This is a genomic window from Galactobacillus timonensis, from assembly GCF_900240265.1.
Lineage (GTDB): Bacteria > Bacillota_I > Bacilli_A > Erysipelotrichales > Erysipelotrichaceae > Bulleidia > Bulleidia timonensis.
Genome location: NZ_LT964739.1, coordinates 1,611,953 through 1,725,339 on the forward strand (window position 1 = coordinate 1,611,953; position 113,387 = coordinate 1,725,339).

Below are 113,387 nucleotides of genomic sequence, written 5' to 3' on the forward strand. Positions count from 1 at the left end.
CTTAAGTAAGCAGTCATGAGGAGGCCTACCACAGCTAACTCAGAACCACTTACCAAAGCGTTTTAGCTTTCTAGCCCCGTCGGGCTATCCAAATTATAGATTCTTCACCAACACTGTGCAAAAGCGGATTATTCAGCAAAGATCAGGCGGTCCCGGTTCGGGACCGTTTTCATAAGGTGTTGGTGTAAGATGGAACCATGAACTATCCAAAGGTTGTGATTTCAAAGCAGGGTGCTGCATTTCTTCAGCGGGGACAGCGGTGGATGTACAGGAATAATCTGGTTTCGACGGAAGAAGCCTGCGCAGAAAGTCCCTACGCTTCGATCGTTGATCCGGATGGAAATTTCTACGGAGCCGGCTTCTATAAAGGGGACAGCTATATTCCGGTGCGGATTCTGTCACTGAATCCTGAGCAGGTCTTTGATGAAGCGTTCTTCCGAAGAAGAATTCAGGCGGCCTGGGACTACCGGAAGGTGACGGAGCGAAACAATCTGAGCAACTGCCGTATTATATTCGGCGATGCAGACTTTCTTCCGGGACTGACCGTGGACCGCTATAACGATGTTCTCGTCAGCCAGATTACAACGGCCGGCATGGAGCGGATCAAGGCGGACATCTATGCGATTCTTCTGGATGTGATGGGCGCAGACGGTGCGAAGATCAGCGGCATTTATGAGCGCAATGATGTCAAGGCGCGAGCAAAGGAAGGACTTGAGCTGTATAAAGGCCCCTGGAACAATGCGGACATAACGACGGTGCAGGTCATTGATGAAAACGGTCTGAAGCTCAACGTCGATATCGAAAACGGCCAGAAGACGGGCTACTTTCTGGATCAGAAGCGCAACCGTCTGATCATTCGCGAGGCTTCTGAAGGTCTGCGGGTGCTTGACTGCTTTACGCATACGGGCGGCTTTGCGCTGAATGCGGCCAAAGGAAAGGCAAGGCAGGTGACGGCCGTGGATGTGTCGGGGACGGCGCTGGATGAGGCAAGGGCCAATGCGGATCTGAACGGGCTCAAAAACGTTTCCTTTGTGCAGGCTGATGTGTTTGACTATCTGGATCAGATTCATCCGGGTGACTATGATCTGATCATTCTGGATCCGCCTGCTTTTACCAAGGATCGTCGTACCGTTGATCATGCCTATCAGGGATACAGGCGCATCAACGCGCGGGCGATGAATCTGCTGCGCAGCGACGGCTATCTTGCGACATGTTCGTGCAGCCGGTATATGGAGACAGAGCTCTTTGAGAAGATGCTGAAAGAGGCGGCTCAGGAGGCCGGCGTTTACCTGCGTCAGATTTCGGTGACGCAGCAGAACAGTGATCATCCGGTGCTTTGGACGATGGATGAGACTTCGTATCTGAAGTTCTTCTTTTTCCAGGTGTGTCCGAAAGACTGAATCTACAGAGAATCCGGAGGGATGTATGAAGGTATTGATCATTAACGGCAGTCCGCATGAAAACGGAAACACTTCGCTTGCGCTGAAGGAGATGAAGAAGGTTTTCGATGCGGAAGGGGTTATAAGCGAAACGGTGCGCATTGGATCGATGGATGTGCGCGGCTGCATCGCCTGCCGTACCTGTGACAGGACGGGAATATGCGTGTTCGACGATGTTGTCAATCAGCTTGCACCGAAGTTTGAGGAGGCTGATGGTCTCGTGATCGCTTCGCCTGTTTATTACGGGTCTGCCAACGGGACACTGATCTCGTGCCTTGACCGGCTGTTCTACAGCACCAGGTTCGACAAGTCGATGAAGGTCGGGACGAGTGTCGTCATTGCGCGGCGGGCAGGAACGACCGCAACCTTTGATGAACTGAACAAGTACTTTACGATTTCCAATATGCCGGTCGTTTCCAGTCAGTACTGGAACGAAGTGTACGGCCGCAGCGAAGGTGAGGCGGCGCAGGATGAAGAAGGCATGCAGACGATGCGTACGCTTGCAAGAAACATGGTGTTTCTGATGCGCAGCATTGCCCTGGGCAAAGAGAAATACGGTCTTCCGGAAAAGGAACCCCATGCCTTCACTAATTTCATTCGCTGATAGATTACGTATTTAAAAGCACTGTGCTGCAGAATATGCGGTACAGAGCTTCTTTTCTTTGCGTACAGGTATAAAAAAGCCGGTTGCCCGGCTTTGAATGAAAACTCAATGAGATTCCACGCTGTTCATTTTCAGAACGGCGATCAGATAATTTGCTGCCATGTAGACGCATGCAGCAAGCACAGCCCAGGATCCGATGATCAGGGCGGTACCAGCCTCCATCTGGTATTCATTGACGACCAGCAGGATGCCGAAGGCAAGATACAGGAACATCAGAAGAATGCAGCGCGGCTGGTTTTTGCCTTTGATCAGCGCTTCCTGCAGGCTGTAGGGATGCTCGGGACGATAGTGCTCCTTGTGAGCAAGCGAAGGCAGCCAGTTTCTGCGATAGCGCAGCTCCAGCAGCGCATAGAAGATGACGGCAATGACCAGCGGCATCTGCCATGTATTCATGAACGCCGCCAGCAGCATGCCTACGGCAATCGCCAGCGCGATCCGGTTATGGTAGAGGACAAAGGAGCCCGACTGCGATTCCGGAATGATGTAGCCGCGGGATGTTGCCTTGTCGTACAGAATATGCTGCCCTTTTTCGTTGATGTATACGTTGCGACCGGCAATGACATCCGCCTTCTTGTCGAAAGAAGAATTGCTCATCAGAACTGGGCAACTCCTTTGCAGAAGGTTTCCTTGACGTTGTAGTCATCCTCCAGGACAACGATATCCGCATCGTAGCCGGCAGCCAGATGTCCGATGTGATCATCGAGACCAAGCAGTGCAGCCGGGTTGGCCGTAGCGGAATTCAGAGCAACATCGAACGGAACAAGAGCACGCTCGACAAGGTTCTTGAGACCATCGCACATACGCATCGTCGAACCGGCAAGACTGCCGCTTTCCGTCAGATGTGCAGAACCGTCCGGATAGATCTCGATTTCGTGACCGCCGAACATGAACTTGTCACCCGGCTTGAAGCCCTTCGCCATCAGAGCGTCGGAGATCATGATGCCGTGATTGCGGCCCTTCGAAGTGAAGAAGATGTTGAGAGCGTCCGGCGTCGAGTGGTTGCAGTCACAGATGACTTCCGAATACAGATCGTGCAGACGCAGAGCCATGCCCGTGACACCGTTCTTGCGGTGGTTGAACGGCGACTGGCCGTTGTATGTATGCGTAACAGACTTGGCGCCGTTTGCGACAGCGAGCTTGACTTCTTCGGCCGTTGCACCGGAGTGACCGATGGAAACGACAACGCCATGGCTGCTAGCATAACGGGTCAGAGCCAGATCCGGATCGTGTTCCGGAGCAAGGGTAATGATCTTGATGTTGTTTCCGGAAGCTTCCTGGTATTCCTTGAATTCATCAACGGAAGGCGGAACGATTGCCTCGGGCGGCTGTGCACCCTTGTACTGCATATCGAGGTACGGTCCTTCGAAGTGGATGCCCAGGATATCGGCACCATCGCGGCCCGGCTGGAAATCCTTCTTGACGTCACGAACGTTTTCAACCGCCTTCATAAGAACCGGATGAAGTTCGGTAATGGTCGTGGACATGAAGCCTGTGACACCTTCGTGGGTGATGTTCTTCGCCCAGTTGCGCAGTCCATCCGGCTTTGCATAGTTTGTGTCATAGCCGTAGGCACCGTGGCAATGGATGTCGATGAAGCCCGGTACGATTCTCAGATCGCCATAGTCGAAATCCGGGGTACGTGTGTTAAGCGGAAGGATCTGTTTGATCTTCCCATTTTCAATGTCGAGCTGGGCAGGGATAAATTCACCGCAGACCCAGACACGTGAACTCTGAATGAGCATGTATTTTCTCCTTTTCGGCTGTGTGTCAGCCGTCTTTAACTACTATTACATTAGCATGTTTATTATTCCGTTTCACAGATGATGCTTGCAGATTTCGGTAGACCTTTGTGAAGTTTCAACCAGAATATTTAATGGTAGAAATCGAGTTGCTATAATCGGCTTGTCTATAGGAGGCAAGAAAATCATGAGTACCATTTTTGGCTTTACCCCGGAAGAACTTGCAGAAAAGAAAGCTACATTTACAGCTACGGAAATTCATCAGCAGCCGGCAACCTGGCTGAAGACTGTTGCCCAGATCCGCTCCATGAAGGATGAGATCGCGGCATTCATCTCCAAGGTCACATCGCAGCCGGATTATGACATCATCCTTACCGGTGCAGGAACGTCGGAATTCGTCGGCAACGCACTGTTCTCCTATCTGAACAGAGTTACCAATTATAAGGCCAAGAGCTTTGGCAGCACGGATCTGACGCCGACGCCGGAAAACTTCGTTACGCCGCATCGTCCTACGCTTCTGATCAGCTTCGGCCGTTCCGGTGATTCTCCGGAATCCATTGGCGCCATTCAGTCGGTTGAAGCTGTCAATGACAATGTCTACAACCTCTTCATTACCTGCAACAAGGACGGTGCTCTGAGCAGACGTGCCGCAAGTGAAGGCGACCGCTGCCTGGCAATCAACCTGACGCCGGAGACGCTGGATCAGAGCTTTGCAATGACATCGAGCTTCTCCAATATGTATCTGGCGTGCCTGCTGTGCTTCTCTCTGGATCATCTGGATGAGGCGGAAGCTGCGGTCAAGGAAGTCGCAGCTGCCGGTGCGAAGCTGTTGGATGAGAACTTTGGCGAGATGCTGAAGATTGATGAGGATTATGCATACAACCGTATCGTCTACCTCGGTACGAATACGCTGAAGGGCATTGCGCAGGAGTCGGCTCTCAAGATGCTTGAGCTCAACGCCGGCAAGGTTGTGACGATGTACGATACACCGATGGGATTCCGTCATGGTCCGAAGTCGATCGTCAATGATGAGACGCTGACGGTTGTCTATCTCTCCGACGGTGCATACCAGCGTCAGTATGAAATGGATCTGGTCCATGAGATGTCGGTTCAGCGCAAGGGCAACAAGATTCTTGTTGTATGCAATACGCCGGAAGAGAAGGCGAAGGAGCTGGCTGACTACTATTACTGCTTCAATACAGGCGCAAAGGACAATGTGTTCCTTGGCCTTGACTACGTTCTGTGTGCGCAGCTGATCGCTCTGTTCCGTTCACTGCAGAATGGTGATACGCCGGACAATCCCTGCCCTACAGGGGAAGTGAACCGCGTCGTTAAGGGTGTTACACTGTATCCGTATCCTTCTAAGCACTAATTGAAAGATTGATCTACAGGAGAAAACAGATGATTGGAATTGTTGTTACGGGACATGGCAATTTTGCCAGCGGCCTCACCAGCTCAGTAAAGCTGATTGCCGGTGAGCCGGAGAATTATGAGGCAGTTGATTTCCTGCCGACGGATTCGAGCGAAGACCTCGAGGCGAAGCTGAAGGCTGCTTTTGAAAAGCTGAGCGGCTGCACGGAAGGCATTCTGGTGTTCACAGATCTGACCGGCGGTTCGCCCTTTAAGATTTCGGCAGAGCTTTCGATGACGCTCAAGGGACCGAAGATTGCCGTTGTTTCGGGTACCAACCTGGGCATGCTGATTGAGGCAAATATGAGCCGCACATTTACGGATGCGTCCGTTGATGATTTTGCGGATCAGATTGTTGAGACCGGCAAGTCGCTGCCGATTCACTACGTCTATCAGGATCCGGTTCGTGAGGAGCCGGAGGATGGCGAAGGAATCTGAGCTGATCATTCGTTGATTCATATTGATCAAAAAAAGAAACTGTGCTCCTGCGGGGGCACAGCTTCTTTTAATGGCGATCTAAATTTATCTGGGGAGGCCCCGAAAACGAAGTAAAAAAACTTGGGGTGTCGGGGTACCCCAAGAAGGTTTATCCCACCACGAAACCGTCTGGTAAAACAGGCGGTTTTTGAATGGAAAGGAAAAGGAGACCGCCTGTTACGGCTGCGTCTCCTGAAGTTCTTCGTATTCGTCCAGAAACATCTCGCAATAGATAGCGATGCGGGCAAGCATCTCGTCTGTGTTCATGGTATACAGAGTCATATTGCTCGTTTGGTTACGCTGCTTCAGCTCACATTCAATGCCGCGCATTAATCGCTGTGCTGAGCGGCATATTCGGTTCATGGAACGAATGCGGGCCTGCAGATATTGTTCTGCTTCTTTGCCATACAAACGGGCTCCTTCTGCAGTGATCCATGCCTGTTCGGGGCTCAGGGGCTGAAAGCTGGTTGAAGTCATTGCTTAACCTTCTTTGGCGGAATGACAGGATTCAACATTGGCTTGGAGCTCTTTCTGAGCACATAGAGGCAGCGGTTGCGGAATCTGTCCCAGTTGGTATATCCGTTGGCTGCTTTTTTGATCGTCTTGATGATTGAGTTCCGGTTCTCCATCAATCCGTTATTCAGTTTTATGTCGGACACTACCACCTGGCCTGTGTCCTTATCGACTGTATGACGCTGCTTTACGACAATGAATGAGTTGATGATCTCCTCTCTCCAGCTGATCAGGGTGCGGGAGAACTCTTTCATTTCCGGAACGCCACTGGCAGCGAAGGACTGAATCAGTTTATTCAGAGCCTGGGGCGCAGTATCGTAAGTGCAGTTGTCATAGAAGTCCACAACGTCATCCTTGAGGTCCCATGCCTTTTTCAAATCGGGATGAACGGCTTCGATCATGGCTTTAATTTCGTAATAATTGAGGAACCGGTTCAGCTTGCGGTTCATTTTCCTTGGATGGCCGGGATCGAACAGCTTTTTACCATCTTTGTCTCTGGCGTCCAGCCGCTTGAATATCATCCAGTTGAATGTCTTCAGCAGATAATACTCGTTGGTTTGTGTTTTTGTGCCTTCAATATATTTTGGAGTCTGCTTCATTACTCTGATCCGGACGCTGTCAGCCTTTCTGGAGAGCTCCTGGCTGACATGATAATGGTCAACGGAATGATAGGCCTTAGGGAACAGCTGACGTATGATGGCGCGGTATTCACTATACATGTCCGTGGCAATCATTTTGACGCGCTTTCGCTCTTCCACTGGGATTTTGAGAAAGTAGCTGAGCAGATAATCTTTTCTTCTGCTTGGCAGGATATCCACCGGCTCCTGTGACTCAAAGTCGAGAATAACGAACACATATTTTGAGTTCTCTCCCGGATGATAAAATGCGTAGTTCTCATCCCAGCACATCAATGTGGGCAGAGGTCTTCGCGCCTCCTTTACGTGGGCATCGAAGACGGAGGCAGCGGTTGTGGGAGAGATGTGATACCGCTTAGCGACGGAAGCGAAGGTCTCGGTCTGAATCTTCAAATCGTTCAGAATGTTTTCAACCGTGAGGGCGGAGATGTGCTGCTTCCTGAAACAGAATGGATTGTTCTCATAGTACGTTCGATGACAGACAGGACAGATGTACCTGCGGGCATGATAGAAGATGGTGCACTCACGATCAGTAAAGACGCCGTGGCTTATCTTCTTGTCAATGTAGTCCTTAACCCTTGGCAGGGTACAGCCGCAATCGGGACAAGGCGGATGATCCGGCCGCAGTAAAACATGGACAGACGCACTGCCATTGTCATTATGGAAGATGACATTCTCCACACTGCCTGTATCGAGGTTAAAGAATTCAAGAATGGCCTGTTTATCAGATTGTTCGGACATAGATCTTCTCCTTTGAGCCCAGCATAGGGGAAGATCAGGAAAGGCCCAAGTCAAAGTCATTTGGCCTATTCAGGCAGAGATTGATTCCGGCCACCCAGCCACTGGAAGAATCATATTCTGGAGCCCGGCGGACATCACGCCGGAATAGAACACGAAGCTGTTGAAGCAGCGAATCAGGCGGATCAACCAGCTTCAGGAAAATCCGGAGCTGCACAATGAGCTTATCGAGCCATTTGTTCCAACGGTAAACGGAAGAATCGGAAGGAAGCGAATAACGATCAAGATCCAGATCATTGTCCAGAGCCGATTCGATGGTCTGCACCGAGTAGTGCTTGTAAGGGACAAGGAAATCAGGGAGAACACGGTGATGTCTTCCGTTGGAAGAGACGGCGACAGGAATCCAGATCCAGTAAGAACCTTTTGGCGTTTTAACGCACCTTCTGGCAGTTCCGCAGAATCTCATTGGCAGGCCTGTTTCAGGATCCAAAACAGGTTCGCTGCATTTCATCAAAAATCATTCGGATGATTAGGATGTTTAACAATTTTGTATTGTGAATGTGGTACACTAACCATGGTTTTGGTTACGGGTTCAGAGAGTGCTGGGAAGCTTTGTCTCTGAACCTTTTCCTTTCTATTGATGTCTCTAACCGCATGATAATCGGTAAATTCGAAAAGGAGAAGGCCGTTGTGCCTCCCCATGAGGGTTTACAGCTCTTTAACTCCTCCCGGATCATCAATCCCAGGATTTCTTAGAGGCACCCCCAAACCCCATCTATTTTTAGATAGTCCTTTTAATCATCGGAAGAAGTATAGATCTTGCGGGCGAATTCACTCGGCGTAATCCCGTAGCTGGCAGTGAACTTGCGGGAGAAGTAGTGAATGGAAGTGAAGCCGAGCTTTTCGGCAATCTGGGATATCGTCATGTCGCCTTTGCGGATCATGGCGCGGCTGCGGTTCAGCTTCGCGTTGTTAATGTACTGCTTCGGAGCAATCTGCAGATTGTTCTTGAATAGGTTCTGCAGTGTGCTGCGGGAAATGGAGAATCGCTGACAGATCTGATCGACGGGCAGAGGGTCATTGAGATGTTCATTGATATACTCGATGATTTCCTCGAGGAGCCGGTCTTCAAAGTGCTGATTGATCGGGGAGATGGGTTTCGGAGCCTTCTTTTCCTCGTGTTCCGGAATGATCGAAGCGGCAAGGAAGACCAGGAAGAACTGCAGCGATGCAATCATAACGTCACTGCTGAGATAGTCATGGTAATCAGACCCGGAAACGAAATGGTTGATGACGCCGACGGCGCGGCGGCTGCACGAGAAGACCGTGTTCAGCATATTTGCCGGCAATGGCCTGTCCACCTTGAAGATGACTGTGAGATAGGAGCAGGAGTCTGTGGAGGTGACGCTTTGGTCATGAAACTGGCCGGGGCCGTAAAGCATGGCCTGCTGGGCTTTGATTTCATACTGTTTCTGTTCGACCGTTGTTACGAGGGAACCGTGATCGACATAGGTCAGTTCATAATAGCGGCTGACTTCCCCTGAGAAATGATAGTGGGGCCGTTTCACAACATAATAGAAGGCGATGATTTCCCGGACGGTCGTTGTCGGTACAATGTGATGATAGAGAATCGGTTCGGGGAGCCGGTAGCGTTCCTTATGAGCTCCGGGTGCGATATAAAGGTGGAAGACAATGTAGTCTGACATTGGGACAATGCGGAACCAGCAGCCGCGCTTGATGCGGATGTTGCGGTGAATGGCAAAGTTGTCCGGGGTATCGAGCTGGGGATTCTTGACAATGCGCAGCAGGCCCATGCCTTCCATCGGTTCGATATAAACGTCGCTGTCAAAAGAATCAAGAATGGAAACCTTATCGTCGTAAATGGTTAATTCTTTCTTTTCGAGGCCGTCAGGGATCTTTTCTACAACATTTCCATAGGCCAGAAAAACGGAACTGGATGTTTTGTTATACATAAGAACCGCTCACTTGTAAAAAATACGCTATTAAGAGAATACCACAATTTCCCACAAAGCTCACGATTGGTTATCTCCGAAAAAAACAGAAACAAAAAATGCAACACATATCACCGAAAATGCAAAGACCTGAAAAACAGAGAGAACTAGTATGAATGCATGAGAAAGCGGTTACTTCCGCTGAGATCCATAGAACCATTGGAAAGGAGTATTGCTTTATGGGAACACCCGATATCGTTTTATGCCGTATCGACAATCGTCTTATCCACGGTCAGGTCGCAACACAGTGGACCGGATCTATTAATGCAAATCTGATTCTGGTAGCCAATGATGAGGTTGCCGGAAACAAGCTCCGTCAGGGCCTGATGGACATGGCAGCACCGTCCTATGCCCAGACACGTTACTGGACGATCCAGAAGACGATCGATACGATCGGCAAGGCATCGCCCAAGCAGCATATTTTCCTGGTGTGCGAGACCCCGGAGGATGTCCTCAAGCTTGTTGAGGGCGGTGTTCCGATCAAGAAGGTCAACATCGGAAATATGCATATGGCAGAGGGGAAACGCCAGGTAGTGGGCTCGGTTGCAGTCAATGATGAGGATGTCGCTGCATTCCGTAAGCTTCAGGAACTTGGTGTTGAACTGGAGATCCGTCGTGTTCCGCAGGAACCTGCGGAGGATCTCAATAAGCTGTTCAAGTAATTTTGGACAGTCATCGCTTTACAGCTTCAAACTCAGGAGAAAGGGAGGATTAATCAATGCAGGTCGTTTTATTGGCGATTGTAACATTCATCTTCGCAATTGATCAGTTCTCACTGACCGAGCTGCTTTATCGTCCGATTATTGCTTGCCCGATTATTGGCGCAATTCTCGGCGATGTAAAGACCGGATTGGTCGTAGGCGGAACCTACGAGCTCATGATGGTCGGCAACATGCCGGTCGGTGGTGCTCAGCCGCCTAACGCAGTTCTTGGCGGTGTCGTAGCAATGATCTTTGCCGTTAAGTCTCAGCTTCCGGTAGACCAGGCTCTTGGTCTCGCCGTCGTCTTCTCGCTGTTCGGCCAGTACGCTGTTACCCTGACATTCACATTCATGTCGGGAATGATGGCTCGTGCGGATAAGGCTGCTGCGGAAGCAAATCCGAAGGGAATCACACAGGTCAACCTCATCTCTATGTGCTTCCTCGGAACTCTGTTCGCAATTCTGGCTGTTGCTGCTTATGTAGGCGGCGAAGCTGCTGGAAATGCACTGAATGCATTCTCTGAGAGTGCTTCCTGGTTCATGGGCGGTCTCGGTGTTGCCGGCGGAATGATGCGTTATGTAGGTTTCGCGGTTCTCCTGAAGATCATGCTCGCAGACGATATGTGGGGCATTTACCTGGCTGGTTTCGCAGCAGCAGCACTGCTTGGCAATGTTGACGCTACTTCCGGTGCAACCCTGCTTCTCTGCGCATTCATCGGCGTAGCGATTGCAATCTATGATTACACGATGAACGTCAAGATTAAGAGCATCACAACGAGCGGAGGTGACGACGATGGCATCTGATGCACTTCACTATACAGATTTGACACCGGCTCCTCAGCTGGATAAGGCTACTCTCAACAAGATGGTCTGGCGGTCTCTGAACCTGCAGGCTTCGTTCAACTACGAGCGTATGCAGGCAGCAGGCTGGCTGTGGGCTATTCTTCCGGGTCTTGAGAAGATTCACACCAACAAGGAAGATCTTTCCAAGTCCATGACGCACAACCTTGAGTTCTTCAATACGCATCCGTTCCTCGTAACATTCGTTATGGGTATCGTCCTGTCGATGGAACAGCAGAAGGCTGACATCAACTCGATCCGTGCGGTACGTGTTGCGGCAATGGGTCCTCTGGGCGGCATCGGTGATGCTCTGTTCTGGTTCACACTGGTTCCGGTTACTGCTGGTATCACGGCTAACATGGCTATCGGCGGCAGCATGGCTGGCCCGATCCTGTACTTCATCATTACCTTCGGCGTACAGATGGCTCTGCATTACTGGCTGATGTACTGGTCCTATGACATGGGCACCAAGGCAATCGAAGTTCTGACGGCTAATGCACGTGAATTCACACACGCTGCATCGCTGCTCGGTGTCTTCGTTGTCGGCGCTCTGACCTGCAACTACGGTGCAACGTCTCTTGGAATGGTTATTCCGAACGGCGAATCCTCAGTTGACCTGCAGGCTCTGCTCAACGGCATTCTGCCGGCAATGATTCCGCTGGCTCTGACGCTGATGTGCTACAACCTGATCAAGAAGAAGGGATGGTCTGCTTCCAAGTGCATCCTTCTGCTTCTGGTCATCGGCATCGTTGGCTGCATGTTCGGTATCTGGTCCGGAACGTATACGTCTCTGGTACCGGTTCCTTGGCACAGCTGAGATTCTGAAACAAGAAAAGCAGGTGCAGCGGTTATTCACCGTCGCCCTGCTTTTTTTTCTTCGCCTGATTCAGATGTCTGTGCTGCTTTATTCTCTGCCTGTTCCTTCTCGTATTCGTCGAAGTATGTCTTCTGAATGTCATCACTGAGAGGAATGTGGTAATCGCCGGTCTTTGCCTTATTTTTCAGCTGGGACTTGCGGTAGACATAAAACAGAACTGCGATGGCTATCACGATGATGGCCGTAACGATGGGTGTTTTCATTTGATCTCCTTGATTCGTTTCTGCAGTTCAATGGTACCATTGAATCAGATGTTTTCTGTTTCCGGGTTTGGTAATTTTAGGGGGTATTTATGAACTGGACATTATTCTGGATCCTGGTGATCTGCGGTGCGGCTGCTTTCGTCGCTTACTTTTTCTATTCGCAGCGCGAGATCGCCTATCTGTCAATTCTTCTGTATCGGCAGGGAAATGCGGATGCCTATCTCAAGGAACTGGAAACGAGGCAGGCAAAGTTCTTCTTTTCCAGGAAGATGCGTACGCTGATGAAGATTGACGCATATCTGGTCAAGGATGACAAAGATGATCTGGATCAGATTTTCAAAGAAGCGGCGAAGGAAAAACTGCGTGATGCAGACCGCTTCCTTGTTCTGCAGAAAGAGATGCTGTACCGGATTGACTGCCAGGATTATAAGCGGGTTCAGGAAATCTATACGCAGATGGAAAGTCTTTATAACGAACTGGGCAAGAAGGCCAAAGAGCGCTACAAGGAGTCCCTGCAGGAGGCGCAGTATCTTGAAACCATCTATGTAGATAAGGATGGAAAGTATGCGGGTGAGCTGATGGAAAAGGCACGTACGCTTCAGGATGACATTCCGGCAGGCGTCTGCTATTTTCGCGCGGCGCAGTCCTACTACCTGCGCGGTGATAAGAAGCAGGCGAAACTGGCCCTTGAAAAGGCGGAAGGCAAGCTGCGGAACACCAAGTCACACGAAGTTGTCCAGAACATTCAGAAGACAGGTGATCTGGATCTTCTGCTGAAAACCCGCATATGAATCATCAGAAAAAATAACAAACAAAGAATAAAAAAAACAGGCATCGTCCAGCGGGCGGTGCCTGTTTTTCATAAGTATTGATGAAGCAGATCAGAACTTGATTTCGTTCTGGTGCGAAGCGTAGAGGTATTCATCTACGGTGTAGATGACGCGGTCCTTGACCAGTGAAAGCGGATCGTTGTGCAGTCTGCCTTCACGTACCTTCGTATACTCCAGCGGCATGAACTGACTCAGAACGCCCAGCGGAACTCCATCCTTGAAGTTGTTGAAGAGAACTTCCTGAGCCTTTCTGACTTCTTCCGTCGGCATGTAGTAGCGGCTGCGGTCGGAGAAAGAGAACTTACGGCGGTAGGCAATTTCTGCCGGGGTGCCGTGATAGTGCTTCTGGTAGTAGACAGGGTTGGCAACCATGGCGGCGTCAAGTACTTCCATGAAGTGGCTCTGCTTCTCAGGCTGATCTGCAAAGACTTCTTTCTCAGCATAAGCCAGAGCGAACAGACCTTCACGTGCCGCAAAGGAGAGTCCCGGACCGACCTTCAGAATTCCGACACCGTCTTCGACGAGCTCACGCAGCGCATACTTTGTCTGATAGTCGGTGGAGTGACCTTCGAAGACGAAGTTGGGATATTCCTTGATAGAAGCCATGAGGTCCACGGCCTTGGAACGATCATACGGTGTGCAGCCGGCATCTTTTTCTTCAACGCCCGGCTGAACGACGAAGCCGACAACCTGATTCCATGCCTCATCCAGACCATGTTCATGGAATGACTTTTCGAAAATGGAAACAGTATTCTTGAAGTCTTCGACTTTGGTGACCTGAAGACCTGTATCAACAGACTGCTGACTTCCGCCCGGAATCGGAACTTCGGAACCGACGATGTAAACCGGATGAACTGCGTTCGGATTTGTCTTGAGCAGCTCCTTGTAGGAATCTTCCGCTACCTGGGCAAGCTCGGCGCCGCGGCGGGAAATGACTTCATCCGAAAGACGGGTATCGGGATCATCAGAAGCAACCTTCATCGAAGTGTCGAGATGAATCTTGGTGAAGCCGGCAAGAACGAACTGACGGATCAGTTCACGTGCCTCGGCCATTGCCTTGTCTTCGTTATAACGGGTGAAGGTCAGCGGTCCGAGATGGTCGCCGCCGAGAATGATCTGGCTCATCGGAATTCCTTCTTCGCCGGCAAGGCGCTGAATGAATTTCATGAAGTCGGCCGGCTTCATGCCGGTATAGCCGCCATACTGGTCAACCTGGTTGGCTGTAGCCTCAATCAGCAGGACGGAGCTGGTTTCCTTTGCCCGCTCCATGCATGCGCGCAAGACAATCTCGCTGCTGGTGCAGGCGGAATAGATGCCAACCTGCTTTCCTTCCTTCTGCAGACGAACAACGTGTTTAAGAGGATGTTCATTCATATGGAAAAAGCTCCTTTTCTCAGGCTATTATAGCAAGGGCGGTTTGCGCTATTAAACGCGGCAGTTGCACTTTTGGAGAGAGAAATGGAAGTCAGTGTTCAAGGTTTGAATCATCCCAATCAGGATGCGGCAGGAAGCAGGGATCAGACTTTCTGGGTGCTGGATGGGGCGACGCCTTTATTTCCGCCTGTTCTTGGCGGTGGTGATGTGGAGGGCACGGTTCAACGCATCTCTCAACACCTGTTTCTTCATGCGGATAGGATTTGTGATCTGCGCATTCTGCTGGAAGCCGCGGTCAAGGAAGTGGAGCAGGAATATCGTCAGTCGCTCAGGGACTTCGATGCGATTGAGAAGTATCGTCTGCCAACGTTTGCCTGTGCGCTGGGAAGAATTGAGAAAAATGAGCTTTCGTATCTGATCCTTGCGGATTGTGAGATCCGGACTTCTCTGGGAAAACGCTTTACGGATCCTTCCTTTGCGATGACTTCCGCAGCCAATCGCGAAAACGAAAAACGGATTTTGAAGAAGTATGGAGCGGACAGCTTTGAAACGATGGCAGAGCTTCAAAGAAAAGAGGCGCTGGAAGAGTTCTGGGAAATGAACCGGAAACAGCGGATGGCACTCAATACGCCCGGTGGCTATTGGGTCGGATCGCTCGATGGCACTGGCATTGCGCATGCGTTCTGTGGAACGGTGCAGCTGCAGGAAGGCGAGCATGTGTATGCAATGTCGGATGGATTTGCACATCTTGCGGATGCGGATCCCGTAATTCTGACCATTATTTCCGAAGAAGAAATGAAAAAGAGAATCAATGAGCTTCGTTATATTACGGATGATGATGTGACGATGATCCGTATGCGATGACAGGGAGAAAAAGGATGATCAAGGGAATTCTGTTTGATTTTGACGGGACATTGTCCTATCGGGTGGAGTCGGCCTACTTTATGTACCGCTATCTGCTGCATTCGATGTTTCCGGAAATGGATGTGCACTCGATTGAGTTCGAGGCGCGGGTGCAGCGATGCATGTTATGGGATGAATTCGGCACCATCAACAAGCGCCATGCCTTGACGATGATCAAGGAGAAGTGGAAGCCGGATCTTGACGTGGAGAAGTATGTTGAGATCTGGTACCGGCTGTTTCCGCAGTACCAGGTGGCGATGCCGGATGCATATGCGGTGTTGGACCGGCTGAAGGAGAAGTATGTTCTGGGCCTTGTGAGCAATGGCCATCTGGATACGCAGGAGCCGAAGATTGATATTCTGGATCTTCACCCATATTTCAAGACGGAAATCATCTCGAAGGATTTTGGAGTTGATAAGCCGGATGTTCGCATTTATAACGAGGCGGCGAAGCGGCTTGGTCTGAAGTGTGAGGAAATTGCCTTTATCGGCGATACGTTTGATACAGATATCCTCGGGGCCAGTAAGGCGGGCATGATGCCGGTGTGGTACTGCTACGAGCATCGGTGCGTGACGCTGTATGACGTGTGCATGGTTTCGAACTTCAAGGAGATCGGTGATCTGTTCCTGGACCATGCCGAATGGAATCATTAGGATGGAAACAGAGACCGTCAACAGCTAAAATAATAAAGGCCGGATTTGCACACGGGTGCTAATTGGCATACGATTATGGCAGTTCCGACAGGAACTTAGAAAGTATGCTCAGGCAGGCAGCTGTGTACTTGGTGCGTGGTGGCCCTGCACTGCTGTCTGCCTAAGTCTAGGGCCACCACCCCAATGAACTCAAAGCCGAATCGATTCAAATCCCGGCGTAAAACGCCCTGGGATTTGTTGCCTGTCCGCACTTCTTCCGAAGACTTTATTCGGAATGACGTCATAACCCATTACAGCCAGCGTCATCAACGCACCAAATGATATCTACGAAAAGATCGACCTTCTGTTAAATCTAGGTTTTGAAACGCCTGAAACGCTTAGATACAGAACATTGTTTGCCGGAAAGAAGGCAAAATCAGGGGGGCGATAGCACCCGTGTGCAAATCCGGCCTGAAATAATAAGCGGGGGATTTATGAAAACAGGAAAATTAATCATCTCATTATTACTGGCAGCTTCTATGCTTGCCGGCTGCGGTTCTTCGCAGGCTGCGGCAGCTTCTTCGGCACCTGCTGAAACGACAGCGGCTGTTGAAACAACGGCAGCAGTAGAGGATACGGGCTCGGTTACGATCACGGATCATGCGGGCAGAACGGTCACGGTTCCAACCAATCCGAAGAAGGTTGTGGTCGCGGACATTTATCCGCTGGCTTCGGTATTGACGGTGTATCTGAATTCGTGCGACAGCATCATTGCGATGGAGCCGACAAGCATGTCTGCGGCAAAGAACGGTGTACTTTCGCAGCTCTATCCGGATATCGTCAATGTGGATACGGAAATTCTGAACGGCGATGATCTCAACGTTGAGGCAGTTGCAGCACTGGAGCCGGATATCGTTTATTACAATGCCGGCAATTCTTCGGAAGCAGAGATGCTTGAGAACGCGGGTCTGACGGCGGTTGGTTTCTCACCGACCAAGTTCAACTATGACTGCATTGAGACCTTCAATCAGTGGATTGCGCTTCTGGATCAGATTTATCCGGGTATGGCAGGGTCGCGGACGACACTGGCTTCGGATACTGCGACCAAGGTTTACAATGAGGTCAGCAGCCGTGTGCAGGATCTGGCCGATGATCAGAAGCAGACGGTTTTGTTCCTGTTCCAGTACGATGATACGAAAATGGTCACCTCGGGATCGAATTTCTTCGGTCAGTGGTGGTGCGATGCGGTTGGCGCTCTGAATGCGGCCAACGAGATTCCGGCGGAAAACAAGAATGCGGCCATTACGATGGAGCAGGTATATGCATGGAATCCAGATGTCATCATTCTTACCAACTTTACGCCGACGAAGCCGGAGGATCTGTACAACAATGCGGTTGGCAGTGATGACTGGAGCTCTGTGAAGGCAGTGCAGGACAAGCGCGTTTACAAGATGCCGATGGGAACGTACCGCTCTTATACGCCGAGCGTTGATACGCCGATGGTGCTGGAGTGGATGGCACAGGTTGTGTATCCGGATCTGTTCTCGGACTATGACATTGATGCGGATGTGAAGGCATACTATCAGGATGTCTTCGGCGTTTCGCTTACGGATGATCAGATTTCCATGATGTATCCGTCGACGGCAACCGGAAACTGATCATTCCGACTGGAGTTCAAAGAGATCGATAAAAGTACCAGGGCTGGCGCAGCTGCCAGCCCTTTATAGGGCGATCTAAATTTATCTGGGGAGGCCCCGAAAACGAAGTAAAAAAACTTGGGGTGTCGGGGTACCCCAAGAAGGTTTATCCCACCACGAAACCGTCTGGTAAAACAGGCGGTTTTTGAATGGAAAGGAAAAGGAGNTACTAATTGATCGAAGATTTATTCACACGAGACTATTATCCAAAGAAGAAATCGAAACGCCATTTAGAAAGACCAACATTCTATTACGTCTGTACTGTTATTCAGTTTTCAGGGAGCAATCCCCTGATTTGATCCGGTGACGATACCGCAGTGGTCACACCTGTTCCCATCCCGAACACAGAAGTTAAGCACTGCAGGGGCGGACATAGCCTTTGGCAAAGTATGCACGCCGCCGGGTTCTCTTGAGAAGATCTATCCGATCTTCTCTTTTTTATATGTTTTGGAGGCAGGATTATTCGGAAGAATGCCTTCTTTTCGCGCTTTTACCGGTGTTTTTGCTGTAATTGCTTTTTTTCTGTGCGTATAATAATCAACGCGAGGCTTGATTATGAAAACTCTGATTATGAAAACAGAATCAAGGGAAGAAACGTGGCAGCTCGGCGAAAAGCTTGGGCGCCTGGTTCAACCCGACATGGTCTTTTTACTGCAGGGCGATCTCGGTGCCGGAAAGACCACGTTGACCCAGGGCATTGCCAAAGGTCTTGATATTACACGGAACGTTACCAGTCCTACCTTCAATATCCTGAAGATTTACCATGGACGCATGCCGCTGTATCACATCGATGCCTACCGGATGGAAGGTGTTTCGCAGGATCTTGGGCTGGATGAATTTCTCGATGATGACGGTCTAACGGTTATTGAATGGTCGCAGTTCATGCCCAATCTTGTACCGGATCAGTATCTGCGCATTTCCATTCATCTTCTCGATGGAGATGCCCGTGAGTTCACCTTTGAAGCCATCGGTGAGCGCTATGAGAAACTTCTGGAGGAACTGAAATGATTACACTATGCATGGATACGAGCTCGACCTTTCTGGTGCTGGCCCTGATCAAGGATCATCAGCTGATCGGCCATGTGCAGAAGTCCTGCTGGAAACATCAGTCGGAAGAAATCTTTCCTGAACTTACGGCTATGATGGACCGCAATGGTCTGAAGCCTTCTGAAATCGATCAGGTCGTTGTGTCCAAGGGCCCGGGAAGCTATACCGGCGTACGCATTGCCATGACGATTGCCAAGGTGTTCTGCGCCATGGGAAATAAGCCGATTTACACCGTTCCGACGCTGGAACTGTTTGCAGGAAAAGCAGCGCATGTACGTGTACTTTTGGACGCGCGCGGTCAGCGTGTCTATACAGCTGTCTATGAAAACGGTCAGCTGCAGGGAGATATCAGTGTGCAGTCCTGCGCAGATATTGCCGGCGAATGCGGATCGGAAAATATTGTCGGCGACGGACATCTTGTGAATCGTGAAGATGTGTGGCCGGATCTTGCTCAGCATTTCCTTGATCTTGAAGGTCAATGGCATCTGGAGCCGAATGTTCATCTTGTGAAGCCGGTCTATCTGAAGTCGACGACAGCCTATCTGACCGGCATCCATTGATCCGTCGTCTGACGATGGACGACCTTGACGCAATCCTTCATCTGGAATCGGATGCCTTTCCAAAAGATCCCTGGCCGAAAAAGGAGATCGTCTATGAGCTGCAGGAAAATCCCTATGCCCTGCTTGCGGGGGAAGAGAGGAATGGCAGGCTTGTCGGTTATTGCGATCTCTGGATCATGTATGAGCAGGCCCAGGTGGCGAACATCGCAGTTTCTCCTTCCGTTCAGCGGCAGGGGATCGGTGCTTCACTGATGGACTGGATGGTGTCCGCCGCGATTGAGGCGGGATGTGAGAATCTTTCGCTGGAGGTGCGTCTCAGCAACCTGCCGGCGTTGCGTCTGTATGAGAAATACGGGTTTCTTCAGGCAAATATCCGCCGCCATTATTATGAGGATGGGGAGGATGCCTATCTGATGGTAAAACCCTTGGGAGGATTAGAAAATGACAGCGATACTGGCAATTGAAACGAGCTGCGACGAAACGGCATGCGCCGTGGTACGGGATGGGAAGGAAATTCTTTCCAGCGTCGTCTCCAGTCAGATCAATGTGCATACGCTCTATGGCGGCGTTGTGCCGGAAGTGGCGAGCCGCATCCATGTCGAAAACATTTCGGCAGTCATTCAGGAGGCTGTGAAGCGTTCCGGTCTTTCGATGGATGAGATCGATGCGATTGCCTATACGCGGGGACCGGGCCTGATCGGTTCGCTCCATGTCGGTGTGCAGGCGGCCAAGACACTTGCCTGGCAGTTTGACAAGAAGCTTCTTCCGATCAACCACATGACGGGACATATCTACGCCAACCGCTTTGCGATCGATCATGATCTGCAGTTTCCGCTGCTGGCTCTGGTGATCTCGGGCGGCCATACGCAGCTGGTATGGATGCCGGATGATTATACATTCCACATCATCGGTACGACGATGGATGATGCGATCGGTGAGGCCTATGACAAGGTTTCCCGTGTTCTTGGGACAGGCTATCCGGGCGGCCCGGTCATCGATAAGATGGCCAAGCTTGGCAAGCCGCATTACACGCTGAAGGAGCCGCATGTGGAAGGTGCCTACAACTTCAGCTTCTCTGGTCTTAAGACGTCGGTGACACAGATGATCGCCCGTGAAGAAAAGGCAGGCAATCCGATCATCAAGGAAGATGTTGCCTATGCCTTCCAGGAGACGGCCCTGGGCGCAATGGTACGCAAGACGCTTGCGGCAGTCGGTGATCTTTCGCCGAAGATGGTAGTAACGGCCGGCGGCGTTGCGGCAAACAGCCGTCTGCGTGTGATGCTGGCGGATGGAATGAAACAGTATCCGGACATTGAACTGGTGCAGCCGCCGATCAAGTACTGCACCGATAATGCGGCGATGATCGGGGCAAGTGCCTATCCTGCCTATTGTCATGGACTGTTCGGTACGCTGGCAGATGCGGCGGATCCGTCGCTACCGATGCCGGGTGAAACAGAATAATTGTTAATTTGTACAATCCATCTTTATTCTCACTTTCACAAATGAATTCTGTTTGTGATAGGATTGTCTTTGTTAAACAAGCCAGGGGGCGACAAGATGGAAAAAACTAGAAGAGTACCTAAGGCGACGCTGCACCGTTATCCGATTTATCTGAAGGCACTGCGTAAGCTGAAAGCGGAAGGTGTGACAAGGATCATGTCCCGTGAGCTGGCGGATTATGTTGGCATTGAAAGTACAACGATCCGGCGGGATTTCAGTTTTCTTGGAAATCTTGGCAAGCAGGGATACGGTTACGAGGTCGATGATCTGATCCGGATTTTCTCCGGAGAGCTGGGAATGAACTTCGATGAGAAGATCATTCTGGTCGGCTGCGGAAACCTCGGCAAGGCCCTGCTCAATTACAATCGCTGGGATCATGTGGTCGGTGAAATTGTGTGTGCGTTCGACCTGTATCCGGAGAAGGTCAAGGGCGCCAGTGTTCCGGTATATGCGCTGAAGGATCTTCCGACGAATAAACCGGAAAGCTGCCGGATCGCGATCATGACGATTTCCCAGGATGTGCAGGAGACGGTGGATTTCCTTGTTGCCAATGGCATTACGGGAATCGTAAGCTTTGCCAATGAACACTTCAGTGTGCCTTCCAATGTAATTGTGAAACAGATTGATGTAGTATCGTCCATTCAGGAGCTGGTGTTTGAAGCCAATGAATCAACCCGCTCCGATAACAAGTGAATTAGCGAGGAGATAGAAAAAGATATGCTCACAGATATGACAGTCCGCGAACTGTATGAACTTACACAGAGCGGCACACAGATTGAGAAGGATCAGGTGGAATATGTGTTCCTGCAGGGCTGGATCCGTACCAATCGGGCGGGCAAGAATGTCAGCTTCATTGCCCTCAACGATGGCACCTATTTCAAGAATGCGCAGCTCGTGTATTCCAGCAGCCTGAAGAATTACGATGATGTGAGCAAATATCTGACCGGTACGGCGATCAGTGTGACGGGCAAATATGTTGTGACGCCGGATGCGCCGCAGCCGTTTGAGATTCAGGTGACGGAGATTGTTCTGGAAGGCAGCTGCGATGCAAGCTATCCGCTGCAGAAGAAGCGTCACTCCTTTGAATATCTTCGTGAGATCGGACATCTGCGTCCGCGTACCAATACATTCAGCGCCGTGTTCCGTGTTCGCAGCGTACTGGCCATGGCGATCCATGAATTCTTCCAGGATCAGGGTTTCGTATATGTCAATACACCGATCATTACGGGATCGGATGCGGAAGGTGCCGGTGAAATGTTTACGGTGACAACCCGCAAGGATGGCGACTACAGCAAGGATTTCTTCGGCAAGCATGCAAGTCTGTCGGTATCCGGTCAGCTGCAGGCAGAAGCCTTTGCGCTGGCGTTCCGCGATGTGTATACATTCGGTCCGACGTTCCGTGCTGAAAATTCCAATACGACGACACATGCGGCTGAGTTCTGGATGATTGAGCCGGAGATGGCGTTTGCGGATCTGCAGGATGATATGGATTTGATCGAAGACATGATTCAGTACTGCATTCAGTATGTGGAAGACAACTGCCCGGAGGAGATGAAGTTCTTCAATGAGCGCATTGATACGGGTCTGCTGGCACGTCTGGATCATGTGAAGAATACGCCATTCCGCAAGATGAGCTATACGGAAGGCATCGATCTGCTTCTGAAGGCGAAGGCGGACGGCTATCACTTCGACAATGACAACATTTACTGGGGCATGGATCTCAACAGTGAACATGAGCGGTATCTGTGCGAACAGGTCGCAAAAGGTCCGCTGTTCCTGACGGATTATCCGAAGGAAATCAAGGCTTTCTACATGCGTCTCAATGATGACGGTAAGACGGTAGCAGCGGTTGACTGCCTGGTGCCGGGCATCGGTGAAATCGTTGGCGGGTCGCAGCGTGAGGAGCGTCTCGATGTTCTGGAAGGCCGGATGAAGGAGCTTGGCATGAACCTTGACAGCTACCAGTGGTATCTGGATCTTCGCCGGTATGGCGGCTGCAAGCATGCGGGCTTCGGTCTTGGCTTTGAGCGCTTCGTCATGTATATGACGGGTATGGAGAATATCCGTGACGTCATTCCGTTTGCACGTACGCCGCGCAACCTGATGTTCTGATCGTTTCTATGGTATGATTCTGCGGGGACAGCGATGTCTTCGCAGTTTTTGTTTGTGGGTGAAAGATGTTATATCAGGCGAGTCATGTGAGCAAGTCCTTCGGTACGGAAGACGTCTTCGAGGACTGTACATTTGAAATCAAGGGAAAAGAGAAGATTGCCATCGTCGGCCGCAACGGCTGCGGGAAGACAACCTTTTTGAAGTGCATGTGCGGGGAGGAAAGCTTCGACGGGGGCAATGTGTCCCGGGCATCGGATACGGTCATCGGCTATCTTGCGCAGAAGGCGCTGGACAATGATGAGGAGACGGTCCGTGACGCTCTGAAGCGTGTATTCGAGCATGTGTTTGTGATTCAGCGGGAGATGAATGCGCTGGAGAAACAGATGGAGACGGATCATTCGGAGAAGCTGCTGAACCGCTATGCCAATCTGCAGGAGACGTTTGAGGCTCTCAACGGTTATAACTGGGAGTCGGAGATGTTTACGGTCTTTACAAAGTTCGGCTTTGAAAAGGAAGATCTGGACCGTAAAGTTGGCGAGTTCTCCGGGGGACAGAAGACGCGGATTGCGTTTGTCCGCCTTCTGCTGTCGAAGCCGGACATTCTTCTGCTGGATGAGCCGACGAACCATCTGGATCTGGAAACGATCGAGTGGCTGGAAGGCTATGTGAAGAAGTATCCGCGGGCGGTCGTCGTGGTGTCGCATGACCGTATGTTCCTGGATCATGTGGCGGATGTTGTCTACGACATGGAGTACGGAAAGATGAAGCGCTATGCGGGCAATTATTCGTCCTATGTCGTGCAGAAGAAAAACGATATTGAGCGTCAGCAGGCGGCCTACGACCGTCAGCAGAAGGACATTCAGCGGCTGCAGACATTGATTGAGAAGTTCCGCTACAAGGCATCGAAGGCTGCCTTTGCCCAGTCCAAGATCAAGTATCTGGACAGGATGGAGAAACTGGATCCGGTGAAGGATGCGGATGAGAAGACGTTTCATGCGCATTTTACGCCACGGGTGAAAGGCGGTGAAAAGGTTCTGGAAGTGGAGAATCTTTCCATCGGCTATGATCATCCTCTCTGTACGATTGATCATCTGGAAATCCGCCGGGGTGACCGTCTGGCGATCCTGGGGCCCAACGGCACCGGGAAGTCGACCTTCGTGAAGACGCTCATGAACCTGATTCCATCACTGGGGGGGTCCTATCTGTTCGGGCATCAGATTGAGACGAGCTACTTTGACCAGCAGCTGGCGCAGTTTTCTTCCGGAAAGACGGTACTCGAGGAGCTTTGGGATGCGGCGCCGGATCTGGACCGGACGCAGGTGCGGTCGATTCTCGGCCAGTTTCTGTTTACGGCGGACGAGGTGTTCAAGAGCGTTGATGTGCTGTCCGGCGGTGAGAAGGTGCGGCTTTCGCTTGCGAAGCTTCTTCTGCAGCACAGCAATCTGCTGATCCTCGATGAGCCGACCAATCATCTGGATATTCCGGGGAAGGAAGCTCTGGAAGAGGCGCTCCATGATTTTTCGGGGACGATCATCTTTGTGTCGCACGATCGTTACTTTATTCAGCAGCTGAGTACGAAGATGCTGCTGATGCAGGATGGAAAGGCGACGCTGATTGATGAGAGCTATGCGTCCTATATGAACGGGGAAGATCCCAGCGCGAAGGCGGAAGCGGCACGTCAGCAGGAGGCGAAGCAGCCGGCTGACAATGAAAAGGTGAAGGGCCGGAAGGAAGTTGTGATGAGCCCGCAACTGCGTGAGCAGGAAATTGCGCGGCTGGAAAAGCAGATTACGGCGAAGGAGCAGGAGCTGGAGGATAACCGGGCGCTGCGGTTTGAGCCGGAATATTATCAGGATGCGCAGAAGATGGAGCAGCTGGATGAGCATATCGATGATATTCACAATGAGCTTGCGCATTTGTATGAGCGGTGGGAAAAGCTGAATTCCTGAAACTGAAATCGTGAAATCCTGTATAATAGTTTCGCATTTATAAAAAGGAGAGAAGAGAATCGTATGTCAAACTGCATTGTTGCACAGTCCGGCGGTCCTACGTCCGTCATCAACGCTACGGTTGCGGGCGTTGTGAAAGCCAACCAGCTCAATCCGCTGTATGAGCATGTATACGGCGGTTTGAATGGAATCGAAGGCATTCTTGCGGAGCGTTTCGTTGATCTGACCAACATGAGCGATGAGGAGAACCTGGTTCTTCGTCAGACGCCGTCTTCCGCTCTGGGGTCCTGCCGTTATAAGCTGAAGCGTGATAATGTTGCGGATTTCGAGAAGATCATCGCAATCATGGACAAGTATGACATTGAGACGATGTTCTATACGGGTGGAAATGATTCGATGGATACGGTCGCGGCTCTGAGTGAGTATGCCCGTAAGCATAACATTACGAATCATCGTTTTGTCGGCTGCCCGAAGACGGTTGATAACGATCTGATGATCACGGATCACTGCCCGGGATTTGCGTCTGCGGCGAAGTTCATTGCGACGACGGCACTTCAGTCTTGGCTGGATGTCAATGTTTATCCGGCTTCCCGTCAGGAAGTGTTCATTCTTGAGACAATGGGCCGTGATGCGGGCTGGCTGGCCGCAAGCGCTTGCCTGTCGGGGCATGTGGATGTCCTGATTGTTCCGGAAGTTCCGTTTGACAAGGAAAAGGTTCTTGCCCGTATCAAGAGAATCGTTGATGAGAAGGCAAAGTGCTATGTCGTTGTTTCGGAAGGTGCGCGCTATGCGGATGGCACGTATCTGGCAGCCGGTGAGGCAAAGAACGATAAGTTCGGTCATGCGGTACTCGGCGGTGCAGCCAAGGCTCTGGAAGCGATGATTCTGGAGGCAGGTGTTGCGCCCCGCTGCAAGGTACAGGATCTTTCGACCGCTCAGCGCTGCCATGCGACGGAGCAGTCGCTGGTTGATGTGACGGAGTCCTTCAACCTCGGCATGAGCGCTCATATGCATACGGCGGATAAGAACTTCACGGGTAAGATGGTTGGCATCAAGCGCCGTCCGGGGGAGAAGTATGATGTTGAGTACTTCGCAATCGATGCGGACAAGGTCGCAAACTATGTCAAGAACTTCCCGAAGGAGTGGCTGCTGGATGATTATGCGGGTCTGAAGCAGGAGGGCTATGATTATCTGCGTCCGCTGATTCAGGGTACGCCGGTCATCATCTACAAGGATGGTCTGCCTGCCTACGTTACGCCGTATTACATGCGGTAATATCGTTCAATAGAGACACAATTACGGAAACAGAAGAAGCCGGGTCAGTGCTGATCCGGTTTTTTTCATCTTCACGGTAAGGAAGACGCAAAAGAAAAGCAGGAGAAACTCCTGCCGGTAGAACATAATCAGGAACCGAGGCCGCCGATGACCTTGATGACTACAAAGATGATGGCAATCCAGATCAGGGTGCGAAGAACGGATCCGATGATGCCGGACATGCCGGTATGCATGCGTGCACGGTCTTCGGCCATGATTTCTTCTTCTTTGACTTTTTCTTCTTCGTCCAGTTCACGGTCTTCGTTGCGGCGGACAAATTCTTTCAGATCTTGCATAAGTACCTCGACAGGGTTATTCTAATCGCTAACTTCAGACGGTTGTATCAGAATCGAAATAATCTACTATGTGTCGATATCTTCCAGTATGCAGTGAAGGGAGCGAGAATATGAAATTAACCCCGTTTTTTTGACCCCAAATCACGGAAAAGTGATGTAAATGGTAAAAGAAAACCGCCTGGAAACGGACTTTCTAAGCGGTTTTTATAGTATGGCGGAGAAGGAGCCATTTAATACATCTTATAGTTCACCTGTAAAAATGCCATAATTTTTGATTATTATGCGCTTTTCCATCAGCTTTTTTGGAGAACTTACATGCGGTCACTATTTGTTCATTTGCGGTTCGATGCACGAAATTTGCACGAAATCTATACCTTCCGGTTGTTCAGTGCTTCTTCGCGTTCTGCTTCCGAGGATCGAGCATAGTCCAGAGACTGGCCAAAGGAAGCATGGCCAAGGATGTCCTGTACGGTACGAGGTGCAACATTCGCCTGGATCAGAGAGGTTGACATGCTGTGCCGGCACATATACATATTGAACTTTACGCCAGCACGCTTCGCGGTATGAAAGACGAAGGTTGATAAGGTTGATATTTCAAAGGGCAGACCATCGGCATCATAGAACAGGTGCTCATCTGGGAGATCCTGCAGCATCTTTTCTACGATCGGCATCAGCTCATCACAGATCGGAATGATCCGAATGCTGTTGACGGTCTTCGTGGCCACGATCTGGCGCATTTCCGAGCCAGTAGAGCCAACGGCCTTGCTGACTGATATAAATCTACCTGCGAGGTTAAAATCGCTCCTATTCAGCGCGAATGCCTCCGACGGGCGCATTCCTGTGTACCACATGACGTACAGTGCGTATATGATCCGCTTCTTCCGGTGCATTCCCGTTTTATCGCGTGTGTACTTCAGACTTTTCTCAAGGAAGCTCATGTATTTCATGAAATCTTCCTCACTGATCGTGACAGGCTTCTTTTCAGCGGTTTCCTTCGGTTTCCGGTCCTTCGGGATAACAATCGAGAGAGTTTTATCAGCAACCGGGATCTCCAGCATGGCGGCCACACGATAGATCTGCCTCCAAACGGCCAGCGACTTCTGGGTCGAATCCAGCGAATAGTTATTGATGGAATAGTTGATTGATTCCTGAATGTCGGATGCCTTGATATCTGTGATCGGGACGGATCCGTACTTCTTGATGCAATGCTCATAGGATTCATCATGCCGACGCTTGGTCTTCAGAGATGAATTGAATAGCTTTGCTGTCTGCATGTACAGCTCATCTACCGTCGGGCTGTGCCTGATCGTCGGCCCCTTCTGGATATCTTTTAACGCCTGATTCCGGATCATAACCGCTGCGGCCATCGCATCCGCTGCAGAAGGATATTCCGCAACGTTAACATTCTTGGAGAAGTGATTGCGCTTCTTTCCTTCGCCAGCGTAAAAGATTGACACGTTCAAATAATGGCCGGTCTTGGTCTTCTTCTCGGTGATATACTTTTCGTGTTTCATGTTTCTTCTTTCTTGCCCTTTGCGGTGGCACCCGCGGGGGCATTTTCTTATCGGATGAAAAGCCATTTTTGGCCTGGGTGAGAAATAAAAGGATGCCTCCGGCAGAGGCATCCAGTCAGCGGCGTATAGCCGATATAATTTGAACAGTGGCGCAATGGCCAAGATCCAACATTATTCTTGCCTGAATTCTCTGCTTTGTCAATTTGGTAGAATAGCAAAACGTATTTTCATTTCCCCATCCTCAGGACCTGCCGGCCTAAGATCCGGAAGCACTCGTTTTCGGGAGAGATAATGATGGGCTGGTATTTGTCATTGGCGGGCATCAGCATGACAGATCCGCCGATCCGGGAGAATTTCTTACAGGTGGCAATGTTTTCATCAATGCAGAAGCATCCGATCTGGCCATTATCCAGTGCGGCTGTCTTCTCAAACACTAATAGATCTCCATCGAAAATCCCGACACCCTCCATCGAATCACCGGAGGCGTACTGGGCGAAGTATTCAGCGGACTTGGAGGGGAGCATGGCAAGGGGAACGGAAACATGGCCAATCACTTCATCCTCAACAAAGAGTCCAGTGCCACAAGACAGGGCACCGTAGATCAGAATGTCTCGGACAGGCTCTTCATGAGGAAGAGATACGGAGACGTTACTATCTTCGATGCCTAAAATTATTGTGGGAGAAATGCGCAATATTTCCGCATATTTAGCAATCTGGGATCTTTTCATGTCTTTAATTGCACCAGTTTCCCATTTTCTAACAGTGCTTTTACCAACCCCAACATAATTACCGACATCCTCCAGAGTCAATCCAAGCGCAAGACGGCGGGCTTTTAATTTTTCGTTTAGCGTCATAATAATTCTCCTATTTGAGTATCCTCATTTTATTTGTGGAGTGTCACATATGCAACACGGCAAAGCAAAAAAGTAGATTAAAGTGTCATTTATGAGTTGACAGCAAAAACCACATGCGATACATTTGAAGTATCCAAAAAGACACAGAAAGGAGGGAAAGCCATGAACATGAATCTGTTGAAGGCTAGAATGATCCAAAACAACACCTCTGCAGAAGAGCTGTCAAAAGCCATCGGCATCAGTAAAGCGTCTTTTTATCGCAAGATAAGTTCAAAGACGGAGTTCACGAGAGATGAAATTAGCGACATTTCGCGCATCCTATCTCTCGACGCTTCTGATGTCATGGCTATTTTTTTTGGAAATGAAGTGTCCTAAAAGACACGCAGAACCAGAAAAAAGGCCGCCAAGAGGCTGGCGACCAATGATCTGACCGGATCATCAACATTATAGCCTCTAGAAATGAGGAAACATGGAATTAATTGAAGTTTCAAAGCTCAAAAGGCTGACGGCGGTGCGCGCAAGCGGAATTAAGACAGGCTACTGGTCAGCGCACAAGAAGGAAGAACTGGTGCAGAGGCTTGGCGAGTATGAAGACCTCGGATACAGCCCGGAAGAGTTAAAGGCAATGCTCCGTGATCGGGAGGCTGAATCATGACTACCAGCATCAAGGAACTGCCGGAGGCTCCAGTCACTTCCCTGAATGTAACGGTCAACACCGAAGCATTGGATGAGCGGATTGCCAAACTCACTCAGCTCGATTACCAGCTGGACAAGAAGATTTCTCAGCTGCAGCAGATGCCGTTCATGGACAGCGATGGCCAGTCATCAGGTGAGATGAAGATCTACACCACGGAGGAGCTGGCGAAGAAGCTCGGAAGATCTAAGAACTACGTCAGCAAGCTGTTCCGTCTTGGCCTGCTTCACGGCATGGTCATGGGGCCGTCTCACTTATTCAGTGACGATGATCTTCGGGAGTTCTGGGATACCTATCGGGGGTTCGATCTGGGCACTGTGCAAAAGATGAAACTGGCCAAACAGATTGTGTCCAAGCAGGAAAAGGGTCGGAAAGACTAGAAAAGAGGAAAGCGAAAATGATGAATCAAGTAAATGACTTTATGAATGAATACATCGGCGAGGACTGGAAGAATCTCGCGATTCAGTCGATGCTGATCGGCTTCGGGCTCTCATGCTTGGTGTTTCTCTTCACCGTGATGGTGTGCAGCGGGATCTGAGCATGACGGAAAAGGAAAGAAGAGAAGTATTCAACGATCCGGATAACTGGTCACCATCATTGGAGTTTCCATCCAATGGCATGATCAGAGTCTTGGCGTTCGAGCTCTATGGGTTGATGGTTTACAAGCTGCAGATTTACACCAGTGTGTTCTACTTGCTTGACAATCACACTCATGAATATGTGCCAGGCTGGGAGACGAAGTTCATGTTTCGTAGAAATGGTGAACAGCTTGAGCTCATCAGCATGACAGATGTCTGGAAGCTGATGAAGGAAGCAGAGAGGAAGGGAAACGAATGATCTACTGCAATTTCACAGATAAAAGTCGACCTGCAAAATGTCAGATCACCGGAAAAGGTGCAGAAATCAGAGATGAGCTGTCAGCGATCCTTATTGAGCTGCTTAATACCGGCATTGGTGAGCATCTTATCCATGACGCATACCGCCAAGCCTTTGATCCGGAATGGCAGGAAACCTTCGACAAAGAGATCCGAGAATTCCCTGATCTGAACCGGAGAAGATCATGAACCACGGAATAATCATCGCCCTCGCTGCACTTGATGTCATCCTCGGCATCCTGCTCTACGTGACGATCCGTCAGATCCAGACGATCACGGCGGCAATGGATGCGATTGACAAGATGGCTTGTGAGGCGGCTGCCAAAGCAGACCGCAATAGTCACAGGATCGAGGACTGCTGCAAAGCGATCCAGCTAATCAGCAGAGACACATCAGAGGCTTACAAGATCGCGTCAGAATGTCGAAATGAACTGACAAGGCAACACATGATCATGCGCAAGGAGACGGAAAAATGACGGAAATGGAAATGAAAATCATGGACGCAAGGATTGAGATCAGCCTTGCAATGGGGTGTCTCGAGTGGGCAAAGATGATTGTCCCCAGTTCCATTGATAAATCCGTTTGTGACCACATTAATCAGCGCATCGCCGGCCTTGAGAAAGCCTTGGCGATACTCAAAGGGCTGGAGAAAGCCGATGTACATGGATCTGAGCAAAATTAACGGCTGGGCGGTGCAGAACCTGCGGCAGTATGGCAACAGCCTGCTTCCTCCGGAGCTGATCAGAGAGTTTGGAATCGATAAGATCGAGGGCGTGCTTGCCACGATCATCGATGAGCCGGTCTTGATCGAAAAGAAGCATTACCCGCGAGAACAGTTGTCATTCGGTCATTCTGTTGGAAAACGCGGATACTACTACATCGCCCGCACGCCCAGAGATCCGATCGTTGAGAAAGAGAAATGGATGGCAAGAAATGATCAACATCGATGAACTGGCGGAAGAATGGTACGCCAAATATGATCCGGCTTTCTACCCGGATGAAGACGATGATCCCGTACCTGATTATCGGGATTGTGACGAATATGAAGAATTCAAAGAATTAAGAGAGTGGGAGGAAACAAAATGAATCAGGAAAACACAGTTAAGATTACAAGCCTCGAGCTTGAAAATGTGAAGCGCGTCAAGGCTGTAAAGATCGAGCCGACGGAGACCGGATTGACCGTGATCGGCGGCAAAAACAATCAGGGGAAAACATCGATTCTTGATGCTATTACGTGGGCACTTGGCGGAGATAAGTACAAGCCATCTCAGCCTAAGCGTGAAGGATCAATGGTGGATCCTCATATTCAGATCCAGCTTTCAAACGGGATCCTGGTAGAACGTTCTGGCAAAAACAGCGCATTGAAAGTGACTGATACTACTGGAAGAAAAGCAGGTCAGAAATTGTTAGACACATTCATTTCCTCATTTGCGCTGGATCTCCCGAAGTTTATCAATTCGAGTGCGAAGGAAAAGGCAAACACTCTGCTGCAGATCATCGGAGTCGGTGATGAANTTACAAGAAATTGGTGGAAGGCGGCATCAATCCGCGCACTCAAGACTATGGCGCAGTGCGCCGTGGCCATGCTGCCGGCAGCAGCAACAATCAGCGCAGTAGACTGGCAGACGGTTGTCGGGACGGCAGCGCTGTCGGGCGTTGTCTCCTTGCTGACTTCGATTGCCGGCCTGCCTGAAGTGCCGGAAGAAGACGACAATGCCTCCGAGGACTAGGTGGACCGGATATCTGTTCCGGACGAGCTGCATCCCTAAAACTGACGCACGGCGCTGAAGCAGCATAGCCATCCCAGCGTGTAGACCTCTCCTTTCTAACTTTGACCCTGCGTGGATGGCGCAGGGCCTTTTTTTTGTGGTTTTTGGGGATGGAAAGCCGTTAATGCACGAAAAAGTGAACGAAAAATATATGACGAAAATAAAAAATCAGGCTTATTTATGCCTGATTTTCAAATTTACTATGGCGGAGAAGGAGGGGTTCGAACCCTCGCACGCTTGCACGTCTGCTGGTTTTCGAAACCAGTCCCTTCAGCCTCTTGGGTACTTCTCCAAACGTTGCCTGTCGATTATAGCATAAAAATTACTGCGGGTGGATTTTCACTTTGAAAATATTTTCATTTGTGAAACTATGATGACCGGATTGTGAATGAATTGTGAAAAAAGCAATATCAATCCTATTGGATTACGGGCTATAATGTTCACCATACAGGAGGAAAGAAACATGAAGAAGTATTTTGCTGCAGTTCTTGCAGGCACCATGGCTCTGACGCTTGGCGCATGCGGGAGCTCGAGCGCTGCCGCTTCGACTGCTGCAGCAGCTGCATCTACTGAAGCTGCTGATACAGAGTATATGTCGGATACAGCTGTTTCAGATATCAAGCTGGCTGACACTAACAATCTTGTCGAAGCAACAACATACCAGATCCAGCAGCTGGATTACCTGGTAACCGCCCTTGCAGAGGATCACGAGTACAATGCAAACTTCGTTGATGGTCTGCTCGAGAACGATACCTATGGCAACCTGGCACCGTGCTTGGCTACTGGCTACTCCATCAGCGATGATGGCCTGACTTACACGTTCTACCTGCGTCCGGATGTGAAGTGGGTTACGAACACCGGTGAAGAGTATGCGACCGTTACGGCCGATGACTTCGTTGCCGGTCTGCGTCATGGTGCTGAGTTCAACTCCGGCACTTCCTGGCTGCTTGATGGCGTTATCAAGGGCTATTCCGAGTATCGTACAAACGGTGACTGGTCCGATGAGGCATGGGCTAATGTCGGTGTCAAGGCCGTTGATGATCTGACCCTTGAATATACGCTTGAAAAGCCGACACCGTATTTCCCTGGCATGACGACTTATGCGGTTCTCTATCCGGTAAACCGTGAGTTCCTCGAGTCCCAGGGCGATGGATGCACACTGGGAGCTCCGGATCAGACGGCTTGCTCGTTTGGTACGACTTCTGCAGATTCCATTCTCTACAATGGCGGCTACATCCTGCAGTCCTATGATGAGAAGTCCAGCACCGTTCTGAAGAAGAATGAAGCTTACTGGGATGCAGATAACGTTCATATGGAGACGGTTACCCGTATCTATGATGATGGTTCCGATCCGTATTCGCAGATCCGCAACTTCGAAGCAAATGTTTATGCGGCTGCTCCGATCAGCGCTCAGTGGGAAAACTTCGATGCCTACATGCAGAAGTATGCCGGCTATACGACAGAATCCCTGCCGAACTCTTCGGTATTCGGAATTGTCTTTAACTTCAACCGTCAGACATTTGACAACACGAACTATGCTACGGATACGACACTTGCTGAGAATACGCACAACGCTATTCTGAATGAGAACTTCCGTAAGGCTCTGCGTGCTGCTTGGGATCGTGAATCCTATCTGATGGTTTCCGCTCCGAAGGAACTTGCTGATGCAATGATGCGTAACATCAACAACGATCCGAGCGTTGTTCGTACGTCGGATGGTACGTCCTATGGCGATCTTGTAACGGCTGCATATGCAGAGCGTACAGGCGAGAGCGTTGACCTCTCGGATGGCCAGAACCCTTGGTACAGCAAGGATGATGCTCTGGCATACATCGAGGCTGCAAAGTCTGAGGGCGTACAGTTCCCGATCCACCTGGATATGCTGGTTCCGGAGACCCACAAGCGCCTTGTTGATCAGGGTCAGTCGCTGAAGAAGTCCGTTGAAGAGAATACGGATGGCCAGATTATCATTGAGCTGGTTATGCGTGATATGGATACGGTTCAGCAGATTGCTTACTACAACACTGACCCGGCTGGTTCTGACTATGATATTTCGACCTTCACTGGCTGGTCTCCTGACTATCCGGATCCGAAGAGCTTCGTTGATATCTACAGCCCGACGTCCGGCTACTACATGACTTCCTGCGGTCTGACCGATTCCAACTCTGAGAACTACGGTTCCGATGATGATATCAAGGATCAGGTAGGTCTGACAGAGTATGATGAGCTCTATCATGCTGCTGATGCCATTACGGATGATCTCGATGCTCGTTATGAGGCATTTGCAAAGGCCGATGCAGAACTGGTTGATACCTGCTTCTTCATCCCGAGCCAGATGCAGAGCCGTACGGTTCGCGTCAGCCATGTTACGCCGTTCAGCCGTGTTTATTCGACAACCGGCCTGACCGAGTACAAGTACAAGGGCCTGACTCTGGAAGAGGGCGTTGTTACTACTGACGAGTACAACAAGGCTTACGATGACTTTAAGGCAGGCGGTACACCTGCTGATCTGGTTGTCGAGAAGTAAAATTCTCATGAAAGATCCGGAGAAAATTCTCCGGATCTTTTTTCATGCTTATGAGAAAATGTTTCATTTGTGAACATCGTGAAAAAAATTCGGCAGAAAACCTTTTCTTGGAAATGAGCCGAAAGCATATGAATGTTATAATAGGCAGGCGTTCAAAGGCACGGTTTTTTAGTGTGTTTTTGATTGGAGAAAGGAAACACTTATGGGGAAGTATATTCTAAAGCGTCTGTTGAAATCGATCGTTTCCCTGTTCGTGGTCATGTCCATTATTATCATCATGATTTTTGAACTGATTCCGCGAACGAAGATCTTTGAGCAGGACGCAAGCTATCGAAAACTGAAAGGAGAAAACAAGACACTGTACATGTACCAGAAATGGGACATGCTCGGCTACCTGGATTTTCAGCGGAAGCCTGAGCTGTGCAGCACCGTTTATGGCGATGACAGTGAAAAAGTGGAAGCCTGCAAGATCAACGGTTCACCGGAACAGGAAGCCGCTATTACCACGATGCAGGACGATGGCTACGAAGTCGACAACTGGAAAAACGGCGACCCGTATGTCGTCCATGAATATAACTGGCTTGAAATTCTCGGCCACTATTTCTCGAGCATGATCGTCATCGACAGCAAAAATGCTGTTCAGGACGATAACAATCCGGATCTGGAGCGCGGCTACCACTGGGAGAAGAATCCCTACAACGGAACGCCGGCCCTTGTATGCAGCGGCTGCACATATAAATACCAGCTGTGGTTCAACGGCTCTTTCCCGTTCATCCACTCCAATAAGATCAAGTTCAACTTTGGTACATCCTATCCGACCAATCAGGGCATTTCGACGCTGGAAGTCATCAATTCCGGCCAGGGATCCCTGAAGACTTCGGATCAGGTTTTCCCGACCGGACTTGAACAGGAATCGGCGATCATCCAGACCAGCTGCCAGTACAAGACAAAGCCTGACAACCTTGACAAGAAGAAGTTCACGGATAATTATTCCAACTGTCTCAGCTCCTATGAGAATCCTTCGATGGTCGAGACTTCCTATATCATCGGCCTGATTTCACTGATCTTCGCGTATGCCTTCGGTCTGCCAACGGCCATCAGCATGGCACAGCACAAGGGCAAGATCGGCGACAAGATCGGCATCGCCTATATCAACATTCTGATTGCCGTACCTTCGCTGGCATTCATCTTCTTCATGCGCAGCATCGGTTCGGCTCTCGGTCTGCCGGACAAGTTCCCGATGCTCGGCTTCGGCGACATCCGATCGTACATTATGCCGGTTGTGATTCTGGGTCTGTTGAATACGCCGAGCCTGATGATGTGGGTACGCCGTTATATGATCGATCAGTCCAACCAGGATTATGTCAAGTTCGCCAAGGCGAAGGGTCTTTCCAAGAGTGAGATCTTCCATCGCCATATTCTTCGCAACGCCATTATCCCGATTGTGAACGGTATTCCTTCATCCGTCATCCTCTGCATTTCAGGTGCTTTCATTACGGAGACGGCGTTCGCTGTTCCGGGCATGGGCAAGATGCTGCCGGATGCGATCAACCAGACCAACAACAACATGATTATTACGCTGGCGTTCATCTTTACCGGCCTCTCGATTCTGGCCGTGTTCCTTGGTGACATTCTGATGACGCTGGTCGATCCGCGTATTCAGCTCAGCGCAAAGGGAGGGGAGTAAGATGTCGGAAGCACAGATCTCAGAAACACAGATCAAAGACGATCGCTTTACCTTCCAGAAGTCGGAAGATACGGCTTCGGAGCATATTGCGGCTCCGACGTATTCCTACTGGCGCTCCGTTTTCCGTCAGTTCTTTTCCAACAAGGTTGCGATTGCAATGCTCGTGATCGTAATCTTCGTTGTTCTGATGTCCATCATTGACCCGCTGATTTCCCATTACGATCCGATGGTGGCACCGAACATCAACAATTCATCCATGAAGTACATCCGTCCGAATTCGCAGTATCTCTTTGGAACGGATGACAAGGGCAACTCGCTGTTTGATGCCGTTTGGGCCGGTACCCGTACGTCGCTGTTCGTTTCTTTTGTTTCGACAGCCATCGTCGTTGTCATCGGTACACTCGTCGGCATGTGGTGGGGTTTCTCGAAGCGCGTCGACGCCGTCATGATCGAGGTTTACAACGTTGTAGCCAACATTCCGACAACCCTGATCGCAATGGTTCTCATGTACGCTCTCGGGTCCGGTCTTTGGCAGCTGATCTTTGCCATGTGCATCACCAACTGGGTTGGCGTCGCGTATTTCATCCGTGTCCAGGTCATGATTATCCGTGACCGTGAATACAACCTGGCTTCCAAGTGCCTTGGCACCAGCAACCATACGATTATCATGAAGAACATTCTTCCGTATCTGGTATCGGTCATCATGACGGAAGTGTCGCGTGACATCCCGAGCTTCATTTCTCTGGAAGTGTTCTTCTCATACCTCGGCATCGGCCTTTCGCGTGAGATTCCTTCGCTTGGCCGAATGATTCAGGATTATTCGCCATATCTGGTATCGACGCCGTATCTGTTCTGGATTCCGGTTGCGGTATCGGCAGTTATCTCGGTTTCGCTGTACATCGTCGGTCAGACGCTGGCTGACGCAAGCGATCCGCGTACCCATATGATGTAAGGAGGTCACAATGGCAGAAGAAAAAAATCTCATCCTGTCGGTCAAAGACCTCCAGGTAGAATTCAAGGTTCGCGGCAAGGTGCTGAAGGCGATCCGCAATATTTCGATGGATTTTGAGGAGGGTAAAGTCGTCGCTATCGTCGGCGAATCCGGCTCCGGAAAATCTGTATTTACCAAGACATTTACCGGCATGCTCGATCCGAACGGTTCCATTACCAACGGTTCGATCATGTTTGAGGGACAGGATCTTGCAAAGCTTGATCCGGAAGATCCGGCCTGGGAAAAGATCCGCGGCCGCAGAATTGCGACCGTCTTCCAGGATCCGATGACGTCATTGAACCCTGTTCGTACGATCGGTGATCAGATTACAGAAGTCATCATCAAGCATCAGGGAAAGAGTAAGGATGAAGCCAAGAAGGAAGCGATCGAACTGATGGGCCGCGTCGGCATCCATGATCCGGAGCTTCGCTTCGATGAATATCCGTTCATGTATTCGGGCGGTATGCGTCAGCGTATTGTCATTGCAATTGCGCTTGCCTGCCATCCGAGAATCCTGATCTGCGATGAGCCGACGACGGCACTGGATGTTACGATTCAGGCACAGATCATCCGCCTGATCAAGGAACTGGCGCAGGAATTCCATTTCACGACCATCTACATTACGCATGACCTTGGTGTCGTGGCAAATGTTGCGGATATCGTTGCGGTCATGTATGCGGGTCAGATCATTGAGTATGGTCTGGTTGACGAGATCTTCTATGATTCGCGTCATCCGTATACGTGGGGGCTTCTGTCTTCGCTTCCGCAGCTCGGCATCCGTGGCGAGGATCTCTTCGCCATCCGCGGTACGCCGCCCAGCCTGTTTGAAGAGGTGAAGGGTGATGCCTTTGCGCCGCGCTCCAACTATGCAATGCAGATCGATTATGAAGAAGAGCCGCCGTTCTTCAAGGTCAGTGATACGCACTATGCCAAGACGTGGCTGCTGGATCCGCGTGCGCCCAAGGTGGAGCCGCCGCAGGCAATCAAAGATCTGCACAAGCGTATGCTGGCAATGACGGCGAAAGGAGGTGTCTTCGGTGAGCGCTGATAACATGGAAAAGAAACCGGCAGAGGAACAGGAACTGACGATTGATGAGATGCCGGATGAGCTGGATGGCAAGCCGTGCCTGCTGGATGTAAGACATCTCGAGGTTACCTTCAACAATAACCGTAAGCATCGCTTCCGGGCTGTCAAGGACGCAAACTTCAAGATCTACAAGGGCGAGACATTTGCTCTTGTCGGTGAATCCGGTTCGGGTAAGACAACGACGGCGCGGGCGATTATCCGTCTGACACCGACATCGGATGGCGAAGTTCTTTTCAAGGGCAAGAAAATCAATGGCAAGATCTCCAAGGAGGAGCAGCGGGAGGTTGTCCGCAACATCCAGATGATCTTCCAGGATCCTGCCGCTTCGCTCAATGAGCGTGCGACGATTGACTACTGCATTTCGGAAGGGCTGTACAACTTTCATCTGTACAAGGATGAAGCGGACCGGGAAGCCAAGGTAGATGCGATGCTTGAGGCGGTCGGTCTTCTTCCGGAACACAAGTCGCGCTATCCGCATGAGTTCTCCGGCGGCCAGCGTCAGCGGGTCGGCATTGCGCGGGCCATGATCATGGACCCGGAGTTCATCATCGCCGATGAGCCGATTTCGGCACTTGATGTCTCGATTCGTGCCCAGGTTCTGAACCTGATGAACAAGTTCAAGCGTGAGCGCGGTCTGACCTATATGTTCATTGCCCATGACCTGTCCGTTGTCCGTTACTTTGCGGACCGTATCGGCGTCATTCACAATGGACGCATCGTTGAGGTTGCGCCATCGGATGAGCTGTTCCGTTATCCGCTGCATCCCTATACGCAGTCGCTTCTGCAGGCAATTCCGATTCCGGATCCGGATATTGAAAAGAAGAAGGAACTTGTGGTCTATGACGAAAGCAAGCGTGACCACTCCGGCGCGAAGCCGAAGCTGCGTCTCATTCGTCCGAACCACTATGTGTTCATGAATGATCGCGAGAAGGAAGAGTATCTCAAGAAGCTCGAGATCATGTCGCACGAAAATTATTCTGAATGATGTTTCATCGGGACGGCAGCTGATGCTGCTGTCCTTTTCTTTTGGCGAAGCAGTGGCAGTGCAGCATTTCTGACGGTCTTCTTTTGAATATTTTTTCATATCGTGATCTGAAAATCTGTGTGGTTTGAAAATTCCGGATGCATTTGCGTTGATTCTTGTAAGGTGAACGGATACATTTTTTAGGTGTAAATCCAAGGGGGATTTGTGAAATGACGCTATTGAAAAAGACGGCATCGTTTGTTCTGGCAGCGGCAATGCTGGCAGGCTGCGGATCCGCGGCTTCCACTGCTTCCACCGCCGCCTCCACGACGAGTGCAGCAGCCGCATCTTCAGGATCTGGCAATATTCTGACGATTGCGACGACAAACCAGCTTTCGACGCTGAATCCGCTGCAGATGAACTGGAACTTTGTTGATATGTATGCGACGAGCCTCGAGTTTCTTCCGCTGGCGGTGCTGGATGACAACTATGAATTTACTCCGATGCTGGTGGAGTCGATCACGACTGATGACAATCTGACCTTCCATGTGAAGGTGGCAGACAATGCGGCCTGGTCCGATGGCGAACCTGTCACTAGTGACGATATCATCTGGACAATTCTGAAGATGACGTCTCCGGCAGTTGCCAATACGCATTTTGACTTCTCCATGATCAAGGGACTGGAGAGCGGCCTTTCCGAAGAAGGTGCAGACAGTGTCGAAGGTCTTGTCAAGGTAGACGATAAGGATCTGGACATTGTTCTGAACCGGCCGATGGCTCTTTCGACATTCCTGAACAACCTTGCGACTTGGATCCTGATTCTTCCGAAGCATGCGCTGGAAGATATTCCGGATGATCAGCTGGTGGGCAACGCCTGGTTCAATGCGCCGACGGTCGTTTCTGGTCCTTACATGGCAACGGAAGAGGATCTTGCGCATTATGTCACCTACAAGGCAAACGAGAACTACTTCCTCGGCGCTCCTAAGATTGAGACTGTCAACCTGCAGGTCTATGACGGTTCCTCGGTTCTGGCAGCTCTGCAGACGGGTGATGTTCAGTTCGTTCATCCGGCAATCTGCGATATTCCGTATCAGGATCGTGATGCGGTCGAGAATCTCGATGGCTTCGCTGTGACCTATGCGAAGCCGATCACCAATGAGATGACGTTCTTCAACTGCCACAACCTTCCGGATGTGAATCTGCGCAAGGCGATTGTCGAGGCAATTGATCGTGATACGATCGTTTCTTCGCTGCTGCCGAACAACGGGCAGAGGGGCGATGGCTGGATTCCGCAGGCGGATACGACATTCTATGATGCAAGCGCCATGGAGACGATTCCGTATGATCCGGAAGATGCCAAGGCGCTGCTTGCCAAGAGCGATTACAATGGCGAGACTCTGGAGTGGTATGTAAATTCCGGTGACTCGGTTCTGGTCAATGCGGCGACGATTGCGCAGCAGAATCTGCTTGCGGTCGGCATCAACGTTGAGATTCAGACGGTTGACTTCGATACGCTGACCGGTCAGATTGCCGGTTCGGATAAATACGACATGTTCTCGGTTCAGTACACGATTACGCCGATTGACTACTATGCCGATGTCAACAGTCTGGCAAATGCAGTCTACGGGCCGCAGGAAGACACGGATGAGCCGGAACGCAGCTGGACCGGTGACTTCTACAGCGATGAGTTCAATGACATTCTGCAGGCGACGCAGACGGCGGATGCGGATCAGCTGAAACAGCTCTACATTCAGATGCAGAACTTTACGGTTGAAAATGTTCCGATGTTCTCGCTGTATTTCTTGGGCTCGGCCGGTGTGGTTTCCGACCGCCTGAGCAATGCGACACCTTCGTTCTTCGGTGCCTTCAACAATATTCAGGACTGGGAACTGAACTGATTGCAGTTCTTCAGAAAAAATCTCAAATATCATGATGATCGGGCAGTGCAGAGTTAGAATGGGCTCTGCACTGTCTTTCAGATCAGAGCTTCAGACAGCTGCAGAAAAAGAACTGAGGAATTAGGTATGGATCCTTTGCTGGAAGTAAACGAACTGCGTGTGCGGTTTCGCGATGACTATGGGGAACGCATCGTTACGGATGACATCTCCTTTGAAGTGATGCCTTCAGAATTTCTGGGCATCGTCGGTGAGTCCGGCTGCGGCAAGAGTGTGACGAATCTGGCCGTGATGGGACTGCTGCCCAATTCGGCGGCCATTACCCATGGCTCGATTCATTTTGAGGGAAAGGATCTGCTGGCACTGAGCGATTCGAAACTGGACGCGATCCGGGGCAAGGATCTGTGCATGGTGTATCAGGATGCGCTGACGTCGCTGGATCCGGTGTTTACGATCGGTTCGCAGCTGCGGGAAACGATCGCTGCCCACCTGACGAAGGAACGGAAGCAGGCGAAGGAGCTTGCGCTTGCGGTGCTGAAGGATGTCGGCCTCGAGGACGGGGAGCGGATTCTGAGTATGTATCCCCATGAGCTTTCCGGCGGCATGCGGCAGAGAGTGATGATCGCGATGGCGCTGGTATGCCATCCGCGGCTGCTGATTGCGGATGAGCCGACGACGGCGCTTGATGTGACTATCCAGGCGGAAATCATGGGGATGCTTGGCAGGATTCAGAAGGAAACTTCGATGGCCATGGTCCTGATTACGCATGATATCGGTCTGATTGCCCAGACGGCGGACCGGGTGCTGGTGATGTATGCGGGACAGATCGTGGAAGAGGCGGATGTTCATGAGCTGTTCCATCATCCTTCGCATCCCTATACAAGGATGCTGCTGGCGAGTGTGCCGGAAATATCGACGCGCAAGGACCGGCGTCTTGTGAATATTCAGGGTACAGTTCCGCAGGATTATACCCATATTGAGGGCTGCCGCTATGCGAGCCGCTGTCCGTTTGCCAGCGCGCAGTGCGCTCAGAAACAGGCAATGGTCGCAGTTGAGAAAGGTCATCTTGCACGGTGCTATCGGGCGAAGGAGTTTTACAGTCATGACGGAGACTAAACCGCTGCTTTCAGTGCGCGGGCTGAAGAAATATTTTCCGCAGGAGAGTTCAAAACTGTTCGGAAAGAAGAGCTATCTGAAGGCCGTGGACGGTATTGATTTTGATCTTTATGAAGGAGAAACCGTGGGCCTTGTCGGTGAGTCGGGCTGCGGCAAGTCGACGACGGCGCGCATTCTTGCCGGGATCGAAACGCCCAGTGAAGGGTCTGCCTTCTATCGGGGCAAGGATCTGTTCACGATGACAAAGGCGGAAAAAGCTGCGATCCGTACCGAGATCCAGATGATCTTTCAGGACAACTACGCTTCGCTGAATCCGCGCCGACGTGTGTATGACATTCTGGTGGAGCCGCTGCTGTATCATCATCGCATTACGAAGGATCAGGCAGATGCGAAGGTGCAGGAGCTGCTGGATATGGTTGGTCTGCCACAGAATGCGTCGGAGCGGTATCCGCAGGAATTCTCCGGCGGCCAGCGGCAGCGTATTTCGATTGCCAGGGCTCTGGCTCTGGAGCCGAAGGTGTTGATCTGCGATGAGCCGGTATCGGCGCTGGATGTTTCGATTCAGGCACAGATCCTGAATCTCTTGAAGGATCTGCAGGAGCGGCTCGGGGTCAGTTATCTTTTCATTGCGCACGGTCTTGGCGCGGTACATTACATCAGTGATGAGATCGATGTGATGTATCTGGGAAAGATTGTGGAAGCTGGCGCGGAGGAGGATGTGTTTCTGCATCCGCTGCATCCCTATACGCAGCTGCTGATTGCGGCGGTTCCGGCGGTGGATCCGGATCATCGTACGCTGCTGAAGGCGAACATGGGCGGTGAGGTGCCGCTGTCCGGTGCCACCGGTACGGGCTGCTCGTTTGCGCCAAGATGTCCCTTTGCGACGGAGCGCTGCTATCGTGAGTGTCCGAAGATGAAGGAGGCACTGGATTCTGCCGGCGGCAGGCATCAGGTGGCATGTTTCCATGTGGAAGAGGGGCAGGAAAATGGCTAAATATCTTCTGAAGCGTATTCTTGTCGCTCTTGTGACATTGATTGGCATTACGGTGATCGATTACTGGTTGATGAATCTCGCCGGGGATCCGGTAAAAATGATGGCGGGTCCGAAGGCAAATGCGGCGGCTCTGGCTTTGAAGGCCGAGGAACTTGGCATGGATCAGCCGGTGATTGTGCGTTATTTCCGCTGGCTGAGTGCAGTTTTGCATGGAGATCTTGGGATTTCGTACAAGAGCTATGAGGCGGTGTCGGATATGATCGCCTCACACCTTGGCCCGACCCTGGCATTGATGGGTACGGCGCTGCTGGTGAGTCTTGCGATTGCGGTGTTCTTCGGTATCTACAGTGCTGTTCATCAGCATACGAAGCGTGACTATGTCATTGTTTCGCTGGCATTTTTCGGTCAAAGTGTTCCGGGCTTCTTTCTGGCGCTTGTGCTGGTCTATGTGTTTTCGATCCGGCTGGGCTGGCTGCCAAGTTCCGGGATGCGTCAGCTGGGAACGGCGGGCAGCGGCATTCAGGGAAGGTATATGGTGCTTCCGGTACTGGTGCTTGCGCTGAGCGAAGCCGGCAACAACATCCGCTATATTCGTTCTTCGATGCTGGAGATTCTGAACAGGGACTATATGCGTACGGCCAAAGGCAAGGGCATTGGTCATTTTCTTACCATCTACAAGCATGGTCTGCGCAATGCGTTGATTCCGATCATTACGGTCATCGGCATGGAGATTCCGGCGATGTTCGGCGGCTCGATCATTGTGGAGGAGATCTTCTCGTGGCCGGGGTTGGGGCTGATGACGATGAGTGCGGTGCTGAGCCGGGATGTGCCTGTGATCATGGGGTCGTGTCTTCTGTCGGCAGTTGTCGTTCTTGTGAGCAACCTTGTGGTGGATATTCTGTATGCGCTGGCGGATCCGACGATCCGTCTGCAGTGAGGTGCGCATCATGCATGAAAGATACTGGAAGATGGTATGGCGGCGTTTCAAGCGCCATAAGGCGGCTTACGTTTCGCTGTGGATTCTGGGAATTCTGGTGGTGCTGGCCGTGCTGGCGCCGGTGATTGCGCCTTATGATCCCAATGCGATTGATCCGGCGGCGTTTTCGGCTGGACCGAGTGCTGCCCATCTGTTAGGGACGGATTCGATTGGCCGTGATGTGCTGAGCCGTCTGCTGTATGGTACGCAGGTGTCGCTGACGGTCGGCATTCTTTCTACACTGCTTGCGACGGGCATCGGTGTTGTTCTGGGCTTGCTGGCCGGGTATTTCGGCGGCACCGTGGATCAGGTGATCATGCGGTTTACGGACATGATCATGTCGTTTCCGTATATTCTTCTGATTCTGGTGGCCGGTGTGATCTTTCAGCCGGGCATGTGGACGATCATTCTGATTCTCGGCTTTGTGGACTGGCCCGGAGTGGCGCGGCTGGTGCGGGGCAGCGTGCTCAATCTCAAGGAACAGGATTTTGTGCACAGTGCGGAGATTGAAGGAATGTCGCGGATGCACATTCTGTTCAAGGAAATTCTCCCGAACTGCGTGGCTCCGATTCTGATCTTCGCTTCGGGTGTCATGGCGATTTCGATTCTTGATGAGGCGAGCCTGAGCTTTCTTGGCATGGGCATTCAGCCGCCGATGGCTTCGCTTGGCAATATGCTGAACGGGGCGCAGTCACTGACTGTACTGACGTCGCTGCCGTGGCTGTGGGTTCCGCCGGGAGTCGTAATCATTCTGCTGGTCATCTGCACGAATTTTGTCGGTGACGGGATCCGCGATGCGGTCGATCCTTCTTCGGTTCAATAGGGGAACAAAGACAAAACAGGAAAACAGAAAACAGAAAACGCTGAAGTGAAAAGTTAAATTCCACTTCAGAAGATCGGTGGAAATTAATCTTACAGAAGCGATGAACAGAGGAAAATTTGGCTCTGCGTCATCGCTTTTTGCTTGTATTTCCACTTTTTTGACCCCAGAATATAAGTGTAAAGAGATCTAAAGAGACGCATTGAAAACCAGTGAACTTTTAGCAGTTCATTGTCGTGAAAGAGTAATATCCACTGGCGGATCGACGGCTTTCGCTAAATTATCGTATCTTTAGAACGTATGGCTTCAGAATCACTTCGTCTGGATTTGAAATGTTTTGAAGCCCAAATTCATAGAATTTCTTTGCCGTTGCCGGGCTAAGAAATTCAAGGAGCTGAAAGGATGATTTTCCATTCAGCTTTTCTTTTAGGTAAGAATCGATATTTGATGAAATGATATTGCATGCATACTGATCGATAACACCAATCGCTTTCAGATCGCATTCCTTGGAACAGATTTCCCGAAGAAGCAGGTGCACGTTCTCGAGAGAGCCTTTCTGCCATGAAGCCATCGGGTCACAGAAGAACATCCTTGTCCTTCGAGTTCCGCCGGATCTGATTTCATCCTGGTTGGCGCATGTAAATTCTGTGCCTCGGTCTGTCTTAAGAACTTCAACTTCCTTGTTGAACAAATCATGTCCAAGGATTTCATCAAGAAGATTAATACCTGCAAGCATATTGAGCGATGTTTTCGTTTCGTGATACAGGCAGAGCAGCAGATCGTAACGGAGAAACTTGAAGGTTTGAATGAATGGACCATTGGTTGGATCGTTATATACGGTATCCATCTGTACAACCCGGGCATAAGGATTTGCGTACATGTATTCGTCGTATTCCTTACTGGTCCGGCCTTTCGTATAGGAAAGATCTTTGCGAGGCTTAAACTGCCGCTTTTTGGAGGGGACTCTTCTCACCTGCTTTTTCAGATCAAGACAGTTGATGGGAATACCGGCTTCTGTAAACACACCGGTTTCGATATATGTATAAATAGTTTTTTCGCTCAGGCCGATCTCCGGATGGGCTTCCAGGATAGCGTAAACGGATTGTCCTTTATCAAGCAGGGGCTTGATCAGCTCACCGAGTTCCCGTATCGTGCTTGCCGTGGCGTTAACACCAGCCCGCGATTCCACGAGGGTATCACGGTAAGCAGAGTGCGCATGATCGGCATAATATCTGAACTTATCAAATCGACAGCTGCTGTATTTCGAGCACCCGTTGCAGGCCCCGGGGGAACGATCTCTTCTGGTACAGGTGAATTGAACATAGCCCTGGCATTGAATTGTGCAGATCCTGTTGAACCTGCAATGTGCATAGGAGGCACATTCAAGAGGAAGCCTGCACTTGTATGTAAGCTCCCTGTGCAGCTTAATCTCTTTGCCGATTGTAGACTTATCCTTGCCGAGAAGATCAGCCATGGTTTTCTTACTGGATCCATTTTCGATGCCTTTTTGAATGATCTGACGATCGCCAAAAGTAAGATGCGATTGTTTATTGGCGGCTTCCATATAGGAACCTCCTTTCGTGAAGAAGCCGTCGACCCTACGAATATGATACAGGGAGAATGAAGGATTTAATTCAACTGGAAGTTACTGAAAGACATACTTCTACTTAGCACTCCCTGAAGTGGAATTTAACTTTTCACTTCAGAGANCTCCTTTCGTGAAGAAGCCGTCGACCCTACGAATATGATACAGGGAGAATGAAGGATTTAATTCAACTGGAAGTTACTGAAAGACATACTTCTACTTAGCACTCCCTGAAGTGGAATTTAACTTTTCACTTCAGAGAAAACAGAAAACCAGGTCCTGTCAAGCAAAAATGCTTGACAGGATTGTAAGGGACGTTAGAATATCCTTGTTACATTCAGGAGGAAATTATGGCAGTTAAATTAAGACTTACGCGCATGGGCGCAAAGAAGGCTCCGCGTTATCGTATCGTTGCGGCTGATTCCCGCAATGCTCGTGACGGCAAGGTCATCGAGACGATCGGCTATGTGAATCCGACGACGGATCCGGCAACGGTTTCCGTTAATGAGGAGCTGGCTATGAAGTGGCTCCGTGTCGGTGCGCAGCCGTCGGATACGGTTCGCAACATTCTTTCTCATCAGGGCATCATGAAGAAGTTCTCCGATGAGAAGCACGCCGCAAAGGCAGCCAGGAAAGAAGCGAAGTAAACGGCCATGGCAGAACTGGACAAGGTACTCTACAATCTGGTCGAGCCGATGGTTGACGACAAGGACAGTCTGCGGGTGGAAAAAGAGACGCGCGAAGGCAGTGATGAAGTCGTTCTCCGCGTTTATGCGAAGAATGGCGATATTGCCCGCCTGATCGGTCGCAAGGGAGCGATGGCTTCTTCGTTGCGTCAGGTGATGTCGGTCGCTTCGCATGCGGACGGCAGCCGGATTTCGATCAAGTTTCAGGAAATCGACTGAAGAAATATTCAATTCTGCATTTACAGCCATGAAAGCCGGGGGGCACAGGTTCTCCGGCTTTTTCTGTGTCCATCTGCTGTAAAATGAAGCTGAAGAAGATTCTGTTTTTTCTGGGAGATATACATGGAATACATCGCCATTGGAAAAATTGCGACAACGCATGGCCTGAAAGGTGAAGTGAAGATCGACAGCTGGTCCGATTTTGACGAAGAACGCTATTTACCGGGGAATCGGATATTCCTGGAGCGTGACGGGAAGAAGGTACCGTTGGAGGTTGCGACCTTCCGCATGCATAAGAACTGTCCTCTCGTCAGCTTTGAAGGTCATCAGGATATCAATCTTGTAGAAGACTGGCGGGGCAGTGTGCTGTATGTAGAAAAAAATGACCGGATCGAACTGCCGGAAGGCGAAGATTATGCGGACGATGTCATCGGCATGAAAGCAGTGGATGAAGAAGGAAAGGAGCTTGGGACGGTGACAGGCTTTGAGACGACGCTGGCCCAGCCGGTTCTGCGGATTAAAAAGGCGGATGGAAGTACCTTCCTGGTGCCGGATGTTCCGTTCTTTGTGCGCGATATCAAACGCAAAGAAAGGACAGTCATCATTCATCGTGAGGAGGGACTGCTGTGAGAATTACGATTCTGACGCTGTTTCCTGAAATGTTTGAAAGCGTCTTTGCGTCCTCCATCGTCGGACGCGCACGGGCAAACGGCGTTGTCTCGATTGATTTTGTTCAGATCCGTGACTTTGCGCTGGATACCTACAAGCATGTGGATGACACGCCGTTTGGAGGCGGTGCCGGCATGGTGATGAAATGTCAGCCGGTGCTGGATGCGCTGGCTTCGGTGCGTGGCAGTGACAGCTACTGCATCTCCCTGACGCCGAGTGGTACACCCTATACGCAGGACAAAGCGCATGTCCTTGCCGCTAAGCAGCATCTTATTCTTCTCTGCGGGCATTATGAGGGAATGGATGCGCGGATCGGGCATCATATGGATGAAGAAATTTCGATCGGCGACTATGTGCTGACAGGCGGCGAGATCGGGGCGATGGTGATCGTGGACAGCGTGACGCGGCTGCTTGATGGTGCGATCAGGGAGGAGTCGACGAAGGAGGAAAGCTTTGAGAACGGTCTTCTGGAGTATCCGCAGTATACAAAACCGGCCGATTATCAGGGAGACAGGGTGCCGGATGTTCTGGTATCTGGCAACCATCAGAAGATTGCGGCATGGCGTCATGCGCAGGCCCTGCTGAAGACGGCGGCGGTGCGGCCGGATCTTCTCAGGAAACAGCAGCTTTCCAAAGAGGATGAGAACATCCTTGCGCATCCGGAGGAATGGCAGTAATGGCAGAGAGAATTTACCGGATTGAAGAAAAGCATCCGGTGACAGAAGCGGAAGTCGTCAAAAGTACGCATTTCATCAAGTACACCGTGGATCCGGAAAAGGGCGGCGAAAAGATCTTCTGCCGGATGGGAAAGGATGCGGTGCTGGATGATCTGGTACATGCGCTGGGACTGATCATTTTCGGTACCTACCGTGGTTTCTTTCAGATGAAGAACGGCAGGAAGCTGGCGGAATCCTTCAGGGCGGCGCTATGCCGTATGGTCAACGATGACACGCTCTGGAAGGAACCGGAATCAGACAAGAACTAAAGGGTCTGTGCTATCATTATTGGAGCAATAATCAACCGTTTTTACGGTCTACAGGAGGATAAATGTCGTATCAGGATGAGTATCAGAAATGGCTCTCTTCCCCGGCTCTGAGCGAGGCGGAAAAAGAGGAGCTCCGCAGCATTGCGAATGATCCGAAGGAAATCGAGGAGCGCTTCTACGGTCCGCTGGAATTCGGTACTGCCGGATTGCGCGGAACGATGCATGTTGGTCTGCATAATATGAACGTTCATGTCATCGAGTGGGCGACGCAGGCCTTTGCAGAAGTGATTCTGGAAGAAGGTGCGGAAGCGGCGGCACGCGGTGTGGCGGTTGACTATGACTGCCGCAATCATTCGCAGGAGTTTGCGCATGCGGCGGCTTCTGTTCTGGTAGGCAACGGCATTCCGGTGCGTCTGTTTGATTCGCTGCGTCCGACGCCTGAACTTTCCTATGCGGTTCTTCACTATCATTGCATTGCCGGCATTAACGTGACTGCTTCGCACAACCCGGCTGAATACAATGGCTATAAGGTTTACTGGAGCGATGGTGCCCAGCTGCCTCCGCAGCACGCGGCAAAGGTTGCGGCGAAGATGGCGCAGATCGATATCTTCACCGGCGTCAAGAAGGCTGATTTCGATGAGGCGGTCAAAGATGGCCGCATCACGATGCTTGGCTATCAGACGGATGAAGACTTCCTGAAGGAAGTGCAGGGCGTTGAGATGGATTCGGCGCTTGTCAAAAAGATTCGCGATACGTTCAAGGTTGTCTATACGCCGTTCCACGGCTGTGGATATAAGCTGATCCCTGAGATGCTCAGGAGGATCGGTGTCAAAAATCTGTATTGCGAGCCGCAGCAGATGGTCATTGACGGCAACTTCCCGACGGTCAAGAGCCCGAACCCGGAGAACCCGGAAGGCTTCTATCTGGCCGTTGAGCTGGCGGACCGTGTGGGTGCTGACTTCATTCTCGGCTCGGATCCGGATGCGGACCGTGTCGGCGTCATGGTCAAGGACAATGACGGCAAGTGGCTGCCTCTGACAGGCAACCAGACCGGTTCCCTGTTCCTGGATTACTATATCGGTGCTCTGAAGCGCAACGGCCGCCTGCCGGCGCATCCGGTTGCTCTGAAGTCGATTGTTTCGACGGATCTTGTGCGTAAGATTGCGGAAACCAACGGCGTTAAGCTGTATGACACGTTCACCGGCTTCAAGTTCATGGCGGAAAAGAAGAATATTCTCGAGGCAACGACAGATGAGCATGTCATCTGGTCCTTCGAGGAATCCTACGGATACATGGTCGGTGACTATGTGCGTGATAAGGATGCGGTTACCGCATGCACGCTGCTGACGGAAATGGCGGCCTACTATGCGGACAAGCATATGACGCTGTACCAGGCGCTGCAGGCTCTGTATGAGAAGTACGGAAACTACAACGAGCAGACGCTGAACCTGGTAATGCCGGGTCTTGACGGTCTGGAGAAGATGGCGAACCTGATGAAGAATCTCCGTGAGCATCCGCTGGATGACATCGCCGGTGAGAAGGTTGCGGTTCGCAAGGACTATTCGACCGGTACATTGACACATGTTGCGGACGGTTTGACGGAGGCGATGGAGCTGAAGGATTCCAATGTTCTGGAATATGACTTTGAGGATGGCTCCAAGCTGCTGGTACGTCCTTCCGGAACGGAACCGAAGGTCAAGGTCTACATTCTGATGCATGGCGGAACGATGGAATCCTGTAAGGAGAGGACTGCGAAGCTTGCGGCGTGGGCGGATGGTCTGCGGAAGTAATGGCCGTTCTTTCTGCTTACTTTGATCTTGGCACTTCGGTGCGCAGGATTGCGGAATATGCCGGCATGTTCAGTGATGCGGATCTCTTTGAGATTCAGCCGCTGATGCCGTATACAGAAGAGGATCTGGACGCAGATAATCCCAAAAGCCGCAGCTGCCTGGAGCAGGGGGATGTATCGTCGCGGCCGCAGCTGATTCGTATGCCGGGTGCGTATGATACGGTGCTGCTGGGATTTCCGCTGTGGCTGGAGAGTGAGCCGCGGGTCATTGATACTTTTCTTTCGCAGCTGCCTGCCGGTACGCATGTGATTCCGTTTACGAATGCGGCAGGAAAGGAAGAAGAGATTTCCATGGCTCTGTCTTCGCGGTTTCCACTGCTGAAGATGGATCCGGTAGCGGTCGTGGAAAATGATCCGGCTGCGATCGGTTCCTGGATTCGCTCACTTTCGCTGTAAGATCTCTGCCATCATTGATGATTGTTACGGGGCTGCTTTGGCAGCCCTTTTTGATGCCTTTTTGCGGGGGGTTTCAAAATGGGAAAATGACTCTGAACAAATATTGTTAGTTATGGTAGACTAACAATGTTTTTGGAGAAAAGTATGAACCTGAGAGAACTGAAGGTTGGAGAAAGCGCGAAGATCCTGGCGGTACACGGGGAAGGGGAGCTTCGGCAGCACTTTCTGGACATGGGACTGATCCCCGGCGTTGTCGTTACGTTGAACAAGCTGGCACCGATGGGTGACCCGATGGAGCTGCGTATCCATGACTATGAGCTGACGCTGCGGCTTTCGGATGCGGCGCAGATCGATATCGGGCCGGCTTCGGCAGGTATTGTTGAAGATGACCTGAAGGGGAAGATCCAGGCGGTTGAGATTGATCATCCGGGCTATGGGGAAGCGGGCATCTACCACGATTCCAAGCATGAACATCCGCTGCCGGATGACCATGTGCTGCGTTTTGCGCTGGCAGGGAATCAGAATTCGGGCAAGACGACGCTGTTCAATCTTCTGACGGGATCCAATCAGCATGTCGGCAACTTTCCGGGTGTCACCGTTGATCGTAAGAGCGGCGCCATCAAGGGGCATCCCAATACGGAGGTGACGGATCTTCCGGGCATTTATTCACTTTCTCCGTATTCGAGTGAAGAGATCGTGTCACGACAGTTCATTCTGGATGAGAAGCCGGATGCGATCATCAATATTGTGGATGCGACGAACATTGATCGGAATCTGTATCTCAGCATGCAGCTGATGGAGCTGGATGTTCCGATGGTACTGGCTTTGAACATGATGGATGAGGTGCGTGCCAACGGCGGTTCGATTGACATCAACCGCATGGAGGCGGAACTGGGCATTCCGGTCGTTGCGATTTCGGCGGCGAAGAATGAAGGTATCGAGGAACTCGTGGACCATGCGATCCATGTTGCACACTATCAGGAACCGCCGCTGCGCAAGGATTTCTGCGACGAGAAGGATCATGGTGGCGCGGTGCATCGTGCTCTGCACGGCATCATGAGTCTGATCGAGGACCATGCGGCGCGTGCTTCGCTGCCGCTGCGCTTTGCGGCGACAAAGGCCATTGAGGGTGATGAGCGTGTGCTTGAGGCGCTTCAGCTGGATGAAAACGAAAAGGAAATGCTCGAGCACATCATCGTTCAGATGGAACAGGAGCGCAAGCTCGATCGCAGTGCGGCCATTGCGGACATGCGCTATACGTTCATTGAACGTCTGTGTGCGGATTGTGTGGTGCGTCCGCATGAGTCAAAGGAACATGAGCGTTCGAACATGATTGACAAGGTTCTGACGGGGAAGTGGACGGCCATTCCTGCGTTCATCGGCATCATGGGGCTGGTGTTCTATCTGACGTTTCATGTGATCGGTGCATTTTTTCAGAATCTGATTGCGGAAGGCATTTCGGCATTGACGGTGCTGGTCGATGGGGCTTTGACTTCTGCCGGTGTTTCGGCTTCGGTGCATTCGCTGATCATTGACGGTATTTTTACGGGTGTTGGTTCGGTACTGAGCTTTATTCCGATCATTGTGACGCTGTTCTTCTTTCTGTCTTTGCTGGAAGACAGCGGCTATATGGCGCGGGTAGCCTTCGTGATGGACAAGCTGCTGCGCAAGATCGGTTTGTCCGGTCGTTCGATTGTGCCGATGATCATTGGCTTTGGCTGCACGGTTCCGGCTGTCATGTCGACGCGTACCCTGCCGTCGGAGCGTGATCGTAAGATGACCATTCTTCTGACGCCGTTTATGAGCTGCAGTGCGAAGCTGCCGATCTATGCCTATTTCTGTGAGGCGTTTTTTCCTGCGCATGCGGCGGTGGTAATGGTTCTGCTGTATGTGATTGGAATTGCGGTCGGCATTCTGGTGGCGCTTGTTTCAAAGAATACGGCATTCAAGGGGGATGCGGTTCCGTTTGTGATGGAGCTGCCGAACTACCGGATGCCGACGCCGAAGAATACCGGGATGCTGATGTGGGACAAGACGAAGGACTTTCTGCAGCGTGCTTTCAGCATCATTTTTGTGGGTACGATTGTTGTGTGGTTCCTGCAGTCCTTCAATACGGATCTGGTGTTTGTGACGGACAATTCCACGAGCATGCTTGCGAAGATTGCCGGTCTGATTGCGCCGGTCTTCCGGCCGATGGGCTATGGCGACTGGCGGATTTGCACGGCATTGATCAGCGGTTTCCTGGCGAAGGAGAGCGTTGTTTCGACGCTGGCGGTTCTGTTTGGAAGTACGGCGCAGCTGGAAGCCGTTCTCTCGAGCGGGGCGGCGTTTGCGCTGCTGGTATTCTGTCTGCTGTATACGCCATGCATTGCGGCAATCAGCTCGATCAGCCGTGAAGCCGGCAAGAAATGGGCTGTGGGTACGGTGCTGTTTCAGTGCGGCATTGCCTGGGTGATGTCGTTTCTGACAAAGATGATTCTGGCGGTGTTTGGAATCTTATGATCCTGCCTGCGTGAGCTGGCAGCCGGTGCCGGTTCCGTCGTTTTCGATGCCGGCAAGGGCTTCGCTGACGCCGCGGTTCCAGTCCATGGTGCCGATGACAACGAGGTCGTTGGCGTTGAGATAGGTGTAATCGTTTGAAGTGAGATATTCGGGATCAATGGTAATGGTCACGGATATCTTTTCATTTTCTTCATGGAAGGAGACGGATACGGCTTTGCTGTCGCGGATGAGGCTGATGTCCGTGCCGGCCATGGACAGAGCCTGATCGGAGGCGGAAAGATTGCTGTCAGCGTCTTCTTCAAGTACGAGTTCGATCTTTGTGACTTTGGTGCGTGTGCCGGAAACGGTCCATGTGCGGCTCATGTTGTTATAGCTGCCGCTGCAGGTGCCGATTCTTGTGGATTGTGTTTCCTGCATCGCAAAGGCGATATAGAGACCAATGGCAATGACGATGGCCAGGATGGCATACATGGATCCCGGGATGGTGCGGTTATGTTCTTTCATGAAAGCAATTGTATAAAAAAAAGACCCTGCTGGCACAAGGTCTTCTTTTTTGAAACTGCAAAGGAGGAAGAAAAATGAACGAATTGTTTGTCTTCTTTCTGAAGACACTTTTATATTAGGATTTGTTTGTGAAAGAACTGTGAAAGTACGATGTAAGATCGTCGAAAGAACGGTTTCTTGAAATCGGTATTCAACGGCGGTTAAATAACCGTAATCGTTCTGCCGAAGGAACGTTAGAAATAGAGGATGAGTCCACTATGTCACTGGAATCGGTAAGAAAACAGTTTGAAGAAGAGGGGATTTCGGATCGCATCATGGAATTTGAAAAGTCTTCCGCAACTGTGGAAGAGGCTGCCGTCGATATCGGCTGTAAGCCGGAGGAAATCTGCAAGACGATGGCCTTCGATGTGGATGGTAAGACGGTATTGATTGCGATGGCTGGCGATGTGAAGGTATCAAACCATAAGTACAAGGGCTTTTTTCATAAGAAGGCAAAGATGTTAAGAGGAGACGAAGTGGCGGAGCGTACTTCGCATCCGATCGGTGGTGTATGTCCGTTCGGTCTGCCGGCGGACTGCGTCGTTTATCTTGATGAGTCCTTGAAGCGGTTTGAGAAGGTGTATCCGGCCTGTGGTTCGATCAACAGTGCGATCGGTGTGACGGTCGATGAGCTTGAGAAGCTGGCGCATGCGGCGGGCTGGATTGATGTAAGTGAGCCGCAGGCTTGAGAATAGGGAAGGGATCCGATAGACTTTAGGCATGAAGAAGCCTCGGATCAGGGATAAAAAGATAGATGATCGTGCTGCCCGTGCTTTGATGCGGATGGTGCGGTTGGAACAGGAGGAGGCGCCGATGGCTCATTTTGCCGGCGTCTTTTATGAGCTGTATGTGGACGGAAAGCTGGATCTGGAGCAGTGCGATGCGGCTTTTGAGGCGGCCCGGCTGTTTGGAAACTGGCGGAACTGGGATGAGAGGGAGGCCAGGGTGTTTGCGCAGCAGTTTGTCGGTGCCTATGATTGCTTGGCAAGGAGGCGGGCATGAGCGGGGATCGCGTATTCAGGGATCTGAACTATGAGGATGCGCTGGCTGCTCTGCAGAAGGCGCAGGTGGATCTTGCCGTTGAGCAGGGCAAACGCAAGGGTGCGGAAACTGCGGAAAACCAGGAGGCGTGGCATCAGGCGGCCCGGATGATGATCGGAATGCTGCTGGTGGCGGGCTTTCTGTTTTCACTGGCTTCAAGTGCGGCGTCGCACCGGGTGTTTCTGTACGTGTTTGGCCTGGGACTTGTGGCGAATGAGATCTACTACCGGGCGGGCAGGAAAAAGCGGCAGGCAATCATTGCAGAGGGAAATGCGGATGCGGACCGGTGGCACGCGGAACATGCGGATGATTTTTTCTTTGTTGAGGTGACGGATTATGCGCCTCATCTTGTCAATGAGCTGCTGAAAATCCTGCGCAGTGGGCAGGCTGAGACGCTGAAAGGGGCGCTGAATGTGTATGATGGGCGCTTTCAGAACGAAGATGACAGTTCCTGCGGGAAATCGTAGCGTATACTGTAGGTGAATTGGAGGAATTATGGCTTTTTCTATTTTTGAGACTTCGGATGATCGGGATGATGAAAAGGAATCTTCCGCCAAAATGGATGAGAAGGTTGTCCTTTATACGCCGGCTTCCTTTGATGAGGCACAGTCGATGGCTGACAGCCTGAAGGAGGGGCATGCGATCGTAGTCAACCTGACGAAGCTTGATGCGACGCAGGCGCAGCGTACGATTGATTTTCTGACAGGGATTGCCTATGCGATCAACGGCAAGATTCAGGCGGTCGGTACGCGTGTGATTCTTTGCAATCCGAAGAATATGGACGTCGACGGGACGATCAGTCTGGAATGAAGATGCCCTGGGTCAGTATTCTTTGCATTGCGCTTTCGATCGGCAATTACATTCGTATGAGCCGCAGCCATGAAAGCGGGTTTTCGGCCGCTGTGGATGCGGGTGCACTTTATCCGCCGGCGGTACGGCAGGGGCAGTGGTGGCGCCTGTTTTCGGCAGGATTTGTCCATTTTTCGCTGTGGCACCTATTGATGAACTGCTATGCGATGTATAGCTTTGGAAGGGGACTGGAACGGATTCTTCCGTGGCCCTGGTATCTGATTCTCGTTGTGGCGTCATTGGTGTCCACAAATTTCTTTGCAATGACGATGGGAAATGAAAACTCCATCAGCGGCGGAATGTCAGGCATTCTCTATGGACTGATGGGGTTCTACTATGCGGTATTTGATGTGCGTACACGCGGTCTTGCCGGGATTTTGACAGATCGCAGTATGTTTGCGACGCTTGGCATTAACCTGTTAATGAACTTTATGCCGGGCATCTGCTGGCAGGCGCATCTGGGCGGTTTTTCGGCAGGCATCGTCTGCGCATTTCTGTTTCTGTATCTTTGAATTATCTTTTGTGCAGTTCAGTTGAGGCGTTCGTCCATGCGCTGGGCGATATCAAGCAGCGGCTGCAGCACTTTTTTTGAAAGAAGAACGGTGCGCTGGCCGGGGATGAAGTCGATCGCGATTCCGTCGCAGTTCTGAGTGATGGCGGCGCGTACCATGGTGCGAAGAGACATGCGCATGGGATAGGCTGCCCTGGCGGCTTCGGCGTTTTCACGTGTGGAATAGACAATGAGATAAAAACGATTGGAGACGGTAGTCATGCCGGCCGGATTGTAATGGCCGGGCTTTCCTTCAATCGGCATGCCGTCGATCCATACTTCGCCATTGGTGCGCAGAATATGGAGCAGTTCGTCCTCGACGGCGTCATACTTATCATCGTTTCCTGAAGACAGATAGGCAGCTACTGCCTTCTGAAGATTGTTGTCGGCGTTTTCCATACTCTGATTATAACCTCGTGCGGGATGCTATAATCACTAGGAGTTATGACGACCGACAATCGAAACAGAACAAGGAAAACTTCGCATTCAAAACATGTGGACCGGCTCCGTGATCATCCGGCCTTCTGGCTTGTGTTTACGGCGCTCTATGCCGTGGTTTTCATTCGCCTGTTTAAGATCCTGATGGGGTAAGGAGAGCACATGGCAAATACTTCGCATCCGTCTATCGTATGTCCTATGTGCGGGAAACGGTTCCCGGTTGCTGTACATGATTTCATCTCTGCAGAAGAGAATCCGGATCTGCGGGCTTCTCTGCTGGACGGGTCGCTGTTTACAGCGGTATGTCCGTATTGCGCCGATGTAGTGGATCTGTTTTATCCATGCATGTACCGGGACGAGAAACACCGTTATTTTGTCTATCTGACGGACGAAGAGGAAGGCCGTCACATTTTTGACTCTCTTCCGCCTTCGGTGGTCAGACATCGGGTTGTCAGTGATGCCAATCAGATGCGTGAAAAAATCGTTCTTTTCGATGCGGGTCTCGATGATCGCGCCGTGGAAGTGATGAAGCTGATCCGTCTCGAGTCTCTTCGTACAAGAAATCCGGGTATTCCGATTCAAGCTCTGTATTATGATCCCCAAGATGGATTTGCCGTATATGGCGAAGATGAAAAGCTCGGAACGATCCGCTTTGATCCGAAGCTTTATGAGGCGGTAGAGGAGCAGATCATCGGCCGCCTGGAAGATACGTTTCCGGAGCAGGTGATTATCGACGCCGACTGGGCACGCCAGGTCTATAAGCCCGGTGCGATGTTTCTGCGCATGATCTGATATGACCAAAAGACGATGGGTTTTTCTGCATTCATTGTTGGCGCTGCTGTGTCTGTTCATGCTCGGCGGCTGCGGGAAGGCGGAAACCGCATCGTCTTTTTCGTCGTTTCCTTCTTCTTCACCGGCTGCTTCTTCATCTTCCTTTTCTTATGACGCCATTCCGGAGTATGCGGGCGATCCCTATGTCGTAATGAATGACAACGTTCCCTATTTTCAGGGCTCGTCCATCGCGCCGGATGCGTATGAACGCTATGGCGCTCAAGACGCGCTAGGGCGCTGCACGGCAGCGATGGCGGTTCTGGGCCGGGAAACCATGCCTGAAGAAGGGGAAGAACGTACATCGCTGTATGATGTCAGACCCACGGGCTGGACGAAGGGAACGTGTCAGGTCGATGAGGCATGTGTGAGCTGGCGGCGCTGTCATCTGATCGGCTGGCAGCTGTCGGCAGAAAATGCAAATCCCCTGAACCTGATCACGGGAACGGAATATATGGATCATCAGGGGATGCTCGGGTTTGAAAATGAGGCGGCAGACTATATCCATGCGACGGGCAATCACGTAGCCTATCGGGTGACGCCGGTGTTTGTTAGGGATGAAATGATTGCGCGCGGTGTGCTCATGGAAGGCTGGTCAATCGAGGATCAGGGACAGGGTGTGTGTTTCTGTGTATTCTGCTACAACGTTTCGCCCGGAGTTTCGATCAACTATGTGACGGGTGAAACAGCCTTTGAAAATAAAACGACGGCCGCCAGGACCGTCTATGTGCTGAATACACGTTCAAAGAAATTTCATGCGGCGGACTGTCCGAATGTCAGTACCATTTCGGATCAGAACAGACAGATAGTCACTGTTTCGCGGGACGACCTGATTGCCCGGGGCTATTCGCCGGCTTCCGACTGTGATCCGTGAGACTGCTTCAGCAGCTTGAGCTCAAGGACACGGCGCTCGTTGTCGTTGACTCTCAGTATGTTCAGTGCTTCGTCCAGCGTCCAGCCGGTTGCGGAAAGCAGCTGGTCCAGGTCAATGCTGTAGATGCGTGATGTTCTGTATTTGAAGTCTTTCATATCTGTATTTTATACCGCAGGTGCGTCTGGTTGATTTAATTTTCTTGAATGCGCTTTCGAAAGCGCAATAATACTATTAAGAGACAAGGAAGGTTATAGATCATGCGTTTTGTAGATTTGATTGAAAAGAAGTCGGATGGCGGCGTTTTAAGCCGGGAAGAAATTCAGTTCATGGTGAACGGATTTGTCAAAGGCGACATTCCCGATTATCAGATGTCGAGTATGATGATGGCCATTCTGCAGCGCGGAATGGGTGATGAGGAGGCTACGGAACTGACGATGGCCATGATGCATTCGGGCGATGTCGTGGATCTCAGCGACCTGCCGGGTGTGAAGCTGGACAAGCACAGCACGGGCGGCGTCGGAGATACGACGACGCTTGTTGTGGCTCCTCTGGTAGCTGCCTGCGGCGGTACGGTTGCGAAGATGAGCGGCCGCGGTCTTGGTCATACGGGCGGTACGCTGGATAAGCTGGAGTCGGTTCCGGGCACCTGCATCGAGCAGCCGATGGACCGCTTCAAGGAAATCGTGCGTGAAAACGGTGTATGCGTCATCGGCCAGAGCGGCAATCTAGTGCCGGCGGACAAGAAGATGTATGCGCTGCGTGATGTGACGGCGACAGTTCGTTCGATTCCTCTGATCGCAAGCTCCATCATGTCGAAAAAGCTGGCCGCGGGAGCGGATGCGATCGTTCTTGATGTCAAGACTGGCAGCGGTGCCTTCATGCGTACAAAGGAAGAGGCCTTCGAGCTTGCGCAGCTGATGTGCAACATCGGGTCCCTGGCGGGCAGAAAGGTGCGCGCCGTCGTGACGGATATGAATCAGCCGCTCGGTCTTGCGGTCGGCAATGCGCTGGAGGTGCAGGAGGCGGTGGAACTGCTTTCCAATGAGATTGCGGAAGGCGATCCGCTGTATGAAGTATGCATGTTACTGGGGTCGCAGATGCTGCAGATGGCAGAGATTGCCGCAGATGATGCCCAGGCGCGTGCGATGCTCAAGGCACATATTGAGGATGGTTCGGGTCTGAAGCACCTGCAGCGGATGTTCGAGCTGCTGGGTGGCGATGCGTCGTATGTGAATGTCGAAGGGATGCGCAAACTGGTTGCGGTGAAGCGCCTTGAGGATCTGACGGCGGACAGCGATGGCTATGTAACCTCGATGGATGCGGAAAAGATCGGTACGGCGGCCCAGATGCTAGGCGCCGGCAGAGCGACCAAGGAAGACAAGGTGGATCCGGCGGTCGGCCTCAAGATGCATGTTCGGGTTGGCTATCCGATCCGCAAGGGTGATATTCTCTGCACTCTCTACATCAACAGGGAAGACGGCGTTGAGGATGCCAAACGTCTTCTGAAGGAAGCGATTCATATTACCGACGGTCCGGTAGAGACGGAACCGATGGTGTATGGTCTGGTGACGGCAAACAGATAATTGCCGGAGTAAATGCAGGTGAAAGGAGGAGTTCTTCGCGGCTCCTCTTTTCTCGTCGCTATAATAGGTGACGGAAAACGATATGCTGAATATTGCAGGTGTGATTTTGATTCTGATTCAGTTTGTGCTTGATGGGGCTGCCATTGTGCGCGAGAATGTGACCTTTGCGGATGCGCTGGATGTGATCAGCTGGTTTCTGTTCGGGCTGATCGGCATCGTTCTTCTGCTGATCAATCAGGCATGGATGAATCATAAAGTCGCAAAACTGCTGCGAAAGGTGCGTGAGGAAGATGGAGATTAGAATTCTTCAGCTGGAGGCCGGGGCGAAGGAAGCCGAAGGCGTTACGGTGATCATCGATGTGTTTCGGGCATTTTCGCTGGAATCGGTGCTGTTTCGAAACGGGGCTGAAAAGATCATCTGCGTTGAAAAGGAAGAACTGGCAAGAAAGCTTCATCAGGATGATCCGGATACGGTATTGATCGGGGAACGCAACGGCAGGATTCTGCCGGGCTTTGACTACGGCAATTCGCCGGACGCGATAAAGGATATCGATTTTTCGGGGAAGACGGTCATCCATACGACGACCAACGGTACCCGTGGTCTTGCGGAGGCAAAAGGGGCTTCGGCACTGCTGTGTGCTTCTTTGCGCAATGCTGAAGCGACAGCGGACTATATCCGTGGACTGGTTCCGGATGTGGTTTCGCTGGTATGCATGGGCTGGGTAGACCGTGAAACAGAAGAGGATACGCTGTGTGCAGAGTATCTGAAGTCGCTTCTTGAGAATCGTCCGCTGGCCGATCTTCCGGAGCGGTGCATCGATCTGAAAAATGCGGAAGGAAAGAAGTTCTTTGATCCAAACCGTCAGGATGTGTTTCCGGAAGGTGATTTCTGGATGTGCATTCAGCCGGATCAGGAGGACTTTGCGATTGTGTCCCAACGGGCTGGCGATCTCTTCGTAAACACAAGGAGTGACAGGCATGCATAGGAAATACTTTTTCTTCGACATTGATGGTACGTTGACGGATGATGCGACGCATAAGATTGTTCCCAGTGCGCGCTACACTCTGAAGAAGCTGGAGGAGAGCGGGCACTTTGTGTCGATTGCGACAGGCAGGGCACATTACAAGACGGTTGCCTTTACGGACCCGCTTGGCTTTGAGAACATTGTTTGCTGCGGCGGGGCGTGCCTGGTTCTGCAGGGAAAGGTGATTGAGAATGATCCTCTTGACCGTTCCCGGGCACGTTCCATTCTGCATGAGGCGGATGAATGCGGACTGGGGTGGCTTGTGAGTCTTGAGGACAGCGACACAGTAAAGATGAAGGATTACCGCTTTCTGGAACAGGCGGGTCTTAGAAAAGAGCTGACCAGTTATGTCTATGATCCGGATCTGAGGATCGATGCGCTGCCGGAAATATTCAAGATCTATCTCGCTCTGCCGAAAGCACGGGAGGAAACATATGCCTGGGTCAAGAGTCATCCGTATCTTCGCATGACGAAGGACTACGTCGTTTACCAGCATGATGAGAAGAAGGAAGGCATCCTTCGGATGATGAAGGCGGTCAACGGCGATGTGAAGGATGTGGTTGTCTTCGGCGATGGCAAGAATGATCTCGTGATGTTTGATCCGCAATGGACAAGCATTGCGATGGGAAACGGCAGCGAGCAGCTGAAGAAGCAGGCCGACTATGTGACGGCTTCCAACGTGGATGACGGGATTCTTAAGGCATGCCGGCATTTCGGCTGGATTGATCCGGCAGTGGATGATGAATTCCCGCTTTAGAATCATCGATTCTGCGTTGCGTGGGGAAAATGGCTGTGCTATCATATGGTCTGCGTCCATCGAACGCGTCACTGTTCCGCTGGTAGACTACAGGGCCATGAGCAGGTGATCAATCGGAAATTATGAAGGAGATTTTAAGATGAAACTCGATTTGATTGAGAAGATCACTAAGGATCAGATCCGCAACGACATTCCTGAATTTACACCTGGCGATACGATTCGCGTTTATGTCCGTATTCGTGAAGGCAGCAAGTCCCGTATTCAGATGTTTGAGGGTGTTGTCGTCGCTATGCAGAGCGGCGGCGTGGGGGAGACCTTCACGGTTCGCAAGATGTCCAATGGTGTCGGCGTTCAGAGAACATTCCCGAAGAACAGCCCGATCATTGATCACATTGAAGTTGCCCGTAAGGGTAAGGTTCGCCGCGCTAAGCTTGGCTATCTCAAGGGACTTTCCGCTAAGAATTCCCGTATCAAGGAAGACCGCTGAGTACAAAGAGAAAGACTTCGGTCTTTCTCTTTTTTTGCGCCTTGTCTATAATTTGCATATATGTCTGAAAAACCAAAGCAGGATGATCAGCTTCAGGAAACGGTGATGCTCGCGGTCGTTGAGGGAGAGCGTGATGAGACGCACCCGGACAGTGACCTGAAACCGAAACCGGAGCCGGAAAAAAAGAAGAAAAAGAAGAACAGGAAGAAGGCGGAACAGAGACGGGAAGATGCGCTGGATTTTTTCCGTACGCTGATTATCAGTATGGCGGTGCTCTTCGTGCTGAGCCGTTTTGTGTGGCGCCCGATCCGTGTGCAGGGCAGTTCCATGTATCCGACGCTTGAGTCGGGATCTCTTGGCATGAGCAACGTCATCGGGTATAAGACGAAGGGTCTGCAGCGCTTTGACATCGCAATCATCTACATTGCGGATAAGAAGGAATATCTGGTGAAGCGCGTCGTCGGCCTTCCGGGAGAAACGATCGAGTACAAGGATAACGAGCTGTTTGTCAACGGTGAAAAGGTGGCGGAAACGTTCCTTGATCCGGATTACATGAAGTCGAGCGGCGATGTCTTTACCGGTGATTTCGGCCCGATTACGCTGGGTGAGGATGAGTATTACTGTCTTGGCGACAACCGGCCGGTATCGAACGATTCCCGCTATTACGGTCCGTTCTCGAGTGATCAGATTGTGGCAAAGGGTGCCTTCATCTTCTGGCCGTTCAGTGATTTCGGAGTGAAGTCATGGTAGATGTGCAGTGGTATCCGGGCCATATGGAAAAGGCCCGCCGTGACATGCAGGAGTCGCTGAGGGCGGTGGACCTGATTGTTGAGATCCGTGACGCAAGAGTCCCTGATGCTTCGCGAAATCCATTGCTCGATACGATGGGACAGGGAAAGGGCAGGCTGATTGTGCTGTCAAAGGCGGATCTGGCCGATCCTGTCGAGACGCAGCGTTGGATCGATACTCTTACCAAAGAGGATCAGAAGGCGATGGCACTCGATATTGCCCACGATCCTTCGGCAAAGAAGATCGTTCTTGAGCAGCTTCATGAACTTGGCAAACCGAAGATTGAACGCATGGTGCGCAGGGGTATTCGCCCCCGTGCCCTGCGGGCGATGGTATGCGGCATTCCCAATGCCGGAAAGTCGACGCTGATCAACCGGATTAGCGGAAAGAACCGTGTCCGTACGGAAGACCGTCCGGGTGTTACGCGTTCTCTTGCCTGGATCCATGCGGATAAGACGATGGATCTTCTTGATACGCCGGGTGTTCTATGGCCGAAGTTTGATGATCCAAGGACCGGTTCATTGCTGGCGGCGACAGGTGCGGTCAATGAATCCATTCTTGATCTCAAGGAAATTGCGATGGATACGATGCATGTGATCCGTCAGTACTATCCGGATGCGTTAAGTGAAGCATATCAGTGTGATCCGGATACGCGAATCGATGTGATGCTGGAGAAGATCGCTGCTGCCCGTCACGCCCTCAAGGAAAATAATGAGCCGGATACGGACCGTGCGGCTGTAATCTTCCTGCATGAACTGAGGGAAGGGAAGCTTGGTCGTATCACGCTGGAGCATGTTGATGCCTAAGAAGGTATGTGAAAACAGCTACGAACACGATGCCTGGGCCGATGGAAGACTGGTGCTTGGCATCGATGAGGCCGGACGCGGTCCTTTGGCCGGCCCACTGTCCGTTGCCGGTGTTATTTTTCCGATCGGCTACGAAAATCCGGGCATTTATGATTCCAAGGCACTGAGTGAAAAGAAGAGGGAAGAGCTGTACCGTGTCATTCAGGAAGAGGCGCTGTGGTTTGAAGTCATCGAAGTTTCTCCGGCAGAGATCGACCATTACAATATCTACCGCGCGGATCAGCTCGCCTTTGAGGCAATCGCTGATCACGCAGCACAGGCCGGCCTCGTTCTTACCGATGCGATGCCTTTGCCGGATGTACGAGACCGGAAGGTTGTGTCTTTGGTGAAGGGGGATCAGAAGAGCATTTCGATTGCGGCGGGATCCATTCTTGCAAAGGTGACACGGGATCATCTGATGATGCAGTATGATCAGGAATATCCGGGATACGGCTTTGCCAAAAACAAGGGCTATCCCACCAGGGAACATCTTGCGGCATTGGACCGTCTTGGCGTCACTCCGATTCACCGGCGCAGTTATGGTCCGGTTGCGGTACGGCAGATGAAGCTGGACCTGTTCGCAGAAGAAAACGGAAATAACGAAAAAGAATAATCGGGAAAACGCCTTTGCCTTCTCTTTAGAACAGTGGAGGCGTTTTTATGAATGAAAGGGAACGTTTGATCAGCTATGCGATGGTCTATGGAGGCGACTGGGAAAAGATTACGGCCGCTGTCAGTGACCGTCGCGAAATACGCAGCTGCCCCTCGCCGGATGCGGCGATTACGATCTATGATGCACAATATCCCGATCGTCTGCGTCAGCTCCGCTATCCACCCTGGGTATTGTTCTACCGGGGAAAGATCGAGCTTCTAGGGCGCCCGTCCGTCACTATCATCGGTTCACGCAAAATGACCAGCTATGCCGCGGAAACAACGCTCCGGCTGGCGGGGAAGATCAGCCGGCACTGTCCGGTGGTGTCAGGTCTTGCCAAAGGCGTAGACGGACTTGCGCATCGCTCGGCGCTGGAGCATGGAGGGATGACGATCGGTGTGATCGGCAGCGGACTGGGTACGGTGTATCCTCTGGAAAATCAGGATCTTTATGATCAGATGGCGGAGAAGGGACTGATTCTTTCGGAATATCCCCATCATGCGGGGGTGCGCAAGCGCAATTTTCCATGGCGCAACCGTATCCTTGCGGCTTTGGGTGATACGCTTCTGATTACCCAGGCTGCCTGTAAAAGCGGAACGATGTTAACAGTAAATGAGGCCATCGCCCTTTCACGTGATATATACTGTATTCCCTATCCCTTTGATGTGGAGGAAGGCCGCGGGTGCAACCTTCTGATCTCGCAGGGGGCACAGATTTTCTTTGAGGAAAGTCAGCTGAAGGAACTGATCCCTTCATTGCGTTCCTCTTGAAAATCCTAAGGGCTTTCGGTATTCTTAGCACTGTTTAGAAACAAAACCTGCAATCGTAGAAAAGTGGCCAGGAGGTATTGTTATGAAAGATCTGGTTATTGTAGAGTCACCATCCAAAAGCAAGACAATTCAGAAGTATCTTGGGAGCGGCTTTGATGTCGTATCTTCCAAGGGACATATCCGTGATCTTGCGATCAAGGGCAAGGACGGACTGGGCGTTGACATTGAAGATCACTTCAAGCCGACGTATGTCATTTCCAAAGATAAGAAAGATGTCGTAAAGGATCTGCAGACACGTGCATCCAAAGCGGATCATGTCTATCTTGCGACCGACCCGGATCGTGAGGGGGAGGCGATTTCCTGGCATTTGGCTGAGGTTCTCGGCCTGAATGAGCAGGACACCAATCGGGTTACGTTTCATGAGATTACGCATGATGCGGTTATTGATGCGTTCCATCAGCCGCGTGCCATTGATATGGATCTGGTCCATTCCCAGGAGACGCGCCGGATTCTGGATCGGATCATCGGCTTCAAGCTTTCGAAGCTGTTGCATTCCAAGATTCACTCCAAGAGTGCCGGCCGTGTGCAGTCGGTCGCTTTGAAGCTGATCGTGGAGCGTGAGAAGGAAATCAAGGCTTTCGTTCCGCAGGAGTACTGGACCGTGGATGCGGAGTTTATCAAGGACGGTCAGAAGTTCACTGCATCCCTTGCAAAGTTCAACGGAGAAAAGGCGGATAAGGTTCCGGCCGAGGTGGCCAAGAAGGCTGCGGAAGCCTGCCAGGGCCCCTTTGAGATCACCAGCATCAAGATTGCGGAAAAGAAGACCGCTCCTTTCAAGCCGTTCATCACATCAACGCTTCAGCAGGAAGCCAGCACGAAGCTCAGCTTCAGTGCGAAGCGGACGATGGCAGTTGCTCAGCGTCTGTATGAAGGCATCGATATCGGAAACGGTCAGGAAGGTCTGATCACCTACATGCGTACTGACAGTACGCGTCTTTCCAATGTGTATATGGCGGCGGCGCATGATCTGATTCAGAAACAGTTCGGCAAGGAATATTCCGGCTGGTATCAGGCAAAGAATGATGCCAATGCCCAGGATGCCCATGAAGCGATCCGTCCCACCAGTCTTGCGAATGATCCGGAAAAGATCAAATCCTATCTGACCAGTGAACAGTACCGGCTTTACAAACTGATCTATGATCGCGCCCTTGCGTCGCAGATGAGTGCAGCTGTCTACAGCAGTGAGACGGTGACACTGTCGCAGAACGGATATGACTTTACGGCCAGCGGATCACGGCGTACGTTTGACGGCTGGCTGAAGGTGTATGGACCGTATTATTCGAGCAAGGATACGGTTCTTCCGGAGTTGAAGGAAGGCGAGAAGCTCAGTGCTTCGAGCATGAAGCCGAACCAGCACTTCACGGAGCCGCCTGCCCGCTACAGCGAAGCGCGTCTGATCAAGGCGATGGAAGACGAGGGCATCGGCCGTCCGTCGACCTATGCGATGATCATCGATACGATTCAGGCAAGAGGCTATGTGAAGCTGGATCGTTCGTCGCCCACGAGCCGCACGAAGGTATTCTTCCCGACGGAACAGGGCATTCTGACAACGGAAAAGCTGGATGAATATTTCTCGAGCATCATCAATGTCAAGTACACGGCGGCGATGGAAAGCGACCTCGACCTCATCGCGGAAGGCAAGGCGGATGAGGAACAGACGCTGGAGCAGTTCTGGGCAAAGTTCTCGCCGCTGCTGAAAGAAGCGGACGAGAAGATGGAACGTACGGCTCCGGAACTGGTTGGCGAAAAGTGTCCGGAGTGCGGCGGTGAACTTGTGTACCGCAATGGCCGCTTCGGCCGTTTCATTGCCTGCTCGAATTTTCCCAAGTGTCGTTATTCACGCAACCTTGAGGACAAGACGAAGGAAAAGCCGGAGATGACGGATAGGATCTGCCCGAAGTGCGGCGCCAATCTTCTGAAGCGCAAGAGCCGCTTCGGAACGTATTTCTATGGCTGTTCACGGTATCCGGAGTGCCATTACATGGAGAATGAGGCCGGCGAAGAGATTATCTCGAAGCGTGACCGCTACAAGAAGGCAGCCGCCGCTGCCGAGGAAACGGCAGAAACGTCAGCAAAACCTGCGGCTAAAAAGACAATGGCAAAGAAGGCTGCCGCAAAGAAGACAACAACCAAAAAGACAACAACCACAAAGAAAACGACCACCAGAAAGACAGCAGCGCGCAAAACCGTGAAGAAAACGGACGCTGCAGAAGAATGACGAAGGTTACGGTAGCCGGAGCCGGTCTGGCGGGCTGTGAGGCGGCGTATCAGCTGGCAAAGCGCGGCATTGATGTTGATCTTGTGGAAATGAAGCCGGCGAAGAAGACACCTGCCCAGGCGGAAGATACGTTTGCGGAGCTGGTATGTTCCAACAGTCTCAAATCGACTTCCCTGACGACGGGACCGGGTCTTCTGAAGGAAGAGATGCGGCGCATGGGTTCCCTGTTGATTGAGGCAGCCGATGCGACGGCGCTGCCGGCCGGCAGTGCACTGGCCGTTGACCGGCAGAAATTTTCCTCCTATGTGGACCATGCGGTCCGCAGCAACTCTCATATTACGGTTGTTGAAAAGGAACTGGATTCGATTCCCGAAGGACCATGCATTATCGCCACAGGTCCGCTTTCTTCCGATGCGATGATGGAGGCGCTGAAGAACCTTCTGCACAGCGATGCCTGCTACTTCTTTGATGCGGAAGCCCCGATCGTTACCGGCGATTCCATTGACATGACAAAGGCGTACCGCAAGTCGCGCTATGACAAGGGCGATGCGGATTACATTAACTGTCCCATGGACCGGGAACAGTTTGAAGCGTTCTATGAAGCCTTGATCAGTGCCGAGACGGTACCAATCCGTTCCTTTGAAAAGGAAATCTACTACGAAGGGTGCATGCCCTTTGAAATCATGGCCAGACGCGGCAGGCAGACGCTGCTTTTCGGACCGATGAAGCCGGTAGGTCTGCAGATGCCGGACGGTCGCCGCCCTTATGCGGTTGTTCAGCTGCGGCAGGACAATGCGGAAGCTTCACTCTACAACATTGTCGGCTTCCAGACGCATCTGACCTGGGGAGAGCAGAAGCGCATTCTGCATATGATTCCAGGTCTGGAACAGTGCGAGATCGTCCGCTATGGCGTCATGCACCGGAATAACTACATCAATGCCCCGACCTGTCTGAAGGAAACCTATCAGTCCAGGGTGCGGGATGATCTGTTCTTTGCGGGACAGATCAGCGGCGTCGAAGGATATATGGAAAGCGGTTCATCGGGTCTTCTGGCGGGAATCAATATGGCCAGATGCCTTGCTGGAAAGGATCCTCTGGTCCTTGGACCGGAAACGATGACCGGAGCCCTGGCACATTACATTGCCAATGGCGATGCGTCGAATTTTCAGCCGATGGGTGCTAACTTCGGCATCGTTCATCTGGAGGCACTGGTCACCAAGAAACAGCGGCGGGAGGCAATCGCGAAGCAGGCTCTGGACCGGATTGATCAGCTGGTGGGCAATGGACTTTGAAGAGGCACTGGACCGTTTTCTGAAACATCTTGCCTTAAGCCGTACAGGCTCCAAAGATACGGATGATGCCTATCGAAGGGACCTGACGCGGTTTATTGAATGGCTGAAGGATGCGAAGATCACGAGCCTGGAAGATGTGACCAAGGAAGATATCAGCCAGTATGTGACGGATCTGCGCTCGGGAAAGATCGGTGGAAAGCCCCTGAGCAATGCGAGCTATGCGCGCAATCTGTCATCGCTGCGTTCGTTTTTCCGTTATCTGAATCAGTATGAAGGCATCGACAACAATCCGGTGGCGATGTTCAAAAGCAGCAATCAGCGCCGGCAGCTGCCTGAGGTATTGACGTTTGATCAGACGGAGCAGCTGCTGAACAGCTTTGACCTTACGCAGCCGAAGGAAATCCGCGACCGGTGCATCCTTGAGGTGCTGTATGCCTGCGGTCTGCGTGTGAGCGAGTGCGCCGGGCTGAAGGTGGCGGATATTGATCTTGACAGCGGATATCTCAGGGTGCACGGCAAGGAATCAAAGGAGAGAATCGTACCGTTCTATCACCGCTGTGGACAGCTGATCGAGCTGTATGAGAAAGAAGTGCGTCCGCAGTATATGGAAAAAACACCGGAACACGGCATCCTCTTTGTCAACCAGCATGGTCATCCGATCAGCAGCCGGGCAATTGAGCTTCTGGTGGAGCAAAGCGGAGAGAAAGCAGGACTCAACATGCACCTGCATCCGCATATGCTCAGACACAGCTTTGCCACCCACATGCTCGATAACGGGGCGGATCTTCGTACGGTTCAGGAGCTGTTGGGGCATGCAAGTCTCAGTACGACGCAGATCTATACGCATGTTATGTCGGACCGGCTGAACCGGGTGGTTCAAAATGCACATCCGTATGCGAAAAAAGGGAAATAGGGCTTTGCAAGGGCAGGAACCTGTGCTATAAATATTCAGGCTTATTCCTGCCTTTTTTGTGCGCGGAATAAGACGACGCACGCGGTGGATCCGTCATCCCGTGTGCATGGTCAGCAGGACATGCATTGATGACGCTCGAAGCCGTCGATGGAAAACTAACGGAAAGGAAGGTAAAAAATAAATTATGACCGTTATCTCCATGAGGAAAATGTTAGAGAATGGTGTTCATTTCGGACATCAGACTCGCAAGTGGAACCCGAAGTTCCGCCCGTACATCTACACTGCCAAGAACAGCATCTACATCATCGATCTCGCAAAGACCGAGGAGATGCTCGACACGGCATACAACGCTCTCAAGGAACTGACCGAGAACGGTGGAAAGGTTCTCTTCGTCGGTACCAAGAAGCAGGCACAGGCTCCGATTCTTGCGGAAGCTCTTCGTTCCGGTTCCTTCTATGTCAACCAGCGCTGGCTGGGCGGCACACTGACCAACTTCCGTACGATTCAGAAGTCGGTCAAGAAGCTTGCAGACATCGAAGAGATGGAAAGCAAGGGAATGCTTAGCGTCTATACGAAGAAGGAACAGGCTGAGATGCTCAAGCAGAAGGACAAGCTTGAGAACTTCCTTGGCGGTATCAAGGAAATGAAGAAGCTCCCGGATGCTCTGTTCGTTGTTGATCCGGTTGAGGAGCACAACGCAGTTGCTGAGGCCCGCAAGCTTCACATTCCGGTCTTCGCTCTTGTTGATACGAATGCGGATCCGACGGTCATCGATTATCCGATTCCGGCAAACGATGATGCAGTCCGTTCCATCACTCTGATGGTCGGCGTCATGGCTGATGCAATTGCTGAGGCTAAGGGCGGTGTTCTGGAATTCGCTCATCAGGAAGATGAGAGCGTCGCTGATATCACCATGAAGGATGTCATGGTTGAGGTTGATCGTCAGGCTGCTGAGTATGAGAAGCGCAAGCGTCAGCGGTATGAGGAGCGCCGTCAGCAGATGCAGCAGGGCCGCGGCGGCAAGTTCGGTGCAGGTGAGCGCCGTGTCTTCCGTCGTTCGGATCGTACAGGTGCAGCAGCACCGGCAGCCAAGGCTGATGCTCCGGCAGAAGCTGAAGCAGGCACAGAGGAGAAGGCAGCATGACAATTACTGCTTCCATGGTTAAGGAACTGCGCGAACAGACCGGCGCAGGAATGATGGACTGCAAGAAGGCTCTTGTCGCAACGGATGGTGACATGGCCAAGGCAGTTGACTGGCTCCGTGAAAACGGTGCCATGAAGGCTGCAAAGAAGGAAAACCGTACGGCTGCGGACGGTCTGAGCAAGGTTGTCGTCAACGGCAACAAGGCTACGATCGTCGAGCTCAACTCGGAGACTGACTTCGTCGCCAAAAACGAGAAGTTCCTGGCTCTGCTGGACAGCACGGTCAATGCAATCGCTGCTGCTGATCCGAAGACTCTGGATGAGGCTCTTGCTCTCAAGGGTGCTGATGGTACGACGCTGGAAGAGGAAATCGTCCAAGCCCGTGCTGTCATCGGCGAAAAGATTTCTCTGCGCCGCTTTGCGAACGTTGAGAAGACGGATGATGAGGAGTTCGGTACCTATATGCACAATGGCGGTCTGATTTCGGCTGTCGTTGTTGTCAAGGGCTCCAAGGATCCGCAGGTTGCCAAGAACATGGCAATGCAGGTTGCGTCCATGGCTCCGGAATATGTTTCGAGCAAGGATCTGCCGGCCGAGGTTGTTGAACATGAGCGTCAGATTCAGACAGAGCTTATGAACAATGATCCGAAGAACGCAAACAAGCCGGATGCGATCAAGGCCAAGATCATTGAGGGCAAGATTTCCAAGGCTCTCGAAGATGTATGCCTGGTTGATCAGATCTTCTTCCTGGATCAGGACAAGAAGGTCGGCGCATGGCTCAAGGAGCAGGGTGCTGAAGTCGTTACGTTCGTCCGCTACAAGGTTGGCGAAGGCATCGAGAAGAAGCAGGAGAACTACGCAGAAGAAGTTGCCAAGATGGCAATGGGCAAGTAAGCCGGCTGCGAAGCTCTGCATATTCACGCATGAAACAGGGGACCGTGAAAACGGTCCCTTTTTTCGTGGCCGGTATTCGTTTAGAATATAGGGCAGAAAAGAGATACACATGGAACAGTCAGCACCCGTATTATGGATTGTCATTCCCTGCTACAACGAGGAAGAGGTTCTTCCCATCACCGCTCCCGAATTTCTGGCGGAGCTCAATGATCTTTCAGGGAAGGGAAAGATTTCACCGGATTCACGCATCCTGTTTGTCAACGACGGCAGTTCGGATGCGACCTGGAGGATTATCAGCGATCTTTCCAGATCCGATCCCCACTATACAGGCATGTCCCAGTCCCGCAACCGCGGCCATCAGAACGCTGTTCTTGCAGGTCTGATGGAGGCGAAGGATCATTGCGACATCACCATCAGCATTGACTGCGACGGACAGGATGATATTCATGCGATGGAAGCCATGGTTGATGCCTACCATGATGGCTGCGACATCGTCTATGGCGTCCGCAGCAACCGTGAATCGGATACCTGGTTCAAGCGCACCAGTGCCCAGAGCTTCTATAAGTTTCTGAACAGGATGGGCGTCGAAGCTGTTTATAACCATGCGGACTATCGTCTTGCTTCGCGGCGCGTTCTCGAAAATTTGGCGAATTTTCATGAAGTGAATCTGTTTCTCAGAGGCATGTTCCCGCTGGTGGGCTTTAAGAGCACATCGGTTTACTATGAACGTCATGAGCGTCTGGCAGGCAAGAGCCATTATCCGCTGCGCAAGATGATCGGGCTGGCGGTGGATGGTGTTACGTCTCTGAGCATTGAGCCGATTCATATCATTGCAAGGGTCGGCTTCCTGCTGGTTCTGGCCGGAATCGTCGGCATTCTCTGGGCAATCATCCGCCGTCTGACGGGCAACACGGTGACCGGCTGGGCAAGTCTCATGTGTGTGATCTTCTTCATCGGCGGCATCATCATCGCTTCCCTTGGAGTCATCGGTGAATATGTGGGCAAGACCTATATGGAAGCCAAGCACCGTCCCCGCTACATTATCAGCGATCGTACGGAATCACTGCTCGACAGCGAAAACGAAAATACCAAACAATGAAAAAATCGCAGGCTGTTGATTCAGTCTGCGATTTTCTTGAGCATTTCCTGTCTGACATAGGCCGAAGCACTGCCGGGAGCGACATGGAAGGTGCCGGTTCCGTATTCATCAGTTTGAACAGGATCACAATGCCCCAGCGCATCATAGAGAACCGTATTGGCAAATGCCCCGGAGCAGTTCATCGTTTTTTCATTCCGGTCGCGGTCCGTGAAGATGACGACGGCGCCGCTGTCAGGATGATGATCATCGCCCGTACGGACAAACCCGACCGTATCGGCATCATCAAAGTAATCCAATTCGTCGCCATAGGCCGCATCACGGCGCAGTTTCATGAGTGCCGGCAGTTCCTTCAGTCCGGAAATATCCGTGCCTTCGATGCCGTAAAGGTCACCTTCAAAGACGCACGGCACCATGTCCTTCATCAGCAGAATGCAGGCGTAGGCCGCCGGCTGAAACCATGGTGTTACATAGGATTCCAGCGCCTGCCCGGGCTGCGTATCGTGATTGTTTACAAAGGCGATCGCCTGATCTTTCTTGCGCTGAATCAGCGTATTCTGAAACAGACTTCCCAGATCATAGTTTCCATTGGCATGGGAGATATCGAAGAAGTGAAAGTGCAGAGGAACATCGAAGAGGCCGAACTCATCCTGCAGACTTTCCGCATCTTTCAGCAGACGGTCAACATCGCCGCTCCAGTACTCGCCGATTGCGGGCAGCTCTTTTCCGGTGAGGCTGCGCATGGTCCGGATCCAGCTGGCAATGAAGGGGCGGCTGATATGCTTCAGAGCATCCATGCGGAAGCCGTCAATGCCCGTGAAATCCAGATACCATTTCCCCCAGCGGACGAGTTCTTCCTGGACAAACGGCTGGTCCATGTCGAGATCACATCCCATCAGGAAGTCGAAATTGTCATTGTCGGGATCGACGTTGGGATCCCAGTGCTTGCCATCGAAGAGATAGATTCCCTTCTGTCCGGTGCGTTCATCATAATCACAGCCGTCGAAACAGGAGGCATTGTACTGAAACGGATCGTAGATGCCCTTACGGCCGGGAAAGGTAAATTTTGTCCAGGCATCAATTTCATACGTGTCACTGAGAAAGTGCAGACGGTCGTTGGGATCGCAGCGGCGGACTTTGACAGTTTCCGTTTCATCCGCTCCCAGCCGCTGGTTGAAGACAATGTCTGCCAGAGCGAGCATTCCATGGTCATGAAGAGAGCGGATGCAGGCAAGGTAGGCATCTTTGGTCCCGTACTTGGTTCGGATGGTGCCTTTCTGATTGAATTCACCAAGGTCATACATGTCGTAGACGCCATAGCCGACGTCATGGATGCCTCCAAAGCCTTTGTAGGCCGGAGGCATCCAGACAGCGGATACGCCGAGCTCTTTGAGCCGGGCTGCCTGTGCACGCAGGCGGTCCCAGAAGGTGCCGTCGCCGGGCGAGTTCCAGTTAAAGCACTGGTAGATCGTTGGGTTTTCATCCGGGTAAAGATCACGCTGCACTGCCATGAGATTCCTCCGGAAGATGGGAAAGGATGTAGCCTTCACGCACGCACCCGGATGAGATGCGGATTTCACTGGCATGATAGGCACGGCAGATGCCGAGGATCATGTTGAGACCCGGCAGAAAGACGGGCCAGCGTGAAGAGCGGACAACTTTGTGCACAGCATCGATATAGCGGGGATCATTGTCTTTGAGATGCTGGAATACCTGTTCCAGCATCTGTACGTTCATCGTATTGCCGCAATGGAACATTTCATTCATTACCAGTCCGGCGGCGCGGTTTGTGCCACCGATGCCGATGAGAGTGGAAGAAGGAATGGACATGAGCTTTGGATGATCCTCCAGAAATGCATGCAGGGCATCATCTGCTGTACACTCTTCCAGCGGCAGGCGGCTGAGGCGTACACATCCCAGCGGTATGGAAGCAGCCTCGACGATTCCATTGTTTTGAAAGGCGATGAGTTCCGTAGATCCTCCCCCGACATCGAAGGCGTTTCCGGTTTTGATATCGCCTGTATCGATGCGGCTGCCGAAAAAATCGTAGGTCGCTTCCTGCTGGCCGCTGATGGCGTCGACATCGATGCCTGCTTCATGAAATGCGGCAAGCATTTCTTTCCTGTTATCGATATTCCTTGCCGGCTCCGTGATGAAGGCAAAGGTGCAGTCCGGCCGGTAGGCGTCGATGGCCTGACGGTACTGGCTCAGTACGTTGCAGGCTGCTTGGATGCCTTCCGGCTTCATATGATGTGCTTCTTCGTCGATGTAGCTGACGAGGCGAACGGCATTGGAGGTGTTGGAACAAAGATGAAGACCCTCCCGGTCTTTGGTATAGAGATTCAGAACGACGGTATTGGATCCGATATCGACAATGGCAATTTTCTTCATGGCCTGCTGTTTCCTCCCGGTGTCGTTGGACCTTTCGCTGAACAACGTAAACCATTATAATGGAGGAAAGAAAGCAGAGGAAAGTACAGAACAATGTATAAGCGTGTACTGTTGAAGCTGAGCGGTGAAGCCCTGCAGGGCAAGGAAAAGAATTTTGACCCGCTTGTTTTGAAGAATCTCGCGAAGCAGGTGAAGGAAATTCATGATCTTGGCGTTCAGGTCGCAATCGTTGTCGGCGGCGGCAACTTCATTCGCGGCAAGACGGTTGCTGAGATCGGCATCGACCGTGTGCAGGGTGATTATATGGGGATGCTGGCGACGATTATCAATGCGCTGGCGATTCAGAGTGCTCTGGAACGGGAAGGTGTTGTGACCCGTGTACAGACGAGCATCGAGATGCCGAAGGTTGCTGAGCCGTTTATTCAGCGGCGAGCTGTTCATCATCTGGAAAAGGGCATCGTTGTCATCTTCGGCGGCGGCACGGGATCGCCATTCTTCTCGACGGATACGACGGCGGCGCTGCGTGCATCGGAGATTTCGGCCGATGTCATTCTGATGGCGAAGAATGGTGTTGACGGTGTGTACAGCGCAGATCCCAAGAAGGATCCCAATGCGGTGAAGTATGATCATCTGACCTATATGGATCTGTTGAATCAGGGTCTGCAGGTCATGGATTCGACAGCCACCAGCATGTGCATGGACAATGACATTGAGCTTCTCGTCTTCAACATGAATGAGGACGGTAGTATTGTTAAGGCAGTACAGGGTACGGTTCAGGGAACCGTGATCAATAAGAATTCAGACTGAAAAAGGAGAGAAAAAGGCATGTCTTACCCGATTATTGATTCGTCCAAGGAAAAGATGGACAAACAGATGGAATTTTTCCACGAGCAGCTCAACACGGTTCGTACAGGTGTCGCCAATGCGGCCATGCTCAATGGCGTTGAGGCAGAATATTACGGATCTATGACGCCGCTCAATCAGATCGCCAGCATCAAGGTTGAAGAGGGCAGAACGCTGGTCATCAAGCCGTATGACCCGTCCTCTCTGAAGGATATTGAGAAGGCGCTGAACAAGGCGGATCTCGGTATTGCGCCGCAGAATGACGGCACCGTTATCCGTCTGGCTGTTCCGCAGCTGACTGGCGAAACGCGTAAGGAGATGAGCAAGAAGGTTTCCAAGATCGCGGAAGATGCTAAGGTGCAGATCCGCAACATCCGCCGCGATGCGATGAATGTCGTCAAGAAGGACAAGACCGTAGACGAAGACACGCAGAAGGATATGGAAGATGAGATCCAGAAACTGACGGACAAGTATACGGATCAGATCGCTGCCATCGCTGACAAGAAGTCTAAAGAAGTAATGAACGTGCAGTAATACTGCCGGCCGCCTCCCTTCGGGGAGGCATTTTTGGACAGCAGGAAGAATGCTATAATTTTGGCATTCAGGAGAAAGCTATGAACGAATGCAGACATGCGGCCATCATCATGGACGGCAACGGACGCTGGGCAAAGGCCCATGGAAAACCACGTACCGCCGGTCATCTGGCGGGGGCGGACAATGTGCGCACCATTGCCATTGCGGCGGATCAGCTGGGCATCCGCTATCTGACGCTTTATGCGTTTTCAACGGAGAACTGGCGGCGCTCGAAGGAAGAAGTCGGTTACATCATGAAGCTGCCTGCCTATTTCTTTAAGAAGTACATGCAGGAATTTCTGGATCGCGGCTTTCAGATGCATATGATCGGAGAGCTGGATGCGCTTCCGGCCGATACGCGCAGGGTACTTCTTGATGCGGTGGAAGAGTCGAAAAACAATACCGGACTGTCACTGAACATCTGCATGAACTATGGCTCGCAGCGGGAGATCCTCCTCGCTGCTCGAAGGTACGCGGCCGATGTACGGGACGGGAAGGCAGATCTGAATCTTGATGAACACGGCTTTGAACAGTATCTGATGACGGCAGGCATGCCGCCGGTGGATCTTCTGATTCGAACAAGCGGAGAACAGCGGATATCGAACTATCTGCTGTGGCAGATTGCCTATGCGGAGCTGGAGTTTGTTCCGGAAAGCTGGCCGGAGTTTACGCCCGAGGTTCTCAAACGCTGTCTGCAGGAGTACTATGCTAGAGACCGGCGGTTTGGCGGTGTGGCCGGTGAAAAGCCGGTTGGAAGCGCGGCAAATCTCTGAGGTGTGTCTATGAATAAAATGTTGAAGAAATCCCTGGTTGCGCTGATTCTGATTGCGTGCGTTTTGCCGCCGTTTCTGATCGGCGGCATTGCGATGGACATTCTTGTCGGTGCGATCACGGCGCTGGCAGCGGTGGAAATCGCTTCGCTGGAAGATGGGAAGCGGCACTATGCGTTTGCGGTCGTCATTTTCGCTGCCGTGGAGCTGATGACCTATACGGAAGATGTGACGGTTTCCTTTTCAATCAGTATGTGGCTGTTCTTCCTCTTCTGCTGTGATCTTGCCAGTGAGAAGATGACGACGGACCGGATTGCCTATACCTTCATCATGTCTATGATTCTGATGCTGGCATGGCGCGGTGTCGACCGCATTTGCATTCACGGCTTCAACGGACTGATGATGCTGTTTGTGGGCATTGCCTGCTACATGTGCGATACAGGTGCCTATTTCATCGGTAGTTTCTTCGGCAAACACAAGATGAATCCGCGCCTCTCTCCGCATAAAACCTGGGAAGGTGCGATCGGAGGCTATGCGGTTGCCGTTGTGTGCGCGCTGCTGTGGGGCTTCCTGGTGATGATTCCATACGCTCCAAAGACAGCTCCGGCAGAGCTGGTTGTTGTCGCAAGCTTTCTTCTGCCGGCGGTTGCCGAGGTTGGCGATCTGGCTTTTTCTGCCATCAAGCGCAGATGGGGCATCAAGGACTACGGCTCACTGCTGCCGGGACATGGCGGCATCCTGGACCGGATTGATTCGCTGCTCTTCTGTCTGATGGCCTTCAACGGTCTTTTGATTCTCTGGAGTCTGTGATGAAGAGGCTGTTATTGCTGGGTGCTTCGGGTTCCATCGGCGTACAGACACTGGATATCGTGCGCCGCTTTCCTGAAGAATACTTTCTTGTTTCGTTCGGCGTCGGTCACCGGATCGAAAAGGTAGCTGAAATTCTTTCCGTGTTCCCGGAGGTTTCTTCGTTTTCGGTTGCCGAGGAAACGGATGCCGAAGAATTAAGAAAACAGTATCCGGACAAGGAAATCCTCTCTGGCGATGAGGGAATGATCACTCTTGCCGAGAGGGATGACTATGATCTGCTGGTGAATGCACTGGTTGGTTTTGTTGGTTTTCTGCCGACGTATCGGGCCATTGCGGCGGGGCATGATGTGGCCCTTGCCAATAAGGAGACACTGGTCTGTGGCGGAGCGCTGATTGAAGCAGCGCTGAAGAAATACGGTCGGAAGCTGTATCCGATTGACAGTGAGCACAGTGCAATCTGGCAGTGTCTGCAGGGAAACCGGAAGGATCAGGTGGAACGTCTGATCATCACATGCTCCGGCGGACCGTTCCGTACCTTTACGAAGCAGCAGCTTGCTTCGGTAACGGTGACTCAGGCGCTGGCGCATCCGCGCTGGACGATGGGTGCGAAGATTACGATTGATTCGGCGGATCTGATGAACAAGGGCTTTGAAGTGATTGAGGCGCACTGGCTCTTCGGTCTGCCGTATGAGAAGATTGATGTTGTCGTGCATCCGGAGAGTATGATTCACTCGATGGTGGAGTATGTGGACCACAGCGTGATGGCGCAGATGGCTGTTCCGGATATGCGTCTTCCGATTGCCTATGCTCTCAGCTGGCCGGATCGGCATCCACTGCCGGTGGATGCGCTGGATCTTTTGAAGGTTGGTTCACTTCATTTTGAGGCACCGGATACGGATCGTTTCCCTCTGCTGGCGCTCGCCTACGAAGCCGGAAAGGCCGGCGGCAATCAGGCGGCGATTGTCAATGGAGCCAATGAAGCTGCCAATGCGGCATTCCGCAGCGGGTTGATCGGTTTTACGGATATTACGCGGATTGTTGAGAAAGTTGTTCATTCCTCTTCCTATGAGGAGCTGAATGATATTGATGCGCTGCTGCGGGCGGATCGCTATGGGCGTTCTGCGGCAGAGGCGATGATACAAGGAGAACGTAAATCTTGAATACTTTTGTGATATTGATTCTGTTCCTGCTGATGTTGTCAGTGATCATCTGCATTCATGAGTGGGGACACCTGCGGGTGGCAAAGCATTTCGGGGTGTACTGCTTCGAGTACAGCTTCGGCATGGGGCCGGTGCTTCATCAGTGGAAAAAAGGAGAGACGGTTTACAGCCTGCGGGCTCTGCCCGTCGGCGGCTTTGTTTCGATGGCAGGGGAAGAAGACGGGGATGCGGCCTATCCGGATGTGACAGTTCCGGAAGGCAGAAGGCTGACGGATCAGGCGCCATGGAAGCGGATCCTGATCATGCTGGCAGGGATCTTCATGAACTTCGTGCTTGCCTATCTGATCTTTACGGGCCTGGTTCTTTACAGCGGGACGTACGTAACTTCGCCGGCGGCTGAGATTGCGGCGGTTGTCACGGACAGCCCGGCGGAAGCGGCCGGGCTGCAGGCAGACGATGTCATTGAAAAGCTCACGTTTGCGGATGGCTATTCGGTATCGCCGAAGACCTTCACGGATCTGCAGTATGCGCTGGCGGCGGATGATTCGTTTCCGATCACCTTTACGGTGAGCCGCGGCGGGACGGATGTTGAGGTGGCGGTGACGCCGGTATATGATGAAGAGGCGGAAAGCTACCGGATCGGAATCCAGGGGCCGCAGGCGGCAGTTCATGATGTCAATGTTCTGAACTGTTGGAAATACGGTGCCATTGAGATGGTAGATCTGACGCGGGCGATGTTTCAGTCGATCGGACGTCTGTTTACGGCCGGCGGAATGAAGCAGCTGAGCGGACCGGTCGGTATCTATTCGGCGACGGAGCAGTCGGTTTCCTATGGGGCGATCGGATATCTGGTGCTGATTGCGGAGCTTTCACTGAATGTTGGCATCTTCAATCTGTTTCCGCTGCCGGTGCTGGATGGGGGACAGGTGCTGTTTACCATCGCCGAGTGGATCAGCGGTCATCCGGTGAACCAGAAGGTGAAGATGGCGATGATGCTGGCGACATGGGCGCTGCTCATTGTGCTGATGATTGCCGTGACATGGAATGATATTGGACGTTTAGTCTAAGGAGGGAAAATGGCAACGATTCTTGTGACAGGGGGCACCGGATATATCGGGTCCCATACGTGTGTATCTCTGCTGAACGCGGGATACGATGTTGTGATTCTGGACAATCTTTACAATTCGAACATCCATGTGCTCGACCGGATTGAGACAATCACCGGGAAGCGGCCGAAGTTCTATGACGTCGATATTCTGGACCGCACCGGTCTGGAAAAGGTATTTGATGAAAATCACATTGATGCGGTGATTCACTTCGCTGGATACAAGGCAGTCGGTGAGTCGGTTCAGATTCCGCTGACGTATTATCAGAACAATATTGCCGGTTCACTGAACCTGTATGAGATCATGGCCAAGCACGGCGTCAAGACGCTTGTCTTCTCTTCCAGTGCGACGGTCTACGGCAATCCTGAAAAGTGCCCGATCCCTGAGACGGCAAAGGTCGGCGGAACGACGAATCCTTATGGTGCAACCAAGGTGATGAATGAAAGGATTCTGGAAGACGTAGGCAGGTCGGACAAAGCCTGGTCCGTTCTGCTGCTGCGGTATTTCAATCCGATCGGTGCCCATCCGTCTGGACTGCTGGGCGAGGTGCCAAACGGCATTCCGAACAATCTGGTTCCTTACATTGCACGGGTTGCCAACGGTACGCTTGAGTATCTGCGTGTATTCGGCGATGATTATCCGACGCCGGATGGTACAGGAGTTCGTGACTACATTCATGTGTGCGACCTTGCGGATGGACATGTGAATGCGGTGAAGTATGCTCTGGAACATAAGGGCGTGGATCACATCAACCTTGGTACGGGCCATGGCTATTCGGTTCTCGACGTTCTGCATGCCTATGAAAAGGCCTGTGGAAAGAAGATTCCGTACCGCATTCTGCCGCGCCGTGCAGGTGATATTGCGGAGTGCTATGCAGATCCTGGCAAGGCGGCGAAGCTGCTGGGCTGGAAGGCAAAGTACGATATTGATGACATGTGCCGTGATTCCTGGAACTTCACGCTGAAGAATCCGAACGGCATTGAATGAAATAGTGCATTGATAAAAATGTCGGCGATCTAAATTTTTCTGGGGAGGCCTCGAAATCGAAGTGAAATAACCTGGGGTCTCGGGGCACCCCAAAAAGGTTTATCCGCCATGAAGCCGTCTGGTAAAACAGGCGGTTTTTCTTATGGAAACGAAAAGGAGACGGGCCCGTTAAGGCTGCGTCTCCAGCAGTTCTTCGTATTCGTCCAGAAACATCTCGCAACAGATGGCGATGTGGGCAAGCATCTCGTCTGTACTCAAGGCATACAGGATCCTGTTGTTCGTATGGTCGTGCTGCTTCAGCTCACTTTCAATGCCGCGCATTAATCGCTGCGCTGAGCGGCACATTCGGTTCAGGGAACGGATGCGGGGCTGCAGATATAGTTCTGCTTCTTTGCCATACAAACGGGCTCCTTCTGCCGTGATCCACACCTGGTCGTATGTTAATCCGTTTGTTGTCATTGCTTAACCTTCTTTGGCGGAATGACAGGGTTCAACAATGGCCGGGAGCTCTTCCTGAGCACATAGAGGCAGCGGTTGCGGAATCTGTCCCAGTTGGTATATCCGTTGGCTGCTTTTTTGATCGTCTTGATGATTGAGTTCCGGTTCTCCATCAATCCGTTATTCAGTTTTATGTCGGACACTACCACCTGGCCTGTGTCCTTATCGACTGTATGACGCTGCTTTACGACAATGAAGGAGTTGATAATCTCCTCTCTCCAGCTGATCAGGGTGCGGGAGAACTCTTTCATTTCCGGAATACCACTGGCTGCGAAGGACTGAATCAGTTTGTTCAGCTCCTGGGGAGCAGTATCGTAAGTGCAGTTGTCATAGAAGTCCACAACGTCATCCTTGAGGTCCCATGCCTTTTTCAAATCGGGATGAACGGCTTCGATCATGGCTTTAATTTCGTAATAATTGAGGAACCGGTTCAGCTTGCGGTTCATTTTCCTTGGATGGCCGGGATCGAACAGCTTTTTACCATCTTTGTCTCTGGCGTCCAGCCGCTTGAATATCATCCAGTTGAATGTCTTCAGCAGATAATACTCGTTGGTTTGTGTTTTTGTGCCTTCAATATATTTTGGAGTCTGCTTCATTACTCTGATCCGGACGCTGTCAGCCTTTCTGGAGAGCTCCTGGCTGACATGATAATGGTCAACGGAATGATAGGCCTTAGGGAACAGCTGACGTATGATGGCGCGGTATTCACTATACATGTCCGTGGCAATCATTTTGACGCGCTTTCGCTCTTCCACTGGGATTTTGAGAAAGTAGCTGAGCAGATAATCTTTTCTTCTGCTTGGCAGGATATCCACCGGCTCCTGTGACTCAAAGTCGAGAATAACGAACACATATTTTGAGTTCTCTCCCGGATGATAAAATGCGTAGTTCTCATCCCAGCACATCAATGTGGGCAGAGGTCTTCGCGCCTCCTTTACGTGGGCATCGAAGACGGAGGCAGCGGTTGTGGGAGAGATGTGATACCGCTTAGCGACGGAAGCGAAGGTCTCGGTCTGAATCTTCAAATCGTTCAGAATGTTTTCAACCGTGAGGGCGGAGATGTGCTGCTTCCTGAAACAGAATGGATTGTTCTCATAGTACGTTCGATGACAGACAGGACAGATGTACCTGCGGGCATGATAGAAGATGGTGCACTCACGATCAGTAAAGACGCCGTGGCTTATCTTCTTGTCAATGTAGTCCTTAACCCTTGGCAGGGTACAGCCGCAATCGGGACAAGGCGGATGATCCGGCCGCAGTAAAACATGGACAGACGCACTGCCATTGTCATTATGGAAGATGACATTCTCCACACTGCCTGTATCGAGGTTAAAGAATTCAAGAATGGCCTGTTTATCAGATTGTTCGGACATAGATCTTCTCCTTTGAGCCCAGCATAGGGGAAGATCAGGAAAGGCCCAAGTCAAAGTCATTTGGCCCATTCAGGCAGAGATTGATTCCGGCCACCCAGCCACTGGAAGAATCATATTCCGGAGCCCGGCGGACATCACGCCGGAATAGAACACGAAGCTGTTGAAGCAGCGAATCAGGCGGATCAACCAGCTTCAGGAAAATCCGGAGCTGCACAATGAGCTTATCGAGCCATTTGTTCCAACGGTAAACGGAAGAATCGGAAGGAAGCGAATAACGATCAAGATCCAGATCATTGTCCAGAGCCGATTCGATGGTCTGCACCGAGTAGTGCTTGTAAGGGACAAGGAAATCAGGGAGGACACGGTGATGTCGTCCGTTGGAAGAGACGACGACAGGGATCCAGATCCAGTAAGAACCTTCTGGCGTTTTAACGCATCTTCTGGCTGTTCCACAGTGATTCATTGACAGGCCTGTTTCAGGATCCAAAACAGGATCGCTGCATTCCATCAAAAATCGCCCGGATGATTAGGATGTTTAACAATTTTGTATTGTGAATGTGATACACTAACCATGGTTTTGGTTGTGGGTTCAGAGGTTGCTGGGAAGCTTGACTCTGAACCTTTTCCTTTCTGTTGATGTCTTACCGCATAATAATCGGCAAATACGAAAAAGAGAAGGCCTGAGTGCCTCCCCATGTAAGTTTGGAGCTGTTTTTCTTCTCCCGGATAGTCAACCCCAGGATTTCTTAGAGGCACCCCGAGACCCCATCTATTTTTAGATAGTCAAAATGTCGGATCCCAACTGGATCCGGCATTTTTTAGCGGTGGTGCTGTTGTGTGCAATTTGGATTTTTTCGGTACCTGATTTTACTTTTTTGGTTAATAACACCCTCAAGCAAATAGAGAATCTATGATATATTCCACTTGGATTCACATGGGTTATTTACCGGAAACTTGGAGGTTAATTCAATGAAGCTGCGGGACGATTTTCTCTGGGGCGGCGCTACGGCGGCGAACCAGTGCGAAGGCGCCTATCTTGAAGACGGCAGAGGGCTTTCCAGCGTGGATGTAATTCCGGCGGGGCCGGACCGAATGCCAGTGGCACGGGGACAGATGAAAATGCTGGCGTGCGATGACAGACATATGTACCCTGCGCACGATGGCATTGATCTTTATCACCACTATAAAGAAGACATCGCAATGTTTGCGGAAACCAAAGCTCCGGCTGCGGTGCTTTTTTCATGCAATCACGGGTATAATAATCGATATCTATGGGTAAGAAAAAACATACAGTCGGTATTCTGGTTGGCATTGTGATTGTTCTTGCGGCGGTGATTATTCTGCTTGCGGTCCTCGCTCTGCAGCCGAAAGAGAATACTTCAGGCAATACCATTGGTCAGGATGCAGTGCTGGCGACGGCGGGTGCACAGGCACTTCCGCCGCAGAGTGATGATCTGAATGCGCTGAGTGTGCGTCTGAATGATTATCAGGTTTTTTCCTTTGATGATCTTGATTTCAAATTCATCATTGCCAATATTCATGTGGAGGGAACAGCCCCGCTGAATGTCTCTCTGTCGCACTTTACGACCAGTGAAGGAATTGCACTGAGTGATGTTGACAGCTATGTGAACCTGCTTGAAAGCGATGATTATTTCCTTGGGCGTCAGAATGTGATGTTTTCGCTGATCTCGCAGACATCTCCCTTTGATGCCAATATCTTCATTCCGATCAAGGACAAGGCGGCAGCGTCGCTGACTGTTACCATGGACTTTCAAAGCCGCGCTCTTTCGTTCCAGACCTCCACGGCGACCGGAACAAAGGATATGCTCATGTATAAGAGCGGCGATGTCATTACCGATGGCAGGTCGTATCAGATGACCGTCAGTGAGGCGCGTGAAATTACGGGTGAGCCGCTGTATCAGACGGTGAACGGTGTTCAGCAAGAATATCTTCTGCCTTCAACGACAAAGGTATATGCCTTCAAGGTGCAGGCAGTGTCGCTGTGGGGCGACACGATCGTCATTGAAGAGGCTCAATATGTGCCTCGGGATTCCAGTGAGGTGTTTGAGGCTCTGGGAGCGGATATTACTTCAATCAGCGGCACCAATATGATCGGTCAGGAAATATCAGATCAACAGTCCGGGGACCTGTTCTTCTATGCCTATGATCCGGATGATCATCCGATTACCTATACAGGTGTTCTGAAGCTGAAGATTCAGGGGCAGGACAACTGGATTACGATCAATGTGGATCTGAACTAGGAAAGGAGAAGAATGAATGTTTAGGAAACTGCATGTATGGGCAGTGGCGGCCGGAATGATTTCTTCTCTTTTCACAATTATTCCGACGCAGGTGCAGGCGAAGCTGGTTACGGATCTGTATCCGATGTCCTGTAATGCCTTTGAAGTCGATTCAGTCGGTGCAAACAGCGGCGGCAGTATTACGTTTACCATGACGAAATGTACATCGGACTGGAACGAGGCGAAACAGGCGATGTATGCGCTGGGAGATGCCGGTGTCATCCGTCATTCTTCCTCCTGGTCGCCGACGAAGATCATCAATATGTCGTCGGGCATTGCGATCAGCTATCCCAAGCGTGACAACAGCAATACATTGACCATCAATCAGTACTACGATTTCTATTCCGGCAGTGAGCCGTATGACAATAAGACGATGGCGATCACCTACCAGCGGGAGATGCAGTTCAACGGCCTGTATTCCTGGAATGGCGATGGCAGCGGTCTGGTGCTTGTGACGGTATCGGGATTTACGGGCTATGCGCAGTTGCGGGATGTGGATCTTGTGCCGATGGTTGTGCTGAGCCATGGCTGGGGGATGTACCTTGGCGGCAGTGACAGTGAGAAGTATCCACAGGATCCGTACGGTCTCTGGCCGAAGCAGCAGTACTACCGGGTGGAGCGCAATGGCAACTATACGGATCTGGTGCTGCATTATTTCTATGAATACGGCCGCGATGGAAATGCAACGGAATATACAGCGGCGGTAGGACCGGCTGCAGAATGGATGAGCATCGGCGATGTCTACTACAGCTACGATAACTATACGTTCTACCGGGATCGCTACTGCACCGATCAGGCGGGTATCTACTATTCGTATTATCAGTTTCTGTTTCTGCGTTCCAGAACGAATATATCAGCTTCAACATTCAATACGTTCCTGGCGTCAAGGGGCTACAATTCGAGCAGTAAGCTCTGGAATACGGGTGATATCTGGCTGAAGGCGCAGGAGACTTACGGCGTCAATGCGGCCGAAATCTTTGCGCTTGCCTGCCTGGAGTCAGGGTACGGTACCAGTGATTATGCGATGAAGCGCAACAATCTCTTCGGATGGAATGCGGTGGACTCGGATCCGGATCAGGCGTCTTTCTTTTCTTCGGTGGAAGATTCGATCAATCAGATGATGGGAATCAATATCCGCAGCTTCATTGATATTCATGACTGGCGGTATTTCGGGTCACAGCTTGGCAATAAGGGATCGGGTCTGAACGTGAAGTATGCGACCGATAACCTGTGGGGCGTAAAGATTGCGTCGATTGCCTATGCGCTGGACAAGTGCAACAACAACAATGACGGGACGCTGACGGATTTCAATACGGGGAGCCTGGGCATTGTGAACAATGATACGCGCACCTACATTCTGAAGTCGCCGGGCGGAGATCGGCTGTACTTTACCTGGTATGGTCCGACGTATCAGATGAATCATACGCTTTCCATTCTGGCGGAGGTCAACGGCTGGTACAAGGTGCAGTCGACCAATCCTCTGGATGGCAGCGGAAACGTCATTTCCTTCTCCAACGGGGCGAATCAGAATTATTACAGCTATAACTTTGATACGATGGTCGGCTGGATCCGCAAGGATGAGGTGACGCTGATCAACAGTGCTCCGATTTCCAATGCGGGAATGGAAGCTACCGGTGATCCGGTGCGGACGCTCGATGCGCTCAGCTGGAATGAAAACGGTACGCTGCATCTGAGTGGAAAGAACTATGTGCCGGGTGTCTGGGTGACAGGGGATAACACCGTGTCGCAGACGCTGCATCTGGTGAACTTTGCCTTTACGGATGTGCAGCAGCAGAATCTGACCCTGTCTTCTTCGACGGATGCGATCGGCTGGTCGACAGATCTCGATGTGTCTTCGCTTGCCAATGGCAGCTACTTCTTCCGTATTGATGGAAGCTACAGCCTGACGACGGATTACAGCAGTTCGTGGTATGTGCCTTCGGTGGACAGTGCGCCTGCTTCTGTGATGCGCAACGGTCATTCGTACAGCTTTACGGCGGCCTCAGTGAACGGCAGTACGGTGCTGGTTCTCAGCGTGAGTGATGTGGATTGCGGCGCCAACGCGAAGTATGACGCTGACAGCAATGCCTGCGTATGCTTCGAAAATTACAACGACTGGACGGCAGGCAGCGGGTGTAACTATACGCCTTCTTCGCCGGCGGAAGAGGACGTGACGCTGATGAAGAGTGTTGAAAGCATCGGCTTCAGCGGCGACGATGATACGAAGCTTTCGGTGAGCGGCTATGCATTCCTGAGCGGCATGGATGCGGTCGATGGAACGAAGATATCGGCGACGGTTTCTCTGGAGCCTCTGGCGGGTGGTGATGATATCGCTGTCACGACGGCGACGATGAGCGGCAACGATGAGCCGGTTCCGCTGGGGGATGGTCATACCTATCAGTGGATCAACTATGCGGCGGATCTTGATCTTTCGTCCCTGACGGCGGATGAGCTGGGAACGTATTCGCTGAAGATTACGGTAACCAATGGCGATACGAGCCGGTCGGGCTATCTGTATCTGAATCTGAATACGGCGAAGCAGACGGAATTTGAAGGCGGAACTGTGGATCTTGGCGATGAGACGCAGGGCAGTCTGTATCTGAGTTCGAATCCGGTCTACCTTGGGCGGCTTGAGCTGGATTTTGCTCGCGGGTCCATTGATCGCAGCGTGATTTCCAAGAAGGTGCGCAATTCTTCGCGTTCGGGCGGTACGCTGTCGATTGATGAGAATGGTGTTCTGCGCATTCCGGATGGTTACGGCCTGCTGGCGGATACGAGCATGACGGCGGCCAATAAGCCGGCATTTGCGATTGATTTCCTTAATACGGATACGGGTGAAGTCGTCAGTGGGAAGGATCTTGGTACGGTGAATGCGAAGGCCTGTGATGTGGATCTTGGGACGCTGCTGGGATCGTCGTATTCGGCTACGGATGCGTGCTATGCGGCTGAGCTGGATCTTGCCGGAAAGGACACAGACGGGAAATATGTGCTGAGTGAAGGTACGTATGTTCTGTATCTGGATGTGTCCAGTACGGAAGACGGGACGACTTATCGCGATGTGTATGAGATGTACAATGTGATGCCTGTGCGTCCGGTTAAGGTTACGGTCGGGGATCGGACATATACGCTGCGGAAGGGATCGGTCCATAATCGGTATGAACTGACGATTGCGTCGAATGATGAGGCTTCGGCGGCTTCATCATCCTCTGCAGACGGGAAAAATTAAGGAGCCGGCGGATGATTGAACTTTACGCGAAAACGAAAATACTTTTGGCAGTTGCGCTGGCTATGGGCGGCGCAGCCGTCGGCACGACGGTGTACTACGTTGAGATGGTGAAGGACCCGGAGGCTGCGGTACCTGATTTTACGGGAAAGACAAAAACGGATGTCGAGAGCTGGGCCAAGGAGAACAGGGTTTCTTCGAGCCGCTATTCCTTCAGCTATGAATTCGATGAGACGATTGCTGAGGACGGTGTTCTTTCGCAGAGTATCCCGGCGGGTGAGATGCTTGGCAGGGAAAATGTGCTGGAGGTTGTTCTGTCTTCGGGCAAGGATCCGGATGCGTCGTTGACGTTCCCTGACCTTTCAACGATGAGCCGGGAGGAAATCGAGAAGTGGTTTGAGGACAATGGCTTTACGAATGTGAGCTATGCCTTTGCGGAAGATGACAGTGTGGAGGCGGGCAGCTTTCTGAAAGCCAGTGTGGAAGCCGGTGCGCAGGTGAAGCGGTCGGATGCGATTACGGTTACCTTTGCGACGGGCGGTGACGGGGCAGATACTGAGATTACGGTACCGGATTTTTCGACCTATTCCTACAAAAATATGCAGGCATGGGGCCTGACAAACGGGGTGACGATCAAGTTTGTCAATGAGCCGAGCTCCACCGTTGCCAAGGGTGCCTATATTTCGCAAAGCGTCAAGGCCGGTACGACGGTGAAGGCGGGATCGACGATTACAATTACGCTTTCTTCGGGCAAGGCGACGGATGTTGTGAACTATGTCGGCAAGACGAAGAAGGAGGCGGATGCCTGGATCTCGAACAATGGTCTGAAGGCGGTGTACCGTGAGATCTACAGTACTTCCGATGCGGGTATGATCGTGAGTCAGAATCCTTCGTCCGGAACTGTTTCCAGCGGCGGTTCGGTGACATTCGAGGTCTCTGTGGGTAAGGTGGATGTGACGGACTTTACCGGCAAGACGAAGACGGATCTGGATAATTTCGTTTCGGCGATGAATGCAAAATACAACAGTTCAGCGAAGCTTACGGTGAGCTACAAGGAAGTGGAAAGTGATCAGGCGGCAGGTACGATTCTTTCGCAGAGTGTTTCGGGGCTGGTAAATCCGGGAACAGCGGTTTCGGCGGAAGTGGCCGTTGGCAAGAAGGTGACGGTGACAAGCTATGCGGGCAAGTCGCTGGACAGCTTCCGCAGCTATCTGAGTTCGCTTGGACTTTCGCTGGGAAATGTGAGCTATGCCTACAGTGATTCGGTAGCGTCGGGAAATCTGATTTCCAATGATACGGGTACGTATTCGGCGGGTGCTTCGATCAACTGCCGGGTATCGAATGGTGCCTATACGTGGGATCCGGGCAGTGCAGCCAAGGCAGGTCAGTCCTGGAGCAGTCTCTATGCGGCTTCGGCGACGGCGCGTGCCAATGGCTATTCGCTGACGAAGACCGATGTGGAAAGCAGTACTGTTGCGGAGGGTTTGATGGTGTCTGACTGCTCGATCAGCGGGAAGACGATTGCGTGCCAGGTGTCGATCGGTAAATATGTGACGGTTGATAACGTTGTCGGCAAGGATAAGGATGCGGCACAGTCACTCCTGCAGAACGCCGGTCTTTCCGTGACACTGGTGGAGCAGCCGGAGTACAGTGATACGCCGGCGGGACAGATCATCGGTCAGTCGATTGCGGCCGGTACGAAAGTGAAGGCTTCGACGGCAATTACGCTGACATATTCGAAGGGGCCGGAGCCGGTTGTGATGGGTACGATTCCGAACTTCCCCTTCAACAGCCTGTATGTCGGGGCGACGAATCAGAATGAGAAAATGATCGGCTATATGACGTCGGAGCTCAATAAGGCCGGTTTCTATAACATTTCGTTTGTGAAATCGACAAGTTCGCCTTCCTATGGCTTTGTGTCAATGAAGACTGCGGATGGTGCCGATGTGAATCCGGGGGATTCGCTGAATGTGAAGACGCAGATCGTTGTGACCTATGGTGAACCAAGCAACGGTTGATAAATTTGAGAAACAGTGATCAGAAGGGTCCGGGGAGAGAATCTCTGGACCCTTTTCGTAATGGATGCGGGAATCACCTTCCTTCCGGCTATGAAAAGGCAGAGAGGAGAATGAAGTATGGGTAAGGTGATGTCAATTCCGCAGGAAGAGCGTCCGCGGGAGAAGGGGCTGCGCTATGGCGTAGAGGCTTTGAGCAACCGGGAGCTGCTGGCAATTCTGATCCGGTGCGGGACGAAGGAACATTCGGCTCTGGAGGTGGCTGACAGTGTGCTGGCAAAGGCGGAAGGGATCTGCGGGCTGGGCAGTCTGGATATTGCGGAGCTGGATGCGATTCCGGGCATTTCGCAGGTGAAGGCGCTGGAGATTTTGAGCAGTCTGGAGCTGGCGCGGCGGGTTGCCTTTGAGAAGACACTGAGTCAGGATGTGGTGCGCAGTCCGGAGACGGTATATGACTGGCTGCAGCAGAAGATCGGCGCCGAGGAGCAGGAGAGGTTTATGGTGCTGTTTCTTGATACGGCGAACCATATTCTGAAGGCAGAGACGCTGTTTATCGGTACGACGCAGTCTTCGCTGGTTTCGCCGAAGGACATCATGCGCCAGGCGGTGAAATATGCGTGCATGAGCGTGATTCTGGTTCACAATCATCCCGGCGGCACCCTGCAGCCAAGCAAGGAGGATATGGAGATGACGCGGCGCATCATTATGAGCGGGCTGCTGCTGGGAGTGAAGGTTGTGGATCATATCATTGTGACCCGCAACGGCTGTATGAGCTTTGCGCGGCAGGGGCTGATTGAGGCGCTTACGCCCGGGCGATAAATGAGCGTACGGACCTGCTGGAGGGTATAATTTCAGCAGGGAGATTCGAAGATGTTCAAACGATTTGCGAGATATTTTAAGCCGCATTGGAAGCTGATGGTGCTGGATCTGTTCTGTGCGTTCCTGGTGGGGCTGGCGGATGAGTTTATGCCGATGATTGTGCGCAACATGATCAATACCTATGTGCCGCAGGGCAACTGGGCGATGATGGTGCGCTGGAGCTGGGGACTCCTGGTCATTTATCTTGCGAAGCTTGGATTGAATCTTGTGATCAATTACTGGGGCCATATTATGGGCGTGCGTCTGCAGGCTGATATGCGCAGGGATCTGTTCCGTCATATTGAAGGTCTTCCGATCTCGTTCTTCGATGATCATAAGACCGGAAGCATCATGTCGCGGATCACCAATGATCTGCAGGAAATCAGTGAGATGGCGCACCATGGGCCGGAGAATATCTTTACGTCCGTAGTGATGCTGGTGGTGAGCGCCATCATGCTGGGAAGGATCAACGGGGCACTGACACTGATTGTGTACTGCTGTCTGCCGGTGGCAGTGGTTTTTGTGATTCTGATCCGCAAGGGACAACTGGAGGCATTTCGCCAGAACCGTGTGGAGATCGGTGAAATCAACGGTGAGACGGAGACGTCGATTGCCGGTGTGCGGGTGACGCGTGCCTATGATGAAGTGGACCGGGAAATGAAAAAATTCGACAGGGCCAATCAGCGCTACATCGCGGCCCGCTCGCGTTCCTATAAGTATCTGGCGGCGTTCAACTCGGGAATGATCTACTTTACGGACATGATGTATGTGGTGGTGATCATCTTCGGGGGCCGCTTCTATTTTCAGGGACGGATTACGGCAGGGGACTTTGTTGCCTATCTGCTGTATATCTCCATGTTCCTGACACCGATCAAGAAGCTTGTCGATACCTATGAGCAGATTGCGGACGGTATGAGCGGCTATGCCCGCTTTGAGGAGATCATGAATCTTCCGGAAGAAGAGGATGCGCCGGATGCGGTGGAGGTTGGACGCCTGAAGGGTACGATCGATTTCAAGGATGTTTCATTCCACTATCAGAGTCAGGAATCGAGTGGCCGCCATGTGATTTCGCATATGAACATGCATATTGAGGCGGGACATAATGAGGCGCTTGTCGGTCCCAGCGGCGGCGGGAAGACTACCATCTGCAATCTGATTCCGCGTTTCTATGAAATTGATTCGGGTGAGATCGCCATCGACGGCATTGATATCCGTCATATGACGCGCCGGTCACTGCGCCGCAATATCGGCATCGTTGCCCAGGATGTGTTTCTGTTCAATGGTACGGTGAAGGAGAATATCGCCTATGGCCGGCCGGATGCCAGTGATGAAGAAATCATTGAAGCGGCGAAGAAGGCGGACATTCATGAAGACATTCTCGCAATGCCGCATGGCTACGATACCAATGTCGGCGAGAGGGGTGTCCATCTGTCCGGGGGACAGAGGCAGCGCATCTCCATCGCCCGCGTCTTTCTGAAGAATCCGCAGATTTTAATTCTTGATGAGGCGACCTCGGCGCTGGACAATGCCACCGAGATGCTGATTCAGGGTCAGCTCGATGAGCTGAGCAAGGGCCGGACGGTGCTCGTGGTGGCGCACCGTCTGAGCACCATCCGGAAGGCGGATGAGATTCTTGTGATCACGAAGAACGGCATTCAGGAACGTGGTACGAGTGATCAGCTTCTGAAGCAGAAGGGGATGTATTATCAGCTCTACCAATATCAGTTCCCGGACCGGGTGGAAGATGCCAGTGTGCTATAATTGCTCCGTCAGACGAAAGGGAGGATTGTGATGCAGAAATGGTTCCGCTGTTTGCTGGCAGTCGTTCTGCTGAGCATATCCCTGAGCGGCTGTGCGGCAGTGAAGACGGAAGCTGCGTATTCGGTGTATCCGGTGGGCTATCTTCTTCAGAGGCTTGGCAGCGGTGTGATCACGGCGGAGTCGGTGCAGACGGATACGATTGTGCAGAAGGCGACGGTTGCGGATAACTATCAGGAGATTCTGGATCGTTCTGCGATCTTCTTCCATATCGGTCAGCTCGAGCCGTATCTGACGGTTTATGATCAGGAAATTGCGGCGCATGTGAGCAGTCAGCAGGATCTATCAATTCTGAACGCTGTGTATGACAATAAGCGCTATACGGAAGCGCTTCCGGGTGATTCTTCGCTGTTTGTCGAGTCGTCCTACTATGATGGTGAGATTTTTGACAGTATTGACATGGACAGTCAGGATCTGTATCTGTGGCTGGACCCGATTGCGATGCTGTCGATGGCAAAGAATGTACGTGACTGGCTGAAGCAGACGTATTCGGAATATTCTTCGGTGTTTGATACGAACTTTACGAGTCTGGAAACGGATCTGATCAATATTGATGCGCAGTATCAGGCACTTGCGACCAGCCTTGATACGAACAATCAGATGATCCGCTTTGTTTCGATGTCCAACAGTTTCGGCAGCTGGCAGAAGACGTATGGCTTTCAGGTGTATCCGGTGGTTCTTTCGAAGTACGGGGTTCTTCCGGACAGCCGGCAGCTGGCGGCGATTGAGGAACGGATCAAGACGGACGGCGTGAAATACATTGTGTATGAGCCGAATATGACGCAGGATATGATAGATCTGTTCAATCAGATTGAGACGGATCTTGGTCTGACACGGGTGGAGTTAAGCAACCTTTCGAGCCTTACGACTGATCAGGAAACGGAAGGCAGGGATTATGTTTCAATCATGTATGAGAATCTGAGTGTTCTGCAGTCCATGGTTGAGGATCGTCCTGAGGCTCCGTCATCTTCTTCAAGTGATGCGGGCGAGACAACAGAAACAACTGATGAATCCGCTGATATGGAAAGCGGTACAGACAGCCAGGCAGAAGGATAATCTGCAGAAACGGTATAGGTATTTATGGTAAAGGATTATTTCTCATTTGACACCATCCGTGACAGTGAGGGCAAAGTGATTTGCTACTATGTGACTGTCATTGGCACAATCGAGGCTGACGGTGTTGCAAGGGTCCGGACGGATCTGCGCAATGACGGCAGCGGGAAGATGGCATTCGGTCAGGTGACGGTTCGCGGCAGGGATCGCAAGGTTTCGACGATGCTGAGTGAAACCGGTGCCCGGGTACGTTCACATTCGACGGATATTGACGGGACGAGCGTTGATGTCATCTCCTATACGGCCAGTGACTGGCGTGCAGATGAGGCTTTTGAGTTTACAGAGGGGGACCGTGTTCTGGTGCAGGGCAAGGCATATCTGCGCAAGAACGAGCGGCGTCCGGAAGGGCGGCCGGAACTGTCCATTACGGCGACGGGTCTCTTCCTGCTGGGACATAAGAAGGAACAGAGACATACATCCATGTCCAAGCGGATGGGCATTGTTCCACAGAAAGACTGAGGAGCCTCCAGGGGCTTCTTTTTCTCATTCAGGAGGATATTGATATGAAAAAACTGCTGCTGGTAGACGGCAATTCGATGCTGTTCCGCGCCTATTATGCGACGGCTTACGGAACGAAGATGACGACGCCGGACGGATTGCCGACCAATGCGGTCTTCGGCTTTGCCAATATGATGCAGAAGGGCATCGATCTGGTGCATCCGAATGCGGTACTTGTCGCGTTTGATGCGGGTAAGCATACATTCCGCACCGATCTTTATGCGGATTATAAGGGTGGCCGCAAGCCGGCGCCGGATGATCTGGTGCCGCAGTTTGCAATGGCACGGGACTATCTGGATGCCTACCACATCCGCTGGAAGGAAATGGCCAACATCGAGGCGGATGATCTGATCGGCACGATGTCCAAGCAGGCGGCGGATTATGAGACGACAATCCTGACCAGTGACCGCGATCTTCTGCAGCTGGTGGATGATTCGACCCGGGTTCTTCTGATGAAAAAGGGTCTGACCGAGATGGATGAGATGACACCTCAGAAGGTCAAGGAAGCCTATGGCGTTACTCCGATCCAGATCATTGATCTCAAGGGACTGATGGGCGATGCGTCCGATAACTATCCGGGCATCCCGGGGGTTGGCGAAAAGACGGCTGTCAAGCTGATCAACACCTATGGCAGTGTGGAAGAAGTGCTTGCCCACGATCAGGAAATCAAAGGTGCTCTCGGAAAGAAGATTCAGGAGAATCATGACAAAGCGGAGCTTTCCAAGACACTGGCTACGATCAAGCGGGATGTGGATCTGGACTTTACGGCAGATGAGTGCAGCTTCCAGCCGACCTATAAGGCACTGGTTGCCTTCTTTCAGTCGCTTAACATGCGGATGCTGGCGTCACGGTATGAAAAACTTGCCGCCCGGGAGGCGACTGCCCCCAGCGCGGCAGCTGCCCCGGCAGAGATGCCCGGGCAGAAGGATGACGGTGCAGATGCTCAGGCAGCCAGTGTACAGAGCACTGCTGAAACGCATGCAAGGGTCACGGCCGTGCCTCAGAACTATCTGATACAGAAGCTGGCAGTTGCTGTGATCGATGATCGGGCACCGTTCTATGGTGCATCGCTGCGTGGAATTGCTCTGTCGAACGGGACGGATTCCTACTTTATTGGGGCGGAAGATGCTTTGAAGGATCGTGCACTGATCAATTATCTTGAAGATACGGCACATCAGAAGATCGGCTTCGATGCCAAGCGTGCGGTGCATGTGCTGCACAACGCGGACATTGAAGGCCATTTTGACGATGATGCGATGATTGCGGCTTCTCTGGCGGATGCGACGTTGACGAGTCCGGAAAAGATCTTTGCGGCGTATGGCTGTACGCCTTCGCCTTCCTATGAAGATGTGTATGGAACGGAAGCTCGTCCGAAGCTGGCGGATCCGGAAGCGGAGAAGGAGTATGGCTGTTCTTTGGCCAAAGGTCTATGGGATATCTTTGCCGGTGCGCGTGTAAAGGTCAGTGAGTATGGAATGGATGATCTTTATGCAAAGATCGAGATGCCTCTGACATGGATTCTTCTGGATATGGAGGATGCCGGCGTTATCTGCGACCGCAGCATTCTTCAGGGAATCAACAACGATATGACACAGCGGATGTCTGCTCTGGAGGCGAAGATCTATGACCGGGCGGGTCATACGTTCAACATCAACAGTCCCCGTCAGCTGGCAACCGTTCTTTATGATGAGCTTGGTCTGTACGGGGGAAAGAAGCGTTCTACCTCTGCGGATGTGCTTGAAAAGTACAAGCTTTCGGATCCGATCATTGCGGATATTCTGGATTACCGCAAGGCCGCAAAGATCCAGTCGACCTATGCGGAAGGGCTGCAGAAATATATTGCCGGTGACGGCAGAATTCATACGGTGTTCAACCAGTGCGCAACTTCGACGGGGAGACTTTCCTCCTCGGATCCCAATCTTCAGAACATCAGTGTCCGCGATGAAATGGGACGGGAAGTGCGCAAGGCGTTCCTGCCAAGCGAGGGATGTGTCCTTCTGAGCAGCGACTATCATCAGATCGAGCTGCGCATGCTTGCGAGCATGGCACACATTGATTCGATGATGGATGCCTTCAACAACAACATCGACGTTCATACCAAGACAGCGATGGATCTCTTCGGCAGAGAGAAGCCGGAGGATGTTACGCCCCAGGAGCGCCGGCGCGCCAAGACGGTCAACTTTGGCATCGTGTACGGCATCAGCGATTTCGGTCTGGCGGAGCAGCTGGGGGTCAGCCGCAAGGAGGCGGCGGACTTCATCGCCAGGTACTATGAAAAATACCCGGGCATCAAGACCTATATGGACAATGTTGTCGCGGACTGCGAGAAAAACGGCTATGTAACTACTGTATGCGGCCGCCGGCGTCCGATTCCGGAAGTCCACAGCAGCAATCATCAGGTTCGCGAGTTCGGCAAGCGGGCAGCCATGAATGCGCCGATTCAGGGATCGGCGGCGGATCTGATCAAGATCGCCATGATCCGCATCGATGAGGCCATGAAGAAGGCGGATGTTCGTTCGCGGCTGATACTTCAGGTGCATGATGAACTGATTTTCGATGTGCCGGAAGAGGAACTGGAACAGATGAAGCAGATCGTTACCGACGGTATGACGCATGCGATGAAGCTGAACGTTCCGCTGACGGTGGAATGTGCCAGCGGAAAATCGTGGTATGAGGCGAAGTGATGCCGGAACTTCCTGAAGTTGAAACTGTCGTTCGTACGCTGGAACATCAGATCAGGGACGCTGAAATTGAACGTGTAGATGTACGCTGGGCAAAGGTCATTGAGGGAATGGAACCGGATGCGTTTTGTTCGCGGCTGAGCGGTCAGCATTTCCGTACCTTCTCGAGACGTGGAAAGTATCTGCTGTTCGGCATGGATGACTGCTGGCTCATTGTGCATCTGCGCATGGAAGGAAAGTTTTATGTGCAGAAGGACAGCCGGGCGCCGTTGAACCGGCACATGCATGTGGTCTTTTATCTGAAGGACGGTCGGCAGCTGCGCTATCACGATACGCGCAAGTTCGGCCGGATGCGGATTATGCCTCTGGATACGGACTTTACACATTTTCATGAACTTGGTCCTGAGCCGTTTGACCCTGCCTTTACCGCCGCTTATATGCATGAATGGAAGAAGGGGAGAAGGGAGCCGGTCAAATCGTTACTGCTGGATCAGAGCTTTGTGGCAGGCATTGGCAATATCTATGCCGATGAAATCCTGGCGGCGAGTCATATCCGTCCGGGACGCAGCTGTGCCCGCCTGACCCGGAAGGAGGAAGCTGCCATCGTTGCAAATACGAAGACAATTCTGGCGGCGGCGATCGCGGCCGGCGGTACGACCATCCGCAGCTATACGTCTTCCCTTGGGGTTACGGGCCGGTTTCAGCTGTACTGCAGCGTACATGATCAGAAGGTGTGCCGCGTATGCGGTTCGCCCATCAAGGTGAAGAGGATCGGCGGCCGCAGTTCCTATTACTGCCCGAACTGCCAGAAATAGAAATCAAACAGTCTATGAAAACCTTTGGAATAACGGGAACCATCGGTTCCGGAAAATCTACTCTGAGCATTCTGCTGCGCCGGCGTCATCTGTCGGTGTTCAATGCGGATGTCTACAGCCGTACGGCGTTTCAGAAGACGGCAGCTCCCTATGCGGCTGTTGTGGATCGCTTTGGTACGTCCATTCTCGATGCCAATGGAGAAATTGACCGCAGGGCACTTGCCGGCGTTGTTTTCGCAGATGAAGAGAAACGTGTGGCGCTGGATGAAATCGTGCATCCCTATGTTAAGGAGGGACTGCTCCGGTTTCTCAATCATCATTCGGCTGATGCGCTTGTGTTTGCAGAGGTGCCGCTGTTGTTTGAAGCGGGATGGGAAGATCTTTTTGATAAGGTGATCGTCGTTACATGCGAGCGTGAAACCGCCATCCGGCGTCTGATGGAGGACCGCGATTTTACCCGTGAAGAAGCCGAGGCGCGTCTGTCACATCAGATTGATCCGTCGGTGCAGATTGCAAAAGCCGATGTGGTCTTTCATAATGATGGCAGCATCAAGGATCTGGATCGAGCCCTGGGGTCATGGCTGATGAAACAGCGGAAGGAGAGACATGGAACTGAACGTCGATGATTTCTACAGTGTGAAGGGTGATCCGACGATCAGCGAGGACAGCCTTGTGTCGCTGTGTCTTCTGTATCAGCCGATGATCGGCAGGGATGGTCTGGCTCTGTATCTGACGCTGTATGCACAGTCTTCCCAGGATGCGCTGGAATCGAATTTCCGTCAGCTGAGTGCACTTTTGGACATGGATATCGACGGGATTGAGAAGGCAATGATCCGTCTTGAGGAATTTCATCTTCTCCGTACCTTCAGCAAGCCGAAGAAGGGGGATCGTACCCTGTATCTGTTTGCACTGGAAGTGCCGCTTTCGACGGCATTATTTCTGGGCAACCGGACATGGGTTGGGCTGTATGAGCAGGCGGCGGATTCTTCGCTTGCGGCAAAGACGCTGCAGCTTCTTTCGAAACACGGCGTTGATCATTCCTTTGAGGAAGTGACGCACCCGGTGCGCTATGGGGATGCGCTGACAAAGGTGCGGCCGCAGAAGGAGGAAAGTGCGGTCGATGAAGTGTTTGCGGGCGGTGATCAGCAGATCAACTTTGACTATGAACGGTTTCTGGAGACGACAACTCCGCTGGTGTTTCCTACAGCTCTGAGGACACGTTCAAGGATGCGCCTGATCGGCCAGCTGGCAACAGTGTACGGGATTTCGGTGGACCGGATGCGGATTCTGGTAGGCAAAGCGGTGGATCCTGAGAAGGAAATCTTTGATGAGGAGAAGCTTCGTTTCCTTGCGGCAAGAGAGAAACCGACCGTTACGTCTGCGGCGGATCCCTACAGCCTTCCTCCTCTTTCGTTTCTGCAGTCAAAGATGAACGGTGCGGCGGTTCCGCTGGTGGATCGCAGGCTGCTGGAACATCTTGCGGTGGATATGCATTTTTCGTCGGAAGTCATCAATATTCTGATTGAATACGTTCTCTCCGTTTCCAATAACAAGCTGGTGCCCAAGTTTGTTGATATGGTTGCCGGCGAGTGGGCAAGAGACGGGGTATCGAGTCGGGAAGCGGCACTGGCCGAGCGCAATAAGAAGAATGAATCGCGGCGCAGCCGTACGGAGGTGCTGCCGGCCTATTATTATGAGCAGAAGGACGATGCTCAGCCGCAGACAAACAGTGAGGAGGACTTTGCCCGTATTGACCGCAAGGCTCTGCTTGAGGAAATGCGGCGGGCAGCTGAAGAAAAATGATCAAAGCTGAATTCAATGTTCCGCGTCCGACGGAAGAAGAGGAAACAAGGACCCGGCAGCTGATTGCGCAGCTGGAGGGCAATGAGGATATTCAGCAGCTTCTGCGGCAGCAGAACATTCCGGCAGAACTGCTGAAACAGAGGCCCTATGTGTTTTCTTCGTGGCTGAAAAAACGTCTGCACTGTCACGGGTGCAAGGGTCTGAACACCTGTTTCTTTGCGCGCCGCGGCTTTAGAGATGGGCTCAGGTATGATGACGGCCTGCTTCTGGAAGTTGTTGAAGCATGCTCGTATGAAGAAGAACGCAGGAGTGCGCAGGCACATCTTTCGAACTATCTGGTTTCGGATCTTGGTGAGGAGTTTTCGACGGTATCCTTTGAGTCGATTTTTCTGGACGAGGAGCCGGATGCGTATGTCGCTGCGGTGCAGAAGGTATGGGGCCTGTGCGCAGGTGGAAAGGGCTGCTATCTCTGGGGCGCAATGGGCAGCGGGAAGACCTATCTTGCGGCATGTGCGTCCAATTTCTGGGCAAGAAAGGGAAAGAAGACCGCCTTCGTCCATATGCCCGCCTTTGCGGGAAGAGTCGGCTATGACTATCACAGCCGTGAATATGAGGGCGAGGTGCAGCTGCTGATGTATGCGGATGTGCTGGTGCTGGATGATATCGGTGCGGAAGAATGTACGGATAAGTTCCGCAGTGTTCTTCTGAGCATTCTTGATGCAAGAATGCGCAACGGGAAGATGACATGGTTTACAAGCAACTGTGATTATCCGGCGCTGAGCAGCCATTATCTGAACACGGCGCAGGGCAGCGACCGTCTGCAGGCAGACCGGGTGATGGAGCGTGTGCGGGCGCTGGGGCAGCCGGTGAATCTGCGGCATGCGGACCGGCGGCAGCTGTTTTCAACGCGTCAATGAGGCCAATGCGTATCTTTCAACGGCGTTGAAAGAATGATAGGATTATCGTGAAAGAAGGGGTCAGTTTATGATTCGTAAGATCGGAATTCTGACGTCCGGCGGTGATGCGCCGGGAATGAATGCGGCAATCCGCTCAGTAACGCGGGTGGCCCTGAATAATGGCATTGAAGTGGTCGGTGTGCGGGATGGTTATTCCGGATTGCTTGAGAAGAAGTTTGAGCCTTTGACGCGTACGTCGGTTTCGGATTCACTGAGCCGCGGCGGTACGCTGCTGGGATCGGCCCGTCTTCCGGAGTTCAAGGAAGAAAGTGTTCAGAATGAGTGCATGGACCATATGCGTGAGGCCGGCATTGATGCGCTGGTTGTCATCGGCGGTGATGGTTCGTATCGCGGTGCTATGGCGATGACGAAGAAGGGCATCAACTGCATTGGTCTGCCGGGTACGATCGATAACGATATTCCGGGTACGGATTTTACAATCGGATTTGATACGGCACTGCAGACGTGCGTGGAGTGCGTCGATAAACTGCGTGATACGTCGAGTTCGCATCATCGCTGCTCGATTGTCGAGGTCATGGGCAACCACTGCGGTGATCTGGCACTGTATACGGCAATCAGCTGCGGCGCAGAGATGGTCATTACACCGGAGACGGGCTACGATGAGGTTGAGGTTCTGGAGCGTCTGCGGTATCTGGGCGAGGCGGTTCACAAGAACCATGCGATCGTGATCATTTCGGAAAAGATTACGGATGTTGACATGCTCGCAAAGAAGGTGAGTCAGAATACCGGTTTCTCGGGCAGGGCGACGGTTCTTGGTCATATTCAGCGCGGCGGTTCGCCGACGCCGACGGACCGTATGCTTGCGAGCCGGATGGGTGAGAAGGCTGTGGATCTTCTGATTGAAGGAATCGGTGGTCAGTGTGTTGGCATCATTGACAACCAGATTACGTCGATGCCGATTGATGAGGCGCTGAATCGTCCGCGTACTTCGCGCAAGCCTTTGTACCGTTTGTTTGATCGTCTGGTGTGATTGTTTTGACGTCCGGTATTCATGTGCCGGACGTTTTCTGAAGCTTTACAATGCTGAAGCAGACAATTGCGGAATTTGCGGTAGAATAGTGCGGGTGAAATGAGAGGAGATAGTATATGACAGCTGAGTTGATGAATCGCAATCACCTGTTCAAGAAGACGAAGGTGATCTGCACGATCGGTCCGGCGACGGATAACGAGGAGATGATTACGAAGCTTGCGGAAGCAGGCATGAATATTGCGCGCCTGAACTTTTCACACGGGACGCATGAGGAACATGAGAAGCGGATCAAGATGATCCGCAAGGTTTCGGAAGAGACCGGCATTACGCTGGCAATCTGCCTGGATACCAAGGGGCCGGAGATCCGTCTGGGCAGTTTCAAGAATGATACGGAAGAGTATCAGAAGGGTGAGATTGTCTACCTGGAGAAGGCGGATATTGAGGGGACGCATGAGCGTTTCCACATTCAGTGCCCGGAGCTGTTCGATGATCTTCATGCGAACAACAGCATTCTGATCAACGATGGCAAGATGCGTCTGACGGTTCTGGAGAATGATGGTCAGGAGATGAAGTGCCGCGTGGAAGTCAGCGGTCCGATCAGCTCTCACAAGGGCTGCAATGTTCCGGGTGTGAGGCTTTCGATGCCGTTCCTTTCGGAAAAGGATATTTCGGATCTGCGCTTCGGGTGCCGCAACGATGTTGACTTCATTTCGGCTTCGTTCGTGCGCCGGGCGGCGGATGTCAATGCGATCCGCAAGATTCTGATCGAGGAAGGCAAACCGAAGATCAACATCATCGCGAAGATTGAGAACCAGGAAGGCTATGACAATGTGGAGTCGATTCTGGAGGCTGCGGATGGTGTGATGGTTGCACGTGGTGATCTCGGCGTTGAGATTCCGACCCAGCTGGTTCCGGTGTATCAGAAGCACATCATTGCGGTTGCCAACCGCATGGGCAAGCCGGTTGTGACGGCAACGCATATGCTGGATTCGATGACGCACAATCCGCGCTGCACGCGTGCAGAGGCTTCGGATGTGTGCAACGCTGTTCTGGATGGTACGGACTGCGTGATGCTCAGTGCGGAAACGGCTTCGGGCGAATATCCGATTGAGTCGTGCGAGATGATGAGTGAGATTGCCGAGGAGGCGGAGAAGATTCTGCCGTACCGCGACATTCTTGAAAAGTCCAAACAGTCGGGCAACCGGACGATCCAGGATGCTGTCGGTATTGCGATTTCGGATGCGTCGCAGACACTGGACAATGTCGGTGCAGTCGTAGTCTTTACGCAGGGTGGTACGACAGCCCGCCGTATTTCCAAGTTCCGGCCGTGTGTTCCGATTCTTGCAATCACGTTTACGCATGATACGCAGCGCAAGCTTCTCGATTGGTGGGGTGTGACGCCGATCTTCTCTGATGTGCAGAACACGATGACCAACGATGATGATCTGGCCTGCCTGTTTGCGAAGGAATACGGTGTGAAGCCGGGTCAGCTGATCATTCTTTCGGCCGGCTATCCTACGGGCGAAGGTTCGGCGAACATGATGAAGATCATCCAGGTCAAGTAATCCGCAACCGTCGAACAAATATCAATACAGAAAATGAGGCAGAAGCGGGCATTATGCTTGACATAATCCGCTGGCTGCCTCATTTTTTCTTGACTTTGAATGGAAAAATACTAAAAATAGTAAAAGTTAAAGGAAAAGCGCATGAAGAACATGAATCTGACATCGTTATCTATGAGCTTATGTAACTGTATGTGTACGGTGCCTTTCGGTGTGCGCAATTCCATCTGAGCATTTTCTTCTGTGACATGGATGGATCGGGGCGGATGCGCACGCTGAACAGGCTTGTGCATCCGTTTTATATTCCGCCGTTTTCTTAAGGAGGACAGGAAAATGAAGATTCCCATGCATTATCAGACAAGTGAATTTGACTGCGGTCCTACGACGCTTCTGAATGCGCTGATCTTTCTCTTTGAGCGCAAGCAGGTTGGCCAGGAAGTGTTCCGCAAGGTTTATACGACGACGCTGGACGGCTATGCGACCAATGGCCGCGTGTGCTCCAACTACGGGACGAGCGATGATGCGATGATCGGATTTGCGCACTGGGCTGAAGATGCCTATGGCGTCAGGACCAAGGTTCTGCAGGGAAAGGATGTCGTTCTGGAAAGCGGCAGTGATATTGAAAAGGGACTGATGAACGGGGAAGCCGTCATTGCCAAGGTACATATCCATGAGCCGCATTATGTTCTCTTTACCAAAGCGGATCCGAAGAAGCAGCTTCTGTATCTCTTTGATCCGTACTATCGTGAGCGTCCTTTTTCGAAGCCGGATATTACCTGGACCCGGGATCATCCGAAAGAATATAACGTTGTGATTCCCTATTCCTATATCAACCGCAGAGGTTCTACCTACTATGCCTTCGGCAGGAAGGAGGAGCGTCTGTGCATCCTGATGGGGAAGGGCAGCGATAAGAACTGATCGAACAGCCCATTCAGTATTTACATGCATGATGCAGTGAATAAAAAAGAAGCCCGGCCATGCGCCGGGCTTTTGCGTGTCTGTTCAACGGCCCCAGACTTCTTCGGCGATTTCCTTAACCAGTCTGAGCTTTGCCCACTGCTGTTCTTCCGTGAGCTTATTGCCGATTTCACAGGAGGCGAAGCCGCATTGCGGTGAGAGACAGAGACGGTCCAGCGGAAGGTACTTTGCGGCTGCTGCGATTCGTTCTTTGACCGCTTCCTTATCTTCCAGTACCGGTGATTTGGTGGTAATCAGGCCGAGGACGACCTTCTTATTGCCGGATACGTCGGCAAGCGGTTCGAAGCCGCCGCTGCGCTCATCATCAAATTCAAGATAGAAGGCGTTGACATTTTCTTTGGCAAACAGGGTACGCGAGACAGCGGTATAGGCACCCCGGTTGGCAAAGGTGCTGTGATAGTTTCCGCGGCAGACATGCGTATTGATCACCATATCGGAGGGATGGCCCTCGAGGCAGGCGTTGTTCAGGGCGAGGTGGACGCGCTTTACTTCTTCCAGGCCCTTGCGGTCAGTGCCAAAGAAATTGCCGGCATTGGGATCGACGATCATGCCCCAGGTGCAGTCATCAAACTGCAGGTTGCGGCAGCCGGCGTCATAGAACTGCTGGATAACGGTGTGGTAGGCCGCCGTCAGATCGCTGCACAGCTCATCAACGGAACGGTAGTATTTCTCGGAGTTGGAACGGGCAAAGGGCATCCACATCTGGGCCAGAAACTGGGCCGGCGCCGGGATCGTCTGCTTGACGACTGTGTTTTCATCTTCGAACTGCTTCATAAAGCGGAAGTGCTCGACAAAGGGATGCGTGCCGGTAAGGGCAACCTTTCCGGTGAGATAGGTATCGTCAATCATGGCCTGCTCGCCAACGAAGGGAAGGCCGGTTTGAGTTGTATGGTGGCCGACACCGTCAAATCCCCACATGAAGTCAAGGTGCCATGCCTGGCGGCGGAATTCACCATCGGTGATGGCGTGGAAGCCGAGCTCCTTTTCCTTCCTGACAAGATCCCGGATACATTCGTCTTCGACTTCTGTCAGCTGCTGGCGGGTAATCGTACCGGTGTGGTACTGGTCTCTTGCCTTGCGCAGCTTCTCGGGGCGGAGAAAGGATCCGACAAAATCGTAGTGAAACGGTGTATAGAGCTGTGACATAAGTCCTCCTGCTGTTTGAACAATACTGGTTCAAGTATACGGCATGAAGGCTGAAAACCTGAGCACTTTGTCCATGGAAACGGGACACATAAGCCTGCTGTATGAAACAGAATCCTGGCAGCCGGATTTGCTAATTGATAATTAGTTGTTTGAAAAAATATTTATTAAAAACCTGATGTCATCTTCTGCGAATGCATAAAAATACCTTTGCTAAGCCTCTTTTATCATGAATTTATGAATCATAAATAATTAGCACTCAGCTATTGACAGTGCTAAAAACTTGGCTATTATTATGGGTGTAACAAGAAAGAGGATCGAGATGAGAAGTAAGAACCAGGATCCTCAATGGAGGTAAAAGTTATGGCATTCTATCCTGAAAGAAGAACAGTGTTTGATGATCTGATTGATGATGTGTTTGATTTCCCGACTGTTCATGGTCCGGCATTCGGTTCACTGATGAAGACGGATGTTCATGAGAAGGACGGGCTCTATACGCTTGACATTGATCTGCCGGGCTTCCGGAAGGAAGATATCAAGATCAGCCTGGAGAATGGCAATCTGACAGTTTCTGCAGAGCACCACGATTCCAAGGAAGATAAGGATGCGAAGGGTTCCATCATTCGTCAGGAACGTTATTCCGGCAGCGCAAGCCGCAGCTGGTACGTGGGCGATCAGGTGAAGAAGGAAGACATCCATGCGTCCTTCAAGGACGGCATTCTCACGGTCACTCTGCCGAGTGAAGAAAAGAAGACGGAAGAAGAGACCAAGTATATCGACATTCTGTAATGCAGGAATGCTGAAAGGAGATGTTGAATATGAAATATACACCTGTTAGAAGAGAATTTGATGATCTGTTCGATGATGACTGGTTCGGTGCCTTCGGCGGAAAGCAGCTGATGCGCACAGACGTCCGCGAAAAGGACGGTAAGTATTTCCTTGATATTGAACTCCCTGGCTACAAGAAGGAAGAAGTCAAGGTTCAGCTCTCCAACGGTACCCTGACGGTAACCGCTGCTCACAATGAATCCAGCGAAGAAAAGGATAAGAAAGGCAATGTCATTCGGCAGGAGCGTTACACCGGTAATGCAAGCCGCAGCTGGTATGTGGGCGATGGCGTGAAGCAGAGTGATGTTCACGCAAACTTCAAGGATGGCGTTCTCACGATCGAGGTTCCGGACGCATCCAAGGCAGTGAAGGAACCTGAATATATTGCAATCGAATAAACACAATCCCCCTTTATCCAGGAGCCGGAAATCCCGGCTCTTTTTTTGCTTTTTTCGTTAACCCTTAATGCCTGTTTCACTGCCGATGCCGTTTACAAACCACTTCTGTGTAAAGGCGAACATCAGCAGCAGCGGCAGAATAAAGAGCTGGACATACCGATGTTCATGGAACGTGGTGAGGCATACTTTTTTTGCTTGTTGATTATGCGCTGCCTCAGTTATGAACAATAATGGTTGTTTCATTGTCGAAGATTTTTTCGTCCAATTCATTCTGTGTCCACACCTTCTCTTCATGAGTCTTTTTGATCCTTTCACTAATTATGGAAATATTCGTCACTTCTTTAGCTTTCAGTTGACTAAATCCAAAGAACGATTCTTGGGCAAATTGACCCGAGATTGGATAGTTCTTAGCGCGCATTGCCTTGCAATGCATCTAAATTTATAATGATATCAGCGTTTTCATAACGGAAAGGCAGACAGATATCATGGCTGAAACCAGAAACTATACCATTCGTTTAGATGAAGATTTAAGAAAGAAGCTCGAAGAAGAGGCTAAGGCAGATAACCGCACTCTAGCTAATCTTATTACTCTGATTCTTCAGAAGCATGTAGCTAAGAAGGAGAAGAAATGACAGAGTTAAAGGTATTATCTTTGCCATATTCCTGTAGAACGGATGAATGGCTGTATTACAAGGAAACCAGGAAAGTAATACAACTATTGGTCAATGATCATATGGAGCCTGCAGATATCAAGAAGCTGAATAAAGAGCAGAACATTTTTAATGCGGTTACTGCAAGGCACAGCAACGATATTTGCATTGCTGTATTAAGAAGAATTGCGAGTACTGATGATGATTTCCGCAGAATGTTTCTTGAAAAGGATGTGGATACACAGAAAGTGATGTGCGTCATGATGATTATGCTGACAAATCATACCTTCTACGATTTCATGGATCATATATATAAGGAAAAGCTGATCCTGAATGATAATCATCTGACCAGAGCAGAAGTTCTCTCGTTTATGCATGAATTGCAGAACAGGGATGATAAGGCTTCTAAATGGATTGATAAAAGCATTAAGAAATTTGTGGGAGTAATTCTCAGCATTTTGTCAGAAGCAGGAATGATTGCACGGGATGGAAAGGATTATCAGATTCGTCGGCCGATTCTAACAGCAGATGTCGTCGATCTTTTAAAGTCATCGGGCTTACAGCAAATCTATAACATGCTTTTGGGGGAACGCTCATGAGAACGATTGAAGAACGACTCGATATTCTGGAACAAAAAATCCAGTCGGAAGATTTTAGAAAGAATACCGGACTTGGAAATGAAGTCGGTTACTATGTGTTTGACTATGATCCAAGTCAGGAATTGACTGTCCGGACGCGTGTCAAGAAGTTGCAGGAGACTAATACAGAAAAGAAGTTTGGCTATGAACTTATTGTATATGATCTCTATGAATTGATGCTGAAGCTGATTCAGGAAGATGATGAATATGATGATTTAAAGGAGATGGAAGAGGAAGAGGGAACAGATTACATCTTCACTTCTATTCAGCAGGAACTGAACTTTGATGATGAAAACAGCATCATGATTCAGTACATCATGGAACATACTCCGGATGATGCGGTTGTGTTTCTGACAGGGGTAGGTAAATGCTTTCCGATTCTAAGATCTCATAAAATTTTGAATAATTTGCACCAGCAGATGGATCACTGCCCAGTAGTAATGTTTTTCCCTGGCGTATATAACGGGAACTCATTGCGTATATTCGGAGAAATTAAAGACGACAACTATTACAGAGCATTTCCACTGGTAGAAAGATAATTAAAGAAGGTACACATTATGAAAATCAAGGACATGTTTGAAAAACCAATTGATCGTGAGATTACAGGCGTAATCAAGGTCGGGCAGAATGCTGAAAAGGATAAGGAACAGGAACTGGAAGAGTACGTTGTTACCAGAGAGCTTGCGAAGCACTTCCATGAATTCTTCGATGTGTATGCAAGGTCTATCAATACTCCAACAGATCAGATGGGAGTCTGGATTTCCGGATTCTTTGGCTCTGGTAAATCACACTTTTTAAAAATCTTGTCTTATATCCTTGACGATGAAGAAGTGGATGGAAAAAGAGCAGTTGATTACTTCAAGAACAAAAAACTAATTGCAGAGAGTCCTATTGATATGGGAAATATGGTTCTGGCCAGCAATACTCCTACAAAGGCGATTCTTTTCAATGTTGATTCCAAGAGCTCTGCTTCTGCAAAGGCTGACAGCAATGCCATAGTGAATACTTTCAATCGTGTCTTTAATGAAAAATTAGGCTATTTTGGCGCCAATCCTGCATTAGCGGATCTGGAAAGAAATCTTGATATTGAAGGAAAATACCATCAATTTAAAGAAACCTATCAGCAAATCACAGGTGTGAACTGGCTTGATGATAGACGTAAGTTTATGCTGAGACGCGGCAAGGTAGTAGAGGCTTTGGTTCGGATGGGGTATATGAACCGTGAAGAGGCTGATCTTTGGGCGAAAGAATCAACAACTTCAAACTATCGCTTATCATCTGATGATTTCGCTCAAATAGTTGAAGATTATATTAACCGTACTGGAAATAGAGTAGTATTCCTGGCAGATGAAATTGGACAGTTTATTGCAACAGATACCAATTTGATGCTGAATTTACAGACGATTACCGAAGATCTTGGAACGCATTGTAAAGGTAAAGCATGGGTAATCGTAACCGCACAGGAAGACATTGACTCCATGGTGGAGAATATTCACGGAAATGCCAATGACTTTTCTAAGATTCAGGGCAGATTCAGTACGAGACTATCGCTTTCTTCTGTAAATGCCGATGAAGTTATCCGTGAACGAATTCTGAAGAAGAATGAGAATGGAACAGAGACTTTAAAAGCTCTGTATGAACAGAAGGAAACACAGATTCAAAATGTCGTAGATTTCCGCGATACGGTGGAAATGAAGAAGTATAAGAATGCGGATGAGTTTGCGGCTGTTTATCCCTTCCTTCCTTATCAATTCAATTTGCTGGCAAGCGTTCTGAATGCGATCCGTTTGAATAGTTCAACTGGCAAACATCTGTCAGAAGGTGAAAGATCAATGCTTGGTGCTTATCAGGAAGCTGCCAGTTCAGTTATGAATCAAGAAGAGGGAGTCTTAATTCCTTTTTATCGTTTTTATGACGATTTAGTAAGATTTCTGGATCATACGCACAGTATTGTCATTCAGAGAGCGGAAGATAATGAAAGAATCAATCCTGCACATGAACAGGATAATTTCACCGTGAATGTATTAAAGACGTTATTCCTGTTGAAGTATGTAAATGGAATACCTTTGACGGTAAACAATATCGTCAGTTTCATGGTAGACAATGTAGATTCAGATCGCATTGAAATCAGGAAAAAGGTTGAGGAGTCTTTACGTCTTCTGGTTAATGAAGCAATGGTTTCTAAACTTCAGGATCATTATGAATTCCTGACAGATGAAGAACAGGATATTAACCGGCAGATCCGTAACAGAGAGGTTGCACCAAGTGAAGTGATTTCTTCTATTGGCGGATTAATTACAAATAATATCTACACAGATACACGTTATCGGGTACAGAGATTCAATGGAAAATATACCTTTGCTTATAATCTGACAATAGACAATCAGCCTTATAGAAGCCCTAAGGATGCAGAAATCGGTGTGAGAATCATTACTCCTCGTTATGATGGTGATCATTCTGATAATGCTTTGTCATGGCTTTCTTTCCAGAACAAAGAAGTAATCTTAAGGTTGCCAGCAGACAATATAGAATATTACGAAGAAATGCATAATTCCCTGCAGATTCTAGACTATCTAAGATCTGTAGCAGATCCGAATAAAGGAAGATCTACATCAATTCGTTCAGAAAAGAATGAACAGGCTAAAAAGAGCAATGACGCTGCACTGGATTCTTTTAATGATGCGATTGGAAATGCAGATGTATTTGTTAATAACCAGCTGGCAGATGACATTACAACAAAGGATGCATCTGCAAAGATTTCAGCTGGTCTGGAGAAACTTGTAAGCAACGTATTCTATCGTTTGGATTACATAGATGAATCCAAGGATGATTCAGATATTCGCAACTTAATCAAGACTGCTACAAGAATTGAGAAGATTGATTTGACGCCAGGTTTGAAATCTAACGCAAGAGCAGTTAAGGATATGAAAGATTACATGGATATGAACACAAATGCTCATATAAGTGTATCCATGCGCTCTTTAGCAGAAAGATATAGCGCAGCACCTTATGGCTATATTGAGTCTGATATTCATTGGCTTGCAGCAAAACTGTTTGTGAGCGGCCAAATCAACGCAACTATAGAAAAGTCTCCGATCTCTCTTTATACAAAATCCGCTGATGATTTATGCAGTTATTTTGTAGGAAGAAGATATGAAGATAAGCTTCAGTTCCATACAAAAGGTATAGTTGATCCATTAGCTGAAAAAGCAGCGAAAGAGATCTCCAAAGAATTATTTGGCGCAACAGAAGTCACTACTGACACAGACAGACTGATGGTGAATTTTCAGGAGCATGCAAAATCTCTTCTGGGAGAATGCGAAGGCTATCTGAGAGAATATGATTCTAATCCAAGATTACCGGGACAGGATGTTGTTAAAAGTGGTATTGCTTTATTAAAAAAGATTATGGCAGCAAAAGACACTGATGACTTCTATTCCATTCTCAAGAATCAAAAGAATGATTATATGGATCTCAGTGAAGATCTTAGTGCAGTAAAGACATTCTTCAAGGGATCAACCCTGAAAGATATCTTTATTAATAAGGGCTTAAAGGCAATCGATCTTTACGAAAATAGTAAGGTTTACATTACAGATAAATCTATCAGTGACACAGTAGAACAGATTAGATCTATTGTTGAAAGTAGGTCTCCTTATGAACAGATCCGAAAGATTAAAGATCTGTATGATACCTTCATCCTTAAATATAATGAGGTTCTTGATCAGAAGCTTAATGATATTAAACCGGTTATTGATCAGAACGAGACAACCGTCTTAAATGCGTTAAGTAATAGATGGTATAAGGATCAATTCGAAGCCAGAGTTAAGACAGATTATAAGAATCTAA

Annotated in this window: 121 protein-coding genes, 1 tRNA gene, 1 rRNA gene and 1 pseudogene (1 of these 124 cut by a window edge); 101 read left to right on the forward strand and 23 right to left on the reverse strand. The window is 51.1% G+C overall.

Going from position 1 to position 113,387, the window contains the following annotated elements; genetic code table 11:
* Positions 1-197: 197 nt before the first annotated feature.
* Together C1714_RS07600 and C1714_RS07605 are read left to right on the forward strand one after the other, a co-directional pair.
* Positions 198-1,400: a class I SAM-dependent rRNA methyltransferase gene (locus C1714_RS07600; RefSeq protein WP_102342616.1), complete on the forward strand. Its 1,203-nt coding sequence runs from the start codon at positions 198-200 to the stop codon at positions 1,398-1,400.
* 25 nt (positions 1,401-1,425) lie between these two features.
* Positions 1,426-2,043: a flavodoxin family protein gene (locus C1714_RS07605; protein ID WP_102342617.1), complete on the forward strand. Its 618-nt coding sequence runs from the start codon at positions 1,426-1,428 to the stop codon at positions 2,041-2,043.
* A 105-nt stretch (positions 2,044-2,148) separates the two neighbouring features.
* On the opposite strand, the gene C1714_RS07610 is transcribed toward C1714_RS07605, so the two are convergent.
* Together C1714_RS07610 and nagA are read right to left on the reverse strand one after the other, a co-directional pair.
* Entirely contained in the window at positions 2,149-2,697 is a 549-nt protein-coding gene (locus tag C1714_RS07610) for a hypothetical protein (protein ID WP_102342618.1), read from the reverse strand.
* Positions 2,697-3,845 (reverse strand): N-acetylglucosamine-6-phosphate deacetylase, encoded by a 1,149-nt coding sequence (nagA, locus tag C1714_RS07615; RefSeq protein WP_102342619.1) that lies wholly within the window; start codon positions 3,843-3,845, stop codon positions 2,697-2,699. Before nagA ends, C1714_RS07610 begins: the two co-directional genes overlap by 1 nt.
* Before the next feature lie 184 nt (positions 3,846-4,029).
* On the opposite strand from nagA, the gene C1714_RS07620 reads away from it, so the two are divergent.
* Positions 4,030-5,214, forward strand: a complete 1,185-nt coding sequence (locus C1714_RS07620; RefSeq protein WP_102342620.1) for an SIS domain-containing protein — start codon at positions 4,030-4,032, stop codon at positions 5,212-5,214.
* Positions 5,215-5,243: 29 nt separating this feature from the next.
* Positions 5,244-5,690, forward strand: coding sequence for a PTS sugar transporter subunit IIA (locus tag C1714_RS07625; RefSeq protein ID WP_102342621.1), 447 nt, complete (start codon positions 5,244-5,246; stop codon positions 5,688-5,690).
* 216 nt (positions 5,691-5,906) lie between these two features.
* Here C1714_RS07625 and C1714_RS07630 read toward each other — a convergent pair whose 3' ends face one another.
* The 4 genes from C1714_RS07630 to C1714_RS07650 form a co-directional block, all read right to left on the reverse strand.
* Positions 5,907-6,206, reverse strand: coding sequence for a hypothetical protein (locus C1714_RS07630; protein WP_102342622.1), 300 nt, complete (start codon positions 6,204-6,206; stop codon positions 5,907-5,909).
* Positions 6,203-7,618 (reverse strand): ISL3 family transposase, encoded by a 1,416-nt coding sequence (locus C1714_RS07635; RefSeq protein WP_167849977.1) that lies wholly within the window; start codon positions 7,616-7,618, stop codon positions 6,203-6,205. Before C1714_RS07635 ends, C1714_RS07630 begins: the two co-directional genes overlap by 4 nt.
* A 34-nt stretch (positions 7,619-7,652) precedes the next feature.
* Positions 7,653-8,126 carry a DUF6431 domain-containing protein gene (locus C1714_RS07640; protein ID WP_135567918.1) on the reverse strand — a complete coding sequence of 158 codons (474 nt, stop codon included), beginning with the start codon at positions 8,124-8,126 and terminating at the stop codon, positions 7,653-7,655.
* Between the two features lie 283 nt (positions 8,127-8,409).
* Positions 8,410-9,588 (reverse strand): helix-turn-helix domain-containing protein, encoded by a 1,179-nt coding sequence (locus C1714_RS07650; protein WP_102342626.1) that lies wholly within the window; start codon positions 9,586-9,588, stop codon positions 8,410-8,412.
* 218 nt (positions 9,589-9,806) lie between these two features.
* Here C1714_RS07650 and agaV point away from each other — a divergent pair, with 218 nt between their 5' ends.
* From agaV to C1714_RS07665, 3 genes are read left to right on the forward strand one after another with little or no spacing between them, the layout of a single operon-like run.
* Positions 9,807-10,289, forward strand: a complete 483-nt coding sequence (gene agaV, locus C1714_RS07655) for a PTS N-acetylgalactosamine transporter subunit IIB (RefSeq protein ID WP_102342627.1) — start codon at positions 9,807-9,809, stop codon at positions 10,287-10,289.
* Between the two features lie 56 nt (positions 10,290-10,345).
* On the forward strand, positions 10,346-11,131 hold the full coding sequence (locus C1714_RS07660) for a PTS sugar transporter subunit IIC (RefSeq protein WP_102342628.1): 786 nt from the start codon (positions 10,346-10,348) through the stop codon (positions 11,129-11,131).
* On the forward strand, positions 11,121-11,984 hold the full coding sequence (locus C1714_RS07665; RefSeq protein ID WP_102342629.1) for a PTS system mannose/fructose/sorbose family transporter subunit IID: 864 nt from the start codon (positions 11,121-11,123) through the stop codon (positions 11,982-11,984). Before C1714_RS07660 ends, C1714_RS07665 begins: the two co-directional genes overlap by 11 nt.
* Positions 11,985-12,019: 35 nt before the next feature.
* On the opposite strand, the gene C1714_RS07670 is transcribed toward C1714_RS07665, so the two are convergent.
* Positions 12,020-12,247 (reverse strand): hypothetical protein, encoded by a 228-nt coding sequence (locus C1714_RS07670; protein WP_102342630.1) that lies wholly within the window; start codon positions 12,245-12,247, stop codon positions 12,020-12,022.
* An 89-nt stretch (positions 12,248-12,336) separates the two neighbouring features.
* On the opposite strand from C1714_RS07670, the gene C1714_RS07675 reads away from it, so the two are divergent.
* Positions 12,337-13,038 carry a hypothetical protein gene (locus tag C1714_RS07675; protein ID WP_102342631.1) on the forward strand — a complete coding sequence of 234 codons (702 nt, stop codon included), beginning with the start codon at positions 12,337-12,339 and terminating at the stop codon, positions 13,036-13,038.
* 90 nt (positions 13,039-13,128) lie between these two features.
* Here the strand turns inward: C1714_RS07675 and C1714_RS07680 are convergent, their stop codons facing one another.
* Positions 13,129-14,451, reverse strand: coding sequence for a class II D-tagatose-bisphosphate aldolase, non-catalytic subunit (locus C1714_RS07680; protein ID WP_102342632.1), 1,323 nt, complete (start codon positions 14,449-14,451; stop codon positions 13,129-13,131).
* Between the two features lie 84 nt (positions 14,452-14,535).
* On the opposite strand from C1714_RS07680, the gene C1714_RS07685 reads away from it, so the two are divergent.
* The 12 genes from C1714_RS07685 to C1714_RS07740 all read left to right on the forward strand — a co-directional run bounded on the left by C1714_RS07685 (position 14,536) and on the right by C1714_RS07740 (position 26,126).
* A complete protein-coding gene (locus C1714_RS07685; protein ID WP_102342633.1) occupies positions 14,536-15,315 on the forward strand; it encodes a hypothetical protein in 780 nt (259 codons plus the stop codon).
* A 14-nt stretch (positions 15,316-15,329) separates the two neighbouring features.
* Entirely contained in the window at positions 15,330-16,007 is a 678-nt protein-coding gene (locus C1714_RS07690) for an HAD family hydrolase (protein WP_102342634.1), read from the forward strand.
* Between the two features lie 473 nt (positions 16,008-16,480).
* On the forward strand, positions 16,481-17,644 hold the full coding sequence (locus C1714_RS07695; protein ID WP_102342635.1) for an ABC transporter substrate-binding protein: 1,164 nt from the start codon (positions 16,481-16,483) through the stop codon (positions 17,642-17,644).
* A gap of 338 nt (positions 17,645-17,982) precedes the next feature.
* A 5S ribosomal RNA gene (rrf, locus tag C1714_RS07700) occupies positions 17,983-18,088 on the forward strand.
* Between the two features lie 165 nt (positions 18,089-18,253).
* The gene (gene tsaE, locus C1714_RS07705) at positions 18,254-18,691 is read left to right on the forward strand and encodes a tRNA (adenosine(37)-N6)-threonylcarbamoyltransferase complex ATPase subunit type 1 TsaE (protein WP_210115275.1); all 438 of its coding nucleotides are present in this window, start codon (positions 18,254-18,256) and stop codon (positions 18,689-18,691) included.
* Positions 18,688-19,290: a tRNA (adenosine(37)-N6)-threonylcarbamoyltransferase complex dimerization subunit type 1 TsaB gene (tsaB, locus tag C1714_RS07710; RefSeq protein ID WP_102342637.1), complete on the forward strand. Its 603-nt coding sequence runs from the start codon at positions 18,688-18,690 to the stop codon at positions 19,288-19,290. The genes tsaE and tsaB overlap by 4 nt, the downstream gene beginning before the upstream one ends.
* Complete coding sequence (rimI, locus tag C1714_RS07715) at positions 19,287-19,754, forward strand: ribosomal protein S18-alanine N-acetyltransferase (RefSeq protein WP_167849978.1); 468 nt, start codon at positions 19,287-19,289, stop codon at positions 19,752-19,754. The genes tsaB and rimI overlap by 4 nt, the downstream gene beginning before the upstream one ends.
* On the forward strand, positions 19,732-20,751 hold the full coding sequence (gene tsaD / locus C1714_RS07720) for a tRNA (adenosine(37)-N6)-threonylcarbamoyltransferase complex transferase subunit TsaD (RefSeq protein ID WP_102342638.1): 1,020 nt from the start codon (positions 19,732-19,734) through the stop codon (positions 20,749-20,751). Before rimI ends, tsaD begins: the two co-directional genes overlap by 23 nt.
* Before the next feature lie 96 nt (positions 20,752-20,847).
* The gene (locus C1714_RS07725) at positions 20,848-21,483 is read left to right on the forward strand and encodes a redox-sensing transcriptional repressor Rex (protein WP_102342639.1); all 636 of its coding nucleotides are present in this window, start codon (positions 20,848-20,850) and stop codon (positions 21,481-21,483) included.
* A gap of 24 nt (positions 21,484-21,507) precedes the next feature.
* Positions 21,508-22,902: an asparagine--tRNA ligase gene (gene asnS / locus C1714_RS07730; RefSeq protein WP_102342640.1), complete on the forward strand. Its 1,395-nt coding sequence runs from the start codon at positions 21,508-21,510 to the stop codon at positions 22,900-22,902.
* A gap of 65 nt (positions 22,903-22,967) precedes the next feature.
* Positions 22,968-24,851 (forward strand): ribosomal protection-like ABC-F family protein, encoded by a 1,884-nt coding sequence (abc-f, locus tag C1714_RS07735; protein ID WP_102342641.1) that lies wholly within the window; start codon positions 22,968-22,970, stop codon positions 24,849-24,851.
* Between the two features lie 63 nt (positions 24,852-24,914).
* The gene (locus tag C1714_RS07740) at positions 24,915-26,126 is read left to right on the forward strand and encodes a 6-phosphofructokinase (protein ID WP_102342642.1); all 1,212 of its coding nucleotides are present in this window, start codon (positions 24,915-24,917) and stop codon (positions 26,124-26,126) included.
* A gap of 128 nt (positions 26,127-26,254) precedes the next feature.
* Here C1714_RS07740 and C1714_RS07745 read toward each other — a convergent pair whose 3' ends face one another.
* The 3 genes from C1714_RS07745 to C1714_RS07755 form a co-directional block, all read right to left on the reverse strand.
* On the reverse strand, positions 26,255-26,461 hold the full coding sequence (locus C1714_RS07745; RefSeq protein ID WP_102342643.1) for a hypothetical protein: 207 nt from the start codon (positions 26,459-26,461) through the stop codon (positions 26,255-26,257).
* Between the two features lie 368 nt (positions 26,462-26,829).
* The gene (locus C1714_RS07750; RefSeq protein ID WP_167849979.1) at positions 26,830-27,975 is read right to left on the reverse strand and encodes a tyrosine-type recombinase/integrase; all 1,146 of its coding nucleotides are present in this window, start codon (positions 27,973-27,975) and stop codon (positions 26,830-26,832) included.
* 227 nt (positions 27,976-28,202) lie between these two features.
* Positions 28,203-28,829 carry a LexA family protein gene (locus C1714_RS07755; RefSeq protein WP_102342645.1) on the reverse strand — a complete coding sequence of 209 codons (627 nt, stop codon included), beginning with the start codon at positions 28,827-28,829 and terminating at the stop codon, positions 28,203-28,205.
* Positions 28,830-28,991: 162 nt separating this feature from the next.
* Here C1714_RS07755 and C1714_RS07760 point away from each other — a divergent pair, with 162 nt between their 5' ends.
* The 11 genes from C1714_RS07760 (at position 28,992) to C1714_RS07800 (ending at position 32,128) form a co-directional block, all read left to right on the forward strand.
* A complete protein-coding gene (locus C1714_RS07760) occupies positions 28,992-29,204 on the forward strand; it encodes a helix-turn-helix domain-containing protein (protein ID WP_102342646.1) in 213 nt (70 codons plus the stop codon).
* Positions 29,205-29,298: 94 nt separating this feature from the next.
* Positions 29,299-29,484, forward strand: coding sequence for a hypothetical protein (locus C1714_RS07765; protein ID WP_102342647.1), 186 nt, complete (start codon positions 29,299-29,301; stop codon positions 29,482-29,484).
* Entirely contained in the window at positions 29,481-29,903 is a 423-nt protein-coding gene (locus C1714_RS07770; RefSeq protein ID WP_102342648.1) for a helix-turn-helix domain-containing protein, read from the forward strand. The genes C1714_RS07765 and C1714_RS07770 overlap by 4 nt, the downstream gene beginning before the upstream one ends.
* Positions 29,904-29,920: 17 nt before the next feature.
* Complete coding sequence (locus C1714_RS14030) at positions 29,921-30,061, forward strand: hypothetical protein (RefSeq protein ID WP_167849980.1); 141 nt, start codon at positions 29,921-29,923, stop codon at positions 30,059-30,061.
* Positions 30,062-30,063: 2 nt separating this feature from the next.
* Complete coding sequence (locus C1714_RS07775; protein ID WP_102342649.1) at positions 30,064-30,360, forward strand: hypothetical protein; 297 nt, start codon at positions 30,064-30,066, stop codon at positions 30,358-30,360.
* Positions 30,357-30,587 carry a hypothetical protein gene (locus C1714_RS07780; RefSeq protein WP_102342650.1) on the forward strand — a complete coding sequence of 77 codons (231 nt, stop codon included), beginning with the start codon at positions 30,357-30,359 and terminating at the stop codon, positions 30,585-30,587. The genes C1714_RS07775 and C1714_RS07780 overlap by 4 nt, the downstream gene beginning before the upstream one ends.
* A complete protein-coding gene (locus C1714_RS07785) occupies positions 30,584-30,874 on the forward strand; it encodes a hypothetical protein (RefSeq protein WP_102342651.1) in 291 nt (96 codons plus the stop codon). Before C1714_RS07780 ends, C1714_RS07785 begins: the two co-directional genes overlap by 4 nt.
* Complete coding sequence (locus C1714_RS07790; RefSeq protein ID WP_102341271.1) at positions 30,871-31,080, forward strand: hypothetical protein; 210 nt, start codon at positions 30,871-30,873, stop codon at positions 31,078-31,080. Before C1714_RS07785 ends, C1714_RS07790 begins: the two co-directional genes overlap by 4 nt.
* Positions 31,061-31,348 carry a hypothetical protein gene (locus C1714_RS07795; RefSeq protein ID WP_135567848.1) on the forward strand — a complete coding sequence of 96 codons (288 nt, stop codon included), beginning with the start codon at positions 31,061-31,063 and terminating at the stop codon, positions 31,346-31,348. The genes C1714_RS07790 and C1714_RS07795 overlap by 20 nt, the downstream gene beginning before the upstream one ends.
* Complete coding sequence (locus tag C1714_RS14035; RefSeq protein WP_167849981.1) at positions 31,332-31,484, forward strand: hypothetical protein; 153 nt, start codon at positions 31,332-31,334, stop codon at positions 31,482-31,484. Before C1714_RS07795 ends, C1714_RS14035 begins: the two co-directional genes overlap by 17 nt.
* On the forward strand, positions 31,481-32,128 hold the full coding sequence (locus tag C1714_RS07800) for a holin (RefSeq protein ID WP_102342652.1): 648 nt from the start codon (positions 31,481-31,483) through the stop codon (positions 32,126-32,128). Before C1714_RS14035 ends, C1714_RS07800 begins: the two co-directional genes overlap by 4 nt.
* Before the next feature lie 242 nt (positions 32,129-32,370).
* Here the strand turns inward: C1714_RS07800 and C1714_RS07805 are convergent.
* Positions 32,371-32,459, reverse strand: a tRNA-Ser gene (locus C1714_RS07805).
* A gap of 171 nt (positions 32,460-32,630) precedes the next feature.
* On the opposite strand from C1714_RS07805, the gene C1714_RS07810 reads away from it, so the two are divergent.
* The 10 genes from C1714_RS07810 (at position 32,631) to C1714_RS07855 (ending at position 45,227) form a co-directional block, all read left to right on the forward strand.
* Positions 32,631-34,694 carry a peptide ABC transporter substrate-binding protein gene (locus C1714_RS07810; protein WP_210115276.1) on the forward strand — a complete coding sequence of 688 codons (2,064 nt, stop codon included), beginning with the start codon at positions 32,631-32,633 and terminating at the stop codon, positions 34,692-34,694.
* A 202-nt stretch (positions 34,695-34,896) separates the two neighbouring features.
* Positions 34,897-36,381 carry an ABC transporter permease gene (locus tag C1714_RS07815; protein WP_102342654.1) on the forward strand — a complete coding sequence of 495 codons (1,485 nt, stop codon included), beginning with the start codon at positions 34,897-34,899 and terminating at the stop codon, positions 36,379-36,381.
* Between the two features lies 1 nt (position 36,382).
* Positions 36,383-37,333 (forward strand): oligopeptide ABC transporter permease OppC, encoded by a 951-nt coding sequence (gene oppC, locus C1714_RS07820; protein WP_102342655.1) that lies wholly within the window; start codon positions 36,383-36,385, stop codon positions 37,331-37,333.
* 10 nt (positions 37,334-37,343) lie between these two features.
* Complete coding sequence (locus C1714_RS07825; RefSeq protein ID WP_102342656.1) at positions 37,344-38,420, forward strand: ABC transporter ATP-binding protein; 1,077 nt, start codon at positions 37,344-37,346, stop codon at positions 38,418-38,420.
* Positions 38,410-39,444 carry an ATP-binding cassette domain-containing protein gene (locus C1714_RS07830; protein WP_342587468.1) on the forward strand — a complete coding sequence of 345 codons (1,035 nt, stop codon included), beginning with the start codon at positions 38,410-38,412 and terminating at the stop codon, positions 39,442-39,444. Before C1714_RS07825 ends, C1714_RS07830 begins: the two co-directional genes overlap by 11 nt.
* 209 nt (positions 39,445-39,653) lie before the next feature.
* Positions 39,654-41,321, forward strand: coding sequence for an ABC transporter substrate-binding protein (locus C1714_RS07835; protein ID WP_102342657.1), 1,668 nt, complete (start codon positions 39,654-39,656; stop codon positions 41,319-41,321).
* 126 nt (positions 41,322-41,447) lie between these two features.
* Positions 41,448-42,434, forward strand: a complete 987-nt coding sequence (locus C1714_RS07840; RefSeq protein WP_102342658.1) for an ABC transporter ATP-binding protein — start codon at positions 41,448-41,450, stop codon at positions 42,432-42,434.
* Positions 42,421-43,428: an ABC transporter ATP-binding protein gene (locus C1714_RS07845; RefSeq protein ID WP_102342659.1), complete on the forward strand. Its 1,008-nt coding sequence runs from the start codon at positions 42,421-42,423 to the stop codon at positions 43,426-43,428. Before C1714_RS07840 ends, C1714_RS07845 begins: the two co-directional genes overlap by 14 nt.
* Positions 43,421-44,365 (forward strand): ABC transporter permease, encoded by a 945-nt coding sequence (locus C1714_RS07850; protein WP_102342660.1) that lies wholly within the window; start codon positions 43,421-43,423, stop codon positions 44,363-44,365. Before C1714_RS07845 ends, C1714_RS07850 begins: the two co-directional genes overlap by 8 nt.
* A gap of 10 nt (positions 44,366-44,375) precedes the next feature.
* On the forward strand, positions 44,376-45,227 hold the full coding sequence (locus C1714_RS07855) for an ABC transporter permease (RefSeq protein WP_210115277.1): 852 nt from the start codon (positions 44,376-44,378) through the stop codon (positions 45,225-45,227).
* Positions 45,228-45,504: 277 nt separating this feature from the next.
* Here C1714_RS07855 and C1714_RS07860 read toward each other — a convergent pair whose 3' ends face one another.
* On the reverse strand, positions 45,505-46,788 hold the full coding sequence (locus C1714_RS07860) for a helix-turn-helix domain-containing protein (RefSeq protein WP_102342662.1): 1,284 nt from the start codon (positions 46,786-46,788) through the stop codon (positions 45,505-45,507).
* Positions 46,789-47,159: 371 nt separating this feature from the next.
* Between C1714_RS07860 and rpsP the strand changes: the two genes are divergently transcribed.
* The 8 genes from rpsP to feoB all read left to right on the forward strand — a co-directional run bounded on the left by rpsP (position 47,160) and on the right by feoB (position 54,115).
* Positions 47,160-47,456, forward strand: a complete 297-nt coding sequence (gene rpsP / locus C1714_RS07865; RefSeq protein WP_102342663.1) for a 30S ribosomal protein S16 — start codon at positions 47,160-47,162, stop codon at positions 47,454-47,456.
* A gap of 6 nt (positions 47,457-47,462) precedes the next feature.
* A complete protein-coding gene (locus C1714_RS07870) occupies positions 47,463-47,714 on the forward strand; it encodes a KH domain-containing protein (protein WP_102342664.1) in 252 nt (83 codons plus the stop codon).
* A 123-nt stretch (positions 47,715-47,837) separates the two neighbouring features.
* Entirely contained in the window at positions 47,838-48,344 is a 507-nt protein-coding gene (rimM, locus tag C1714_RS07875; RefSeq protein ID WP_102342665.1) for a ribosome maturation factor RimM, read from the forward strand.
* Positions 48,341-49,060, forward strand: a complete 720-nt coding sequence (gene trmD, locus C1714_RS07880) for a tRNA (guanosine(37)-N1)-methyltransferase TrmD (RefSeq protein WP_102342666.1) — start codon at positions 48,341-48,343, stop codon at positions 49,058-49,060. Before rimM ends, trmD begins: the two co-directional genes overlap by 4 nt.
* On the forward strand, positions 49,060-49,368 hold the full coding sequence (locus tag C1714_RS07885) for a hypothetical protein (protein ID WP_102342667.1): 309 nt from the start codon (positions 49,060-49,062) through the stop codon (positions 49,366-49,368). Before trmD ends, C1714_RS07885 begins: the two co-directional genes overlap by 1 nt.
* Positions 49,369-49,430: 62 nt before the next feature.
* Entirely contained in the window at positions 49,431-51,158 is a 1,728-nt protein-coding gene (locus C1714_RS07890; RefSeq protein WP_102342668.1) for a phospho-sugar mutase, read from the forward strand.
* Positions 51,134-51,613 carry a flavodoxin gene (locus tag C1714_RS07895; protein ID WP_135567919.1) on the forward strand — a complete coding sequence of 160 codons (480 nt, stop codon included), beginning with the start codon at positions 51,134-51,136 and terminating at the stop codon, positions 51,611-51,613. The genes C1714_RS07890 and C1714_RS07895 overlap by 25 nt, the downstream gene beginning before the upstream one ends.
* Before the next feature lie 144 nt (positions 51,614-51,757).
* Positions 51,758-54,115, forward strand: coding sequence for a ferrous iron transport protein B (gene feoB / locus C1714_RS07900; RefSeq protein ID WP_102342670.1), 2,358 nt, complete (start codon positions 51,758-51,760; stop codon positions 54,113-54,115).
* On the opposite strand, the gene C1714_RS07905 is transcribed toward feoB, so the two are convergent.
* A complete protein-coding gene (locus tag C1714_RS07905) occupies positions 54,110-54,619 on the reverse strand; it encodes a hypothetical protein (protein ID WP_102342671.1) in 510 nt (169 codons plus the stop codon). The genes feoB and C1714_RS07905 overlap by 6 nt on opposite strands.
* 257 nt (positions 54,620-54,876) lie before the next feature.
* Between C1714_RS07905 and C1714_RS07910 the strand changes: the two genes are divergently transcribed.
* From C1714_RS07910 to C1714_RS07930, 5 genes are read left to right on the forward strand one after another with little or no spacing between them, the layout of a single operon-like run.
* A complete protein-coding gene (locus C1714_RS07910; RefSeq protein WP_102342672.1) occupies positions 54,877-55,347 on the forward strand; it encodes a YbaK/EbsC family protein in 471 nt (156 codons plus the stop codon).
* 31 nt (positions 55,348-55,378) lie between these two features.
* Positions 55,379-55,660 carry a hypothetical protein gene (locus tag C1714_RS07915; protein WP_102342673.1) on the forward strand — a complete coding sequence of 94 codons (282 nt, stop codon included), beginning with the start codon at positions 55,379-55,381 and terminating at the stop codon, positions 55,658-55,660.
* Positions 55,657-56,166, forward strand: a complete 510-nt coding sequence (locus C1714_RS07920) for a hypothetical protein (protein ID WP_102342674.1) — start codon at positions 55,657-55,659, stop codon at positions 56,164-56,166. Before C1714_RS07915 ends, C1714_RS07920 begins: the two co-directional genes overlap by 4 nt.
* Positions 56,167-56,194: 28 nt before the next feature.
* Positions 56,195-56,509, forward strand: a complete 315-nt coding sequence (locus C1714_RS07925) for a cell division protein SepF (protein ID WP_102342675.1) — start codon at positions 56,195-56,197, stop codon at positions 56,507-56,509.
* Positions 56,506-57,060 (forward strand): rhomboid family intramembrane serine protease, encoded by a 555-nt coding sequence (locus tag C1714_RS07930; protein ID WP_102342676.1) that lies wholly within the window; start codon positions 56,506-56,508, stop codon positions 57,058-57,060. Before C1714_RS07925 ends, C1714_RS07930 begins: the two co-directional genes overlap by 4 nt.
* Before the next feature lie 17 nt (positions 57,061-57,077).
* Here C1714_RS07930 and C1714_RS07935 read toward each other — a convergent pair whose 3' ends face one another.
* A complete protein-coding gene (locus C1714_RS07935; protein ID WP_102342677.1) occupies positions 57,078-57,497 on the reverse strand; it encodes a hypothetical protein in 420 nt (139 codons plus the stop codon).
* 45 nt (positions 57,498-57,542) lie between these two features.
* Between C1714_RS07935 and C1714_RS14040 the strand changes: the two genes are divergently transcribed.
* From C1714_RS14040 to C1714_RS07945, 3 genes are read left to right on the forward strand one after another with little or no spacing between them, the layout of a single operon-like run.
* Entirely contained in the window at positions 57,543-57,689 is a 147-nt protein-coding gene (locus C1714_RS14040) for a hypothetical protein (protein ID WP_167849982.1), read from the forward strand.
* A 9-nt stretch (positions 57,690-57,698) separates the two neighbouring features.
* Positions 57,699-58,328 (forward strand): CpXC domain-containing protein, encoded by a 630-nt coding sequence (locus C1714_RS07940; protein WP_102342678.1) that lies wholly within the window; start codon positions 57,699-57,701, stop codon positions 58,326-58,328.
* Between the two features lies 1 nt (position 58,329).
* Complete coding sequence (locus C1714_RS07945) at positions 58,330-59,238, forward strand: DNA/RNA non-specific endonuclease (protein ID WP_102342679.1); 909 nt, start codon at positions 58,330-58,332, stop codon at positions 59,236-59,238.
* Here C1714_RS07945 and C1714_RS07950 read toward each other — a convergent pair.
* The gene (locus tag C1714_RS07950) at positions 59,208-59,393 is read right to left on the reverse strand and encodes a hypothetical protein (RefSeq protein WP_102342680.1); all 186 of its coding nucleotides are present in this window, start codon (positions 59,391-59,393) and stop codon (positions 59,208-59,210) included. The two genes, C1714_RS07945 and C1714_RS07950, sit on opposite strands and share 31 nt — an antisense overlap.
* Positions 59,394-59,495: 102 nt before the next feature.
* On the opposite strand from C1714_RS07950, the gene C1714_RS07955 reads away from it, so the two are divergent.
* The 15 genes from C1714_RS07955 to C1714_RS08025 all read left to right on the forward strand — a co-directional run bounded on the left by C1714_RS07955 (position 59,496) and on the right by C1714_RS08025 (position 73,765).
* Complete coding sequence (locus C1714_RS07955; RefSeq protein WP_102342681.1) at positions 59,496-60,821, forward strand: thymidine phosphorylase; 1,326 nt, start codon at positions 59,496-59,498, stop codon at positions 60,819-60,821.
* An 82-nt stretch (positions 60,822-60,903) separates the two neighbouring features.
* Positions 60,904-61,122 carry a hypothetical protein gene (locus tag C1714_RS07960; RefSeq protein WP_102342682.1) on the forward strand — a complete coding sequence of 73 codons (219 nt, stop codon included), beginning with the start codon at positions 60,904-60,906 and terminating at the stop codon, positions 61,120-61,122.
* Positions 61,112-61,807: a 2-phosphosulfolactate phosphatase gene (locus C1714_RS07965; protein WP_102342683.1), complete on the forward strand. Its 696-nt coding sequence runs from the start codon at positions 61,112-61,114 to the stop codon at positions 61,805-61,807. The genes C1714_RS07960 and C1714_RS07965 overlap by 11 nt, the downstream gene beginning before the upstream one ends.
* On the forward strand, positions 61,800-62,603 hold the full coding sequence (locus C1714_RS07970; protein WP_102342684.1) for an HAD-IIB family hydrolase: 804 nt from the start codon (positions 61,800-61,802) through the stop codon (positions 62,601-62,603). The genes C1714_RS07965 and C1714_RS07970 overlap by 8 nt, the downstream gene beginning before the upstream one ends.
* A 139-nt stretch (positions 62,604-62,742) precedes the next feature.
* Positions 62,743-63,090 (forward strand): 50S ribosomal protein L19, encoded by a 348-nt coding sequence (rplS, locus tag C1714_RS07975; RefSeq protein WP_102342685.1) that lies wholly within the window; start codon positions 62,743-62,745, stop codon positions 63,088-63,090.
* Between the two features lie 60 nt (positions 63,091-63,150).
* The gene (gene lepB / locus C1714_RS07980) at positions 63,151-63,840 is read left to right on the forward strand and encodes a signal peptidase I (protein WP_245305079.1); all 690 of its coding nucleotides are present in this window, start codon (positions 63,151-63,153) and stop codon (positions 63,838-63,840) included.
* Positions 63,834-64,685, forward strand: coding sequence for a ribosome biogenesis GTPase YlqF (gene ylqF / locus C1714_RS07985; RefSeq protein WP_102342686.1), 852 nt, complete (start codon positions 63,834-63,836; stop codon positions 64,683-64,685). The genes lepB and ylqF overlap by 7 nt, the downstream gene beginning before the upstream one ends.
* Positions 64,678-65,337, forward strand: a complete 660-nt coding sequence (locus C1714_RS07990) for a ribonuclease HII (protein ID WP_245305080.1) — start codon at positions 64,678-64,680, stop codon at positions 65,335-65,337. The genes ylqF and C1714_RS07990 overlap by 8 nt, the downstream gene beginning before the upstream one ends.
* Positions 65,338-65,384: 47 nt before the next feature.
* Positions 65,385-66,146, forward strand: a complete 762-nt coding sequence (dprA, locus tag C1714_RS07995; RefSeq protein ID WP_102342688.1) for a DNA-processing protein DprA — start codon at positions 65,385-65,387, stop codon at positions 66,144-66,146.
* 82 nt (positions 66,147-66,228) lie between these two features.
* Positions 66,229-68,424 carry a type I DNA topoisomerase gene (gene topA / locus C1714_RS08000; RefSeq protein ID WP_102342689.1) on the forward strand — a complete coding sequence of 732 codons (2,196 nt, stop codon included), beginning with the start codon at positions 66,229-66,231 and terminating at the stop codon, positions 68,422-68,424.
* Complete coding sequence (trmFO, locus tag C1714_RS08005; RefSeq protein ID WP_102342690.1) at positions 68,421-69,716, forward strand: methylenetetrahydrofolate--tRNA-(uracil(54)-C(5))-methyltransferase (FADH(2)-oxidizing) TrmFO; 1,296 nt, start codon at positions 68,421-68,423, stop codon at positions 69,714-69,716. Before topA ends, trmFO begins: the two co-directional genes overlap by 4 nt.
* Positions 69,706-70,629 carry a site-specific tyrosine recombinase/integron integrase gene (gene xerA / locus C1714_RS08010; protein ID WP_102342691.1) on the forward strand — a complete coding sequence of 308 codons (924 nt, stop codon included), beginning with the start codon at positions 69,706-69,708 and terminating at the stop codon, positions 70,627-70,629. Before trmFO ends, xerA begins: the two co-directional genes overlap by 11 nt.
* Before the next feature lie 184 nt (positions 70,630-70,813).
* Positions 70,814-71,773, forward strand: a complete 960-nt coding sequence (rpsB, locus tag C1714_RS08015; protein ID WP_102342692.1) for a 30S ribosomal protein S2 — start codon at positions 70,814-70,816, stop codon at positions 71,771-71,773.
* Positions 71,770-72,666 carry a translation elongation factor Ts gene (tsf, locus tag C1714_RS08020; protein WP_102342693.1) on the forward strand — a complete coding sequence of 299 codons (897 nt, stop codon included), beginning with the start codon at positions 71,770-71,772 and terminating at the stop codon, positions 72,664-72,666. The genes rpsB and tsf overlap by 4 nt, the downstream gene beginning before the upstream one ends.
* Before the next feature lie 109 nt (positions 72,667-72,775).
* On the forward strand, positions 72,776-73,765 hold the full coding sequence (locus C1714_RS08025) for a glycosyltransferase family 2 protein (protein ID WP_102342694.1): 990 nt from the start codon (positions 72,776-72,778) through the stop codon (positions 73,763-73,765).
* A 20-nt stretch (positions 73,766-73,785) separates the two neighbouring features.
* Here the strand turns inward: C1714_RS08025 and C1714_RS08030 are convergent, their stop codons facing one another.
* Complete coding sequence (locus C1714_RS08030) at positions 73,786-75,273, reverse strand: alpha-amylase (protein ID WP_102342695.1); 1,488 nt, start codon at positions 75,271-75,273, stop codon at positions 73,786-73,788.
* Complete coding sequence (locus tag C1714_RS08035) at positions 75,257-76,153, reverse strand: Ppx/GppA phosphatase family protein (protein WP_102342696.1); 897 nt, start codon at positions 76,151-76,153, stop codon at positions 75,257-75,259. The genes C1714_RS08030 and C1714_RS08035 overlap by 17 nt, the downstream gene beginning before the upstream one ends.
* 93 nt (positions 76,154-76,246) lie before the next feature.
* On the opposite strand from C1714_RS08035, the gene pyrH reads away from it, so the two are divergent.
* From pyrH to galE, 7 genes are all read left to right on the forward strand, one after another.
* Positions 76,247-76,960 carry a UMP kinase gene (gene pyrH, locus C1714_RS08040; protein WP_102342697.1) on the forward strand — a complete coding sequence of 238 codons (714 nt, stop codon included), beginning with the start codon at positions 76,247-76,249 and terminating at the stop codon, positions 76,958-76,960.
* Positions 76,961-76,978: 18 nt separating this feature from the next.
* Positions 76,979-77,530, forward strand: a complete 552-nt coding sequence (gene frr / locus C1714_RS08045) for a ribosome recycling factor (protein WP_102342698.1) — start codon at positions 76,979-76,981, stop codon at positions 77,528-77,530.
* Positions 77,531-77,610: 80 nt separating this feature from the next.
* Positions 77,611-78,342 (forward strand): polyprenyl diphosphate synthase, encoded by a 732-nt coding sequence (gene uppS, locus C1714_RS08050; protein WP_102342699.1) that lies wholly within the window; start codon positions 77,611-77,613, stop codon positions 78,340-78,342.
* A 9-nt stretch (positions 78,343-78,351) separates the two neighbouring features.
* Entirely contained in the window at positions 78,352-79,149 is a 798-nt protein-coding gene (locus C1714_RS08055) for a phosphatidate cytidylyltransferase (protein WP_102342700.1), read from the forward strand.
* On the forward strand, positions 79,149-80,309 hold the full coding sequence (gene dxr / locus C1714_RS08060) for a 1-deoxy-D-xylulose-5-phosphate reductoisomerase (RefSeq protein WP_102342701.1): 1,161 nt from the start codon (positions 79,149-79,151) through the stop codon (positions 80,307-80,309). The genes C1714_RS08055 and dxr overlap by 1 nt, the downstream gene beginning before the upstream one ends.
* Complete coding sequence (locus tag C1714_RS08065; RefSeq protein WP_245305081.1) at positions 80,306-81,376, forward strand: M50 family metallopeptidase; 1,071 nt, start codon at positions 80,306-80,308, stop codon at positions 81,374-81,376. The genes dxr and C1714_RS08065 overlap by 4 nt, the downstream gene beginning before the upstream one ends.
* 9 nt (positions 81,377-81,385) lie before the next feature.
* Positions 81,386-82,402 carry a UDP-glucose 4-epimerase GalE gene (gene galE, locus C1714_RS08070; protein ID WP_102342702.1) on the forward strand — a complete coding sequence of 339 codons (1,017 nt, stop codon included), beginning with the start codon at positions 81,386-81,388 and terminating at the stop codon, positions 82,400-82,402.
* Between the two features lie 168 nt (positions 82,403-82,570).
* Here galE and C1714_RS08075 read toward each other — a convergent pair whose 3' ends face one another.
* The 3 genes from C1714_RS08075 to C1714_RS08085 are packed head-to-tail and all read right to left on the reverse strand — an operon-like array spanning position 82,571 to position 84,781.
* Positions 82,571-82,861 carry a hypothetical protein gene (locus C1714_RS08075; RefSeq protein WP_102341339.1) on the reverse strand — a complete coding sequence of 97 codons (291 nt, stop codon included), beginning with the start codon at positions 82,859-82,861 and terminating at the stop codon, positions 82,571-82,573.
* Positions 82,858-84,273 (reverse strand): ISL3 family transposase, encoded by a 1,416-nt coding sequence (locus tag C1714_RS08080; protein ID WP_167849913.1) that lies wholly within the window; start codon positions 84,271-84,273, stop codon positions 82,858-82,860. Before C1714_RS08080 ends, C1714_RS08075 begins: the two co-directional genes overlap by 4 nt.
* 34 nt (positions 84,274-84,307) lie before the next feature.
* Positions 84,308-84,781: a DUF6431 domain-containing protein gene (locus C1714_RS08085; RefSeq protein WP_102342704.1), complete on the reverse strand. Its 474-nt coding sequence runs from the start codon at positions 84,779-84,781 to the stop codon at positions 84,308-84,310.
* A 461-nt stretch (positions 84,782-85,242) separates the two neighbouring features.
* Here C1714_RS08085 and C1714_RS08090 point away from each other — a divergent pair.
* The 16 genes and pseudogenes from C1714_RS08090 to C1714_RS08165 form a co-directional block, all read left to right on the forward strand.
* Positions 85,243-85,485: pseudogene (locus C1714_RS08090) on the forward strand (family 1 glycosylhydrolase); the annotation flags it as partial.
* Positions 85,486-85,544: 59 nt separating this feature from the next.
* The gene (locus C1714_RS08095) at positions 85,545-86,534 is read left to right on the forward strand and encodes a hypothetical protein (protein ID WP_135567920.1); all 990 of its coding nucleotides are present in this window, start codon (positions 85,545-85,547) and stop codon (positions 86,532-86,534) included.
* A 16-nt stretch (positions 86,535-86,550) separates the two neighbouring features.
* Positions 86,551-89,799 (forward strand): glucosaminidase domain-containing protein, encoded by a 3,249-nt coding sequence (locus C1714_RS08100; protein ID WP_102342706.1) that lies wholly within the window; start codon positions 86,551-86,553, stop codon positions 89,797-89,799.
* A gap of 11 nt (positions 89,800-89,810) precedes the next feature.
* Positions 89,811-91,814, forward strand: coding sequence for a PASTA domain-containing protein (locus C1714_RS08105; RefSeq protein ID WP_102342707.1), 2,004 nt, complete (start codon positions 89,811-89,813; stop codon positions 91,812-91,814).
* A 117-nt stretch (positions 91,815-91,931) separates the two neighbouring features.
* Positions 91,932-92,630 carry a RadC family protein gene (gene radC, locus C1714_RS08110; RefSeq protein WP_102342708.1) on the forward strand — a complete coding sequence of 233 codons (699 nt, stop codon included), beginning with the start codon at positions 91,932-91,934 and terminating at the stop codon, positions 92,628-92,630.
* Positions 92,631-92,681: 51 nt separating this feature from the next.
* Complete coding sequence (locus tag C1714_RS08115; RefSeq protein ID WP_102342709.1) at positions 92,682-94,430, forward strand: ABC transporter ATP-binding protein; 1,749 nt, start codon at positions 92,682-92,684, stop codon at positions 94,428-94,430.
* 30 nt (positions 94,431-94,460) lie between these two features.
* Positions 94,461-95,543 (forward strand): metal ABC transporter solute-binding protein, Zn/Mn family, encoded by a 1,083-nt coding sequence (locus tag C1714_RS08120; protein ID WP_102342710.1) that lies wholly within the window; start codon positions 94,461-94,463, stop codon positions 95,541-95,543.
* Positions 95,544-95,567: 24 nt separating this feature from the next.
* Entirely contained in the window at positions 95,568-96,059 is a 492-nt protein-coding gene (locus C1714_RS08125) for a hypothetical protein (RefSeq protein ID WP_102342711.1), read from the forward strand.
* A 44-nt stretch (positions 96,060-96,103) separates the two neighbouring features.
* Positions 96,104-98,782, forward strand: a complete 2,679-nt coding sequence (gene polA / locus C1714_RS08130; protein ID WP_102342712.1) for a DNA polymerase I — start codon at positions 96,104-96,106, stop codon at positions 98,780-98,782.
* Positions 98,782-99,594, forward strand: a complete 813-nt coding sequence (gene mutM / locus C1714_RS08135) for a bifunctional DNA-formamidopyrimidine glycosylase/DNA-(apurinic or apyrimidinic site) lyase (protein ID WP_102342713.1) — start codon at positions 98,782-98,784, stop codon at positions 99,592-99,594. Before polA ends, mutM begins: the two co-directional genes overlap by 1 nt.
* Before the next feature lie 14 nt (positions 99,595-99,608).
* The gene (coaE, locus tag C1714_RS08140; RefSeq protein WP_167849983.1) at positions 99,609-100,220 is read left to right on the forward strand and encodes a dephospho-CoA kinase; all 612 of its coding nucleotides are present in this window, start codon (positions 99,609-99,611) and stop codon (positions 100,218-100,220) included.
* Positions 100,201-101,397: a DnaD domain protein gene (locus C1714_RS08145; protein ID WP_102342714.1), complete on the forward strand. Its 1,197-nt coding sequence runs from the start codon at positions 100,201-100,203 to the stop codon at positions 101,395-101,397. Before coaE ends, C1714_RS08145 begins: the two co-directional genes overlap by 20 nt.
* On the forward strand, positions 101,394-102,314 hold the full coding sequence (gene zapE, locus C1714_RS08150; RefSeq protein ID WP_102342715.1) for an AFG1/ZapE family ATPase: 921 nt from the start codon (positions 101,394-101,396) through the stop codon (positions 102,312-102,314). The genes C1714_RS08145 and zapE overlap by 4 nt, the downstream gene beginning before the upstream one ends.
* A 67-nt stretch (positions 102,315-102,381) precedes the next feature.
* Positions 102,382-103,344: a 6-phosphofructokinase gene (gene pfkA, locus C1714_RS08155; RefSeq protein ID WP_102342716.1), complete on the forward strand. Its 963-nt coding sequence runs from the start codon at positions 102,382-102,384 to the stop codon at positions 103,342-103,344.
* A gap of 116 nt (positions 103,345-103,460) precedes the next feature.
* The gene (gene pyk, locus C1714_RS08160) at positions 103,461-104,909 is read left to right on the forward strand and encodes a pyruvate kinase (protein ID WP_245305082.1); all 1,449 of its coding nucleotides are present in this window, start codon (positions 103,461-103,463) and stop codon (positions 104,907-104,909) included.
* Between the two features lie 330 nt (positions 104,910-105,239).
* A complete protein-coding gene (locus C1714_RS08165) occupies positions 105,240-105,824 on the forward strand; it encodes a C39 family peptidase (protein ID WP_102342717.1) in 585 nt (194 codons plus the stop codon).
* Positions 105,825-105,908: 84 nt separating this feature from the next.
* On the opposite strand, the gene C1714_RS08170 is transcribed toward C1714_RS08165, so the two are convergent.
* Positions 105,909-107,030, reverse strand: coding sequence for a 5-methyltetrahydropteroyltriglutamate--homocysteine S-methyltransferase (locus C1714_RS08170; RefSeq protein ID WP_102342718.1), 1,122 nt, complete (start codon positions 107,028-107,030; stop codon positions 105,909-105,911).
* A gap of 360 nt (positions 107,031-107,390) precedes the next feature.
* Here C1714_RS08170 and C1714_RS08175 point away from each other — a divergent pair, with 360 nt between their 5' ends.
* Positions 107,391-107,816 carry an Hsp20/alpha crystallin family protein gene (locus tag C1714_RS08175; RefSeq protein WP_167849984.1) on the forward strand — a complete coding sequence of 142 codons (426 nt, stop codon included), beginning with the start codon at positions 107,391-107,393 and terminating at the stop codon, positions 107,814-107,816.
* 29 nt (positions 107,817-107,845) lie between these two features.
* Entirely contained in the window at positions 107,846-108,253 is a 408-nt protein-coding gene (locus C1714_RS08180; protein ID WP_102342720.1) for an Hsp20/alpha crystallin family protein, read from the forward strand.
* A 57-nt stretch (positions 108,254-108,310) separates the two neighbouring features.
* On the opposite strand, the gene C1714_RS14255 is transcribed toward C1714_RS08180, so the two are convergent.
* Entirely contained in the window at positions 108,311-108,496 is a 186-nt protein-coding gene (locus tag C1714_RS14255; RefSeq protein ID WP_210115279.1) for a hypothetical protein, read from the reverse strand.
* 242 nt (positions 108,497-108,738) lie between these two features.
* On the opposite strand from C1714_RS14255, the gene C1714_RS08195 reads away from it, so the two are divergent.
* The 4 genes in view from C1714_RS08195 to brxC are tightly spaced (at most 18 nt apart) and all read left to right on the forward strand, a layout consistent with a single transcriptional unit that may run on beyond the window.
* Positions 108,739-108,885 (forward strand): ribbon-helix-helix domain-containing protein, encoded by a 147-nt coding sequence (locus C1714_RS08195; protein WP_102342722.1) that lies wholly within the window; start codon positions 108,739-108,741, stop codon positions 108,883-108,885.
* Positions 108,882-109,502 (forward strand): DUF1819 family protein, encoded by a 621-nt coding sequence (locus tag C1714_RS08200; protein ID WP_102342723.1) that lies wholly within the window; start codon positions 108,882-108,884, stop codon positions 109,500-109,502. The genes C1714_RS08195 and C1714_RS08200 overlap by 4 nt, the downstream gene beginning before the upstream one ends.
* Complete coding sequence (locus tag C1714_RS08205; RefSeq protein ID WP_102342724.1) at positions 109,499-110,080, forward strand: DUF1788 domain-containing protein; 582 nt, start codon at positions 109,499-109,501, stop codon at positions 110,078-110,080. Before C1714_RS08200 ends, C1714_RS08205 begins: the two co-directional genes overlap by 4 nt.
* A gap of 18 nt (positions 110,081-110,098) precedes the next feature.
* A protein-coding gene (gene brxC, locus C1714_RS08210; protein ID WP_102342725.1) for a BREX system P-loop protein BrxC crosses the window boundary here: on the forward strand, positions 110,099-113,387 show its 5' portion. The gene runs 323 nt beyond the window's last position; 3,289 of the gene's 3,612 nt are visible here — the first part of the coding sequence; its start codon is at positions 110,099-110,101; its stop codon lies off the right edge, out of view.

Coding starts and splice junctions, on each gene's coding strand:
- pyrH (WP_102342697.1), top strand. CDS start 76,247: ATGTATAAGCGTGTACTGTTGAAGCTGAGCGGTGAAGCCCTGCAGGGC.
- nagA (WP_102342619.1), bottom strand. CDS start 3,845: ATGCTCATTCAGAGTTCACGTGTCTGGGTCTGCGGTGAATTTATCCCT.
- uppS (WP_102342699.1), top strand. CDS start 77,611: ATGAACGAATGCAGACATGCGGCCATCATCATGGACGGCAACGGACGC.
- C1714_RS08030 (WP_102342695.1), bottom strand. CDS start 75,273: ATGGCAGTGCAGCGTGATCTTTACCCGGATGAAAACCCAACGATCTAC.
- rplS (WP_102342685.1), top strand. CDS start 62,743: ATGAAACTCGATTTGATTGAGAAGATCACTAAGGATCAGATCCGCAAC.
- C1714_RS07930 (WP_102342676.1), top strand. CDS start 56,506: ATGAAGATGCCCTGGGTCAGTATTCTTTGCATTGCGCTTTCGATCGGC.
- rpsP (WP_102342663.1), top strand. CDS start 47,160: ATGGCAGTTAAATTAAGACTTACGCGCATGGGCGCAAAGAAGGCTCCG.
- C1714_RS07855 (WP_210115277.1), top strand. CDS start 44,376: ATGCATGAAAGATACTGGAAGATGGTATGGCGGCGTTTCAAGCGCCAT.
- C1714_RS08180 (WP_102342720.1), top strand. CDS start 107,846: ATGAAATATACACCTGTTAGAAGAGAATTTGATGATCTGTTCGATGAT.
- C1714_RS08025 (WP_102342694.1), top strand. CDS start 72,776: ATGGAACAGTCAGCACCCGTATTATGGATTGTCATTCCCTGCTACAAC.
- C1714_RS07695 (WP_102342635.1), top strand. CDS start 16,481: ATGAAAACAGGAAAATTAATCATCTCATTATTACTGGCAGCTTCTATG.
- C1714_RS07795 (WP_135567848.1), top strand. CDS start 31,061: ATGGATCTGAGCAAAATTAACGGCTGGGCGGTGCAGAACCTGCGGCAG.
- C1714_RS07650 (WP_102342626.1), bottom strand. CDS start 9,588: ATGTATAACAAAACATCCAGTTCCGTTTTTCTGGCCTATGGAAATGTT.
- mutM (WP_102342713.1), top strand. CDS start 98,782: ATGCCGGAACTTCCTGAAGTTGAAACTGTCGTTCGTACGCTGGAACAT.
- C1714_RS08205 (WP_102342724.1), top strand. CDS start 109,499: ATGAGAACGATTGAAGAACGACTCGATATTCTGGAACAAAAAATCCAG.
- C1714_RS07825 (WP_102342656.1), top strand. CDS start 37,344: ATGGCAGAAGAAAAAAATCTCATCCTGTCGGTCAAAGACCTCCAGGTA.
- C1714_RS07740 (WP_102342642.1), top strand. CDS start 24,915: ATGTCAAACTGCATTGTTGCACAGTCCGGCGGTCCTACGTCCGTCATC.
- C1714_RS07860 (WP_102342662.1), bottom strand. CDS start 46,788: ATGGAAGCCGCCAATAAACAATCGCATCTTACTTTTGGCGATCGTCAG.
- C1714_RS07630 (WP_102342622.1), bottom strand. CDS start 6,206: ATGACTTCAACCAGCTTTCAGCCCCTGAGCCCCGAACAGGCATGGATC.
- C1714_RS07610 (WP_102342618.1), bottom strand. CDS start 2,697: ATGAGCAATTCTTCTTTCGACAAGAAGGCGGATGTCATTGCCGGTCGC.
- C1714_RS07940 (WP_102342678.1), top strand. CDS start 57,699: ATGGCAAATACTTCGCATCCGTCTATCGTATGTCCTATGTGCGGGAAA.
- C1714_RS14255 (WP_210115279.1), bottom strand. CDS start 108,496: ATGAAACAACCATTATTGTTCATAACTGAGGCAGCGCATAATCAACAA.
- C1714_RS07850 (WP_102342660.1), top strand. CDS start 43,421: ATGGCTAAATATCTTCTGAAGCGTATTCTTGTCGCTCTTGTGACATTG.
- C1714_RS07760 (WP_102342646.1), top strand. CDS start 28,992: ATGAACATGAATCTGTTGAAGGCTAGAATGATCCAAAACAACACCTCT.
- C1714_RS07640 (WP_135567918.1), bottom strand. CDS start 8,126: ATGAAATGCAGCGAACCTGTTTTGGATCCTGAAACAGGCCTGCCAATG.
- C1714_RS14035 (WP_167849981.1), top strand. CDS start 31,332: ATGATCAACATCGATGAACTGGCGGAAGAATGGTACGCCAAATATGAT.
- feoB (WP_102342670.1), top strand. CDS start 51,758: ATGAACCTGAGAGAACTGAAGGTTGGAGAAAGCGCGAAGATCCTGGCG.
- C1714_RS07835 (WP_102342657.1), top strand. CDS start 39,654: ATGACGCTATTGAAAAAGACGGCATCGTTTGTTCTGGCAGCGGCAATG.
- C1714_RS07660 (WP_102342628.1), top strand. CDS start 10,346: ATGCAGGTCGTTTTATTGGCGATTGTAACATTCATCTTCGCAATTGAT.
- radC (WP_102342708.1), top strand. CDS start 91,932: ATGGGTAAGGTGATGTCAATTCCGCAGGAAGAGCGTCCGCGGGAGAAG.
- C1714_RS08105 (WP_102342707.1), top strand. CDS start 89,811: ATGATTGAACTTTACGCGAAAACGAAAATACTTTTGGCAGTTGCGCTG.
- C1714_RS07675 (WP_102342631.1), top strand. CDS start 12,337: ATGAACTGGACATTATTCTGGATCCTGGTGATCTGCGGTGCGGCTGCT.
- C1714_RS07780 (WP_102342650.1), top strand. CDS start 30,357: ATGATCTACTGCAATTTCACAGATAAAAGTCGACCTGCAAAATGTCAG.
- tsaB (WP_102342637.1), top strand. CDS start 18,688: ATGATTACACTATGCATGGATACGAGCTCGACCTTTCTGGTGCTGGCC.
- C1714_RS08080 (WP_167849913.1), bottom strand. CDS start 84,273: ATGTCCGAACAATCTGATAAACAGGCCATTCTTGAATTCTTTAACCTC.
- C1714_RS07935 (WP_102342677.1), bottom strand. CDS start 57,497: ATGGAAAACGCCGACAACAATCTTCAGAAGGCAGTAGCTGCCTATCTG.
- pfkA (WP_102342716.1), top strand. CDS start 102,382: ATGATTCGTAAGATCGGAATTCTGACGTCCGGCGGTGATGCGCCGGGA.
- C1714_RS08120 (WP_102342710.1), top strand. CDS start 94,461: ATGCAGAAATGGTTCCGCTGTTTGCTGGCAGTCGTTCTGCTGAGCATA.
- C1714_RS07685 (WP_102342633.1), top strand. CDS start 14,536: ATGGAAGTCAGTGTTCAAGGTTTGAATCATCCCAATCAGGATGCGGCA.
- C1714_RS07665 (WP_102342629.1), top strand. CDS start 11,121: ATGGCATCTGATGCACTTCACTATACAGATTTGACACCGGCTCCTCAG.
- C1714_RS07620 (WP_102342620.1), top strand. CDS start 4,030: ATGAGTACCATTTTTGGCTTTACCCCGGAAGAACTTGCAGAAAAGAAA.
- C1714_RS07885 (WP_102342667.1), top strand. CDS start 49,060: ATGGCAGAGAGAATTTACCGGATTGAAGAAAAGCATCCGGTGACAGAA.
- C1714_RS07920 (WP_102342674.1), top strand. CDS start 55,657: ATGAGCGGGGATCGCGTATTCAGGGATCTGAACTATGAGGATGCGCTG.
- C1714_RS08200 (WP_102342723.1), top strand. CDS start 108,882: ATGACAGAGTTAAAGGTATTATCTTTGCCATATTCCTGTAGAACGGAT.
- rpsB (WP_102342692.1), top strand. CDS start 70,814: ATGACCGTTATCTCCATGAGGAAAATGTTAGAGAATGGTGTTCATTTC.
- C1714_RS07680 (WP_102342632.1), bottom strand. CDS start 14,451: ATGAATGAACATCCTCTTAAACACGTTGTTCGTCTGCAGAAGGAAGGA.
- C1714_RS07990 (WP_245305080.1), top strand. CDS start 64,678: ATGCCTAAGAAGGTATGTGAAAACAGCTACGAACACGATGCCTGGGCC.
- C1714_RS07960 (WP_102342682.1), top strand. CDS start 60,904: ATGCTGAATATTGCAGGTGTGATTTTGATTCTGATTCAGTTTGTGCTT.
- C1714_RS14040 (WP_167849982.1), top strand. CDS start 57,543: ATGACGACCGACAATCGAAACAGAACAAGGAAAACTTCGCATTCAAAA.
- lepB (WP_245305079.1), top strand. CDS start 63,151: ATGTCTGAAAAACCAAAGCAGGATGATCAGCTTCAGGAAACGGTGATG.
- C1714_RS07970 (WP_102342684.1), top strand. CDS start 61,800: ATGCATAGGAAATACTTTTTCTTCGACATTGATGGTACGTTGACGGAT.
- zapE (WP_102342715.1), top strand. CDS start 101,394: ATGATCAAAGCTGAATTCAATGTTCCGCGTCCGACGGAAGAAGAGGAA.
- C1714_RS08175 (WP_167849984.1), top strand. CDS start 107,391: ATGGCATTCTATCCTGAAAGAAGAACAGTGTTTGATGATCTGATTGAT.
- C1714_RS07915 (WP_102342673.1), top strand. CDS start 55,379: ATGAAGAAGCCTCGGATCAGGGATAAAAAGATAGATGATCGTGCTGCC.
- dxr (WP_102342701.1), top strand. CDS start 79,149: ATGAAGAGGCTGTTATTGCTGGGTGCTTCGGGTTCCATCGGCGTACAG.
- C1714_RS08145 (WP_102342714.1), top strand. CDS start 100,201: ATGGAACTGAACGTCGATGATTTCTACAGTGTGAAGGGTGATCCGACG.
- C1714_RS07815 (WP_102342654.1), top strand. CDS start 34,897: ATGGGGAAGTATATTCTAAAGCGTCTGTTGAAATCGATCGTTTCCCTG.
- polA (WP_102342712.1), top strand. CDS start 96,104: ATGAAAAAACTGCTGCTGGTAGACGGCAATTCGATGCTGTTCCGCGCC.
- C1714_RS08095 (WP_135567920.1), top strand. CDS start 85,545: ATGGGTAAGAAAAAACATACAGTCGGTATTCTGGTTGGCATTGTGATT.
- C1714_RS07635 (WP_167849977.1), bottom strand. CDS start 7,618: ATGTCCGAACAATCTGATAAACAGGCCATTCTTGAATTCTTTAACCTC.
- C1714_RS08170 (WP_102342718.1), bottom strand. CDS start 107,030: ATGTCACAGCTCTATACACCGTTTCACTACGATTTTGTCGGATCCTTT.
- C1714_RS07840 (WP_102342658.1), top strand. CDS start 41,448: ATGGATCCTTTGCTGGAAGTAAACGAACTGCGTGTGCGGTTTCGCGAT.
- galE (WP_102342702.1), top strand. CDS start 81,386: ATGGCAACGATTCTTGTGACAGGGGGCACCGGATATATCGGGTCCCAT.
- C1714_RS07625 (WP_102342621.1), top strand. CDS start 5,244: ATGATTGGAATTGTTGTTACGGGACATGGCAATTTTGCCAGCGGCCTC.
- C1714_RS08165 (WP_102342717.1), top strand. CDS start 105,240: ATGAAGATTCCCATGCATTATCAGACAAGTGAATTTGACTGCGGTCCT.
- C1714_RS08055 (WP_102342700.1), top strand. CDS start 78,352: ATGAATAAAATGTTGAAGAAATCCCTGGTTGCGCTGATTCTGATTGCG.
- C1714_RS08115 (WP_102342709.1), top strand. CDS start 92,682: ATGTTCAAACGATTTGCGAGATATTTTAAGCCGCATTGGAAGCTGATG.
- C1714_RS07890 (WP_102342668.1), top strand. CDS start 49,431: ATGTCGTATCAGGATGAGTATCAGAAATGGCTCTCTTCCCCGGCTCTG.
- C1714_RS07790 (WP_102341271.1), top strand. CDS start 30,871: ATGACGGAAATGGAAATGAAAATCATGGACGCAAGGATTGAGATCAGC.
- C1714_RS07925 (WP_102342675.1), top strand. CDS start 56,195: ATGGCTTTTTCTATTTTTGAGACTTCGGATGATCGGGATGATGAAAAG.
- rimM (WP_102342665.1), top strand. CDS start 47,838: ATGGAATACATCGCCATTGGAAAAATTGCGACAACGCATGGCCTGAAA.
- tsaE (WP_210115275.1), top strand. CDS start 18,254: ATGAAAACAGAATCAAGGGAAGAAACGTGGCAGCTCGGCGAAAAGCTT.
- agaV (WP_102342627.1), top strand. CDS start 9,807: ATGGGAACACCCGATATCGTTTTATGCCGTATCGACAATCGTCTTATC.
- C1714_RS07945 (WP_102342679.1), top strand. CDS start 58,330: ATGACCAAAAGACGATGGGTTTTTCTGCATTCATTGTTGGCGCTGCTG.
- C1714_RS08195 (WP_102342722.1), top strand. CDS start 108,739: ATGGCTGAAACCAGAAACTATACCATTCGTTTAGATGAAGATTTAAGA.
- C1714_RS07905 (WP_102342671.1), bottom strand. CDS start 54,619: ATGAAAGAACATAACCGCACCATCCCGGGATCCATGTATGCCATCCTG.
- oppC (WP_102342655.1), top strand. CDS start 36,383: ATGTCGGAAGCACAGATCTCAGAAACACAGATCAAAGACGATCGCTTT.
- C1714_RS07870 (WP_102342664.1), top strand. CDS start 47,463: ATGGCAGAACTGGACAAGGTACTCTACAATCTGGTCGAGCCGATGGTT.
- xerA (WP_102342691.1), top strand. CDS start 69,706: ATGGACTTTGAAGAGGCACTGGACCGTTTTCTGAAACATCTTGCCTTA.
- C1714_RS07725 (WP_102342639.1), top strand. CDS start 20,848: ATGGAAAAAACTAGAAGAGTACCTAAGGCGACGCTGCACCGTTATCCG.
- asnS (WP_102342640.1), top strand. CDS start 21,508: ATGCTCACAGATATGACAGTCCGCGAACTGTATGAACTTACACAGAGC.
- C1714_RS07845 (WP_102342659.1), top strand. CDS start 42,421: ATGACGGAGACTAAACCGCTGCTTTCAGTGCGCGGGCTGAAGAAATAT.
- C1714_RS08100 (WP_102342706.1), top strand. CDS start 86,551: ATGTTTAGGAAACTGCATGTATGGGCAGTGGCGGCCGGAATGATTTCT.
- ylqF (WP_102342686.1), top strand. CDS start 63,834: ATGGTAGATGTGCAGTGGTATCCGGGCCATATGGAAAAGGCCCGCCGT.
- C1714_RS07770 (WP_102342648.1), top strand. CDS start 29,481: ATGACTACCAGCATCAAGGAACTGCCGGAGGCTCCAGTCACTTCCCTG.
- C1714_RS07910 (WP_102342672.1), top strand. CDS start 54,877: ATGTCACTGGAATCGGTAAGAAAACAGTTTGAAGAAGAGGGGATTTCG.
- tsf (WP_102342693.1), top strand. CDS start 71,770: ATGACAATTACTGCTTCCATGGTTAAGGAACTGCGCGAACAGACCGGC.
- tsaD (WP_102342638.1), top strand. CDS start 19,732: ATGACAGCGATACTGGCAATTGAAACGAGCTGCGACGAAACGGCATGC.
- dprA (WP_102342688.1), top strand. CDS start 65,385: ATGAATGAAAGGGAACGTTTGATCAGCTATGCGATGGTCTATGGAGGC.
- C1714_RS07750 (WP_167849979.1), bottom strand. CDS start 27,975: ATGAAACACGAAAAGTATATCACCGAGAAGAAGACCAAGACCGGCCAT.
- C1714_RS07745 (WP_102342643.1), bottom strand. CDS start 26,461: ATGCAAGATCTGAAAGAATTTGTCCGCCGCAACGAAGACCGTGAACTG.
- coaE (WP_167849983.1), top strand. CDS start 99,609: ATGAAAACCTTTGGAATAACGGGAACCATCGGTTCCGGAAAATCTACT.
- pyk (WP_245305082.1), top strand. CDS start 103,461: ATGACAGCTGAGTTGATGAATCGCAATCACCTGTTCAAGAAGACGAAG.
- C1714_RS07755 (WP_102342645.1), bottom strand. CDS start 28,829: ATGACGCTAAACGAAAAATTAAAAGCCCGCCGTCTTGCGCTTGGATTG.
- C1714_RS07965 (WP_102342683.1), top strand. CDS start 61,112: ATGGAGATTAGAATTCTTCAGCTGGAGGCCGGGGCGAAGGAAGCCGAA.
- C1714_RS07690 (WP_102342634.1), top strand. CDS start 15,330: ATGATCAAGGGAATTCTGTTTGATTTTGACGGGACATTGTCCTATCGG.
- C1714_RS07765 (WP_102342647.1), top strand. CDS start 29,299: ATGGAATTAATTGAAGTTTCAAAGCTCAAAAGGCTGACGGCGGTGCGC.
- abc-f (WP_102342641.1), top strand. CDS start 22,968: ATGTTATATCAGGCGAGTCATGTGAGCAAGTCCTTCGGTACGGAAGAC.
- topA (WP_102342689.1), top strand. CDS start 66,229: ATGAAAGATCTGGTTATTGTAGAGTCACCATCCAAAAGCAAGACAATT.
- C1714_RS07950 (WP_102342680.1), bottom strand. CDS start 59,393: ATGAAAGACTTCAAATACAGAACATCACGCATCTACAGCATTGACCTG.
- trmFO (WP_102342690.1), top strand. CDS start 68,421: ATGACGAAGGTTACGGTAGCCGGAGCCGGTCTGGCGGGCTGTGAGGCG.
- frr (WP_102342698.1), top strand. CDS start 76,979: ATGTCTTACCCGATTATTGATTCGTCCAAGGAAAAGATGGACAAACAG.
- C1714_RS07955 (WP_102342681.1), top strand. CDS start 59,496: ATGCGTTTTGTAGATTTGATTGAAAAGAAGTCGGATGGCGGCGTTTTA.
- C1714_RS07810 (WP_210115276.1), top strand. CDS start 32,631: ATGAAGAAGTATTTTGCTGCAGTTCTTGCAGGCACCATGGCTCTGACG.
- C1714_RS14030 (WP_167849980.1), top strand. CDS start 29,921: ATGATGAATCAAGTAAATGACTTTATGAATGAATACATCGGCGAGGAC.
- C1714_RS07670 (WP_102342630.1), bottom strand. CDS start 12,247: ATGAAAACACCCATCGTTACGGCCATCATCGTGATAGCCATCGCAGTT.
- C1714_RS07785 (WP_102342651.1), top strand. CDS start 30,584: ATGAACCACGGAATAATCATCGCCCTCGCTGCACTTGATGTCATCCTC.
- C1714_RS08075 (WP_102341339.1), bottom strand. CDS start 82,861: ATGACAACAAACGGATTAACATACGACCAGGTGTGGATCACGGCAGAA.
- C1714_RS07775 (WP_102342649.1), top strand. CDS start 30,064: ATGACGGAAAAGGAAAGAAGAGAAGTATTCAACGATCCGGATAACTGG.
- C1714_RS07600 (WP_102342616.1), top strand. CDS start 198: ATGAACTATCCAAAGGTTGTGATTTCAAAGCAGGGTGCTGCATTTCTT.
- C1714_RS08035 (WP_102342696.1), bottom strand. CDS start 76,153: ATGAAGAAAATTGCCATTGTCGATATCGGATCCAATACCGTCGTTCTG.
- C1714_RS07605 (WP_102342617.1), top strand. CDS start 1,426: ATGAAGGTATTGATCATTAACGGCAGTCCGCATGAAAACGGAAACACT.
- C1714_RS08125 (WP_102342711.1), top strand. CDS start 95,568: ATGGTAAAGGATTATTTCTCATTTGACACCATCCGTGACAGTGAGGGC.
- C1714_RS08085 (WP_102342704.1), bottom strand. CDS start 84,781: ATGGAATGCAGCGATCCTGTTTTGGATCCTGAAACAGGCCTGTCAATG.